The following is a 114936-nucleotide window of genomic DNA, read 5'->3' as shown; positions in this document are numbered from 1 at the left end:
TCGCGCCATTTCGCATCGCGATCGCGGCGAACCGCGCGCTGCCGAGATACGTCCACGGCGAGGTGAGCGACATGTAGTAATCGATGGTGACCGGCATAATTCCGGGATTCTCCTGAGCAGGCTGATGTCAATCAAGCTAGCCTTGCGAGGGTATGCCAGCAACCTCCTTCAGCCACGACTGACTACGGCCGGCTTTAGAGCCTGATGACTTTTCTTCGAATCGTCATCCCGCTCTATCTCTTTGATTTGAGCATGATCTCCGCGCAAACGCGTTTCGCGTTTGTCGCGAGGGAAAACCGGTGCCCAGTTTTCCGGATCATGCTCTAGTGCAAGGCGTTTGCGATCTTGTGATCCAGATGACCGGTCTTGTAGTCGCGGCGGAGCTGGCTCAGCGATGTCTCGTTCAGGTGAAGCATAACATCGCTCAGCTTGTCGGTTGGGGGGTAACCGGCGGCAAAACCCTGCCCGTAAATCTTGCGCAATGTGCCGATGGGGGTGGCGCCGTGCTTGTGGCCGATTTCACCATCCTGCTTGCGGTTGTCGAGACCTGCCTTGCTCATGCCGCTCTCCCTTGTGCCTCTCTTGAAACATCCTCCCGCCGGGGCGGAATGGCAATCGTGCACTGCAACCGGGAATTAGACCAGGCCTATCGTGCCAACCCGTCATGATCACCGCGGCCGAGAAGGCCATCGAACCGGCGCCCACCCGTTGCGGCGCATGAGCCTGGAATTAGCCCCAAACGGACATCGAACGCCCTGACGATGGCTGTCCGCTGACGGAGCAGGAGCAGCCCTCGAAAATGGACGATGCGAGGTTGTTCTTCCCAAAGCGGATGTCGGCCGCGCGGATTGCCTTCTTGTGCCGGCTCTTTCGCTGGCCGGCCGCAGTGCAATGCCGTGTAACATTGGGCACACGATGAGGAACAAGTGAACCGGATAACAGTTGCTCCGTAACGAAGCCGGAGTTGACGATTCAGACGCCGCCCGAAGTTCGAGTTTCAGGGCGGTGAATTTGAACCGACACAGGTTCTCAAAGCGAAATCATCGAGAGACTTTAGATCAGGGAAGATAAGCCATTGCGCGTCTTCATCCTCGTATTGTCAGTCCTTGGAATTCTCGTCAGTGCGAATGGCGCCAAAGCCGGTCCGAGCATGACCGACCGCGATCTGTTGGCATCCGCCGATCCGGCGGCCTCTGTCCACGAGGCAACTCGGGAAACCGAAGATCGGATAGGTCTCGACAAGGCGAAGCGTCGCGACGTGCAGCGCCGGTTGACCGCTCTCGGCTTCGATACCAAGGTCAATGGACGGTTCGACAAGTCGACCCGCGCCGTGATCACGCGTTGGCAGGCGGCACGCGGCTATCCCAAGACTGGCTTCCTCGATACGCTGCAGCATCAGGCGCTACTGACCGAGTCCGTCTCGGCGGCGCGGGCCAGCCTTGGCAGCAGCGACAAATCCGATGACGACCGTCCGGCCCGCCGGCGCGGCGGAGGCCATCACCGCAGTGGTGGCGGTCCAGGTGGATTGATTGGCGGCGTGGTGGGCGGACTGTTCGGACGCAGGTGATCCGACAAATTGTGCGGAGCTTCGCGGGCGTTTTCGGCCCGTGCGATAGGAGGGCCACGTTCCGTCCAAAGCGAGTATGCGAGATCGTTTGGCATTTCTCAGCCTGTCTGCGAGAACTTGACCGTCGAGATGGGCCACCTTCCATCGTGACCTCGGATCGAAATTCGCAGGCCGTGCAATTCGTCAAGCCATACCTTCTCCACGGTCCCGGATATGCCGTCGGTGAGGATCACGGCCTTGTCGACAAGCTCTGTCTGAGCTTGCCCGAACTCGCCGAGGATCGTGGTCGCGCGAATTTTTACAGTTGGCATGGGATTCCCGGACACAAAATTGATCGAGCCAATCTTTGCGGTTGGCAGCCATTGAGTCGAGATCGGCGGGCGAAGAAATTGCCAACGTTTTCTGGCGAACGTTGTCTTGCCCACAATGCACCGGAGTTCAGCGGAACATCATTGAAAGCGCTGTGACCAGGGCGTGGCCAGCGCCAAAACAGTAAGGCCGCCTTGATCTTCGAACCCTGGACAGACAGATCCCCTGGCCGGGTCACGCGTCATGTTGCCGGTAATCGAACGCGGTCAACCCATGGATGGCACGCTCACATAGTTTGGTGGCGTTCCGCTCGCCAGTTTTTACGGCTCGCAGAATTCCTCGGGCGATGATCTCGCGATCCACTTCCAACTGGCCGATATTCTGAAGCGTTCGACATGCCAGGTCGTATGCCTCGCTGACAGCGATCATCTCCGCTGGATCGAGGGACAGATTTTGGAAATTCGGATTAACATTGAACATGATGTCTCCTCGTGAAACTGCAGGTGCAGGCTCCCGACTGCGGAAAAAAGCCCCGCGATGAGCAGGGCAATTTTGCGCTGACATCGCGAGGGTTGAGACTTATCGATTTGTCGGGGTCATCGTGGCAAGAAATCCACCGAATGGTTTGCAGGATTGCGTGGCAAGATCGCGATACAACGCGCCAATCTTCTGCGATTCGGCCATGTACGTCTCGAAAGCCGATTTTGCGAATTCGGTTTGAATTTCAATCGCCTTGTCGATCGACTTCACGCCTGAGAGCTTCTCGACAAACGACCTGGTGTCTTCAAACGATTTCTTGGCGTAGTCGCTGTAAGCTGTGACAATCGCGTGAAAGTCGCCCGGGAAAGAATTCATCGATGCAGCAGCGGCATGGATCTGTTCTCTGCTATCCTGCGGCTGCGATGAATTCCGAGTTGCGTTATTCTGATTTGCATTAGACATTATAAAAATCCTTGATTGTTTAGCGGTGAGTCAATGTTGCGCGCCGCCAATGGTTGCACCGAACGGCAGTTCCCGCTTGTTCCTCGAGCGGTGCTTGTGTGTTCGTATGATGTTTTCGGAACTCAGTGTTATGATTGCCGCGTCTCTGTTACGCATTCGCCGTGCAGCGTTTTGTGAGCAATCGTCCGGGCGATCCCAGAGAGAAATGCGCCTGATCCTGTCTGTTCGATCCGGATGAAACGATACCGTGCCTGACCGTTGCCGTTGCCTCGGCTTCCTATTTCAAGCAATTGTCCTAATTTGAATCCGGGAATGTCGTAATTCGCTAACGATGCGTTAATTATTTTGGAATGTGAGCAAAACGGAACAGCGGCGGAATTTCTGGAGTTCGATGCTGATTCTATCACCGCCCCCTCGGTATCTACCGGTGACTGAGAGTTCTGTAACGCTCCCGCCTGATCCAAGGCGAAGCATCATGATCATCATCCGACCACTTTGCCCCGCGTGCCAAACAAGAACCACGTTGGCGCGGATTACACCCGGCCCCTTGGGCTTCGACGTCAGGACGTTTGAGTGCCCTGCGTGCGATCACGTCCATCAGACTGTGGTCGAACTAATCGATCCGATGAAGTCCGTCAGAACCAACGCATGGCTTCGCGGACAACTGCTGGCGCCAACGTAAAGCCGCCGCAGGTAGCGGTCTCTTTTATCGCGTCAGCTCATGGCCTCGAAGCGGACATTGCACACTGAAGGCACGCACTCTGCCCACAATCTAATAACCCGGAACAAATGCCGGTTAGGGACCTTAACGCTGCATGGATCGCCTTCCCGCCCAAAGGCATCCTGCATTGATGGCCTCAGTGTCCCCCACACTGGGGCCGTTCCTGCTGAACGAATTTTCAATAGTGGTCAATATTGACCAGGCCCGCATTGGTATTTGGGGCAAGATTGGCTCTATCGCCGTCTGAACAGGCAGTTACCGGCGACAGAGAGATCGGTAATGCTCCCGCCCAATACAGGGAAGCATGATGTCATCTATCCAACCAAGTCCACTATACAGCCGCGCGGAGATCGGAATTCTTCCATGTCCGAAGTGCGGCAAGCCTATGCGGTTGGCTTGCATCGAGCCTGCTCAACGTGGTCATGAAGTCCGCACCTTCGAGTGCCCGGAATGCAAGACAACTGGGAGTTTTGCGGTCGCGATCTAGCCGCCCCGAGTCAGCTTTTGCGACCTGTCGGGGTCCGGCTCCGGCCTCTTTTTGCTGACCACTCTCAGCTATCCGCAGCCGAATGCTTCTTCGGCCGCTTCACATGCCATTTCCATGAAGGCGCGAGATTGCTCCGGGCGCGGCTGCCTGGGCCATCCTGCTGCGAATAGCCCCCATCCTGCGGCACTTTTACTTCTGATGTCGGCCGCCTGAATGGTAAGGTAGGCGTCCCACCGCGGGGACCAAACGGGACATGCCAAACAGTACCAACCAGGTAATATTTGATCCCAAGGAGTTTCTCGCCAAGGTAGGCGAAGGGAAGACCATCCTTGAATTTCGCAAGGATGAGATCGTCTTTGCGCAGGGCGACGTGGCAAATACGGTCTTCTATATCCAGAAAGGCCGGGTCAAGGTTGTTGTCATATCCGAGCAAGGCAAGGAAGCCGTGGTCGGCATTTTGGGGCCGGGCCAGTTCTTTGGCGAAGGCTGCATGAACGGCCACGCGCTGCGTATCGCGACGGCGACAGCGATGGAGGAATGCCTGGTCACCGCGATAACGAAGACAGCCATGCTGGCGGCGCTGCACGATCAGCCGAAGTTTTCCGAGCTGTTCATGGCCTATCTGCTGACCCGGAACAGCCGGATTGAAGAGGATCTGATCGACCAGCTCTTCAACTCCAGTGAAAAACGGCTGGCGCGCCTGCTGCTCCTGCTGGCGAATTTCGGCAAGGAGGGCACCCCTCAACTGATCAGCCCGAATATCAGCCAGGAAACATTGGCCGAAATGATCGGAACGACGCGCTCCCGCGTCAGCTTCTTCATGAACAAGTTCCGCAAGCTTGGCTTCATTACCTACAACGGAAAAATCGAGGTCAACAACTCATTGCTGAACGCGATCTTGTACGACAAGCCCGAGATCAAGCGCGAGCCGTGAGGCTGATATCCCGTCGCGTCAGCGGTCGCCACTGGGAAACAAACCCTCTCCCGGCGCAAGCGGCGCAGATATCTATCGACGCCACCAGCTCCTTTGCCACCCCCATCCGCCGCCGCCTCGCACGAGGCGCACGATGAGCAGGAGAAGCACGGCACCGATGGTGGCATTGACGATTGCACTGATCAATCCGGTCCCAAGATGGATGCCGAGACGGGGCAGCAACCAGCTTCCAAAAAAGGCGCCCAGAATTCCAATGATAAGATCACCGATGAGTCCGAAGCCGGTCCCTTGCACGATCTGGCCGGCGAGCCAGCCGGCAACGAGGCCGACGAACAATATAACCAACAGGCTTTCGCTCGACATGCTCATTTGGCGACCTCGCAGTTTGCCCGAGAGGAAGCATCACAGGCTGGCTTGCCGCTGTCTGTATCAAATTGACCAGTTGCGCCATAGCGGCCTAAATTTTCGGGAATGAGCAAAAGTGAACAGTGGATTCACGTCGATTCGCGGCATGCTGCTCTAATCATCGCATGTCACGGCATCCGCCGGTGGCAGAAGCGGACGGCTCCCACCGTGATCCGCGGGGGAATCATCATGCCGGAACGAGATACACGCCCCGAACCTTGCCTGCTTCCGATCCGCCGGCCCGGATGTCCGAAATGCGAAGGCCGCATGATGTTGGTCGGAATCGGGCCCGGCCCGGAGGGCTTGGAGCTCCGCACGTTTGAGTGCAGGAAATGCGACCACAGCTTCACAAATGCAGTCGCTAAGGACCCGATGAATACGGCCTCGGGCGGCTGGATCACCGGCGAGTTGAAGCCGCCGACCTGAGCGCAGGGATTGTACGCTTCGCTCTCCAGGCGTCGCTACTGCCGCGCCGCGCGCATCTCCTCGCTCGGCTTCACGTCCTGCGAGCGGCTGTAGATCGCGACAGCTATGATCAGCACCAGCGTCAGCGTGCCGAACAGCGCGCGGTAAGCCTCTTCGGTGCGCGCGCCGCTGGCCAGCGGTTCGAAAGCGCCGATGATGATTCCGGACAGCGTCTGCATGCAGGCGACGCCGAGCATGACTGATGTGTTCATGGTCGAGATGCCACGCCCGATCAGCCGATCCGGGAAGATGCCGCGGCCGTGGGTCATCACCATGGTGCTGGAGGCACTGAAGAAGCCCATGGCAATGATGACGGCTGTCGGCAGCCAGACCGGCGGGTGAGAGAACAGCGCCAGCATCGCGAGCAGAACAATGATCACCAGCGTGCCGCCGATCGCGATGCCCTTGCGGGTGTCGAGCCGGCGGTCGAGCGGGCCGAAGGCGAGCATGCCGACCTGATAGGCGATCACGGCGCAGAGCAGGACGTTGCCGGCCGCGATCGGGCTTAAGCCATGCACCTCGCGCAGGAACGCGCCGCCCCACAGGCCCTGTACGGTGAAGGTGCAGGCGTAGCTGCAGAAATTCAGCGCCAGGATCGGCTTCAGCCGCGGGTTGCGCAGCACCTCGAGCATGCCCCTCAGCATCTCGCCAGATGGTTCCACCTTGCGGGAGAGAAAGGGATGGCCGGGCGGCGCGTCGCGCACCACCAGCCAGATCGCAATCGTCGCCAGCGCCGTGAAGACGACGACGGCGCCGAACACCGCCCGCCAGCCGACCGCCTGCGACGCCCAGGCGAGCGGCGTGGTGGCGGCGAGGTTGCCGAGCAGGCCGATCGACAACACCATGGCTGTCAGCGTCGAGAAGCGGTCCGGCGGAAACCAGCGCGAGATCACCACCATGCTGCCGATCAGCATCACGCCGCAGCCGGCGCCCATCAGCGCGCGGCCGGTCAAGAGCACCGGCCAGCTCGGCGCCAGCGTGAACAGCGCGCCGCCGAGGCTTGCTACGATGAGCATGCCGACCACGGTATAGCGCGGCCCGAAACGATCGAAGAAGAAGCCGCAGGGAATCTGCATCGCGGCGAAACCGAAGAAGAACGCGCCGGTCAGCGCGCCCAAGGCTTCCGGCCCGATGGCCAGATCGCGCATCAAATCGAGGCCGATGGTGACGTTGGAGGCGCGGAAAAAATGGCTGGCGACATAGGCGGTAGCCAATGTCGCAACAATGATCAGGCCCCGGCGGTAGGGCAAAGGCCGCTCGGCGGACTGCATCGGTGATGGACGTTTCCGTTTGTTTTCTTATGGTTCAGCTTGCGGCGAGCCTATGCGGGCGTGGGGCGCAGTTCAACAAGGATTCCGCCCATCACGCTTTCTGCAACGCCAGCGTCATGTAGACGAAGAAGGCAAGTCCCTGCGCCGTGAGCGCGCGATAGTTCGGCTGCTCGAACACAACGCCAAGGATCAGCATCGCGAGGCAGCCGAGCCCGACCTGCCAGGCGACCACGACCAGCGGCGGCATCGGCAACGGCACGCGGTTGAGGATATAGCCGATCGCAAACAGGATCGCTGCGGAAAACAGCAATACGATCCCGGCGATTCGTCCGCTGTCGAAGGCAAATCCATTGCCGCCCAGCAGCACGGCGATACCGCCGATGCCGAGGACGAGGTGTGCATGGCCAGTGCGCGCAAAAAATCCGGCGCGCAGGTGGGGCGCGCCGGATAAGTCCGACCAGCTTTCGAGGCTGGTGGCCCGAGCCAGGGGGAGGTGCCTGGCCGCGAACTCGGTGTCGTCCCGCAATCGGCAGTCCCGGAGTGCGAAGTCTCCGGGATCAGCGGTGAATCAGCAGAGACAATGATACCGCCAGCGTCGCAATCCGGACGTGAACTGGTTCACATGGCACGCTCAATCAGAAATCATTTCGCGCGGTCACCTGATCGTCGCGCGCGAACGAAAATTGCGACCGAGGTGACGAGGCAGGCGGCGCCGACGACCGGGAGGAGAGATCGGCGATGCGCGGGCAATTCACAATGTACATCCTGCCTCGACGTGACGACGTTAGGATGTGCGCCCGCCCTGCTCAATTGTACCGAGGTAAACGGCCGACATCGAAACGGATGGACCGGCTATACGAAGGTTTATGAGCCCGGCTTTGCGCAGCGGAACCGGGTACGCTCGAGGGGCACAGCGGCAAAACAGGCGGCCCTTCACTGCGCGGACGTATTCTGACGGCGGGGCAGAAAGCGCTTCAGCGATTTCCATGCAGGCGCGAACACAAATCCGACGACCGGTATAGATACGGCGCCGACCAAGAGGCCAATCACGCCGGATATCGCTGCCTCGACCGCCCATTCGAGGATCGCGGCAAGCGGCGGGAATGCGTGGGCCGCAGCCTCGGCAGCGGACTTGACGAGGTGGCCGATTGCCGGCGGACCGTAGACCTCGAGGCCATGCAGGATGATGCCGCCGCCAACCCAGATCATGGCGGCTGTTCCGACCACGCTGAGAATCTTCAGAAGCACGGGCATGCCACGAACAGTGCCGCGGCCGACCGCCCGGCCGATCGCCCGGCCGATCGCCGAAGCGCCGTCGCGCCGTGCCAGCGCTACACCGACATCGTCGGCCTTCACGATCAGCGCCACCACGCCATACACGGCGACGGTGATTCCGATTGCCACGACCGCCAGCACGAGCGCCTGCTTCCAGATGCTCCCCGCGGGGAGGGCCGCCAGCGTGATCGCCATGATCTCGGCCGACAGGATGAAGTCGGTCTTGATGGCGCTTGCGACCTTCTCGTCTTCGACCGACCGCGCGTTCAACGCCACGGTGCCGAGCTGGGCCTCATGCTGATGCGCATGATGCGGCATGACGGCCTCGAGCACCTTTTCCACCCCTTCATAGCAAAGATAGCCGCCGCCCAGCATCAATAGCGGCGTGATCGTCCAGGGAAGAAAGTAGCTCAGCAGCAGGGCCGCGGGCAGCAGGATCAAGAGTTTGTTGCGCAGCGATCCCGCCGCGATCTTGCCGACAATGGGAAGCTCGCGCTTCGGCTCGAATCCGATCACGTAGCCGGGCGTGACCGCGGTATCGTCGATGACGACGCCCGCCGCCTTGGCGCCTGCTTTGGCGGCCTGGCTCGCCACATCATCGAGCGAAGCCGCCGCCACCTTGGCGATACCAGCGATATCGTCGAGAAGGCCGATCAGCCCGACACTCATCGGTCCTTGCTCCACATCATCAAGAGGTTCGTCGCCATGAAAACCTTCGCAGGCTGCCCCAACAAAAATCCGGCGCGCAATGAGGCGCGCCGGATCATTCCTACTCCAGGCTACTACGCTTCGATCAGCCCGCGGCCGCCCGCGGGGCGCGGTTGCGCGAGTTGCGCTGGAAGAACAGCGCCTGGCTGGCGACCGCGGAGACCATCGCGGGCTGGAACGGCTTCGAGATCAGGAACGCCGGCTCGGGGCGTTCGCCGGTCAGGAAGCGCTCGGGGTAGGCGGTGATGAACACCACCGGTACCTCGAACACCTTCAGCAGCTCGTTGACCGCGTCCAGGCCCGACGAGCCGTCGGCGAGCTGGATGTCGGCAAGGATCAGACCGGGCTTCTTGTTCTTGGCCAGCGCCACCGCGTCGGCATGGGTGCGGGCGACGCCGATCACGTTGTGACCGAGGTTCTTCACGAGGCTCTCGAGGTCCATCGCGATGAAGGTCTCGTCCTCGATGATCAGGACGTCGGTGGCGATTTCCGCCGCCATCTCGCGGCCGGCGGCATCCGTCAGCGCGCGGGTCTCGGCGATGTCGACGTTGAGAATGAACGCCACCTCCTCCTCGGAGAAGCCTTCGAGGGAGAGCAGCAGGAACGCCTGCCGCGGCAGCGGCGTGATGTTCGACAGCCTGCGCTCCGGTGGCAGCGCCAGCGTCGCGACATCAGGATTGTCGTTGAGCGAGACCGAATTCCAGATCTGGGTGAAAAGCTTGAACAGCCCGGCGCGCGGGCCATGCCGTTCGTCGAGCAGCGAGCCGTCCTGCAGCAGGGCCTCCAGCATGGCACCCACATAGGCATCGCCCGAGGCCTGGTTTCCGGTCAGCGCACGGGCATAGCGCCGCAACAGCGGCAGATGTTCAGCAACAAGCTGTGATCGGGACATCCCCATTTCATCCTTATCTTGGGCCGTATCCTTGGCGTACTTACTTAGGGTCTCAGCCGGGCGGACGTAACCAGAGGCGCCGCCTCGGGCGTCAATTTAGCATTCGGCGGGGGGACCCCGGTTCCCCTGTCACCCCCGATTACTCGCGGGGGGCAAAAAAGTTCCTGAAAAAGTTCCCAGATTTCGGAACCTTCCGGACATATTCGCATTAGCCTTTGACCAATAACGCGGCGGCTAGGCCCAATTTCGAGGTAACCTCTTGAAACCACAGAGACTTAACTCTCGGGGAAGCGTGGATCAGACCATGAAGGAAGTAAAGAAGCAGGGCGGGCTCAACGCCGAGATTCAATCCAGGATCGGGCATCAGCTCCGCGCCATGTACGACGACGTGGTTCGGCAAGGCGTGCCGGACCGCTTTGCGGAGCTGATCCGGAAGCTCGATGGGCCGGAAGCGGCGGCGGCCCAAATCGACGACACAGCAAAAACTGACGGGAGGGACTAATGCCTCTCACAGACTCTCTTCGCGACGACATTTTGGCGTCGGTGCCGAGCCTGCGCGCGTTCGCGATCTCGCTCTCCGGCAATGGTGACCGTGCGGACGACCTGGTGCAGGAAACGCTGCTGCGCGCCATCGCCAACATCGACTCGTTCCAGCCCGGCTCGAACCTGCCGGCGTGGCTGTTCACGATCCTGCGCAACCTGTTTCGCTCCGACTACCGGAAGCGGCGGCGCGAGGTGGAGGACGCCGAGGGCAATTACGCGAAAACCCTGAAGACCCAGCCCGCGCAAAACGCCCATCTGGAGTTCGAGGAGTTTCGCCAAGCGCTCGACAAGCTGCCGCAGGACCAGCGCGAAGCGCTGATCCTGGTCGGCGCCTCCGGCTTCTCCTATGAGGACGCCGCCGCCATCTGCGGCTGCGCGGTCGGCACCATCAAGAGCCGCGTCAACCGCGCGCGCTCGAAATTGTCAGCGCTGCTCTATGTCGATGGCGCCGAGGATTTCGGACCCGACGAGACCGTGCGCGCGGTGATCGGCGGCAATGGCGGATGATGACGCTATCGAAATGACACGGAAAAAGGCGGTCCGATCGGGCCGCCTTTTTTGTGTGTCGCGATTTTGACGATCAGTTTCGTAGGGACCGGTGTTGCAGTCAGTCCCGGATGTCGCTTCGCTCATCCGGGCCACAAGCCAGCTACGGTCGGCGCTCAGTGCAGGCCGCCGAAGGCGTAGATCAGGACCAGAATTGGAATCGGCACGCCGAGCAACCATAACAAAAGATAACGTCCCATGAGCTCCTCCATCGTTGGTTTGACGGATTAATTCGGAGCGGATGCACATGTTCCGATGGCGTGGGATTCGCTTCGGGCAGGCAAAGCGACGTGTCCGCCGTAGCTCAACGAGCGAAGGCGGAAGCGTGCCCACACTTCCAAATTCCCGAACTGGAGGGATGGCGCAAGTGCGCCTTTGCCCACTCTACGATTATAGGCCGCCCCTACTGCACCGGCCGCACCGGTGCGGAAATCTGCTCGGTGCGGTCGCGCTCGGTCATGTCGACGACGGTTTCCATCGGCGCGGTGAGTTCGTAGACGTAACTTACTTCGGTGAAATAGCGCTTCGCGGTGCCGCCCATCGCTTCGGGTGCTACGCGGTCGAGCAGGATGAGGCCGAAATCACTGTCTTCCCGCCGCGTCGCCGCGCTGGTGTTGAACTCTTCCCAGCGAAAATGAAAGATCTCGTCCGGCTCCTCGCCCGTGACTTCCCAGTTGGCGACGATGTGCGGGTGCTTGCCGACCAGCGACAGTCCCTCGTCGGAATGCGAGGCCAGTTCGAAGAACAACAGCGACAGCGACTGCGCGGCGCGCGCGCTGACGGAGATATCCGGACCGTTGACCACGATGCGATCGGCGTGCGGAATCGCGCGCGATTCGAACAGGCCCCTGAGCTTGACGCCCTGCCACTGGCTTTCGCTGAGCAGCGTCACCACGTTCGACATCGCATGGATGCGGCCGATCAACAGCTCGCGCGACACGTCCATGTCGGAGCCGTGGCGCAACGTGCGCGTCACGATCGACTGGATCACGGCGAGGATGTTCTTGACCCGGTGGTTGAGCTCGTCGATGACGGCGGTCAATCGCCGCTCGAAACCGATACGGACCTGGATCTCGCGGCTGAGCCGCAGATTGTTGTAGGCGACATAGCCGAACAGGCCGCAGACGATGCCGGTGAGCGCAAGGCCAATGGCCGCCACGACGATCGCCGTCTGCTGCGCGCGCTGTACGGCATTGTTCTTGGCATAGTAGCCGAGCGACCAGTCGCGGCCGCCGAACGTCACCGTCCGCACCACCGATGGCAACGGATCGCCCTGCTTGACCTCCCGCAAGGAGATGGCGCCCTGGTCGTTGGCAACATATTCGTCGCTGGCGTCATCAGGGTCCTTCAGCACCACCGAAAACAGCGAGCGGTCGTCGTTGGTCAGCATCAGCGGCGCCAGCTCGTAGGAAAAGGTGACGAAGCCGGCGGGCTCCGCGCTGCCTTCCTTCGGAATTGGAGACGCCAGCACGAGGCCGACCGGCCCGCTCTGCCTCAGAAGCGGAATCGGGTCCGACGCCACCGGCTTGCCGGTCTCCGCCGCCTTCGCCAGCATCGGCCCGATCACCGAGTGACGGTCATAGGCGCGGCCCGGAAAGCCCAGCGTGTCCGCGCTGCGCGGTTCGAGGTCCATCAGGACGTCGAGCGGCTTGTCGATCGCCTTGATGTCGAGCGGCCGGTCGTCGAAATCCCTGATCGTCGGCTTGGTGAAGCCGGCGCTCTTCAGCTCCGCCTGCGCCGCGGCCAGGTCGCCTGGCTTGAGCCGCGCGATCCACGATGCAATCACGAAATCGGTCTTGAAGGCATAGATCGCCGCGCGCAGCGGCTGCAGCACGTTGGCTTTCACCACCGAAGGTGCGCGAAACAATCCGGATGCAACGCGTGCGAGCAATTCGCGCTCGGTCAACCGGTCCTGCACCAGGCTGGCATGAACGTCGATGGCGCGGGACAGCGCGATGCCGTCGATCGCCAGTTCCTGTTCGTGCACGCGATAGGCCGCGAGACCGGAGAGCAGAACTCCGATCAGCGCGATAAAGCCGATAATGAAGCCCAGCCGAACCACTCGCTTACTCGGAAATGACGTATTGGCGAAGACGTATCGGAAGCATCTTTGGGTCTGCCGGGGCAGAAGCACATGGCAATAGCGCGAAGGCCAACCGCGGCGAATATGACGGAGCGTTCATCAGCACGCAACTGACAGGTTGGCAGCGAGGTAAACAACACGGCCGCCGTTAACGCTGATTTGGCGGGGCCAGAAGTTGATAATCTGACAGTGCCGATTTGGTTCCAGCGGGGGGCGGACAAATCCGCGGGCTGCGGCGACGGACCGGATGTTAATGTTAACGCGCGGCCAACCCGGCCGCCGGCCTGACCACTTCTCCGGCCGTGTATCCGCGTGGCTCGGCCGTTTGCCCTTATCCTGGCCTAACCGGCCCTGGCCTTCGCGGCCGGGCGCAGGCCGCCCTTGGTCTCGATGAAGCCGATGATGCGATCGAGCCCCTCGCTCTTCTTCAGATTGGTCATCACGAACGGCCGCTCGCCCCGCATCCTTTTCGCGTCGGTCTCCATCTTCTCGAGCGACGCCCCGACATGCGGCGCGAGGTCGATCTTGTTGATCACCAAAAGGTCAGAACGGGTGATGCCTGGCCCACCCTTGGAGGGGATCTTGTCGCCGGCGGCGACGTCGATCACGTAGATCGTGAGATCGGCGAGTTCGGGCGAAAACGTCGCGGCGAGATTGTCGCCGCCGGATTCGATCAGCACCAGGTCGAGATTGGGAAATTTCGCGCGCATGTCGGCCACCGCGGCGAGATTCATCGAGGCGTCCTCGCGGATCGCGGTGTGGGGGCAGCCGCCGGTCTCGACGCCGGCGATGCGGTCCGGCGTCAGCGAGCCCGAGCGCACCAGAAACTCCGCATCCCATTTGGTGTAGATGTCGTTGGTGATCGCGGCGATGTCGTAGCGCTCCCGCATCGACTTGCAGAGCAGGTCCATCAGCGCGGTCTTGCCGGAGCCGACGGGACCGCCGACGCCGATGCGGAGGGGACCGTGAGAATTAGACATGTGCGCAGCTCTCTCTGTTGTCGTCCCTGCGAACGCAGGGACCCATAGCCACCGGCCCTGGCTGTTGCAAACGGCGTCGACCATCCTGCCTCATTGATAGATCACGCGGTATGGGTCCTGCGTTCGCAGGGACGACGCGAGGGTGAGCAACTCGCGCATCATGACCGGAACAGCCTCGTATACTGCGTTTCGTGACGGAGGCTGGCAAGGTCGGCGCGGAAGGTGGCGCTGCCGAGATCGTCGAGCGATGCTTCCAGCGCCCGCTTCGCGGTGGCCGCGACTTCGGCTTCGAGGCCCGCCAGAATGCGCTGGCTGTCGGTTTGCCCGAGCGGCACCAGGCGGGCGCCGGCGGAAATCCAGTTCGATACCACGGCATGCAGGAAGGCGTGCATCGCCGGCGCCAGCGGAACGGCGTGCGCCGCGCTGACGATCCCGACCGCGACGGGATAGACCGCGCTGCCGCAAGCGGCCACCATTTCGTCGAGCCCGTCGCAGGCCCAGGCTGAGCGTGCAATGTCGATGAAGGCGCGGCCCTGCGTCGAGGTCTCGAGCTGGCGCTCGCGCGAGGGCACAAGAGCGGCCGCGAGTTCGGCAATCTCGCGCAATCCTGCCTCGTCCTGCGCGGATGCGGCGCGATGCGCCTGCGCCAGAAACACGGCGTCGCAGAAGCCGGAGCCCTCGCTAAGCATCGCGGCCAGCCAGTCGCGCAGCGATGCGGCGTCCGTGATGTCACCCGCCTCCACCGCCCATTCGATGCCGCTGGAATAGGAGAACGCGCCGACCGGAAAGGACGGCGACAGCCAGGTCATCAACCGGTACAGCGCCGCCGCCTCATCCGCATTCATTCCGCTGCTCGCGTCGGCCGGCGCGGGCTCACTTGTGGTCATGAGCATGGGAGTGATCGTGGTGGTGATGATCGTGGTCGCAATGTTCGTCGTGGTGATGGTGGTCGTCATGGTGATGGTGATCACCGTGGTGACCGTGATCACCGTGGTGATCGTGATCACTGTGGTGATCGTGATCACTGTGGTGATCGTGATCGCCGTGGGAATGGTGGCCATGATCATGCGCGGCATGATCGTGAGCCGCCTGCGCATACGCCCCGCCCTCGGGATCGAACGGCGCCTCGATCTCGATGACGCGCGCGCCCAATCCCTTCACCATCGCCTCGATGACGTGATCCCTGCGGATGCGCAGGCCTTTTGGCATGATCTGGGTCGGCAGATGGCGGTTGCCGAGATGCCAGGCGACCCGGACCAGATGCAAGGGGTCCGCGCCACGGATCTCGACCAGGGGCTCCGCCGCCGCCACCACCTCGATCAGTCGGCTGTCCTCCAGCACCAGCGCGTCGCCGCCACGCAACGCCACGGCGTTCTCCAGGTCGAGCAGGAATTCCAGCCCACGCGTCCCCGTCATCGCCATCCGCCGCCGGTGCCGGTCGTCGAAATCGAGCACGACGGTATCGGCCGCGGGTTGCGTCCAGCGATGCTGGCCCAGGACTTTTGTCGCGCGGATCATGTGGAAACACCTGAAGCATGTTCGAGCATAGTGGCTTCATCCTTCGAGACGGCGCTTCGCGCCTCCTCAGGATGAGGTCTAAGACCCTCAGGGTGAGGAGCACGGCAAAGCCGTGCGTCTCGAACCATGAAGCCATCGAATGCACGGCGATGCGAAATGCGCACTTAAAACTTCTCCACCTTGCCGTCGCTGATGATTTCGATCACCGTCGGCGCCGTCTTCATCTGCGAGGAATACTCCCGCCACACCTTCATATGGGGCGCACGGCCATGGGCATTGAGGTCGTCGCGGGTCTCCCAGCGCTCCACCACCACATACAGATTGGGATCGTTCACGCTGACATGGCCATCATAGGAGATGCAGCCCTTCTCCTTGAGCGTTTCGGCGGTACAGGCCTTGTGCCCCTTGATGAAGTCGTCCTTATTTTCCGGCTTCATCGGCGTGGTGGCGATGACGTAGATCATGAGTTTATCCCTTGTTTTTCTTGATTAGCGGACGTCGACCTTTTCGGGCGTGATCACTTCGATCTTCGGCGGCGCCGTCATGCACTTCACAGCGACACGGCCGAACGTCTTCATGTGTTCGGCGCCACGATGCGGCACCAGCGCCTCGACGTTCTCCCACTGCTCGACGAACACCATTTTCGATGGATCGGTGACGCTCTCATGCAGGTCGTAGGCGATGTTGCCCGGCTCTTTGCGGGTTTCCTTGATGCAGGCGGTGGCCGCCGCGATGAATTCGGCGCGCGTTTCAGGTTTCACGGTCAGCGTGGCAACGACGTAAATCACTGGATCCTCCCGGACTCTTGTTCTGGCTTTGATCGCCCGGCCGGGACCTTAGTACATGAAATATCGCTGCGCCATGGGCAGAACCTCGGCCGGCGCGCATGTCAAAAGCTCGCCGTCTGCGCGCACCTCATAGGTCTCGGCGTCCACCTCGATTTTCGGGGTGGCGCCGTTATGGATCATGCTCTTCTTGGAGATGCCGCCGCGGGTGTTTTTCACGGGATAGAGCTTCTTTTCGATGCCGAGCCTGCGCGCCAGCCCACCCGTGATGGCAGCCTTCGAGGTGAACACTACCGAAGACGCCGTCAGCGACTTACCGTAGGCAGCAAACATCGGCTGGTAATGCACGGGCTGCGGCGTCGGAATGGAGGCGTTCGGATCGCCCATCGGTGCCGCCACGATCGAACCGCCCTTGATGATACAATCCGGCTTCACGCCAAAGAACGCCGGCGACCACAGCACGAGGTCGGCAAGCTTGCCCTTCTCCACCGAGCCGATCAGTTTCGAGACGCCGTGCGCGATCGACGGGTTGATGGTGTATTTCGAAATGTAGCGCTTAACGCGGAAATTGTCGTTGCCGTTGCCCTTGTCCTCGGGCAACGCGCCGCGCTGCTTCTTCATCTTGTCGGCGGTCTGCCAGGTGCGGATGATGACTTCCCCTAGCCGGCCCATCGCCTGCGAGTCCGACGACATCATCGAAAGCGCGCCGAGATCGTGCAGGATATCTTCCGCCGCAATCGTCTCTTTCCGGATACGGCTTTCGGCAAACGCGAGGTCTTCGGCGATCGAGGGATCGAGATGATGGCACACCATCAGCATGTCCAGATGCTCGTCGATGGTGTTGCGCGTGAACGGGCGCGTCGGATTGGTCGAAGACGGCAGCACGTTCTTCAACCCGGCGATCTTGATGATGTCAGGCGCATGGCCGCCGCCGGCGCCCTCGGTGTGGAAGGCGTGGATGGTGCGCCCCTTGAACGCTTTCACCGTATCCTCGACGAAGCCGGATTCGTTGAGCGTGTCCGAATGCAGCATCACCTGGATGTCGTAGTCATCCGCCACTGAGAGGCAGTTGTCGATCGCGGCCGGCGTGGTGCCCCAGTCCTCGTGCAGCTTCAGCGCGCAGGCGCCGCCCTTGATCATCTCGACCAGCGCGGCCGGACGCGCGGCATTGCCCTTGCCCGAGATGCCGAGATTGACCGGGAAGGCGTCGAACGACTGGATCATCCGCGCCATGTGCCACGGGCCGGGCGTGCAGGTGGTCGCAAAGGTACCGTGCGACGGACCGGTGCCGCCGCCCAGCATCGAGGTGACGCCAGACATCAGCGCATGCTCGATCTGCTGCGGGCAGATGAAATGGATGTGGCTGTCGAAGCCGCCTGCGGTGAGGATCTTGCCCTCGCCCGCGATCACATCCGTGCCGGGGCCGATGATAATCGTCACACCCGGCTGGATGTCGGGATTGCCGGCCTTGCCGATCGCCGCGATCATGCCCTCCTTGATCGCGACGTCGGCCTTCACGATGCCCCAGTGGTCGACGATCAGCGCGTTGGTGATGACGGTATCGGCCGCGCCCTGCCTGTTCGTCACCTGGGATTGCCCCATGCCGTCGCGGATCACCTTGCCGCCGCCGAACTTAACCTCCTCGCCGTAGACCGTGAAATCCTTCTCGACCTCGATGATAAGATCGGTATCGGCGAGCCGCACCTTGTCGCCGGTGGTGGGACCGAACATGTCGGCATAGACGGAACGCTTGATTTTGGTCGACATGAGGAATTTCCTGATCAGTGGCGCGCCGGCAGCAGGCCGTGTGTTTCGAACAACTCTTGCAACTTCAGTCGGGCAATTCGGTATCCGGCATCACGACGCCGCTCGATACCCGTCTTGGAAAAATCGCGAAAGCCTCCCGGCTCTTCCGACCTCGGCGACAAGCCGGCTTCCTTCATCAGGACGGGATCGGCCAGATCGATGTCGGTGATCGCATCAAGCACCTTGAAGCGGCCGGCGCCAAATACACGCGCCTCGAGCTGTTGATCCATCGAACCTGCGGGAACGAGCGCCGCCAGTTCCTCGATCGTCTGCAACAGTTCGTTGACGGTATGCGCGTTCTGCCGGTCCTGGCGAAGCCGGTTTCCATAGCGCAGCTCGGCCAGGCGATCGTTTACGTCGATCATGTTCTTCGGCGGCGCACGTTCCTTCCGGAAGAGATTCATGACGATGAGAATACGGTCAGCGTCGCCCGATCCGGAAAACGCCTCGATCGCATCGCCAAGCGGCGTATTGTCGATGATCCCGCCGTCCCAGAAATCATCGTTGCCGATTGTCGTAGCCGGAAATGGCGGCGGCAGGCTGCCGCTCGCCAACACGTGAGACGGCTCGATCTTGATCTTGGCTTCCTCTTTATGAGGATGATTCCGAAAGCGGATTAATTCGCCTGACGATCGATTGACCGCCGTGATCACGAAAGCCGTCTCGCTGGCGTTCAACGAATCAAAGTCCACATGCTCTTTGAGAGTCTCAAGCATCGGATGCGTATCGTAAAAGTTCGTCCAGCCGAGGAAATTCCAGACATCGCGGCGCGGCCCATAGAACCCGTGCACGCCGAACAGTGCGAAATCGCTCTTTGCAATAGCCCACCAGTAGTGCGAGGCCTCCAGCGAGAGTGCGTCCCAAAGGGACTTCAGGCGTCTGCGCGCATCGGCTCGATTTTTAGCACCGACAACGCACGCCGCATTGATCGCTCCGATCGAGACGCCGGTGACCGCTGCCAGCCGCACTGTCCTGCCATTGGCTTCGATTTTATCCATCAGCTCGAGCAGCGCGTCCATCGCACCGTACTCGTAGGCTCCAAGCGCGCCGCCGCCCTGGAGTACGACCCCGATTTCGATTTGGCCTTTTGCTTCCACCGCTATCGCAACCTTGTTCAGAGTTTCCCCTGCACCTCACCGCGAAAACCGTAGATGACGCGCTTGCCGGCCAGTGCGACGAGTTGCACGTCGCGGGTCTGGCCTGGCTCGAACCGCACGGCGGTGCCGGCGGCGATGTCGAGCCGCATGCCGCGCGCCTTTTTGCGATCGAACTTAAGCGCGGGATTGGTTTCGAAGAAATGATAGTGCGAGCCGACCTGGATCGGGCGGTCGCCGGTGTTGGCCACCGTGAGCGTCACGGTCTTGCGGCCGGCATTGAGTTCGATCTCGCCGTCCTTGATGAAGAGTTCGCCCGGGATCATCTTTCCTCCTCAGTCATTCCGGGGCGATGCGCAGCATCGAACCCGGAATCTCGAAATGACTAACCTCTGGATTCTCAGATGTGCAATTGCACATCATAGTTCGGCCGCTTCGCGGCCGCCCCGGAATGACGATAACTACCGGATCGGCTCATGGACGGTGACGAGCTTGGTGCCGTCGGGAAATGTCGCCTCGACCTGGATGTCATGGATCATCTCCGGGATGCCATCCATGCATTGCGCGCGGGTGATGACCTGCGCGCCTGATTGCATCAATTCGGCCACCGTGCGGCCGTCGCGCGCGCCCTCAACGATGAAGTCGGAGATGATGGCGATTGCCTCAGGGTGGTTGAGCTTGACGCCGCGCTCCAGCCTGCGGCGCGCCACCATGGCCGCCATCGAGATCAAGAGCTTGTCCTTTTCGCGGGGGGAAAGATTCATGCGAGCACTCGGGGTGGTTGAAGACCTAGTTGAGCCAAAGCCTTGGCAACGCCACGCCGCTGGCGCGGCCGAGCACAGCCATCATGTCGGCACGGAGCCGGGCCGCATCTTGGGCACAGAAACGGGCCATTGCAAATCCATTCCACGCGGAGATGCCGACCTCGCCGCCGAACGTTTCGGATGCCTCGCGGATCCGCTCCACCAGCGCCGCGTCGCCCGGCACGATCAGCGCGGTGCCGATGGCGACGGCGCCGTTCGCAATGGCCGGCCGCGCCAGCTTTGCACCGATGTCGCCGTCGAGCCGGATGGTCTCCGCAAACACCAGGCGACCGCCACGGCGCAAGCGCCAGCGGTCGACGAATTCGCCATGCAGCATCTTTTCGCCCATCGCCGCGCGGCCGAACACCACGATTTCGCAGAGCAGAAGCGAGGCATCTTCGGCCAGGTCGATGTCGATGCGCCTGATAATCCGCGCGCGGTCGAACAGGATGGTTTCCTGCGGCAGCCAGGCGAGGTGCGCACCGGCCGCCGCCTTCAGGGCGATACTGAGCTGGGCCGCAGCGCCCGGCGCGCGATAAACTTTCTCGGCTGCCGCCGTCGTCAGCGTCAGCCGCGATCCCGCAGCCGCCGCGATATCGATCTCGAAGCGGTCGCCGCCGGCGATGCCGCCGGCGGTGTTGACGAACACGCCCGACAGCCCCTCCTGCTCAGGGGAAGGAAAGCGCACGCGCAGCGAACCGGATTCGTGCAAATCGCCGCGGCGGGTGACGCCGTCCTGCAGATGCACGCCGAAGCGCACCGCGCCCTGAGCGCGATTGGCCGCGAACGTCGCTGAACTCGCGCGCGTGCTATCGGTCCGCATCCGTCCCCCAAACGCAATGCCCGATACGGCCTTACAGCGCCATCTGGCGGCTGATCTCGGCGGGATCGAGATTGCTGCGGTCACAGGCATATTTGACCGCGCCGCGGTCCATCACCGCGAAATTGTCGCCGAGCTCGCAGGCAAAGTCGAGATATTGTTCGACCAGCACGATCGCCATGTTGCCGAGGCTGCGCAGATAGGTGATGGCGCGGCCGATGTCCTTGATGATCGAGGGTTGGATGCCCTCAGTCGGCTCGTCCAGCAGCAACAATTTTGGCCGCATCACCAGCGCGCGACCGATCGCGAGCTGCTGCTGCTGGCCGCCGGAGAGGTCGCCGCCGCGCCGGCCCAGCATCGTGTTGAGCACCGGAAACAGCGAGAACACGTCGTCGGGGATATGCCGGTCGTCGCGCTTGAGCGGGCCAAAGCCGGTCTTGAGATTTTCCTCCACTGTCAGCAGCGGAAAGATCTCGCGGCCCTGCGGCACGAAGCCGATGCCGCGCCGCGCGCGCTCGTAAGGTTTCAGGCCGGTGATGTCGTTGCCATCGAGCGTGATCGAACCGCCCGCGATCGGATATTGGCCGACCATCGCGCGCAGCAGCGAGGTCTTGCCGACGCCGTTGCGGCCGAGCACGCAGGTGACCTTGCCCGGTTCGGCAGACAGCGAGACGCCACGCAGGGCCTGGGCTGCGCCGTAGTAAAGGCTGATATTGTCGACCTTCAGCATGGATCAGCGCCCCAGATACACTTCGATTACCCGCTCGTTCGACGAGACCTGATCGATGGTCCCTTCCGCCAGCACCGTGCCTTCATGCAGGCAGGTGACCTTGACGTCGAGTTCGCGCACGAAGGTCATGTCGTGCTCGACGACCATGACCGTCTTTTCCTTGTTGATTTCCTTCAGCAGTTCCGCGGTCTGATGCGTCTCGACGTCAGTCATGCCCGCGACCGGCTCGTCGACCAAAAGCAGCTTTGGATCCTGCGCCAGCAGCATGCCGATCTCGAGCCATTGCTTCTGGCCGTGCGACAGGCTTCCGGCCAATCGGTTGCGCGCATCGATCAGGCGGATGGTTTCCAGCACGCGGTCGATCCGCTCGGCTTCGTCCCTGTTGCCGCGCCAGAACAGCGTGCCCTTGACGCTGTGATCGATATTGAGCGCCAGCAGCAGATTGTCCTCGATGGTCTGGCTCTCGAACACCGTCGGCTTCTGGAACTTGCGGCCGATGCCGAGTTCGGCGATGCGCGTTTCATCCAGCCGCGTCAGGTCAGTGATGCCGTCGAACAGCACGGTGCCCTCGTCCGGCTTGGTCTTGCCGGTGATGATGTCCATCATCGTGGTCTTGCCGGCGCCGTTGGGGCCGATGATGGCGCGCATCTCGCCGGGCTCGAGCGTCAGTGACAGATTGTTGATGGCGTGAAAGCCGTCGAACGAGACGTGCACGCCGTCGAGATAGAGCAGCGCGGAAGTGGTCCTTCCCTCCATGACACTCATGCGCTCACTCCGCCGGGTTCGGTTCGCCGACGCCGTCTTCGCGCGCGGCGCTTTCGGCATTGGCCATTTCCGTTGCCTTGCGTGACTCGCGCCAGGCGGTGAAGGTGCCGACGATGCCCTTTGGCAGCAGCAGCGTCACCAGGATAAACAGCGCGCCCAGCATGAACAGCCAGTACGGCGCCAGCGGGCCCGAGGTGAAGTAGGTTTTTGCGTAATTGACGACGACGGCGCCCAGCGCTGCGCCCACCAGCGTGCCACGGCCACCGACGGCGACCCAGATCACCGCCTCGATGGAATTGCCCGGCGCGAATTCGCTGGGGTTGATGATGCCGACCTGCGGGACATAGAGCGCGCCGGCGACGCCGGCCATGCAGGCCGACAGCGTGAACACGAACAGCTTGTAGGACTCGACGCGATAGCCGAGGAAGCGCGTGCGGGATTCGGCGTCGCGGATCGCGATCAGGACCTTGCCGAGTTTCGAGGTCACCACCGCCCGGCAGATCAGGAAGGCCATGATCAGCGCCAGGCAACTCAGCGCAAACAGCGCGGCGCGGGTGCCGTCGGCCTGCACGTTGAAGCCGAGAATGTCCTTGAAGTCGGTGAGGCCGTTGTTGCCGCCAAAACCGAAATCGTTGCGGAAGAACGCCAGCAGCAGCGCGTAGGTCATCGCCTGCGTAATGATCGAGAGATAGACGCCGGTGACGCGGGAGCGGAACGCCAGCCAGCCGAAGCAGAACGCCAAGAGGCCCGGGACCAGCAGCACCATCACCGCCGCGAACCAGAACATATCAAAGCCGTGCCAGTACCAGGGCAGCTTTGGATAGTTCAGGAACACCATGAAGTCGGGCAATATCGGGTTGCCGTAGACGCCGCGGCTGCCGATCTGGCGCATCAGGTACATGCCCATCGCGTAGCCGCCGAGCGCGAAGAAGGCGCCGTGGCCGAGCGAGAGAATGCCGCAATAGCCCCAGATCAAATCGATCGAGAGCGCGAGAATGGCGTAGCAGGCGTATTTGCCGAACAGCGCGACCAGATAGGTCGGCACCTGGAACATCGAGCCCGCCGGCAACAGCAGGTTCGACAGCGGGATCAGCACGCCGAGACCGGCGACCACCAGGATGAAGATGCTGGCGCTTCGATCCAGCGAACGCGTCAGCACGTGCGGCGTCATGCTTCCACCGCCCGGCCCTTGAGCGCGAACAGGCCGCGCGGCCGCTTCTGGATGAACAGGATGATCAGCACCAGAATGGCGATCTTGCCGAGCACGGCGCCTGCCACCGGCTCCAGGAACTTGTTGGCGATGCCGAGCGTGAAGGCGCCGACCAGCGTGCCCCAGAGATTGCCGACGCCGCCGAACACGACGACCATGAAGCTGTCGATGATGTAGCTCTGGCCGAGATTGGGGCTGACGTTATCGATCTGCGACAGCGCCACGCCGGCGATGCCGGCAATGCCCGAGCCGAGGCCGAAGGTCAGCGCATCGACGCGCGAGGTGGCAATGCCCATCGAAGCCGCCATGCGGCGATTTTGGGTGACCGCGCGCATCTCGAGCCCGAGCGCGGTGTAGCGCAGCATGGCGAGCAGGATGACGAAGACGGCCAGCGTAAAGCAGAGGATCCAGAGCCGGTTATAGGTGATGGTGATCTGCCCGAGCTCGAACGCGCCGCTCATCCAGGAGGGATTGCCGACTTCGCGGTTGGTCGGGCCGAACATCGTGCGCACGGCCTGCTGCAGCACCAGCGAAAGGCCCCAGGTCGCCAGCAGCGTTTCCAGCGGGCGGCCATAGAGAAAGCGGATGATGCCGCGCTCGATCAGGACGCCGATGGCGCCGGCCACCAGGAAGGCCAGCGGCACCGCGATCAGCAGCGAATAGTCGAACAGGCCCGGATAGCGGGTACGAATGACCTCCTGCACCACGAAGGTGGTGTAGGCCCCTAACATCACCATCTCGCCATGGGCCATGTTGATGACGCCCATGACGCCGAAGGTGATGGCGAGCCCAATCGCGGCGAGCAGCAACACCGAGCCCAGCGACAGGCCGTACCAGGCGTTCTGCACCATCGACCACATCGCCAGATTGCTCTGGATCGAGGCGATCGCTGAGGCCGCCGCGCGCGCGACGTTGGGTGGAACGTCGCTGCCCAGCCCCGTCAGCAGCGCCATCGCTTCCTGGTCGCCCTTCGCCTTGACGATGGCGACGGCCTCCAGCTTTTCCACCTCGGTCGCATCGGCCTTGTAGAGCAGGATCGCCGCGCGGGCCTCGGTGAAGGCCGCCTTGGCGCCCTTGTTGGTTTCCTTGGCGAGCGCGCCGTCGATAACGGCAAGTGCGTTTTCCTCATGGCTCTTGAACACCGACTGCGCGGCCGCGATGCGCTTGGCGGGATCGGGCGACAGCAGCGTCAGACCGCCAAGGGCCGCCTCCACGGTGCGGCGCAGGCGGTTGTTGAGGCGGACGGCGGCCGCGCCATCGGGCAGCTTGTCGACGGCGGCGCCGGTGGCAGCATCGATGATCTTGCCGTCGCTCCCCGTTACGAAAACCTTCTTGGTATCCGGATCGGCCGACAGCCGTCCGTCCTGCAGCGCGCTGATGATGGGAAAGGCCAGCGGATTGCCCGAGGTGGCCACCGCGCCGATCGCCTCGTCGGTATCGGAAAAATCGTCATTGGCGAATTTGGCGACCGCATCCTCGAACGGACCGGCCTGCGCCGGCACGACGAAAGCAGCGGTCAGGAGGATTGCGAGTAAAGCCGCGCGAATACGGACGAGGAAATTGGCAGACACAATACGACCCCGGCAGGAGTGTGGGGAGAAGGCGGCGGCAGCGCCGCCTTCTCCGGTCTCTCTTGGTAGTTCTCTTGGAAGTTTTTATTGCAACTCAGACAGAAGTCAGGAGCCCTGACCGCCGCACTTGTTGGTCTTGGTGTTGTAGTTGCCGCACTTCTTGCCGACCCAGTCGCCGATCAGGTCCTTGGAGCCTTCGAGCTCCTTCGACCATGCGTCGCCGGCCACCAGGCCCGGGGTCTTCCACACCACGTCGAACTGGCCGTTGGCTTTGATTTCGCCAATGAACACCGGCTTGGTGATGTGGTGGTTCGGCAGCATCTTGGAGGTGCCGCCGGTCAGGTTCTTGGCTTCGATGCCGGGCAGCGCGTCGATCACCTTGTCGGCGTCGGTCGACTTCACCTTCTCGACCGCCTTGACCCACATTTCGAAGCCGATGACGTGCGCCTCCATCGGATCGTTGGTCACGCGCTTCGGATTCTTGGTGTAGGCCTGCCAGGCCTTGATGAACTTCTCGTTGCCCGGGTCCTTGATCGACTGGAAGTAGTTCCAGGCGGCGAGATGGCCGAGCAGCGGCTTGGTGTCGATGCCGGCGAGTTCTTCTTCACCGACCGAGAACGCGACAACCGGAATGTCGGTCGCCTTGATGCCCTGGTTGCCGAGCTCCTTGTAGAAGGGAACGTTGGCGTCGCCGTTGATGGTGGAGACCACGGCGGTCTTCTTGCCGGCCGAGCCGAACTTCTTGATGTCGGCCACGATGGTCTGCCAGTCACTATGACCAAACGGCGTGTAGTTGATCATGATGTCTTCCTGCTTGACGCCCTTCGACTTCAAGTAGGCTTCGAGGATCTTGTTGGTGGTGCGCGGATAGACGTAGTCGGTGCCGGCCAGCACCCAGCGCTTCACTTTCTCGTCCTTCATCAGGTAGTCGACCGCGGGGATCGCCTGCTGGTTCGGCGCCGCACCGGTGTAGAACACGTTGCGCTCGCTCTCCTCACCCTCGTACTGCACGGGGTAGAACAGGATCGAGTTCAGCTCCTTGAACACCGGGAGCACGGACTTGCGCGACACCGAGGTCCAGCAGCCGAATACGACCGAGACCTTGTCCTTGGTGATCAGCTCGCGGGCCTTTTCCGCAAACAGCGGCCAGTTCGAGGCGGGGTCGACCACGACAGCCTCGAGCTTCTTGCCGAGCACGCCGCCCTTCTTGTTCTGCTCGTCGATCAGGAAGAGCACGGTGTCCTTCAGCGTGGTTTCGCTGATGGCCATGGTGCCGGAAAGCGAGTGCAGGACGCCGACCTTGATGGTGTCGTCCGCCGCCTTGGCGTTTGAAAATGTAGCCAGGCCCAAAACCAGGCCGGCGGTCGCCGCCAGCCAGCGACGGCGGCTCATCGTCGTTATATCGTGAGTCAATTGAGTAAGCATGAGGTGTCATCTCCCTGACGCAGACGCGTTAAACGCTGCGAACGGCCCCACGGCCGCCTGCGTTAACGGAATCGCAAGAACCATGCCATCGGCTGAAAACGGGATAAGCCCATATAATCGCTTTGGAATTCGGATTCTGCGGAAACCAACGAGGGCAAATCTGCTTATTTTTTAGACTGCAAAAATGTATGCTTTGGCGGCAAACTATCTATTTTTTGTGCAAGCGTCGCAATTTGGCTAAATTTCTTGCACGAATTTTGGTCGTTTGGGTTTCTGACAGGCGCGGCAAGCGTGGCCTAGCAGAGCGGTTTCCTTAACCGCGCGGACGACACGCGCGGAATTCACCTTGAAAGCGCCGCGCTTGTGCTCCATATGAACTGCGTGACCTAGAGAATCATCAGGTCCTTGCGAGCCGCGTGTTCTGATCCCGTTTTGCGGTTTCTGGCTTGCCCCTTCAGCTAGCAACACCGACGCCCCAAACACGCGGGTGTCTCTGACACCCCCTCGCGCGCCCCCGGCCGATACGGCTGGGCGCCTGCCTTTGTTAATGGAAAGAACCCATCTTTTGACCTCCTCCTTTCAGGATTTCGGCCTTGCCGAACCCATTTCGCGTGCACTCAAGGAAGAAAATTACCACACGCCCACGCCCATCCAGGCCCAGACCATCCCTCTTGCAATGACCGGCCGCGACGTCGTCGGCATCGCCCAGACCGGCACCGGCAAGACGGCGGCCTTTGCGCTTCCGATCCTGCACCGCATTCTGGAAAACCGCATCCGGCCGCAGCCCAAGACCTGCCGCGTGCTGGTGCTCTCGCCCACGCGCGAATTGTCGGGCCAGATCCTCGACAGTTTCAACGCCTATGGCCGCCACATCCGTCTGACCTCGGCGCTGGCGATCGGCGGCGTGCCGATGGGCCGTCAGGTCCGCTCGGTCATGCCGGGCATCGAAGTCCTGGTGGCGACGCCCGGCCGCCTGCTCGACCTCGTGCAGAGCAACGGGCTGAAGCTCGGCCAGGTCGAGTTCCTGGTGCTCGACGAAGCCGACCGCATGCTCGACATGGGCTTCATCAACGACATCCGCAAAATCGTCGGCAAGCTGCCGATCAAGCGCCAGACGCTGTTCTTCTCGGCCACCATGCCGAAGGACATCGCCGAACTCGCGGAAGCCATGCTGCGCGACCCCGCCCGCGTGGCGGTGACGCCGGTGGCCTCGACCGTCGAGCGCATTACTCAGCGCATCATCCAGGTCGATTTCGCCGCCAAATCGGGCGTGCTGGCGCAGATCCTCAAGCAGGAAACGGTTGACCGCGCTCTGGTGTTTACCCGCACCAAGCACGGCGCCGACAAGGTCGTGAAGACGCTGGCCAGGGCGGGCATCGACGCCAATGCCATTCACGGCAACAAGTCGCAGAACCACCGGGAACGCGTGCTGGCGGCGTTCCGCACCGGCGAGATCCGCACCCTGGTCGCCACCGACATTGCCGCCCGCGGCATCGACGTCGACGGCATCAGCCATGTGGTGAATTTCGATCTGCCCAACATCCCGGAAACCTATGTCCACCGCATCGGCCGCACCGCGCGCGCCGGCGCCGAAGGCGTTGCGATCTCGCTGATCGCGGGCGCCGAGGAGATGGGGTATCTGCGCGACATCGAGCGGCTGATCCGTATCACGCTGCCGCGGGAAGACCAGCGGACGCCCGGCAGCCGCGACGCCGCGCCGGCCCCCTCGCAGCGCCCTGCGCAGCACCGGGGCGGACGGTCCGCACCGCGCGCCCACACTGCCAGGTCCCAGGATTCCAGAGGACATGACTCCCGGGGACATGAATCCAGGGGTCACGAATCCCGGGGACATGAATCGGCACCGGGATCAAAAGGCCCTCGCCGTCCCCGCCGCGGTGGTGGTAATAATGCCGCGTCGCAGCCGAACCGGCACGAACAGCCGCGTCCGGCGCAGCAGGCCGGCAAGAGCCAAGGCGGGAAAAGTGAGGGTATTCAGGGCGTCGCCTTCTTGCATCGCGAGAGCCGTCCGAATACTCAACCCAACCGTACCCACCGACCGCAGCGCTAAGCCTCGATCGACCTGGAGACCACCATGGCTAAAGAAGAGCTGATCCAGTTCGAAGGACTGGTGACCGAAATCCTCCCCGATGCACGCTACCGCGTGCAGCTCGACGCCGGACACGAGATTGTTGCCTACACCGCCGGCAAGATGAAGAAGAACCGGATCAAGACGCTGGCAGGCGATCGGGTCACGATCGAAATGTCGCCCTACGATCTGGAGAAGGGCCGCCTGATCTTCCGTCACAAGGACGAGCGTCCCAGTACCGGCGCCCCGCGGGGTGGACCGCCGCGCAGCGGTCAGTTCCGCCGCCGGTAAGCGTACCCGGAACATCAGCGAAAACGCGCCCGATACGCCCATATCGTGCGCGGTCGCGGCCGGCTGGCCGGCCGAATCAAAAAATCGTGCACGTCAGGATTGTTTTGAACACTACTATCGAATAATATTGTTCATCGATTTTCGGCCGGACGACATTAGCTATCCACCGGTACAGCCGGTTTAGACGCTGACGACCCTTCCAAAAATTCGATCTCACCAGCCCATCGAAGGGTGGGCTACGACTGTATATCTGAGAAGGGACTACCCCCGTGAGCATGGGAACCGTGAAGTGGTTTAACGCAACCAAGGGCTATGGCTTCATCCAGCCGGATGACGGCGGCAATGACGTGTTCGTGCACATCAGCGCTGTCGAGCGTGCCGGCCTCGGAACTTTGCGTGAAGGCCAGAAGATCTCCTACGAAATCGTGGCAGATCGCCGCTCTGGCAAATCTTCGGCCGACAATCTGCGCGCCGCCGGATAAGCGATTTTTCGGGACGCGCGACCGCGTCCCGGGGAATCGCCACTGAGTAAACCAAAAGGCCGCGCCCATGGCGCGGCCTTTTTCTTAGCCTTCATTTTCCTTGCATTCAGTCGATCAGACCGACCGTCTCACGTCTTGGTGCAGACCGACGTAGTGTACATCACGCAAAGCCCCTGGCGCGGACGGGTGTAGGAGATGTCACTCAGTGTGATGCCGTCCACCTTGTTGATGAACCAGGCGACGCTGGGCACGTATTTGTACTTGACCTCGCTGTAGATCAGGTAGGTGTCGCCGATCTTTAATGCTTCCGGGATGTCGATGATGTCGCCCGGCGAATGCGCTGCGACACCCTTGCTCCACTGCACCCGCGCCTTCAGCGTGTCGGGATTGATATAGAGTTCCGTGATCGTGCCCTGCACCGGCGCCGACGCGTAAGGCGTCATGATCGCCTTGCTGGCATTGAAGAAGTTGGTCAATTGCGTGTCGGTCACAGAGGTGTTCTGCGACGTCAGGTCGGACAGCGTGCGCGCCATTATCGTCACCTTGCGGTCGACGGCGACCCCGGCCGAGAACTCGTTGGTTCCAATGAGCAGCGCCGCCATGATCGGGATAATCATGGCGAATTCGACGGCGGCGACACCGCTGTTGTTGCGGCGCAATTCGAATGCCCGGCGGCGCACACGAAGCCAGATTGTCCTCATCGGTTTCATTGCCGTTGCCCCCTAGTAAGGTTCGTTCTGGAACGCGGCGGTCGCAGTCAACAGCCGCTGGTTACTGCCGATATTCGCGACATTGAAGCCGAGGCCGGTGACGAACAGCGGCCATTTGTAGAAAAGCCGCACGACGACGATGTCACCGGGACCGCCGGGGAGATAATTGTTCGGAGGAACGAAATTTTTTCCCGCGTCGATCGGGTCGGAGACGTCCACGGTGGAGAACGTCGGGTAGTTCTTCACATCGATCGAGACGCCGTTCACGCAATCGAACATCACGGTGAGCTTGGCACAAACGGCGTTCTTGAACTGCGCCTGGGTGTAGGAGGCGTTCTGCGCCTGGCCGGTCATGATCAGGCGTGCCGTATCCTGCGTCACGGTCTCGAGGATCTGGCTGGCAAAAAACACCAACGCCAGTTCGATGATCGCAAACAAAACGGCGAAGAACATCGGCGCAACCAGCGCAAACTCGACGGCGGCCGAGCCCCTTCGATTGCGACGAAACCGGCGCAGGATGTTGGTTTTGGGAGCGGTGGAAGGCGGCATCGAAGAAACCTCAGAGCGCGAGGGGAATTGCCGCAAAAACCTATCCGAAACTGATTGTTGAAGTGTTTCGGCCGTTCCAGACAGAACGACCCGCGCCGTTAACCGGATCTTAACCATGCCGCGAGACCGGCGCCCATGCCATCAGCCAGATGCAGCCGGCGGGCCCCGTGTAAACGGGTCAGTTCTTGGCGCCGCCGCCCGCCGCCGAGCCGGCAGCCTGGCTGGAGAGCGAGCCGGCCTGATCGATTGCGGCCTTGAAGTAGCCGTCGCCGTCGCCAAGGGTGACCCTGCGCTGGCAGATCGGCATGCAGCTATAGGATTCCCGTTCGACGCCGCGGTAGACGGTGACGAGTTGATCGCTCGGGCCTTCGACCTGGATCTGGCGGTCCACCAGGACTTCGCCGTTGCGGTCCATGGCGATGAAATTGGTCGCGCCGTAGCCCTTGCCGGTGACGACGACGATGCCCCCGCTCTGCAGGGTAACATCCGCAATCAGCGGGTTTCCGACCACGATGGTGGAGACCTTGGCAGGAAGCTTCACGAGCTTTGCCTGATCGACATAGACGGCGATACGGTCGGGATCGGGCGCGGCCAGGCAGACGGCCGGCCAGAGCAGGATTCCTGCAACGAGGGAACGCAATCCAAAACGCGCACGCGCGCGAATACGCTGGGACTTGAACGACATACTTTACCCCGGGGCATCAACAAGCCGGCAATGGCGATACGCAGCGGAACCGGCGCCCGACACGGTGAATCTGACGACAATTCATGAACAAAGGGCAAATAGGCTCCGAAATGCGGCAAGAAATCCGCCGCGGACATACACTATTTGCGGAACGGATAGGCCAGTTGTCCGATGATTTCGCGGGGAAACGAGGACTGATCGTCGACGCCATACTGGTCCGGCAGCGTGCCGTTCGGCATCCGGAAGGTCCCGAACAGGATGTCCCAGAGCGGAAAGGTGCCCGCGAAATTGGTGTCGCCGCCCTCCGCGCGGGAGGTGTGGTGCCAGCGGTGAAACACCGGCGTTGCCACGACGTATTTGAACGGGCCGAGCGTCCAGTTGAGGTTGGCGTGGACGAACGCCGAATGGAAGATGTTGAACGGCCCGAGCCAGAGCATCACGCCCGGCGAAATACCGGCCATTAGCAGCACGACATCGACCCCGATGGTGCCTAACAGCAGGTTGACGGGATGAAAGCGCGCCGCCGAGATCCAGTCCACATCTTCCGACGAATGGTGGATGGCGTGGTATTTCCAGAACCCGCCACCATGGAACATGCGGTGCAGCCAGTACATCATGAAATCGGCGGCGACCAGGAACAGGATCGCCTGCAGCCACAATGGCAGCCTCGACAGCGGGCCGTGGCCGTTGTCGTAGAAGGCGATCAGTTCGTCGGCGTCGCGAATGCCAAACACCAGGGCGGCACCCAGCACCAATAGCCCGATGCGGAACACGCGCGCGAACAAGGGTACCAGGAACCAGTAGCAGACGTCGGTGACGAGCTCGCGCTTGCGCCACCAGGGCCTGCCGGGGTTGCAGGCCCAGAAATGCGCCAGCACCGAGAACACGAGCGCCAGTGCGATCGTGACCGGCACCACCTTGGCCAAGGTCTGGCCGAGCATTTCGACGATTTCGGTCGGCAGGTTCATTTCGACCGGCGTACCAGAAGCCCCGCCTCGCCGCCAGTTCGCACGTCCCTCAAAGCCTTCAGGAGGCCGTCACGACGGCTTTCGGGGCACTACCGGCCGACGCCAGCGCGTGGCCCAGCCGGTTGAAGGGACGCTCGATCCGGGGCTCGATCAGATAATAGCTGAACGCCAGCGACACGGCGGTGACCAGCACGAACAGCGGCAGCAGACCCATCGGCGAGAGCGCGACCATGAACGACACCACGGCGAAATGAACGAGATAGATGGCGTAGGAGTGACGTCCCAACACCGTCATCCACGACAGCGAGACGTTCGAGATCAGGACACCGAAGGCGAATGCAGCCAGCAGCGCGACTTTGGCGCCCAGCGGCGGGGACATTAGCGCCGCGCCGAGCAGAAACAGCGCACCGAATGCCGGCCTGTTCTTCAACTCGATATAGTCATACAGCAGGATGCCGAAGCCGAAACAGATCACCTGGTGCGGCAGCCAGCTCGTGAAAACGCCTTCAGCCAGATATGCCTGGCTGGCCGGCAGCGACGCCGCCAGCCGCGGAATCAGGTTGGGCTCGACGACAAATTTCCCGATGACGCTCACAAGCGCGATCAACGCGTAGCACAGCATGGCGCCGTTATGCCGGCGGAACAGATAGATCAGAAGCGGAAACAGCAGATAGAACTGCATTTCCACCGCAATGCTCCAGCCGCCCGGAACGACCGAATTGCAGGCGGTGACGCTGCTCCAATGCAGGAAGAAGAACGTCAGCAGCACGTCGCTTACGCCGACGCCGTCAGGCGCGAAGTTTGTGATGCCGCGGCCTCGCGTCACCAGCAGATAAAAAACAATCGCGATCCAGAACAGCGGCGCGATCCTGAAGACACGCCGGATATAAAACGAGCGGGCGGCGGCGAGATCGAGCCTGTCACCGAACGTCAGCATCATCGTATAGCCGCTGACGATGAAAAAGAGCTGGACGCCGAGCCCGCCATACTCTTTGGCGGACCAGGTCAGGCCGGGAACGATGCCTGTGGACTCTTCCTGGCAGTGCACCAGGACGACCATCAGGATGGCCACGCCGCGCAAAAGATCCAGCGATTGGTTGCGCCGCGTCATGGCCTGCCGGCGGTGCGGACGTGCAGCACGGCGTTCTCATCGGCGTAGGCGCGCCGCCAGCCGCCGATATGATCGAGCAGGCCGACCGCCGGGGTGTGCGGCGTCAACAGCACGGCGTCGATGTCCCAGGTCTTGAGAATGTCGAGAAACTGGTTGACGTCCTTGAGCTGCAGCGCGCGGTAATAGGCCACGTCGAACGCTTCGCCGTAAAGCTCGGCGCGCCCGTCGATGAACACGGGCATCTGGCGCCAGATCAGATAGCCGCCGAACGGGAGATCGTTGAGGACTCGCCTGGGATTGTGCGCCTTCAGCGCATCGACGGCCGCAGACGGCGACTGGTTTTCGGGCGGTGCAAAAGTAGTGTTGGCCGCCAGCAGCCATGTCCAGCCGCCGAGCAGGACCAAGACCGCCGCCATCACGGGCATCGGGGCGCCGGTACGGGCGAGCCAGGCCGGCCGCAGCGCGAACTGTGATGCCACCGGCGCGAGCACCACGATCGGCAGCAGCAGGGCGAAGATCTCGACATTCCTGACATGCGACAGCGCCATGTGCAACAGGCCCAGCACCAGCGCGATCCGCGGCGGCGTGAGCTTGACGCCGCCATAGAGCGCGCCGCCGATCAGCATGAGGATCGCCAGCTCGAACACGCTGAATTTGCTGAAATCCGCTGGCATCCATTCATAGATCAGATGTAGGAGTTCGCCGAGATCGAGGATCTTGCGTGCGGCGAGGATCGATCCCCACCCGTAAGGCGTGGCGCAGCAGGCTACCAGCGCACCGATGCCGAACGCCGCCCAGCGCAGCACCACCGACTTTCGCTGCGCGCGATCGGCATTCCACAGCGCATCGAGCGCGAACGCGCCGACCAGCACGAGGCCGAACACGAACCCGCCGTGGAGGTTCGCCCACAACGCGATCAACGGCAGCAGCCATGGCGACGGCGCCTGGCCGCGCTCGCTCGCCAACATCAGCCCGTTCGCCCACGCCAGCATGGTCGGCAGCACCAGCACATGCGGGCGGGCCAGAAAATGCCCCATCGAAAGCGCCAGCACCACCATCGCGACGGCGACCGCATAGGCCGCGGGAATACGGCGGCTGAGAATATGAGCGAACAAGGCGAAGGTTACGGCGATGCAGGTCGCGGCGAGAACCACCGGCCCGGTCCAGCCCGCCAGTTGGTAGCCCGTCGCATACAGCACCTGCGCCAGCCAGGACGACGACGTCCAAGGCTCTCCCGCCTTGGTGAAGGAATAGATGTCGACGCGCGGCAATGCGTGGTGATCGAGGATCCACTGGCCCACGGCGATCTGCCAGTAGGTATCTGAATCGTTCAGAAGCGACCGTCCGCCGATCAGCACCAGCGCGTAGACGCCGATTCCGAGCCAGAGCCATGCCGGGACGTCGGCAAGGCTGAAGGCTTTCTCGCGCTGGATCGATCCGGCTTCAGTGCTCATGCGAAACTGCCGGCCTGGCTATTGACGGAATGGATAGGCCAATTGCCCACCGATCTCGGTGGGGATCTCCTGATCGTCCACACCGTAATCGTCAGGCAGCCGGCTCTCCGGCATGCGGAACGTTCCGAACAGGACGTCCCAGAGCGGGAAGGTCCCCGCGAAATTAGTATTGCCGCCCTCGTCGAGCGAGGTGTGATGCCAGCGATGGAAGACCGGCGTGGCAAGCAGGTATTTGAACGGCCCGAACGTCCAGCTCAGGTTGGCGTGAACGAAGGCGGAATGGAAGGTCGTGAACGGCCCGACCCACAGCATGATGTTGGGAGAGATGCCTGCGATCAGCAGAATGACGTCGACCAGGATCGTTCCGAGAAACAGGTTGACGGGGTGAAACCGCGCCGCCGAGATCCACTCGAGATCCTCCGAGGAATGATGGATGGCGTGGTATTTCCAGAATCCGCCGCCGTGAAACATGCGGTGCAGCCAGTACAGCATGAAATCGGACGCGACGAGGAACAATATCGCCTGCACCCAGAGCGGAAGCTCCGACAGCGGCCCATGGCCATTGTCGTAGAATGCGATCAGTTCGTCCGGCTCATGAATGTTGAAGAGGACGGCGGCGCCGAGCACCAGCAGCCCGATGCGGAAGATGCGCGCGAACACCGGCACGAAGAACCAGTAGCAGATGTCGGTGATGAGTTCGCGCTTGCGCCACCAGGGTTTGCCCGGATTGCAGGCCCAGAAATGCGAGAGCACCGTGAACACAAGTGCGAGCGCTATCGTGACCGGTACGACCTTCGCCATCGTCTGGCCTACTACCTCGATGACTTGCATTGGCAAACTGGACATGGCGGCCTCGTTCAATCGGAGACTTCAGGGGTATCTGCTCGCGCTTAAGGAGCCGTGAATCAACGGAGTCGGCGGACACAGCGCGTGAGCACGACGAACGGCCTCCGCGATCCGCTTGCATTTAATCGGATGCCTTAAAGCGGTGTTTACTGTGCTCAATAACAGCAAGTTCCAGGCTTCTTTGTGCGGTCGAATTAACTGCGTCGAAATTGTCGCACCCTAGGGTGACGACATGGTCACGGTGCTGAGAACGCCGGCAGGACCAAACTTAAGTTCGACCAGCCACGTGTACACACAGGAGTTATCATCTATGAAGAATCTCGTTTCGCGTTTCGTGAAGGATGAGTCCGGCGCCACCGCCATCGAATACGGCCTGATTGCCGCCGGCATCGCGATCGCGATCATCTCCGCCGTCAACGGTCTTGGCACCAAGCTGTCGACGAACTTCAATACGATCTCGAACTCGCTCAAGTAAGCGACGGTTGCGCGCAAGCGTCAAAGGCCCCGGCTTGCCGGGGCCTTTATCGTTTTAGCCGGAACCAGCAAGCCGCCATCGGATGTGGTTCGAACGTGCGACTTGCGGCGTTTCCCGATTGTTCACTTCTCGCGGCTAGGCTCGGCCAAGGCCTGGACCCCGGGTCAACCGCAGCCTCGCGTGAACTCATGATCCTCGATACCGCCCGCCTCCTGCTGTTTCCGGCCCTGATGGCGTTCGCAGCCGCGAGCGACCTGTTCACGATGACGATTTCGAACCGGGTGTCGCTGGCGCTGATCGCCGGCTTTGTGGCGCTCGCGGTGCTGGGCGGCATGGGCCTGCACGACATCCTCCTGCATTTCGGCGCCGGCGCGGCCGTTCTGGTGGTGGCCTTTGCCTGCTTCGCGATGGGATGGGTCGGCGGCGGCGACGCCAAGGTCGCAGCCAGCGCGGCGCTCTGGTTCGGTTTCGACCATCTCCTCGATTATCTGCTCTGTGTCTCGCTGCTCGGCGGGGCGTTGACGGTCCTGCTGATTCAGTTCCGGCAGTGGCCGCTGCCTTCCCTGCTCACGGGACAAGCCTGGCTGAACCGGCTGCACGACAAACAGAGCGGGATTCCCTACGGCATCGCGCTCGCCCTCGGTGCGCTGATCGTCTATCCGCAGACCGAATGGATCAAGGCGATCGACCTCGCTCATCTCGCCATGCGCTGATCCGGCGTCGCTAACTTTCCGTTAAGGCAATTTACACACGCCTCATTAACCATGCTTTGACGAATAGCTGGTCAACTCCCATCACGGCGGCGGAAGCGTCGCAGCGTAATGTGGAAAGTGAAGCGTAATGAATACCGCACGCATTGTGGTTCTGGCCATCGCCATCGGCGCCGGCGGCATTGCCGCATATCTCGCCAGCGGGTCCAGCGACAAGCCGGCGCCGGCCCAGCCGGTCGCGCAGCTTCAGACCGTCGATATTCTCGTCGCCAAATCGGATATCGGCCTTGGCCACTCGGTCAAGCCGGACGATCTGCAGTGGCAGACCTGGCCGGCCGCGACCGCCAGCAGCAACTTCATCAGCCGCGCCAGCAAGGCCGACGCCATCAAGGAGATCACGGGCTCCATCGCGCGCGCGCCGTTCATCGCGGGCGAACCGATTCGCGAACAGAAGCTGGTGAAGGCCGACGGCTCCGGCTTCATGGCGGCGATCCTGCCCGCCGGCTACCGGGCCATCTCCACCGAAATTTCACCGGAAACCGGCGCCGGCGGCTTCATCCTGCCGAATGACCGCGTCGACGTGCTTCTTACCAAGCGCGAGAAGAATCCGGACAGCAAAGGCCCGGACATCTCCAGTGCGGAGGTCATCCTCACCAATGTCCGTGTTCTCGCGATCGACCAGGCGCCGAAGGAAAAGGAAGGCGCCAACTCGCTGGTCGGCAAGACGGTCACCCTCGAACTGAAGCCTGAACAGGCCGAGACGCTGGCGCGATCGCGCCAGAGCGGCTCGCTGACGCTGGCGCTACGCAGCATTGCCGACGTCAACGCGGTCGAGAAGCCGGACGAACAACTCAACAAGCGCGGCGAAAACCTCAACGTCATTCGTTACGGCGTTGCCAGCCAGCAGACGATGCAGAAGTGACCGAAAGGACGCACGATATGAAGTGCAGGGAAATTCAGCCGATGATGCGAACGTTCATCGTCCGCGCCCTGTCGTTTTCGGCCGTGGTTGCGCTCACGCTCAATCCGGCGCTGACGCCGGTGGTGGCAAGCGACTATCGCACCGCGGCTCCGGTCACCACCGACGGACAGATGAACGCGCGGTTCGTTTCGCTCGGGATCGGCAAATCGATCGTGATCGACCTGCCGCGGGAGATCAAGGACGTGCTGGTCGCCGATCCGAAGGTCGCCAACGCCGTCGTCCGCTCGACCCAGCGCGCCTATATCATCGGCGCCGCGGTCGGCCAGACCAACATTGTCTTCTTCGATTCCACGGGCGCGCAGATCGCAGCCTACGACATCGCGGTCAAGCGCGACCTCAACGGCGTGCGCGCCGCGCTGAAGCAGTCGCTGCCGAATTCGGACATCCTGATCGAGGGCGTCGGCGACGGCGTGGTATTGAGCGGCATGGCGGCGAGCCCGATCGAGGCGCAGCAGGCCGCCGATATCGCCGCCCGCCTCGTGGGCGGCGCGGACAAGGTCGTCAATTCGATCGCCGTCCGCGGCCGTGACCAGGTGATGCTGAAAGTTACGGTCGCCGAAGTCACCCGCAACATCATCAAGCAGTTGGGCATCGATCTCACGGCCAACCTGAACTACGGCACCGCGGTCGTGAACTTCAACAACTCCAATCCGTTTACCGCCCTCGGCCGCCCGCTGGTCGCGACCAACGGGGTGCAGACATCGTTCCCAGGCACTTCGTCGGTGACGGCTACGCTCCGCGCGATGGAGAGCGCCGGCGTCGTGCGCACCTTGGCCGAGCCCAATCTGACCGCGATCTCGGGCGAATCCGCGACCTTCATTGCAGGCGGCGAATTTCCCGTTCCGGCAGGCTATTCCTGCGACCCGGTCACGCGCGTCTGTACGACCCAGATCTCGTTCAAGAAGTTCGGCATTTCGCTCAACTTCACGCCCGTCGTGATGACCGAGGGCCGGATCAGCCTTCGCGTCATGACGGAAGTGTCGGAACTGTCGAACGACAACTCGATCACGCTGACGCAGGCCCTCAGCGGCAACTCGACGAACTCGCTGACCATTCCCTCGATCAAGACCCGCCGCGCAGAAACCACGCTGGAAATTCCTTCGGGCGGCTCGATGGCGATGGCCGGCCTGATTGCGGAGCAGACCAAGCAGGCCATCAACGGCCTCCCCGGTCTGGCGCAATTGCCGGTTCTCGGCACGCTGTTCCGCAGCCGCGACTACGTCAACAACCAGACCGAACTGATGGTTCTGGTCACACCCTATGTGGTGCGCGCGGTGGCGCAGAAGGACCTGTCGCGTCCCGATGACGGCTTTGCCAGCGCGTCGGATCCGCAGGCCGACCTGCTCGGCAGTATCAATCGCATCTACGGCGTTCCGGGCCGTGTCGAGAAGGCTCGGAATTATCGCGGTACCTACGGCTTTATTACGGACTGAGGCGGGACGATGACACCGAAGATGAAATCAAGGAAGCCCGCCGATCCAAGGCGTGCCCTCTGCCTGGCGGGAGCGCTGATCGGTCTTGCCGTGGCGCTCAGCGCCTGCAAGCACAATACCGACGTCGTGACGACGGCGAGCGTGCCTGACGACTATCGCCTGCGCCATCCGATCGCGGTCCAGGAAGCCGACCGCTCGATCGTCGTTTTTGTCGGGCGCGGACGCGGCGGCCTCTCGGCCTCCCAGCGCGCCGACGTGATGTATCTCGGCCAGACCTGGATGCGGGAAGGCACCGGCATCATCAGCATCGACGTGCCCGTCAATACGCCGAACGCGCGGGCGGCCGAAGACTCATTGCGCGAGATCAAGGCGACGCTTGCCGCGGCCGGCGTGCCGCCGCGCGCAACTAATGTCCGCCAGTATCGCCCGGAAGATCCCAGGCATATGGCCGCGATCCGCCTCAACTATCCGAAGATTTCGGCGGTGGCCGGCCCGTGTGGGCTGTGGCCGGAGGATCTCGGACCGTCCGTCAACAACAAGGGCTATTTCGAAAACAAGCCCTATTACAATTTCGGCTGCTCCAATCAGCGCAATCTGGCGGCGATGGTCGACAACCCGTCGGATCTCGTGCAGCCGCGTCCCGAAACCCCAGCCTTTGCGCCGCGCCGTGGCATAGCCTTCGACAAATATCGCAGGGGCGTGACCACCACGACCAGCTATCCCGAGGCCGACAGGGCCAAACTTAGCGATACCGGCAAATGATCACTTACTCGCGTCAGAATACAGAACAGCAGCCGGAAATCACGGCACCGTCCACCGAGGATCACATCGCGCCGGCGCCGCGGGTGTCGGTGCAGGCCTTCTGCGAGACGGTGGAAACCGCGGCCGCCGTGCAGTCGGCGGGCGAAGACCGCCGCCTCGGCAAGGCTCACCTCAAGATCCAGATGGGCGGCATGGCCGCTGCCGTCGAGGCCTACCGCTCGGCCCCGACCCCGAACGTCATCATCCTGGAGACCGAAGGCCGCAACGATATTCTCCTCGGCCTCGACCAGCTCGCCACCGTCTGCGACGCCGGAACCCGCGTGATCGTGATCGGGCGCATCAACGACGTCATGCTCTATCGCGAGCTGGTGCGCCGTGGCGTCAGCGACTACGTCATCGCCCCGGTCGGCGCCATCGACGTCGTGCGCTCGGTCTGCAACCTGTTCTCGGCGCCGGAAGCCAAGGCCGTCGGCCGCATCATTGCCATTGTCGGCGCCAAGGGCGGCGTCGGCGCATCCACCGTCGCCCATAACGTCGCCTGGGCGATCGCACGTGATCTGGCGCTGGATTCCGTGGTCGCCGATCTCGACCTCGCTTTCGGCACCGCCGGCCTCGACTACAATCAGGACCCGCCGCAGGGCATCGCGGATGCGGTGTTCTCGCCCGACCGGGTCGATACCGCGTTCCTCGACCGCCTGCTGTCGAAATGCACCGACCACCTCAGCCTGCTGGCGGCGCCGGCAACGCTCGACCGGGTCTACGATTTCGGCGCGGAGGCGTTCGATTCGATCTTCGACACGCTTCGCACCACGATGCCCTGCATCGTGCTCGACGTCCCCCATCAATGGTCGGGATGGACCAAGCGCGCCCTGATCGCGGCCGACGACATCCTGATCGTCGCGGCACCCGATCTCGCCAATCTGCGCAACACCAAGAACATCTTCGACCTCTTGAAGGCATCACGGCCGAACGATCGCGCCCCGCTCTATTGCCTCAATCAGGTCGGCATCCCGAAGCGTCCGGAGATCCCCGCCGCCGAGTTCGCCAAGGCGATCGAAAACCACCCGATCGCCACGATCCCGTTCGAGCCGCAAATCTTCGGGTCGGCCGCCAACAACGGCCAGATGATCGCGGAAATTTCCGCAACCCATCGCACCACCGAGATGTTCCTGCAGATTGCGCAGCGGCTCACCGGCCGCGGCGAGACCAAGAAGCCGAAGAGTTCGTTGCTGTCGCCTTTGATCGAGAAGTTGCGAGCCAAGAAGTAGGTCGCCCGCGTGGAGTGCCATCGTGTTCGGTAAGCGTAGTGGAAATGATAGCGATACGCGGGTATTGAAACCCGCCATTCAGGAGCCGGCTTCGGCGCCGGCCGTTTCGCGCGAGATGGCCGCGCCGGCCATCGCCTCGCCTCCAATCGCGCCCATGAAGGCGCCCCCGCCCGCGCCCGCGCCCACCATGGAGGCGCGGCGATCCGACAATTACTACCAGGTCAAGGCGACCATCTTCGGCGCCCTGATCGAGGCGATCGACCTCGCCCAGCTCGCCAAGCTCGACGGCGAGTCGGCGCGCGAGGAAATCCGCGACATCGTCAACGAGATCATCGCGATCAAGAACATCGTGATGTCGATTGCCGAGCAGGAAGAGCTGCTCGACGACATCTGCAACGACGTGCTCGGCTACGGCCCGCTGGAACCCCTGCTGTCGCGCGACGACATCGCCGACATCATGGTCAACGGCGCCGGCACGGTGTTCATCGAAGTCGCCGGCAAGATCCAGAAGACCGGCATCCGCTTCCGCGACAACCAGCAGCTGCTCAACATCTGCCAGCGCATCGTCAGCCAGGTCGGCCGGCGCGTCGACGAATCCTCGCCAATCTGCGACGCTCGCCTCGCCGACGGCTCCCGCGTCAACGCCATCGTTCCGCCGCTGGCGATCGACGGCCCCGCGCTCACTATTCGTAAATTCAAGAAGGACAAGCTGACGCTCGACCAGTTGGTCAAGTTCGGCGCGATCTCGCCGGAAGGCGCACAGATTCTGCAGATCATCGGCCGCGTCCGCTGCAACGTGCTGATATCAGGCGGTACCGGCTCCGGCAAGACCACGCTGTTGAACTGCCTGACCCAGTTCATCGAACATGACGAGCGCGTCATCACCTGCGAAGACGCCGCCGAACTTCAATTGCAGCAGCCTCACGTGGTGCGGCTGGAAACCCGCCCGCCCAACATCGAGGGCGAAGGCCAGGTGACGATGCGCGAACTGGTCCGCAACTGCCTGCGTATGCGTCCCGAACGTATCATCGTCGGCGAAGTCCGCGGACCCGAGGCGTTCGACCTGCTGCAGGCGATGAACACCGGCCACGACGGCTCGATGGGAACGCTGCACGCCAACAACCCGCGCGAAGCCCTGTCGCGCTGCGAATCCATGATCACGATGGGCGGCTTCTCGCTGCCCTCGCGCACCATCCGCGAGATGATCTGCGCCTCGATCGACGTCATCGTGCAGGCCGCGCGCCTGCGCGACGGCTCGCGCCGCATCACCCACATCACCGAGGTGATGGGCATGGAAGGCGATACCATCATCACCCAGGACGTATTTCTCTACGACATGATCGGCGAAGACGCGAACGGCAAGATCATCGGGCGGCACCGCTCGACCGGAATCGGACGTCCGCGGTTCTGGGAGCGCGCGCGATATTTCGGCGAAGAGAAGCGGCTTGCGGCCGCGCTCGACGCCGCCGAAGTCATCGAGAAGACGTGAGGAGTCCATGAGCATACAGACGCTCGCACTGGCGTTTCTCGCCGCTACCGCCATTGGCGGCCTGGCCTGGGTATTCATCTATCCATCGCTGTCGGGCCAGAAGAAGGCCGAATCCCGCCGCGCCTCGATCGCACGTGCCGACGCGCCGGCACGTCAGGTCGAGAAAAGCCAGCGCTCGCGCCGTGAGCAGGTCGAGGGTTCGCTGAAGGAGCTCGACGCCCGACGCAAGAAGGACAAGTCCGTCCCACTCACCACCCGCCTCGCCCAGGCCGGTTTGGGATCCTGGACGCCCCAGAAATTCTGGATCGTATCAGGCGTTTTCGGCGCGGTCGGATTCGTGCTCGCCTTTATGATCGGCGGCCACCTGCTGGGCGCCGCGGTGATGGCTTTCGGCACGGGCCTCGGCCTGCCGCGCTGGGTCCTGAGTTATCTCAAGAAGCGCCGCGAGAAGGCGTTTCTGAAGGCGCTGCCCGACGCCGTCGACGTCATCGTGCGCGGCATCAAGGCCGGTCTGCCGCTATTCGAATCGATCAAGGTGGTGGCAGCCGATTCACCCGAGCCGCTCAGGAGCGAGTTCAACGCCATCATCGAAACCCAGACCATCGGCATGCCGCTGGGCGAGGCCTGCGCGCGGCTGTATGAGCGGATGCCGTTGCCGGAGGCGAACTTCTTCGGCATCGTGGTCGCGATCCAGCAGAAGTCGGGCGGCAACCTGTCGGAAGCGCTCGGCAACCTCTCCAAGGTGCTGCGCGACCGCAAGAAGATGGCCGAGAAGATTCAGGCGATGTCGACGGAAGCCAAGGCCTCCGCAGGCATCATTGGCTCGCTGCCGCCGATCGTGATGCTGCTGGTATGGATTTCGACGCCCGACTACATCGCGTTGCTTTGGACCCATAGCCTCGGTCAGTTCATGCTGGTGTGCTGCGTCGGCTGGATGACGATCGGCGTCCTGGTGATGAAGAAAATGATCAATTTCGACTTCTGACGGTGCGACCATGGTTGAATTTCTAATCTCCAAGATGCACGACGCGCGGTTCATGACCATGCTGCTTGCCGCCATCGCGGCGAGCGCGACCGCCTATACGCTGATCATGCCGCTGTTTGCCGGCGAAGGCCTCGCCAAGCGCATGAAGGCGGTTGCCAGCGAGCGCGAACGGCTCCGGCAGCGCGAGCGCGACCGCCTCGCCAAATCAGAAAAGGTGTCGCTGCGGCAAAGCCCGAAGCAACTCGTTTCCAAGGTGGTGGAAGATTTCAACCTGACCAAATGGCTGGCGCAGGAAGCCGCGCGCGACAAGCTGATCATGGCCGGCTATCGCGGCCACGCCCCCTACGTCACGTTCCTGTTTGCCCGCGCGGTGACACCGATCGTGCTGTTCATCGGCGCGGCCCTCTACGTGTTCGTGATCACGCAGATGGACAAATCACTGACGGTCAAGCTCGGCATCTGCATCGCCGCCGCCTATCTCGGGCTCCAGGCCCCGATGCTGTTCCTGAAGAACGCCATCAGCAAGCGTCAGCTCTCGATCAAGCGCGCCTTTCCCGACGCACTCGACCTCCTGCTGATCTGCATCGAGTCCGGCATGTCGGTCGAAGTCGCCTTCCGCAAGGTCTCCACCGAGATCGCGGGGCAATCGATCGCGCTGTCGGAGGAGTTCGCGCTGACCACGGCCGAATTGTCCTACCTGCAGGATCGCAAGGTGGCCTACGAGAATCTCGCCAAGCGCACCGGCCTCGAGGGCGTGAAATCGGTCTGCCTGGCGCTGATGCAGTCGGAACGCTACGGCACCCCGCTCGGTCAGAGCCTGCGCGTGATGGCGCAGGAAAACCGCGACATGCGGATGAACGAGGCCGAGAAGAAGGCGGCCGCACTGCCGCCGAAGCTGACCGTGCCGATGATCCTGTTCTTCCTGCCGTGCCTGTTCATCGTCATTCTCGGACCGACCTACATCAAGCTCCAGATGATGCAGTAAGGCCGCGCCGCGGGCCGCGCTCCGCGCCGTGCGATCATCGTCGTCGCGCGGGCTTGCTGCCTCGTCAGGACTTCAGCAAGCCAGCACGGGGAGAGACTCCAGTGCAGTCTTGGTGCAGGAGTCTTGGTGTAACGGGGACAAGGCGCTGCGACACCCGGGGCGATTACGGACAGCTCTGGAATACCGCCCTCGCAGGTGACGACGGCTGCGGCGCTCAGTCGGGCCGATTGAGGGCTGCGACCGGCACGGTCTTGCCGCCATTGCGCGGGCTGTCCTTGCGGCTCAGCATTTCCCGCAAGTAGGTCACATTGGCGGCCGCCTCGTCGGCCGGCAGATCGCCCCTGGCGACGGTCTCGGCTTCCGCGAAGCGGCCCTGCAGGCCGACCACGAGCGCCAGGTTCTGCCGCACCCTTCCGTCGGCGCGGGGATTGGAATAGGCGCGCCGCAGCGTTTCCTCGGCCTGTGGCAATTCCCGCGTCAGCATGTAGGAAAGACCGAGATTGGACAGCACCGACGGCTCTTCCGGCACGATCTTCAGCGCGGCCGCATAATAGTTGCGGGCCTCCTCGTGCTTGCCCATCTTGTCGAGCGTGGTGCCCTGTACCGAAAGAATGCGCCAGTCGGGATTGGCGGGCGAATGGGCACGGCTCAGCACGTCGAAGGCCGCCTGAGAATTGCCGTTGTCGGCGAGCGCGCGGCCGTAAGCGGCGAGCAGCGCCTTGTTGCCGGGATGGGCGATGGTGGCCTGTTCGAGCACGGCAGTGGCCTGTGCCCGCTGGCCGGTGGCGCGGAGCGCCTGACCGTAGCCCAGGGCCGCCTCGGCATCCTTGGGGTTGGCGCGATAGCGCTCGCCGTAGACTTCGGCTGCGCGGCGCGGATCGTCGGGAACGGCTTGCGCCTTTGACGACGATGAGGTCAGCGATCCCGTGATGTCGGACATGGTCTGGCAGCCGCCAAGGCCTGCGGCGAGAACCGCTGTCACGGCCGCGGAGGAGAGGAACCGGGCAAAGGATCCGGCGTGGCTGGACTGTCGACGCATGGGCACTTCAACTCACGGGAATGTCTGACGAATGAAGCCGAATGCGCCAGCAATAGACTGTTAACCCTAACGGCCGGTTAATTGGCCGTGCTATGCCCTTCGAGCACCACCCCGCCCGTCCCCTTCCGCGAGACCAGCATGCAATCCCCGTTCGAGACCGCGCCCATCGCCCCGGCCATTCCGATCACTTTCGCCACCAAGACCACCTGGACCGCGATCGCCAGGGACCTTCCCGAGCAGGCCCGGCAGTTTGCGCTCGCCAATGATTTCACCGCCAAGCCCGGCAAATGCCTGACGCTGCCCGCGCCCGACGGGCAGATCGCGCAGGTCGTTTTCGGCATCGAGGACGAGACCGCCAAGTCACGGGATCTGTTCCGGCCCGGCGCACTGCCGGGCCTGCTGCCGCCGGGCGTCTATCGCTTTGCCAATGCGCCGCATGATGTGCGGCTCGCGACGCTGGCCTTTGCCCTTGGAACCTATCGGTTCGGCCGCTATCGCAAGGCGGAACGGCCCGACGTCCGGCTGGTGCCGCCCGACGCCATCGATATCGCCGACGTCGCGCGGATGGCGGAGGCGGCCGCGCTGGCGCGCGACCTGATCAATACGCCGTCGAACGATATGGGCCCGGAAGAACTGGCGCAGGCTGCACAGGCATTGGCGACGCGATTCGGCGCCCAGTTCAATTGCATTGTCGGCGACGAACTCGTGAAGCAGAACTTTCCGCTGATCCACGCCGTTGGCATGGCCTCGACGCGCGCCCCGCGCCTGATCGATCTGAACTGGGGCGATCCTGCTAACCCCAAGGTGACTTTGGTCGGCAAGGGCGTTTGCTTCGACACTGGCGGCCTCGACATAAAGCCGTCCAGCGGCATGCTGATCATGAAAAAGGACATGGGCGGCGCTGCCAATGTGCTGGCGCTGGCGCAGATGGTGATGGATGCGAAGCTGAAGGTCCGGCTGCGCGTCTTGATCCCTGCGGTCGAGAACGCGGTGGCCGGCAACGCCTTCCGCCCGCTCGACATCTTCAAGTCGCGCAAGGGACTTAACGTGGAGATCGGCAACACCGACGCCGAGGGACGCCTGGTGCTGGCGGATGCGCTGGCGCTGGCGGATGAAGAGAAGCCGGACTTGCTGGTTGACCTCGGCACCCTGACGGGTGCCGCGCGGGTGGCGCTGGGACCGGATTTACCGCCCTTTTACACCCAGGATGAGACGCTCGCCGAAAGCGTCGCAGCTCATGCGAAACGGGAGAACGATCCGTTGTGGCGAATGCCGCTGTGGCCGCCCTATGATTCGTGGCTGGATTCAAAGGTCGCCGACATCAACAACGCGCCGTCCGGCGGCTTTGCCGGATCGATCACCTGCGCGCTGTTCCTGCAGCGCTTCGTCACCGACGCCAAGAGCTGGCTGCATGTCGATATCTATGGCTGGACGCCTTCCGCAAAACCCGCGCGTCCCGAAGGCGGCGAATGCCAGGCCGCGCGCGCGATCTACAAATTGTTGAGCGAACGCTATGCATGACCCCCGCCTGACGCCGGCACGGCCCGACCTCGCCGCGAAATATCTCGAAGGCAAGGTGAAGGCCGCACGCTTCGTCGAAGGCGAGGAATTTTGCGTGGCCGATGCCCTTGCGCCGCTGCGCGAGGGACCAGCTGCGGATGCTCTCCTTTCGACGCAGGCACTGAAGGGCGAGCGCGTCACGATCTACGATCGTGACAGTGAAGGCTTTGCCTGGGGCCAATTGAACGACGACGGCTATGTCGGCTGGATTCCGGATGCCGCGCTGGTCAGGCCCGCTGCAGCTCCGACGCACAAGGTCACGGCGTTGCGGACGTTCGCGTTCCCGGGCCCGTCGATCAAGCTGGCGCCGGTCGAGACGCTGCCGCTGGGCGCGCGCGTCACGGTTGCCCGTGACGACGGCGCGTTCGTTGTAACGGGCGAAGGCTGGTATCTGCCGCGACGGCATGTCGATAGCCTCGACGCGATGGAAAAGGATTTCGTCGCGGTCGCCGAAGGCTTCGTCGGCACGCCCTATCTGTGGGGCGGCAAGAGTTCGCTCGGCATCGATTGCTCCGGTCTCGTCCAGGTTTCGCTGAACGCCGCCGGCACCGGCTGCCCGCGCGACAGCGACATGCAGCAGGATGGCCTCGGGCGGGCGCTGAATGCCGCTGAGATGAAGAAATTGCAACGCGGCGATCTGATCTTCTGGAAGGGGCACGTCGCAATCGCCCGTGACGCCGACACCCTGGTTCACGCCAACGCCCATCACATGGCGACCGTGATCGAAAACACGCGAGAGGCGATTGCGCGGATCAAGGCGGCGGGCAGCGAAGTCACGGCGATCAAGCGGCTGGGTTGAGACCGCGGGGGCCACATCCTTCGAGACGCGCGAAGACGCGCTCCTCTGGATGAGGATCACCGGTCCCTCATGCTGAGGAGGCGCGAAGCGCCGTCTCGAACCATGAGGCCGAGATGCCAGCAAGAACGCGCTACAGGGCGGGCGCGTCCGGCACGGCCTCGATCCGGAACGCGGCGGCGAACAGCGCGCGGGTGTAGTCGCTCTTCGGATTCTTGAAGAGCTCCGCGGCCGGCCCCTCCTCCACCACCTTGCCGTGGCGCATCACGATCAGATGGCTCGCCAGCGAGGCCACCACCCGAAGATCGTGCGAGATGAACATGTAGGTCAGGTCGCGCTTGCGCTGCAGTTCGCGCAACAGATCGACCATCTGGGCCTGGAACAGCATGTCGAGCGCGCTCGTCGGCTCGTCCAGCACGACGAAATTCGGCTCCAGCACCACCGCGCGCGCGATCGAGATGCGCTGGCGCTGGCCGCCGGAGAATTCATGCGGATAGCGGAATCGCGTCGCCGGATCGAGGCCGACGTCCTGGAGCGCCTTGACGACGCGCGCCTCGCGCTCTTCATACGACAGCGACTTCTGGTGCACGCTCAGGCCCTCGGCGACGATATCGCCGACCGACATGCGCGGGCTCAACGCGCCGAACGGGTCCTGAAACACGATCTGCATGTCGCGGCGGAACGGCAGCATGGCCTTGAAGCGCAGGCCCTGGATGTTGCTGCCGAGAAACACGATCGGGCCATCCGAGGAAATCAGCCGGAGCAGCGCCAGCCCCAGCGTGGTCTTGCCCGAACCGGACTCGCCGACGACGCCGAGCGTCTCGCCCTTGCGGACCGCGATGCTGACGCCATCCACCGCCTTGATATGGCCGACGGTCGAGCGCAACAGCCCGCGCTTGATCGGAAACCAGACCTTGAGATTGTCGGCCGATATCACCACCGGCTCGTTGGGCCGCGGCGGCGCCGGGTCGGGCTTCGGCTCCGCCGCGAGCAGCGCGCGGGTATAGGCGTGTTTCGGCGCGGTGAAGACTTCCTCGACCGGCCCCTGCTCGACGATCTTGCCTGAATTCATCACGCAGACGACGTCGGCGATGCGGCGGACGATGCCGAGGTCATGGGTGATGAACAGCATGCTCATGCCGAGCCGCGACCTGATCTCGGCGAGCAGCGCCAGGATCTGTGCCTGCACGGTGACGTCGAGCGCGGTGGTCGGCTCGTCCGCGATCAAGAGGTCCGGCTCGTTGGCGAGCGCCATCGCGATCATGACGCGCTGGCGCTGGCCGCCGGACAATTGATGCGGGTAGCTCTTCAGCCGGGTTTCGGGATCGGGAATGCCGACCTGCGTCAACAGTTCGAGCGTGCGCGCCCGCGCCATCTGCCCGCCGATGCCGCTGTGCAGGGAAAGAATCTCGCCGATCTGCGCCTCGATCGTGTGCAGCGGATTGAGCGAGGTCATCGGCTCCTGGAAGATGATCGAGATGTCGTTGCCGCGGATCTCGCGCATCTCGTTTTCGGGCGCGGTCAGCAACTCGCGGCCGCGGAAGCGGATATGGCCCGAGGGATGCGAGGCGCTGGGATACGGCAAGAGCTTCAGGATCGACAATGCGCTGACGGATTTTCCGGAGCCGGACTCGCCGACCAGCGCCACGCATTCGCCGCGCTTGACGGAAAACGAGACATGGTCGACCGCGAGCGTGTCGCCGAACGCCACCGAGAGGTCGTGAACATCGAGCAGGGGCTGGTTGATGGCGTCCATGCGCGGCCCCCTACCGGAACGTCTTGCGCGGATCGAAAGCGTCGCGCGCGGCTTCGCCGATGAAGATCAGCAGCGACAGCATGATCGCGACCGAGAAGAAGCCGGTGAAGCCGAGCCACGGCGCCTGCACGTTGGCCTTGCCTTGCGACAGCAATTCGCCGAGCGACGGCGAGCCGGGCGGCAGGCCGAAGCCGAGGAAATCCAGCGCCGTCAGCGTCATCACCGAAGACGACACGATGAAGGGCAGAAACGTCATGGTCGCCACCATCGCGTTCGGCAACAGATGGCGGAACATGATGACGGCGTTGGAGACGCCGAGCGCCCGCGCCGCCTGGATATATTCGAAATTTCGCCCGCGCAGGAATTCGGCGCGCACCAGCCCGACCAGCGACACCCAGGAGAACAGCAAGAGAATGCCGAGCAGGATGAAGAAGCCCGGCGGCAGCACCGCCGATATGATCAGCAGCAGATAGAGCGAGGGTATAGCGGTCCATATCTCAATAAACCGCTGGAAGCCGAGGTCGATCCAGCCGCCGAAATAGCCCTGCACGCCACCGGCGGCGATGCCGATCATCGAGGAGAGGATGGTGAGCGTCAGCCCGAACAGCACCGAAATCCGGAAACCGTAGATCAGGCGCGCGACCACGTCGCGGCTCTGGTCGTCGGTGCCGAGCCAGTTGTATTCGAGGTCGCGGCAGCTCTTGAGCCCCTTCTTCTGCACCACCGCCTTGCACTGCTCTTCCGTCAGCATCCAGGTCGGCTTCGACGGCGCAGGCGTCGGCGGATCGAGATTTTGGGTCTTGTAGGAGTAGCGGATCGGCGGCCAGATGATGGTGCCGCCCTTCTCCGCAATCTGCTTCTGCAGATAGGGATCACGATAGTCGGCGGTGGTTTCGAAATCGCCGCCGAAGGTGGTCTCGGCGTAGTTGAAGAGGACCGGCCAATAAAGACGGCCGTCATATTTGACGACGAGCGGCTGGTCGTTGGCGATGAAATTGGCAAACAGCGAGACCGTGAAAAGCACGAGGAAGATCCAGAACGACCAATAGCCCCTTCGGTTGGCCTTGAAGTTCTGCCAGCGGCGCCGATTGAGCGGCGACGGCTGGAACGGATGACGCGTGATCGGGACCGCCGCGCCGAGCGGCGATTGTGTCGAACTCTCGACCGGCTGGGGGGCGGTGATCGTCATCAGACCTCACGCGCCTCGAAATCGATCCGCGGATCGATCCACATGTAAGCCAGGTCGGAGATCAGGTTGACCACGAGACCGATCAGCGAAAAGATGAACAGGGTGCCGAACACGACCGGGTAATCGCGGTTCAAGATGCTCTCGAATCCGAGCAGGCCGAGGCCATCGAGCGAGAAGATGGTCTCGATCAACAGCGAGCCGGAGAAGAAGGCGTGGATGAACGCGCTCGGAAAGCCCGCGATCACGATCAGCATCGCGTTGCGGAAAATGTGGTTGTACAGCACCTGGCGTTCGCTGCAGCCCTTGGCGCGCGCGGTCATCACATACTGCTTGCGGATCTCGTCGAGGAACGAGTTCTTGGTCAGCAGCGTCATGGTGGCGAAGGCGCCGAGCGCCATCGATACCAGCGGCAGCGTGATGTGCCAGAAATAGTCGATGATCTTCCAGTACCAGGGGAACTGCGCCCAGCCGTCGGAAGTGAGCCCGCGCAGCGGGAAGATGTTGAGGAATGAGCCGCCGGCGAACAGGATGATCAACAGGATCGCGAACAGGAATCCCGGGATCGCAAAACCGACAATGATCACCGCCGAGGTCCAGGTGTCGAATTTCGATCCGTCCTGTACGGCCTTGCGGATGCCGAGCGGGATCGAGATCAGGTAGGTCAGAAGCATCATCCAGAGGCCGAGCGACATCGACACCGGCAGCTTCTCCTTGATCAGCTGGATCACGCTGACGTCGCGGAAATAGCTCTTGCCGAAATCGAAGCGCGAGAAATTCCACACCATCAGCGCGAAGCGCTCCGGCGCCGGCTTGTCGAAACCGAACTGCGCTTCCAGCTTCTTGATGAAATCGGGATCCAGCCCCTGCGCGCCGCGGTATTTCGAGCTGACGGCATCGGCGGACGCGCCGACCTGGCCGCGCGGACCGAAATCGCCGCCGCCGCCCGAAATTCTCGACGTGCCGCCGGTGTCGGCGCCGGAGAGCTGCGCCAGCACGCGTTCGACCGGTCCGCCCGGCGCGAACTGCACGACCACGAAGGAGACGAACAGGATCCCGAGCAGCGTCGGGAACATCAGCAGAATTCGGCGGGCGATATAGCCGGTCATGAATTACTTCGCCTGCTCGAGCTTCGCGGCCTTGGCGGCGTCATACCACCAATTGTCAGGCGCGCCGGTACCTTGCGCGTAGCGTGCTGGCTTGGGCGGATGCGCGAACAGGTCCCAATAGGCGATCGGATGCGTCGAGCGAAACCATTGCGGCACCCAGTAGCGGCCGGCGCGGAAAACGCGATCAAGCGCGCGGCATGCGATCGTCAAATCGGTGCGCGTCTCAGCGCCGATGGCCTTGTCGACCAGCGCGTCGATCGCAGGACTGGCCACTCCCGCCAGATTGTACGATCCCTTGGTGGCGGCCGCGTGCGACGTAAAGTACGGCCGCAAGCTGTCGCCCGGTGTCGGCGACATGCTCAGGCGCATCGTCGTCATGTCGAAATCGAAGGACTCCACCCGCGCGCGGTATTGCACAGCGTCAATCAACCGGATGCTGGCGTCGATGCCGAGCTGACCGAGATTCTTGATGAAGGTCGCGTGATGCGGCTGGAACGATGGCTCATCGAGCAGGAATTCGATCGCAAAGATCTCGCCGTTCGGCATGAGCCGCTTGCCGTCCTTGACGGGAAGCTTTGCGTCCTGCAGCAATTGCTGTGCCTTGCGCAGCAATGCCCGGTCCTGGCCCGATCCATCCGACACCGGCGGAACGAACGGCTCGCCGAACACCTCGTCCGGCACTTGCCCGCGGAACGGCTCGAGCAGCTTCAGCTCTTCGGTCGACGGCAACCCGGTCGCCACCATGTCCGAATTCTGGAACGGCGAAGCGGTGCGCGCATAGGCGCCATACATCACGGTCTTGTTGGTCCATTCGAAATCGAACGCATTGATGACCGCTTCGCGTACCCTGGGATCCTTGAACTTGTCGCGACGGGTATTGAAGAACCAGCCCTGTCCGCCTGACGGCAATTCATCCGGCAGGGTCTCGCGCTTGACGCGCCCATCCTTGATCGCGGGAAAATCGTAACGGGTGGCCCAGATCCGCGCGGTGAATTCCTCGCGATAGAGATAGTTCTTGCCGGTGAAGCCTTCGAACGCCACGTCGCGGTCGCGATAGAACTCGTAGCGCACGGTGCCGAAATTGTAGCTGCCGCGGTTGACGGGAAGATCGGCCGCCCAATAATCCTTGACCCGGTCGAATTCGACGTAGCGGTTGATCTCGTATCGGCCCACCTTGTACGGGCCGGAGCCGAGCGGGATTTCGGTGGTCGATTCCTCGAACGGACGGGTCGCGTAATAGGCCTTGGAGAAGATCGGCAGGCTCGCGACATAGAGCGGGACGTCGCGCGCGCGGTTCGGCGCAAACATCACGGCCACCGTCGCATCATCGAGCGCCTCGGCCTTCACGAAGTCGCGCAACTGCACCACGATCAGCGGATGGCCTTTTTCCTTCAGCGTATTAAGCGAGAATGCGACGTCGTGCGCCGTCAACTTCGAGCCGTCGTGGAAGCGGGCCTCGGGGCGCATCGTGAAGCGGTAGGTGAGCTTGTCGGGCGAAATCCATACCGACTTCGCCGCAAGGCCATACATCGCGTCGGGCTCGTCGTTTGCGCGCGCCATCAGCGAGTCAAAGGTCAGCTCCATGCCCTTGGCGCCTTCGCCCTTGAGGATGAAGGCGTTGAACGAATTGAACGTCTGGAAAGACTGATTATACGCGCGAACCGACGGGATCGTCGAAAACAAGCCGCCCTTCGGCGCGTCCGGATTGACGTAGTCGAAATGCTTGAAGTCGGCCGGGTATTTCAGGTCGCCGAACACCGACATGCCATGCATCTCGGTGCCGCCATTGTCGGCGGCGGCGGGGCGAAACATGCCGGCGCTCAGCGCACCGATGCCGAGACCGAGCGCGTGTCGACGGTTGAGTAGCGCCATGCGCGATCCCTTCAACTGCGCTTGCCGATCTTGGCTGCCTTGTCGGCATCATACCACCACACCGTCGGGAATCCCGACACGCCGTATTTGGGCAAGGGGTCGGGGTGGCTGAAGCGGTCCCAGCGCGCATAGCGATTGAAGCCGTAGTTGAATTGCGTGACGCAATAGAAGTTCCAGAGCAGCACGCGGTCCATCGCCTTGCAGGCTGCGATCTGCTCGGCGCGGTTCTTGGCGAAGATGATGCGCTCGATCAGCGCATCCACCGCGGGGTTCTTGATCCCGCCCATATTGCGGGAACCGGGCTTGTCCGCCGCTTGCGAGCCGAACCATTCGCGCTGTTCGTTGCCGGGCGACAGCGACTGCGGCCAGACAACGGTCGTCATGTCGAAATCATAGTCACGCGTGCGGTTTTGAAACTGCACGTCATCAACCCGGCGTATGTTCACCGTGACGCCGAGCCGCTCCAGGGAGGGCTTGTAGAACAGGGAGATCCGCTCGTTGCCCTCGTCGGAACATAGAATCTCGACGCTGACAGGCTGGCCTGAGGGATCGACCAGCTTGCGGTCGCGGACTTCGAATCCGGCCTCCTTCAAAAGCCGCGTCGCTTCGCGCAGATTGTTGCGGACGGCTTCAGGGGTGCCGTTGACGGGATCCTTGTAGGGCGTCGTGAAAACCTCCGGAGGCACCTTGTCGCGCAGCGGCTCCAGCAGTTGCAGTTCGAGGCCCTCGGGAAGTCCGGTGGCCATGAAGTCGGGGATGCCGTCGAAATAGCTGCTGTCGCGATGGTACTCGCCGGTCGACAGGGTCCGGTTCATCTCCTCGAAGTCGAACGCGTAGTTGAAGGCGCGGCGCAGCCGGACGTCCTTGAACAGCGGCCGGCGCAGGTTGAAGGCCCAGCCCTGCATCCGCCCCGAACTCAGGACCGGAAACTTTTCCTTGATCACCCGCCCGTCATGCACCGCGGGGAAATCATAGGCCACCGACCATTCCTTGGCGCTGCGCTCGGCATACCAGTCGAACTGGTCGGCCTTGAAGGCCTGGCGCCCGACGACGTCATCGCGGAAGAATTCGTAGCGGAGTTCGTCGAAATTGTCCTGGCCGATGCTATTGGGCAGATCCTTGCCCCAGTAATCCTTCACCCGTTCGAGCACCAGCGTCCGGCCGGCGACAAATTCCTTGATGCGATAGGGGCCCGACCCCAGCGGCGGCTCCAGCGTGGTTGCCGTCACGTCGCGCTTGCGGCCCTGCGCGTCGGCGCCTTCCCACCAGTGCTTCGGCAAGACGTTGAGTTGCCCGGTGATCAGGGGAAGTTCACGATTGCCGGGGCTGTCGAAGAAGAATTTGACGTCGTGGTCACCGATCTTCTCGGCCTTGACGATATGCTGGTAATAGAAGCGGGCTCTCGGGCTGCTACTCTTGGACGTTTCAAACGAAAAAACCACGTCTTCCGGGGTCACCGGCTTGCCGTCATGCCACCGCGCCATCGGACGCAGGCGATAGATCACATAGGAGAAATCATCGGGGTAGGCGACGAGTTCGGCCAGCGTGCCGTAATAGCTGTCCGGCTCATCGAGGGCCGGGTCCATCAGCGATTGATAGATTCGCCCCACACCGGAGGGGGCCGATCCCTTCAACCCGGCGACCACGATGTTGAAGCTGTCATATGTGCCAAGCTCGAACAGGCGGGCGACGCCGCCCTTGGGCGCAGCCGGATTGACATAGTCGAAGCGCTTGAAGTCGGCGGGGTATTTGATGTCGCCAAAGGTGGAGATGCCGTGCCGCCATTTCAGTCCGTCCGGCGCGGCTTGCGCCAGCGCAGGCGAGGAAACGCCAATGTCGAGCCCGAGCGCCGGGGCCATGGCGGCTGCGGCAGTGCCTTGCAGAAGATGTCGTCGGGTGATTGCCAAATGCGGAAATCCTGTTGCTTACGGGAGCCAGCCAGCACCCAATATAAGGCAAGGGTTCGACCGATTACGTTGCTTTTTCCTCATGATATCAACATGGGAACCACGCCGGTGCGGCGAAACGTCCCGATAACAACAACGCGATCAACATAGACAAACGGCCAGGCAATGCCTGGCCGTCGTGTCATCGCCAAGTCCATGCCGGACTGTCGAAATTTTACTTCGCCGCGGTCGGCAGCGGAGCCGGGTTGTCCGAAAGGCTGCGCAGATAAGCGATCACGTCGGCGCGCTCGCTGTCTTTCGGGATGCCGGCAAAGCCCATCGCCGTGCCCGGAACAAAGGCCTTGGGATTGGCGATGAACTTGTTGAGGTCGTCATAGGTCCAGTTGCCGCCCTTGCCCTTCATGGCGGCCGAGAAATTGAACCCGCCGCGGCCCGCACCCTTCGGCTCGTTGAGGACGCCGTAGAGGTTCGGACCGACGCGGTTGGGGCCGCCCTTTTCGAAGGTGTGGCAGGCGGCGCACTTCTTGGCGGCGCCGGCGCCCTTTTCGACGGAGGCGGTCTGCAGCAGCTTCTCGATCGGCTCGGAGGGAGCTGCGGCTTCCTTGGCGCCGCCGTGCGAGGCGTCTTCCTTCACGGCAATCTCGAAGCCCGGCTTCTCCGGCTTCACGGGCGCGAAAATCGCATGAGCGGCAAAGCTCGTCACCAGAACGAGAATGCAGGTGCCGAGGATGGCACCGATAATCTTGTTGAGTTCGAAGGAGTCCATAGTTGGGTCAGGCTCCAGGGCGGAAAGATCGACTGAAGGCCGGCAAAACGGCCACGGATGCGCATCAGGAATCAGCCTTTCGCGCCGCACCCTCAGCAGGGTTGAGATATCGGTTTGCCCGGGCTCTGGCAACCCGTATAAACGCCCCGACTTTCCGCCAGTCCCCCATTAATTTGCGGCCTGTTTTGCTGGCCGGCTGACCTCGTTCCGGATGACCGAAACCCGCATTTTAGTGCTGATTCCCGCCCGCATGGCGGCGACCCGCCTGCCCGGCAAACCGTTGCTCGACATCGGCGGCCTGCCGATGATCGTCCACGTGCTGCGGCGGGCCGAGGAGGCCAAAATCGGCCGGGTGGCCGTCGCCACCGACACGCCCGAGATCGCGGCCGCCGTGAAGGCCGCCGGCGGCGAGGTGGTGATGACCCGTGCCGATCATCCCTCCGGCTCCGACCGGATCCATGAGGCCATGCGGACGATCGATCCCGATGGCCGGGCCGAGATTGTGGTCAACCTGCAGGGCGACTTCCCCACGATCGCGCCGGAAACCATCCGTGCCGCGCTTCCGCCGCTCGACGACCCCACCGTCGATATTGCGACGCTGGCCTCGCAAATCCATACCGAGGAAGAGGACCTGGCCCCCAGCGTGGTGAAGGCGGTCGGTTCGCCGATCGGCCCGAACCGGCTGCGAGCGCTCTATTTCACCCGCGCCACGGCGCCCTATGGCGACGGCCCGCGCTACCACCACATCGGCCTCTACGCCTACCGCCGCGCCGCGCTGGAACGGTTCGTGGCGCTGCCGCCATCTCCGCTGGAGCAGCAGGAGAAGCTCGAGCAACTGCGCGCGCTGGAGGCCGGGATGCGGATCGACATCACCATCGTCGACAGCGTCCCCCGCGGCGTCGACACCCCGGCCGACCTCGAAACCGCACGCAAGATACTAAAGCCTCGTTCTGGTTGAACGAGGCTTTATCCTTTTGTTTTGACGCGTTTTCTTCACGCGAACCAGCCTCCACTTCGCTCGAAAACGCTATAGCCAATACCTGACCGGCTGCTAAAAGGCCCGCCATGACTAAAAAGCTCAAAATCGCATTCCAGGGCGAGCCTGGCGCCAATTCCCATATCGCCATCGTCGAGGCCTATCCCGACGCCGAGCCGTTGCCGTGTGCGACCTTCGAGGACGCGCTGTCCGCGATCTCCTCCGGCGAGGCCGACCTCGGCATGATCCCGATCGAGAATTCGGTGGCCGGGCGCGTCGCCGATATCCATCATTTGCTGCCGGCGTCCGGCCTGTTCATCGTCGGCGAATGGTTCTTGCCGATCCGGCATCAACTGATGGCGATCCGCGGAGCCAAGCTGACCGATATCAAGACAGTGGAGAGCCACGTCCACGCGCTCGGCCAGTGCCGGCGCATCATCCGCAAGCTCGGCATCAAGCCGATCGTCGCGGCCGATACCGCGGGCAGCGCGCGCGACGTTTCCGAACGCAAGGACAAGAGCGTTGCCGCGATCGCCTCGCGGCTGGCGGCGCAAATCTACGGCCTCGATATCCTGGCCGAGGACGTCGAGGACGAGACCCACAACACCACGCGCTTCGTGATGCTGGCGCGCGAGGCGAACTGGGCCAAGCAGGGGTCGGGACCGCTGGTCACCACTTTTGTTTTCCGGGTGCGCAATTTGCCCGCCGCGCTCTACAAGGCGCTCGGCGGTTTCGCCACCAACGGCGTCAACATGACGAAATTGGAAAGCTATATGGTCGACGGCGAATTCTCCGCCACGCAATTCTATGCCGACGTCGACGGCCATCCCGAGGACAAGGGCCTCGCCTTCGCGCTGGAGGAATTGAAGTTCTTCTCGCGTGAATTCCGCATCGTCGGGGTCTATCCCGGCCACCCGTTCCGGGCGACATTCAGCGGGGCGCAGGACTAAGGTGGCTCGTCGTCCCTGCGAACGCAGGGACCCATAGCCACCGAACGCAGTTGCGTTAGAAGGTATCGGGGATACTGCTCTATCGATGGATCACGCGGTATGGGTCCCTGCGTGCGCAGGGACGACAGTTCTTATGCGGCAACCTTCTTGCCCAATCCGAACGCATCGGCCAACAGACTATACGATTTCTTTCGCGCGTCGTGATCGTACACCGCAGTGATGATCATCAACTCGTCCGGCTTGCCTGCCGTGATCATCGGCTGCAGCTTCGCCATGATGGTCGCCGGGCTACCGACGAACAGCCGCGAGCGGTTGCGCATGACCGAGGCGCGCTCGGCGTCACTATAATTATAGGCCAGCGCTTCCTCGACGCTCGGCAACGGCAGGTATTGCCCGCGGTCGCGGCGCAGGCGGTTGAGGTCCATCGAGGAGGCTAGCTTTTCGGCCTCCGCATCGGTTTCGGCGGCAACGGCAGCGACGGCGAGAATGCCGTGCGGCGTGGCGCGCCAGCCGGATGGCTTGAAATGGTCGCGGTAGTTGGTCATCGCCGCGACCGCGTCATAGGACGCGAAATGATGTGCGAATGCGAAGCCCATGCCGACCTGCGCGGCCAGTTCCGAACTGTAATCGCTCGAGCCGAGCAGCCAGATCGGCGGCAGCGGCGTATCGTCCGGCATCGCCACCACATTGTTGTAGGGATGGCCGGGCGGGAAATCGCGGGTCTCCCACAACACCAGTTCACTTAAGCGTTCAAGAAAATCGTCGCCTTCGCGGCGATCGAGCCGGCTGCGCAGCGCGTGCGCGGTGGCGCCATCGGTGCCGGGCGCACGGCCAAGGCCGAGATCGATGCGGCCGGGAAACAGCGCCTCCAGCATCTTGAAGCGCTCGGCCACCACCAGCGGCGCGTGGTTGGGCAGCATCACGCCGCCGGAGCCGACGCGGATATTCTTCGTCACCGCCGCGATCTGCCCGATCATCAGGTCGGGCGCGGGGCTCGCTACCGAGGCCAGATTATGGTGCTCGGCGAGCCAGTAGCGGACATAGCCGAGCCCATCGACATGGCGCGCCAGATCGATGCTGTTCTGCAGCGCGGCGGCGGGCTTTGTGCCTGTGGTGACGACGGAGAGGTCGAGGACTGAAAGCGGAATCATGGCCGTAAACTAGTGCGGCAATCGAGGGCGACAAAGGCCCGGCTGGCGCAGATCAGGCCCGCGCTTGTGGGGAAAGGAGGTGTCGTACCGCAAGACGCGAGTGGGACGATATGTAACAGATTTAGCAAAATTCCATCCTGCCCACCAGATTCATCATCGACAAGATCGCCAGACCGCCACTATTTTGCTGTTTTCGTTACATAATTACATCGCCGCTCGCTGCCCACCAAATGTCTGATACGGTCTCTATTCCGTATATTTCTGCTTATATTGGGCCACTTCCCATCTCAGATGGGCTGTTGAGCCAGCCTCGTTTGGCTTATTTTAGCTGCCGGCCGCTAGGCCTGAAGCCTGCCCATTCTTTCGGAGCTTTGTGAAGTGCCATGACCGATGTTACGCCCCCCGCTTTCGACGGCCATCGCGCGCTGCATTCGCCAAAGATTTCCTTCGAGTTCTTCCCGCCCAAGACGGAAGAGATGGAGCGGAGCCTGTGGGAGACCATCAACCGGCTGGCGCCGCTGACGCCGAATTTCGTATCGGTGACATATGGCGCGGGGGGATCGACCCGAGAGCGCACCCACTCGACTATCGCCCGCATCCTGAAAGAAACCAGCCTGACGCCGGCGGCGCATTTGACCTGCGTCGGCGCGCCGAAGGGCGAGATCGACGACGTGGTGGCGCGCTATCACGAGATCGGCGTCCGCCACATCGTGGCGCTGCGCGGCGATCCCACCACCGGCATCGGCACAGCCTACCATGCCCACCCGGACGGCTATCAGAGCTCGCCCGACCTGATCGAAGGCATCAAGAAGCGCTATCCCGATATCGAGATCTCGGTTTCCGCCTATCCCGAAAAACATCCGGAGAGCCCGACCATCGATGCCGACATCGACACGCTGAAGGCCAAGGTCGATGCCGGCGCTGCGCGCGCCATCACGCAGGTGTTCTTCGATAACGACCTCTACTTCCGCTACCTCGATCGCGTCCGCGCCCGTGGCATCGATATCCCGGTCGTGCCGGGCATCATGCCGATGCACAATTTCAAGCAGGCGCGGAGTTTCGTGACCCGGGCTGGAACGACCGTGCCGAACTGGCTGGCGGACAAGTTCGACGGCCTCGACGACGACGCCGAAACGCGCAAGCTGGTTGCCGCCACCGTTGCGGCCGGCCAGGTGCAGAAGCTCGCCAAGCACGGCGTCGATACCTTTCATTTCTACACCATGAACCGCGCGGACCTCGTGTTTGCGATCAGCCATCTGCTGGGTATCCGCCCCAATGGCGCACAGAAAGCCGCCTGATCCGATGACCGCCAAGATTTCGTCCAAGGTTTCGCCCAAGCGAACCGCCCTGCTCGCCGCCGCCCGCGAACGCATTTTGGTGCTCGACGGCGCCATGGGCACCATGATCCAGGGCCTGCAATATGACGAGGCCGCGTTTCGGGGGCAGCGCTTTGCAGACTTCCATCGCGACATCAGAGGCAACAACGACCTCTTGATCCTGACGCAGCCGCAGGCGATCGAGGATATCCACGCCGCTTACTTGCGCGCTGGTGCCGACATCGTCGCCACCAACACGTTCTCCTCGACCTCGATCGCGCAGGCCGACTACGACATGTCGGACCTCGCCTATGAACTCAACCGCGACGGTGCAAAACTCGCCCGCGCCGCGGCCGAACGCGTCAGCGCCGAGGACGGCAAACAGCGCTTCGTCGCGGGCGCGCTGGGCCCGACCAACCGCACCGCTTCGATCTCGCCCGACGTTTCCAATCCCGGCTATCGCGCCGTCACCTTCGACGATTTGCGCAAGGCCTATGGCGAACAGATCAACGGCCTGCTCGACGGCGGCGCCGACATGCTGCTGGTCGAGACCATCTTCGACACGCTCAACGCCAAGGCGGCGCTCTACGCCATCTCCGAAATCACCGAAGCGCGCGGCATCGACGTGCCCGTGATGATCTCCGGCACCATCACCGACAAATCCGGTCGCCTGCTGTCGGGACAATTGCCGGAAGCGTTCTGGAATTCGGTGCGGCACGCCAAGCCGATCACGATCGGCTTCAACTGCGCACTCGGCGCCGAAGACCTTCGCGCCCATATCGCCGACATCGGCCGCGTCGCCGATACCCTGGTTTGCGCCTATCCGAACGCCGGACTTCCCAATGAATTCGGCCAGTACGACGAAAGCCCCGAATACATGGCGCGGCTGATCGGCGAGTTTGCCGAGGCCGGCCTCGTCAACATCGTCGGCGGCTGCTGCGGCACCACGCCGGACCATATCGCGGCGATTGCCGCCGCGGTCGCCCCGCACAAACCGCGCGTCGTCCCAGTGATCGAGCCACGCCTGCGGCTCTCGGGCCTTGAGCCGTTTGAACTGACGCCGGCGATCCCGTTCGTCAATGTCGGCGAGCGCACCAACGTCACGGGCTCGGCGAAATTCCGCAAGCTGATCACGGCGGGCGATTACACCGCAGCGCTGCAGGTCGCGCGCGACCAGGTCGAGAACGGCGCCCAGATCATCGACGTCAACATGGACGAGGGTTTGCTCGATTCCGAGGCCGCGATGGTGACCTTCCTCAACCTCGTCGCCGCGGAGCCGGACATCGCCCGCGTGCCCGTGATGGTCGATTCCTCGAAATTCAACGTGATCGAGGCCGGCCTGAAATGCGTTCAGGGCAAGCCGGTGGTGAACTCGATCTCCATGAAGGAAGGCGTGGAGAAATTCATCCACGAGGCCCGCATCGCGCGCCGCCATGGCGCCGCTGTCGTAGTGATGGCGTTCGACGAGGCCGGACAGGCCGATACGTTCGCGCGCAAGACCGAGATCTGCAAGCGTGCCTACGACATCCTGGTTGACGAGGTCGGCTTTCCCCCTGAGGACATCATCTTCGATCCCAATATCTTTGCGATCGCGACGGGACTTGAAGAGCATAATAATTACGGCGTCGACTTCATCGAGGCGACGCGCTGGATCCGCCAGAACCTGCCGCATGCGCACATCTCCGGCGGCGTGTCGAATCTGTCGTTCTCGTTCCGCGGCAACGAGCCGGTGCGCGAGGCCATGCATTCGGTGTTCCTGTATCATGCGATTCATGCCGGCATGGACATGGGCATCGTCAATGCCGGGCAAATGATCGTCTATGACGACATCGACCCCGAGCTGCGCCAGGTGTGCGAGGACGTCATCCTCAACCGCGACCCCGGCGCGTCCGAGCGGCTTTTGGCGCTGGCGGAAAAATTCCGCGGCAAGGAGAAGCAGACCAGGGAGCAGGATCTCGCCTGGCGCGAATGGCCGGTCGAGAAGCGGCTCTCGCATGCGCTGGTGCATGGCATCACCGAATTCATCGAGGCGGACACCGAAGCCGTGCGGCTGACGGTGGAGCGGCCGCTGAACGTGATCGAAGGCCCGCTGATGGCCGGAATGAACATCGTCGGCGACCTCTTCGGCGACGGAAAAATGTTCCTGCCGCAGGTGGTGAAGTCGGCTCGGGTGATGAAGCAGGCGGTCGCCTATCTGATGCCGTTCATGGAGGAGGAAAAGGCGCGCAACCTTGCGAACGGCGTGACCGGCGACGGCCGCAACGCCGCCGGCAAGATCGTGCTCGCGACCGTGAAGGGCGACGTCCACGACATCGGCAAGAACATCGTCGGCATCGTGCTGCAATGTAACAATTTCGAGGTGATCGACCTCGGCGTCATGGTGCCCGCGGCCAAGATCATCGAGACCGCAAAGGCGGAAGGCGCTGATATCATCGGCCTGTCCGGGCTGATTACGCCCTCGCTCGACGAGATGAGTTTTCTGGCCGGCGAAATGGAGCGGCAGGGCATGAAGATGCCGCTGTTGATCGGCGGCGCGACCACCAGCCGTGTCCATACTGCCGTCAAGATCGAGCCGAACTACAAGGGCGGGCCGGTGGTGCATGTCAACGACGCCAGCCGCGCCGTCGGCGTGGCGTCGTCGCTGCTCTCGCCCGACCGGCGCGAGGCCTATGCGGCCGACATCCGCGCCGAATATGCCAAAATATCCGCGGCGCATTTCCGCGCCCAGGCGGACAAGAAGCGGCTGAAGCTGGCCGACGCCCGCGCCAACGCGGTCAAGGCCGACTTCGCCAAGACGCCGCCGAAGAAGCCGGCGTTTTTGGGCACCAAGAGCTTCGACGCATACGACCTTGCCGAGCTCGCGGATTACATCGACTGGACACCGTTCTTCCAGACCTGGGAATTGACCGGACGCTTTCCGGCCATCCTCGACGACCCCAAGATCGGCGAAGTCGCGCGTTCGCTCTATGACGACGCGCGCAAGATGCTCGATCTCATCGTCCGGGAGAAATGGTTCACGGCGCGGGCCACCATCGGCTTCTGGCCGGCCAATGCCGACGGCGACGATATCGCCGTCTATGCCGACGACAGCCGCAAGCAAAAAATCGCGACCTTCCACACGCTGCGCCAGCAACTGGAGAAGCGCGAGGGCCGCTTCAATGCCGCGCTGTCCGACTTCATCGCGCCCGCCTCGTCCGGCGTGCCTGATTATATCGGCGCCTTCGTGGTCACGGCCGGAATCGGCGAGGACGCGGTCGCCAACCGCTTCAAGAACGCCAATGACGATTACTCCTCCATCCTGTGCAAGGCGCTGGCTGATCGTCTGGCGGAGGCCTTTGCCGAGCGGATGCATCAGCGCGTCCGCAAGGAATTCTGGGGTTATGCGCCGGACGAGGCGCTGGCCGCAGATCAACTGATCCTGGAGCAATATGCCGGCATCCGCCCGGCGCCTGGCTATCCCGCGCAGCCCGATCACACCGAGAAGGCGACGCTGTTCCGCCTGCTCGACGCTGAAAACACCGCCGGCGTTGTCCTGACCGAGAGCTTTGCGATGTGGCCGGGCTCGTCGGTCTCGGGACTGTATTTCTCGCACCCCGAAAGCTTCTATTTCGGCGTCGGCAAGATCGAGCGCGACCAGGTCGAGGACTACGCCGCGCGCAAGGGCATGAGTGTGGCCGAGACCGAGCGCTGGCTGGCGCCGGTGCTGAATTACATTCCCTCGCAGGAGCAGGCTTCGAAAGCGCCAGCGCCCATCGCGGCCGTCCCTGCCAACGACGTTACCTCCACGGATCTGGCCTCGCATCCTCCGGGCTGTGCCTGCGCCGTGCATCTGTCGTGGCGCAAGAAGGCCGTGGGGGCCTGATTTGTCATCACCGGGCTTGACCCCGTGATCCATCTTCACAAGAGTCTCACGAAGGTGATGGATGCCCGGATCAAGTCCGGGCATGACACAGTGCCCGAGGCTCTCCCATGAAATTCTTCTCCTTCTGGCGATCGCTGGCGAGTTTTCGCGTGCGCATCGCGCTCAATCTGAAAAACGTTCCGGCCGAAGTGATCTTCGTCGATCTCGACGCCAACGCCCATCGCGACCCCGAGTATCGCCGCATCAATCCGCAGATGGCGCTGCCGGCGCTGGTCGAGGATGACGGCACCACACTGTTCCAGTCGCTCGCCATCCTCGAATATCTCGACGAGAAATATCCCTCCCCGCCGCTGCTGCCCGCCGATATCGCCGGCCGCGCCCGCGTCCGCGCGCTGGCGCTGATGGTGGCCTGCGAAGGCCATCCGCTGCTGACGCCGCGGGTGCGGCGCTATCTCGACCACGAACTCAACCTGCGCGACACCCAGCAGGCGGCGTGGCGGCGGCACTGGATCGTGGAAACGCTGGCGGCGCTGGAGGGGCATCTGGCTGACAACAAGGACACCGGCCGGTTTTGTCATGGCGATGCGCCGACGCTGGCGGATGTCTGCATGGTGGGGCATGTCACGGTCGCGCTGAACCAGCAGATCGATCTGAAGATCTACCCGACCGTGAAGCGCATCTTCGAGACCGCAATGGCGCTCCCGGAATTTGCAAGAGCGCATCCGCTGGCGCAGCCGGATACGCCGGAGGCGATGCGGCCGAAGACGTAAGTTCCTTACGCGTTACCCGGGCTTAGCCGATAATCGCTGCTCTTCAAGAACAACCTTTGGCAGGACGCTGCCGCATTGCGCCGCCATAGCCGTTTTGTCAGGAACCTTTCGCCCTAAATCGCATCCGATGGGCAGCAAGGAGATCGTCACGCGGGCATTGCGGACAGACCCGTTCGCACCGGACGATGCCGAGCTGGACGACAATTCCACCCAAAGGAGGCACCCAATGGCAAAGGCTCATTCGACTTCCATTACCAGACGACGCGTGGTCGCCGGGCTGGCGCTGGCTGCCGCCCCGATCACTTTGGCACGGGGCAATAATGCTTACGCTCAGGCCCAGCAAACCAAGCCTGACAAGAGCCTGTATGAACGGCTCGGCGGCGTGTTCGCCATCGCGGCGGTCGTGGATCACTTCAGCGACGCCGTCGTGAAGAACCCTGTCGTCGGTCAGAAGTCCAAAAACCCGCGGCTGAAGGAATGGCACACCAAGAACCTGGCAAGGCTGCCCGGCCTCAAGTTCCAGCGGACCCTGTGGGTCTGCAACGTTTCAGGCGGACCGTTCCAGTTCACGGCTACCAAACCCGGCACGACGCCGCTTGGCCTCGAGGAGGCCCACCGCGACTTGCGGATCTCACCGGCAGAATTCGACGAGGTCGCAGCCGAACTCGGACGGTCGCTGGATTTCGCAAAAGTCCCGAAGCGCGAAAAGGCCGAAGTGCTGGCGGCCTTCGCCGCGCACAAGGACGAAGTCACCGCAGGCTACGCCGCGGCCGCCAAGCGCGGCTGAGGCTCGTGTGTCCGGACGATCCCGCCAGCCAACCGGGCGGGATCGCCAGCCGCGCGCCAGCGGTGATTGATCAAGCTCGCGTGCCGCTGCGCCACCTCACCCCTTCGGTGGCGCTAGCGGCTGCACGATTTCCTGGAACGGTGGCAGCGCCTCGCAAGCGGCGGAATGCGCCTTCAGCGCGGGATAGCGCGCGTCGAACAGCGCGGGATGCGCTTCGCCGGTGAAGCGCAGCACGCAGGCGACCGCGATATCGGCGTGGCCGATCTTCTCGCCGAACCAATACGGCGTCTTGACCGCGGCGCGCTCCTTTTCCAGCACATCGAGCACGCCTGATATCTGCGACTTGCAGCGCTCGACCCAGAGATCGAGCTGCTTCTCCTTGCGCAGCACGCGCTCGTACAGCAGGCTGACGCCCTTGTCGCCGAGGCCCATCGCCAGCGCGCAAATCCGCAAGTGCCGCCGTCGCGTCTCGCCGCGCGGGGCGATCATCGCCTTGTCGGGACCGACGAGGTCGTCGAGATGATCCAGGATCATCGCGCTCTCGATCAGCGCCTCGCCATCGTCGAGCACCAGCGTCGGCACCCGCCGCAGCGGATTATAGGGCGCGATCTTGTCGGCATCGCCGAAGGTCGACCACGGCTTGTGCTCGAAGGCGATGCCGTAGAGCCGCATGGCGATGGCAACGCGGCGGACAAAGGGGGAGTCGAATTGGCCGATCAGGATCATGGTTTCTCTCTGCTCGTCATGGCCGGGCTTGACCCGGCCATCCATCTACTTTGAAGTGATCATATTGAAGGTGGATGGATGCCCGGATCAAGTCCGGGCATGACGATCCCCGAGCCGCAGACATTGAGCATGCATCACAAGTTAGCGACCCTCTTTGCGTTGTCCCTCTTGACAATCGCTGGCCCATCGCACGCCCAGACCGGCCCCGCGGGTTTCCAGTCGCCCTCCAAAAACATCGCCTGCCAGTATTTCGACTACGACAAGCAGAACATCCTCCGCTGCGACATCAGCGCGATGGAAACAAAACCGCGGCGGCCCGCCGATTGCGACCTCGACTACGGCGGCGCCTTCGAGATGAACGCCAAGGGCCCCGCCGCCCGCCTCTGCCACGGCGACACCGTGATGGACAAATCGCTGCCGGTGTTGGGCTATGGCGAGGTGTGGCAGCGTGGAGGGTTTACGTGCAAGTCGGAGCAGGCGGGCGTAACGTGCTTCAACACGGATCGCCGCGGGTTTTCGCTGGCACGGGCGAGGCAGGAGGTGTTTTAAGCGCGCCTCTCTGCGTCATGGCCGGGCTTGGTGTTTAGCCCGGTGATGACGGATGGGGCTACCCCTCCCCCTCGTCACTCGCGAGCACGCCCTTCACCGCCCTCGCCCAGCCGGCAAGCTTCCGGTCCCGCGTCGCCTTGCTCATGTTGGGCCTGAAGCGATGTTCCAGCCGCCAGTTGTCGGCGAACTTTGCCGGCTCGGGATAGACGCCGGCCGAAAGCCCCGCGAGATAGGCGGCGCCCAGCGCGGTGGTTTCCTGAATCATCGGGCGGTCGACCGGGGCGTCGAGCAGGTCGGCGAGGCGCTGCATGGTCCAGTCCGACGCCGTCATGCCGCCGTCGACGCGGAGCACATTGGCGGCCTTCTCTCCCGGCCAGTCGGCGCGCATCGCCTCGCGAAGATCGTAGGTCTGGTAGCAGACGCTTTCCAGCGCGGCATGGGCGAGTTCGGCGGGGCCGGTGTTGCGGGTGAGGCCGAACAGCGCGCCGCGGACGCGGGGATTCCAGTAGGGCGCGCCGAGGCCGACGAAGGCCGGCACCAGATAGACGCTCTGCATGGAATCGGATTTGTCGGCGAGCGGGCCGGTTTCGGCCGCCTGCTTGATGATGCCGAGGCCATCGCGCAGCCATTGCACGGCGGAGCCTGCGACGAAGATCGAGCCTTCCAGCGCGTAGGTGCGCTTGCCGTTCAGTTGATAGGCGATCGTCGTCAGCAGCTTGTTCTTCGAGGCGACCGGCGTCGTGCCGGTGTTGAGCAGCGCAAAACAGCCGGTGCCGTAGGTCGACTTGATCATGCCGGGCGTGAAGCAGGCCTGGCCGATGGTGGCGGCCTGCTGGTCGCCGGCAATGCCGGAAATGGCGATCGAGCCGCCGAACAGAGCGGGGTCGCTGTCGCCGAACTTGGCGGAGGAGTCTTTCACCTCGGGCAGCATCGAGCGCGGCACGCGCAGCAGTTTCAAGAGTTCGTCGTCCCACTCGCCGGTGTGGATGTTGAACAGCAGCGTGCGCGAGGCGTTGGTGGCGTCGGTGGCGTGTACACGGCCAGCGGTCAGGCGCCACAAGAGATAGCAATCGACGGTGCCGAACATCAGTTCGCCGCGGCCGGCGCGTTCGCGGGCGCCCGGCACGTGGTCGAGAATCCAGGCGACTTTGGTGCCGGAGAAATAGGGGTCGATAATGAGACCGGTCTTGGCCGAAATTGCCGGCTCGTGGCCTTCGCTCTTCAATTTGGCGCAGATGTCCGCGGTGCGGCGGTCCTGCCAAACGATGGCGCGGTGCACCGCCTGCCCGGTGGCGCGGTCCCAGACCACCGTGGTCTCGCGCTGGTTGGTGATGCCGATCGCGGCGATGTCCTTGGCCGTCAGGCCGGCCTTTTCCAGCGCGGCGCGGCAAACCTGTAACGTCGAGGTCCAGATGTCCTCGGGCTCGTGCTCGACCCAGCCGGACGCCGGGAAATGCTGCGGGAATTCCTGCTGCGCGGTGGCGGCGATGGAGATGTCTGATCGAAACACGATGGCGCGTGAGGACGTGGTGCCCTGATCGATGGCCAGCACAAAGGACATGACGTTGCTTCCCCGGGAGGTTTTGGTTGCGCAAGAGGCAATCCGATTGGGAGGCGGAGGTCAATATGTTGCTGTCGTCCCTGCGAACGCAGGTACCCATAGCCACCGGCTTTTATTTGGCGAAAGACGTCAGCCAACTCGGCTTGAGTCGAGAGCACAACGCGGTTTGGGTCCCTGCGTTCGCAAGGGACGACAGCGGAGAGAGCCGCCTACGTCGCCGCGGTCGTTACGCCGCCATCGACCACGATGGTCTGGCCGGTCATGAAGGTCGACGCGTCGGAGGCCAGGTAGGCCACCGCGCCGGCGATTTCGTCGGGCTCGCCGATGCGGCGGAGCGGGGTGCCGGCGGTGCGGCGCTTGAGCATTTCCGGGTCTTCCCACAGCGCCTTGGCGAAATCGGTCTTGACCAGGCCGGGCGCGACGCAATTGACGCGGACGCCCTTCGGGCCCCATTCGCCGGCGAGGCTGCGGCACAGCGCGAAATCGGCCGCTTTCGAAATGCCGTAGGCGCCGATCACGGTGGAGCCGCGCATGCCGCCGATGGACGAGATGATCACCACCGAACCGTTGCCTCGCTCGGCCATCTGCGGGATCGCCAGCGCGCAGAGCCAGATGTTGCTCTTGACGTTCGAGTTCATGATCTTGTCGAAGGCCTCGTCCTTGATGTCGAGCAGCGGGCCATAATACGGGTTCACCGCGGCGTTGCAGACGAGGATGTCGACCTTGCCGTAATGCTTGGTCGTGCCCGTGACCAGCGCCTCGACTTCCTCGCGGCGCGAGATGTTGCAGGGGATGACATGGGCGTCGCCGCCGGCCTTCCTGATGCCGCTGGCTACCTCGTGGCAGGCATCCGCCTTGCGGCTGGAGATCACGACCTTTGCGCCGAGCTTGGCGAGCAGCTCTGCGGAGGAACGGCCAATGCCGCGGCTGGAGCCGGTGATGATGGCGATTTTGCCGGTGAGATCGAACGGGGTGTTTTTCATTGTTGTTGGCTCCCTGACTCTTGCTCCGTCATTCCGGGGCGCGACGAAGTCGCGAGCTATGATGTGCAATTGCACATCAGAGAATCCATCGGGCCGCGGCGCAAGTTGCGAGATGGATTCCGGGCTCATCGCTTCGCGATGCCCCGGAATGACGGAGAGAGTGTGCGCCCTACACCAGCCCGCCCGCATCGGTGACGCGGCGGAGGTGGTAGTCGGTGTCGCCAAAGGTGTTTTCGATCATGGTCAGCCGCTTGAAGTAGTGGCCGATCTTGGCTTCCTGGGTCATGCCGATGCCGCCGTGAAGCTGGATCGACTGCTGGCCGATGAACTTGCCGGACTTGCCGATCTGCACCTTGGCGGCGGCGACCGCGGTCGCGCGCTCTTTCGCGCTGTCGAAATCGGCCGCCATGGTCGCGAACATCGACATGCTGCGGGCCTGTTCGAGCGCCACGAACATGTCGGCGGCGCGGTGCTGCAGGGTCTGGAAGCTGCCGATCGGCACGCCGAACTGTTTTCGCGTCTTGAGATATTCGACGGTAGACTTCAGCGATTCATCCATCGCGCCGACGGCTTCCGCGCACATCGCGGTGCGGGCTTCGTCCACCACGCGCTCGACCAGCGGCAGGCCGTTCTCGGGATCGCCGATCGCGGCACTCCCGTCGACCTCGACGCCGGTCAGCGTGATGTCGGCGGCATGCAGGCCGTCCTGGGTCGGATAGCCCTTGCGGGTGACGCCCTTGGCGTTCGCCGGCACGATGAACACGCCGATGCCGCTTCTGTCGCGCTGCGCGCCCTTGGTGCGCGCGGTCACGATCAACGTGTCGGCGTTCTCGCCGTTGAGCACGACGAATTTTTCGCCGTCGATCACCCAGCCCGCACCCTTCTTCTTGGCTGATGTCGCGACATCGCCGAGGTCGTAGCGCGAGTTCTTCTCGAGCTGCGCAAACGCAAAGGTCTTGCTGCCGTCGATGATGCCGGGGATGTGCGCGGCCTTCTGCTCGGCCGAGCCGCCATGGCGCAGGAAGCCGCCGCCGATCACGACGGTCGCGAGATACGGCTCCAGCACCAGCGCCTTGCCGAGCGCTTCCATCACGATCATGGTCTCGACCGCGCCGGCGCCAAAGCCGCCATCGGCTTCGGCGAACGGCAGGCCCAGCAGGCCCTGCTCGGCGAGCTTGCCCCAGACAGCCTTGCTCCAGCCGCCCTTCTCCTTCTGGTACTTCTTACGCGCATCGAAATCGTAGGAGTCGGTCAATAGACCGTCGATGCTTTCCTTGAGAAGGCGCTGCTCCTCGGACAAATCAAAATCCATGTTCTTCTACTCTCTCAAATCATGCCTGAGGCATGGAAATCGAACGAACCCGTAGGATGGGTAGAGCGAAGCGAAACCCATCGCACTGTTCGGTCTTGTTGTGATGGGTATCGCTTCGCTCCACCCATCCTACGAACTGTCTTCGCGGAGACAGGCCCCTCACCCCTGCCCTCTCCCCGCGAAGGGGGCGGGGAGAGGGAGAGGAATCAAAGCCCCAGCACCGCCTTGGTGATGATGTTGCGCTGGATCTCGTTGGAGCCGCCGTAGATCGAGACCTTGCGGTTGTTGAAGTAGCTCGGCGCGATCTGGGCGGTCCAGTCCATGGTCTCGTTCGAGCCGTCATCGCCATGCACGTCGTAGGGCGCGGCAAACGGGCCGATCACTTCCATCAGAAGTTCGGTGGTGGTCTGCTGGATTTCCGAACCCTTGATCTTCAACACCGAAGACGCCGGGTTGGGCTTGCCCTTGCCGTGCTTGCCCTCGTCGGCGACGACGCGGAGCTGGGTGAGTTCGAGCGCCTTGAGCTCGATCTCGCAGGCCGCGAGTTTTTCGCGGAAACCCTGGTCCTCGAGCACGGGCTTGCCGTTCGCTTCGACCTTGGAGGCGAGATCCTTGATGCGGCGCAGCCGCTCCTTGGAGACGCCGACGCGGGCGATGCCGGTGCGCTCGTTGCCGAGCAGGAACTTTGCGTAGTCCCAGCCCTTGTTCTCCTCGCCGATCAGATTCTCGACCGGCACCTCGACGTCGTCGAAGAACACTTCGTTGACCTCATGGCCGCCGTCGATGGTCTCGATCGGGCGCACGGTGACGCCCTTCGACTTCATGTCGAACACGATGAAGGAAATGCCCATCTGCTTCTTGGCATTGGTGTCGGTGCGGCACAGGCAGAAGATCATGTCGGCGTGCTGGGCCAGCGTGGTCCAGGTCTTCTGGCCGTTGATGATGTACTTGTCGCCCTTGCGCTCGGCCTTGGTCTTCAGCGACGCAAGGTCGGAGCCGGAGCCGGGCTCCGAAAAGCCCTGGCACCACCAGTCGTCGACATTGGCGATGCGCGGCAAATACTGCTTCTTCTGCTTCTCGTTGCCGAAGGTGTAGATGACGGGACCGACCATGCTGACGCCGAAGGCGAGCGGCGCGGGTGCGGGGTGCATCTGCAGCTCTTCGTTGAAGATGTAGTGCTGCACGGAGGTCCACCCCGTTCCGCCATATTCCTTCGGCCAGTGCGAGACGCCCCAGCCCTTCTTGTTCAGGATGCGCCACCAAGCGACCATCTCGTCCTTGGAGAGGTGACGGCCCTCCACCATCTTGCGCCGCGTCTCCGGCGGCACGTTGTCCCGGAAGAAGGCTCGCACCTCCTCACGAAACGCGATTTCTTCCTTGCTGAAAGCGAGATCCATCGGATCCTCCTGTGAACGAACTAGAACTCTCTGGTAACGCGAAACTCTCTATCCCGTCGTCCCTGCGAACGCAGGGACCCATAACCACCAGCACCAATGATACGAAAGCCGTCTCCCCATGTGCCCCCAACCGGGGCCGCGGCGTATGGGTCCCTGCGTTCGCAGGGACGACGGCGGAGTTTAGGAACGACCTCCTGATGCGGCTTGTTGTTTTGGTAGCGCGGACGGCGATTGCTGCAGGCGCAGTTCGTGGCGCGAGAGCTTGCCGACCGGCGTGCGCGGCAGTTCGTCGACGAAATCGACGGCGGCCGGAATCTCGTGCTTGCCGAGCTTGCCGGTGAGGAAGGTGCGCAGTTCGTCCAGCGTGAACGGCTTTGCATCCGCGCGCAGCTTGATGAAGGCTTTGGCGGCCTCGCCGCGGTAATCGTCGGGGATACCGATCACGATCACTTCCTGCACGGCAGGATGGGTGTAGATCGCCTGCTCGATCATCTGCGGATAGACGTTGAAGCCGCCGGAGATGATCATGTCCTTCTTGCGGTCGACCAGATAAAAATAGCCGTCGGCATCCATGTAGCCGATGTCGCCGGTCAGAAAGCGGTCGCCCACAAACGCTTCGGCGGTTTCCTTCGGCCGGTTCCAGTAGCCCTTGGTGACGTTCGGACCGCGGATGCGGATTTCGCCAACCTCGCCCACCGGCATCAGCCTGGTCGGGTCCTCCAGCGACACCACGTCCATCTCGATGCCCGGCAGCATCAGGCCGATCGAACCGGGCTTGTCCGGCCCTTCCTTCGGGTGCGCGGTGCCGGGTGAGCAGGTTTCGGTCATGCCCCAGCCGCTCTTCAGCTTCATGCCGACCCTGCGCTCGAGGATCTTTGCGACCTCGACCGGCAGCGGTGCACCGCCCGAGCCAACGCTGACCAGCGATGACAAGTCGCGCTTGTCGAGATCGGGAAGTGCTGCGATCGCGATCCACATCGTCGGCACGCCCGGAAAGGCGGTCGCGCGCTTGACCTCGATATCGCGCATCACGGCCTCGACATCAAAGCGTTGATGCAGCGAGATCAGGTTGCCGCGCCGGATCGAGGACAGCAGCACCACCGTCAACGCATAGATATGGAACAGCGGCAGCACGCAGATCACGCGCTCGATCGCATTGCGCTCGGCGCGCGACGGCTTGCCCCAGACGTCATAGACCGACACCGCCGAGGTCAGATTGCCGTGACTGAGCATCGCGCCTTTTGGAAGCCCTGTGGTGCCGCCGGTATATTGCAGCAGGGCTACGTCATCGGCACTGATGGCAGGCCATTGCGCCGGCTTTGCCGCGCCGTCGGTGAATTGCCGGTAGGTGATGATCGCGGGGTTATCCGGCAGCGCCGTCTGCGGCGTACCGGCCTTGCCCCAGTGATCGTCCTCGCAGACGATCAGGCCGTCGAGCAGCCCCTTGTCGAGAAACTTCAGCGCGGTCGGCAACAGTGCCGAGAGATTGCTGGTGACCAGCACGCGGGCGCCGGAGTCCGAGAGCTTGTGCGACAGCGCGATCTCGCCGTCGAGCGGCGACAGGTGCACGACGCGGGCGCCGGCCTTCAGCGCGCCGAAGAAATTGACCGGATGATCCGGCGAATTGCCGAGGAACAGCGCGACTGAACTGTTCTTGCCGTAGCCGGCGCGAAGGAACGCGCCGGCGGCCGTCTCGACCAGCGCTTCAAGTTCGACAAAACTTATCGGCCGGTCACGGAATTCAATCGCCGGGCGCGAGCCGAACTCCGCGGCCGCTGCCGACAACAGGTCGGGCAGCGTGCCGCGCGCGATCGGATCGTCCCAGCGGACGCCTTCCGGATAGAACTGCTCGCCGGGATGGGTCATGGAGGCTCTTGGCAGGAGAAGCGGTCATTCCGGGGCGCTCGCGGACAGCGAGCGAACCCGGAATCTCGAGATTCCGGGTTCGCGCTACGCGCGCCCCGGAATGACGCGTGATTAGGCCGATGCCCCATCAAGCCGCCTTCGACTGCGCGGCCAGCGACGCAAAGGTCTTGCCTTCGGCGGCCAGACGCTTGAGCAGCGGCGCCGGCTCGAGCGAGGGATCGTTGGTCTCTTTGGCGTAGTAGGACAGACGATCGGCGATGTGCTTGAGACCGACCTGGTCGGCATAGAACATCGGGCCGCCGCGGTAGATCGGCCAGCCATAGCCATAGAGCCAGATCACGTCGATATCGCTCGGCCGCGCCGCGATGCCCTCTTCGAGGATGCGCGCACCCTCATTGATCATCGGGTACATCATGCGCTCGAGGATCTCGTCGTCGCTGACGACCCGCTTCTTGCGGCCGAGGCGCTGCAGCGTCTCGTCGATCAGCTTTTCGACGTCCGGATCCGGCAACGCCGCGCGGGAGCCGGCTTCATACTTGTAATAGCCCTTGCCGGTCTTCTGGCCGAAGCGTCCGGCCTCGCACAGCGCGTCGGCGATTTCCGACTTGATGCCGCGGTCCTTGCGCGAACGCCAGCCGATATCGAGGCCGGCGAGATCGCTCATCGCGAACGGGCCCATCGGCATGCCGAACTTCGTCACCACGGCGTCGACCTGCTGCGGCAGCGCGCCCTCGAACAGCAGCTTTTCCGACTGCTTGCCGCGCTGCGCCAGCATGCGGTTGCCGACAAAGCCGTCGCAGACGCCGACCACGGCCGGCACCTTTGCGATCTTGCGCGCGATCGAAACGGCAGTCGTCAGCGCGTCCGGCGCGGTCTTGTCGGCGCGCACGATCTCGCACAGCTTCATCACGTTGGCCGGCGAGAAGAAGTGCATGCCGAGCACGTCCTGCGGACGCTTCGTCACCTTCGCGATCTCGTCGATGTTGAGGTACGAGGTGTTGGAAGCGAGCACCGCGCCCGGCTTGGCGTGCTTGTCGAGCGCCTCGAATACTTCCTTCTTGACCGCCATGGTCTCGAACACGGCTTCGATCACCAGGTCAGCGTCCTTGACGTTCTCCAGGCCAACGACGCCGTTGATCAGGCCCATGCGCTTGGCCGGCGCATCCGCAGGGATACCGCCACGCGCCGCTGTCGCCTCGTAGTTCTTCTGCATCACGCCCAGGCCGCGCTTGAGCTGCTCTTCGCCGGTCTCGATCAGCGTCACCGGAATACCGGCATTGGCGAACGACATCGCGATCCCGCCGCCCATGGTGCCGGCGCCGATGATGGCGACGCGCTCGACCGGACGCGGTTTGGTGCCTTCGGGCACGCCGGCGATCTTGGCGGCTTCGCGCTCGGAGAAGAAGGCGTAGCGCTGCGCTTTCGACTGGTCGCTGGCGACAAGCTTGAGGAAACCTTCGCGCTCCTTCTTCAACCCTTCGTCGAACGGCAGTTCGATCGCGGCGCGGACGGCATCCGCGGCTGCGAACGGCGCTTCCAGCCCGCGCGCCTTCTTGGTCAGCGCGGCGACCGCATTGGTGAAGATCGAAATGTCGGCCTTGGCGGCTGCGAGCTTGGAGTCGTCGTCGCGCAGCTTTCGCAAGGGACGCTTCTCCGCCAGCACCTTGCGGGCAAAGGCCTCGCCGCCGGCGGCAGGGCCCTCGACGATTTCCTCGATCAGGCCGTTCTTGAGCGCTTCCGCCGCGCCGATCGGATCGCCGCTGACGATCATCTTGACCGCGAGTTCGGGGCCGACCGCGCGCGGCAGGCGCTGCGTTCCGCCGGCGCCCGGCAGCAGGCCGAGCTTCACTTCGGGCAGGCCGAGCTTGGCTTCCTTGGTGGCGACGCGATAGTGGCATGCCAGAGCGACTTCGAGGCCGCCGCCGAGCGCCGTGCCGTGAATCGCGGCAATGATCGGCTTTGGCGAGCTCTCCATCAGGACAAGCACTTCGGCGAGGCCGGGCGGCTTCGGCGGCTTGCCGAATTCGGTGATGTCGGCGCCGGCGATGAAGGTCCGGCCTGCACAGGTCAGTACGATTGCCTTAACTTCCGTGTCCGCAATCGCGCTCTTCATGCATTCGAAGATACCGCCGCGCACGGCAGCGCTCAGCGCGTTGACGGGAGGACTGTTGACCGTGACGATGGCGATGACGTCATGACGCTCGAGTTTTACCACTTCGCTCACGGGACTCTCCCTGGATCGTTTGTTCTCTGGATCGTTTGTTCTTGGATGCTGCACAACTTGCGTTGAGTAGCTACGGTCGATTTCGCTAATTTCGCACTGCGAAATTTAATTCCACATCTTGACACGGAGGGTTATTTTGAAGCACGTCCGTTGTCAACGAGCTCATCAGCAGTAGCGGGAAATGAAGCGTCCAGGGAAAAAGGTGGCGACTGATCGCAGCTTCGTCGTCGCGCTTTCCCGCGGACTTGATGTGTTGCGCGCATTTCATCCCAACGACGGGCTTCTCGGCAATCAAGAACTCGCCGCCCGTACCAATTTGCCGAAGCCAACCATTTCCCGGCTGACCTACACCCTGACCAAGCTCGGTTATCTTACACCCGTTCCGCGCTTCGAGAAGTATCAGCTCGCGCCATCAGCCATGGCGCTGGGGTATGCCGCGCTGGCCAATCTCGGCGTTCGGCATTTGTCCGAACCCTATCGTGAAGAACTGATGCGCGAGACCGGCGGCGCCGTCGCCGTCGGCGGACGCGACCGTCACAGCATGATCTATTTCGGGCAGAGCCGTAACGGGCTGACGCTCGGCGTACAGCTCGACGTCGGCTCGCGCGTACCGATTGCGACTTCGGCGATGGGACGCGCCTATATCTGGGCACTGCCGGACGATGAACGCGCCTCTTTGTTGCGCGACCTGCGCGACCACTACGGCAGCCGATGGGCTCGGATGCGCGACGGCATCGAACGCTCGGGCGAAACGGTGGCGAAATACGGCTTCGCGATTTCCGCAGGCGAATGGCAGAACGACGTGCATGCGGTGGGTGTAGCATTGAAGCTCAATGACGGAACCGGGCCGTATGCCTTCAATTGCGGCGCGCCGGCATTCCGCTTCACGGAAGATCGCTTGATGACCGATATTGGACCTCGCCTTGTCACGATGGTAAGGAAAATCGAGGCAGCGCTGGGCGGCGCAGCACCGCAATCCAAAAAAACAGAAAACAAGAAGTTGAAAGCAGGAGGGAAAGTTGCACGTTTGGCCGAGGGGATCAGGTAGCCTTCACCATGACCGGCGAAAGTGTTCGCATGGTCATTCCCGCCTCGTGATCAGGGCGGGCGGGACGAGATGACGCAGGCACAGCTCGCGCAGGGCAATGCTCCCCTGCTCGCGGTTCGCGACGTCAGCGTCGTGTTCGGCGGCATCATCGCGTTGAATGGCGTGTCCTTTGACATGCACAAGGGCGCAATCCTCGGCCTCATCGGACCGAACGGCGCCGGAAAGACGACGCTGTTCAATTGCCTTTCCAGACTCTATCAGCCGAGCTCCGGTGATATTCTGATGGAAGGCTCGAGCATCCTGACGCGCCCGCCGCACCGGATCGCCGAAATCGGCATCGGCCGCACCTTCCAGAACGTCGCGTTGTTTCCCAATCTCTCGGTGCTCGACAACGTTCGCGTCGGCACCCACGCGCGCACTTCGAGCGACATCATCTCGGACTCGCTGAAGCTCGCCTGGGTTCGCCGCACCGAAGCCGACGTCAACAAGAAGGTCCATGAGATCCTCGACTACCTGGATCTCAATGACGTGGCCCACACCGTGGTTTCCGGCCTGCCCTTCGGCACCCAGAAGCGCGTCGAACTGGCACGCGCGCTCGCCGCCGATCCCAAGATCCTGCTGCTCGACGAACCCGCCGGCGGCCTCAACCACGAGGAAGTCCACGTGCTCGGCGACCTGATCCGCCGAATTCGCGACGAGCGCCACATGACCGTGCTGCTCGTCGAACATCACATGGGTCTGGTGATGTCGATCGCCGACCATGTCGTCGCACTCAACTTCGGCCGCAAGCTCGCCGAAGGAACACCGGCCCAGGTCCAGGCCGACCCGGACGTCATCAAAGCCTATCTGGGGAGCAAGGACCAATGACCGCGATGCTCAACGTCAAGGATCTCCGCGCCTATTACGGGCAGGTCCAGGCGCTTCATGGCCTCAGCTTCGCCCTCAATGAGGGCTCGCTGACCACGCTGCTCGGCGCCAACGGCGCCGGCAAGACCACCACCTTGCGCGCGATCTGCAACATGGTGCGTTCGACGGGTGCGATCGAGTTCGAGGGCAAGCCGCTCTCCGGCCGCTCGACCGAAAACGTCGTCCGTCTCGGCATCGCGCATGTGCCGCAGGGCCGCGGCACCTTCACCACCATGACGGTGGAGGAAAACCTGCAGTTAGGGGCCATCACCCGCAACGACAAGAAGGGCGTGGTTGCCGACATCGAACGCATGTACGAGCACTTCCCGGTGCTGAAGGAACGGCATACCCAGCAGGCCGGCACGCTGTCGGGCGGCGAGCAGCAGATGCTCGCGGTCGCGCGTGCGCTGATGCTGCGTCCGCGGCTGATGCTGCTGGACGAGCCGTCGTTCGGCCTGGCGCCCCTGATCGTGCGCGAGCTGTTCAAGATTCTCGGCAAGATCAACCGCGAGGACAAGGTCACCATCCTGGTGGTGGAGCAGAACGCGCAACTGGCGCTGGAACTCGCCGACCAGGCCTATGTGATCGAAACCGGACGCATCGTGATGTCGGGCAGTGCTGCCGAAATCGCGAACAACGAAGACATCCGTAAATCCTATCTGGGTTATTGAGGAGCGGCCGCCATGGAGCTGTTTACCAACCAAGTCCTGGCCGGCATTGCCACAGGCGCAATTTACGCCTGTATGGCGCTCGCCGTGGTTATGATCTACCAGGCGATCGATCATCTGAACTTCGCCCAGGGCGAAATGGCGATGTTCTCGACCTTTATTTCTTGGCAACTGATGCAGTGGGGCGTGCCCTACTGGTGGGCGTTCCTGCTCACCTTGGCGTTCTCCTTCGCCGGCGGCATTGCCATTGAGCGGCTGTTGTTCAAGCCGCTGGCGAAAGCGCCGATTCTGACTAACGTTGCCGGCTTCATCGCGTTGTATGGGATCATCAACAGCTTCGCGGGCCTGATCTGGGATTTCACCATCAAGCAGTATCCGACGCCGTTCGGATCATCGCCCTTCCTCGGCAGCCAGCTGATCTCGACCCACCAGGCCGGCATGATCGGCGTCACCGTGCTGCTGCTGATCCTGCTGTTCCTGTTCTTCCAGTACACGCGGATAGGCCTTGCCATGCGAGCCGCGGCTTCGCTGCCCGAATCGGCGCGCCTGGTCGGCATCAATACGTCCTGGATGATCGCGCTCGGCTGGGGCATGGCGGCCGCGATCGGCTCGATCGCCGGCATCCTGATCGCGCCTGTCGTGTTCCTGGAACCGAACATGATGTTGGGCGTGCTGATCTACGGCTTCGCCGCGGCCGTGCTCGGCGGCCTGACCTCACCGCTCGGCGCCGTGGTCGGCGGCTTCCTGGTCGGCATCTTCGAGAATCTGGCCGGGACCTACATTCCCGGCGTCGGTAACGAGTTGAAACTGCCGATCGCGCTTGCGCTGATCATCACCGTATTGGTCGTCAAACCGGCTGGGCTGTTTGGCCGGCCCATCGTGAAGCGAGTTTAGTCATGAGCGCTGTCGAAGACGTCGTCACAGAAGCACCGGCCGTCGAGGCCGTTCCGAAGCGAGCCATGACGCTCGGCCTGGGCACCTCGCTGGTGGTGCTCGTAGCGCTGCTTATCGTGCCGCTGTTCGTCAAAAACTTCATCATCTTCCAGTTGACGATGCTGTTGATCTACGGCCTGGCCGTTCTCGCCCTCAATATTCTGACCGGCGGCAGCGGCCAGTTCTCGCTGGGTCAGAGCGCGTTCTATGCGGTCGGCGCCTACACCTCGGCGATCCTGATCGAATACACCGGCATGAACTACGCGCTGACGCTGCCGATCGCGGGCCTGATCTGCTTCGCGTTCGGCTTCGCCTTCGGCCAGCCGGCGCTGCGGCTTTCTGGCGTGTATCTCGCGCTGGCGACGTTCGCCTTGGCCACCGCGATGCCACAAATCCTGAAACTCGGCTTCTTTGAGCACTGGACCGGCGGCGTGCAGGGCCTCGTCGTCACCAAGCCAGATGCGCCGTTCGGCCTGCCGATGTCGCAAGACATGTGGCTTTATTATTTCACGCTCGCGATCACGATCGGAATCTATATCGCCTCGGTCAATTTGCTGCGGTCGCGCTCGGGCCGCGCCTTCATGGCGATCCGTGACAACGAGATCGCGGCTTCCGCCATGGGCGTCGACGTCGCGCTGTACAAGACGCTGGCGTTCGGCGTTTCAGCCGGCATCACCGGCGTTGCCGGCGGCTTAGGGGCCATCGCGGTGCAGTTCGTGGCGCCGGACAGCTACACCATTTTGCTGGCGATCTCGCTGTTCCTCGGCATGGTCGTCGGCGGCGTCGGCTGGCTGCCGGGATCGTTCGTTGGCGCCGCCTTCATCATCTTCGTGCCGAACATCGCCGAAGGAATCTCGAAGGGCCTTTCCGGCGCCGTATTCGGCGTGCTTCTGTTCCTTGTCATCTTCCTCGTGCCGCACGGCGCCAGGCAGGTCGCGATAGTTGCGCAACAACTGATCGGAAAGCTGAAAAAGTAACCTCACTCAGGAGAAGAAATGCGTTCGGCAATAATAAGAAGCGCCGCCTTCTGGACGGCGCTCGTCACTTTCGCTGCCACAAACGGCAGTGCACTCGCCCAAAAGAAGTATGACACCGGTGCGACCGATACCGAAATCAAGATCGGTCACATCGTGCCCTACAGCGGCCCTGCCTCCGCCTATGGCGTCATCGGCAAGACCGAAGAAGCCTACTTCAAGATGGTCAACGAAAACGGCGGCATCAACGGGCGCAAGATCAAGTTCGTTTCCTATGACGATGCCTACAGTCCGCCGAAGGCCGTCGAACAGGTACGCAAGCTCGTCGAGAGCGATGAGGTGCTGGTGGTGTTCAATCCGCTCGGCACGCCGTCCAACAGTGCGATCCAGAAATATCTGAACGCCAAGAAGGTGCCGCAACTGTTCGTCGCCACCGGTGCTACCAAGTGGAACGATCCGAAGCATTTTCCGTGGACCATCGGATGGCAGCCCAGCTATCAGAGCGAAGGGCTGATCTATGCGAAATACCTGATGAAGGAAAAGCCGGACGCCAAGATCGCCGTGTTCTATCAGAACGACGATTTCGGCAAGGACTACCTCAAGGGCCTGAAGGACGGTTTCGGCGCCAAGGCATCAGCCATCATCGCCGAGGAAAGCTACGAGATCTCGGAGCCGACGATTGACAATCATATCGTCAAGCTCAAGGCCAGCGGCGCGGACGTCCTGATCAGCATCACGACGCCGAAATTCGCGGCGCAGACCATCAAGAAGATGGCCGAGATCGACTGGAAGGCGCTCCAGATCGTGGCCAATGTCTCGGCTTCAGTCGGCAGCGTGATCAAGCCCGCGGGCTTCGAAAACGCGCAGGGCCTGCTCTCGGCTGCCTACGCCAAGGACGCCGCCGATCCGCAGTGGAAAGACGACGCCGGAATGAAGAATTTTTTCGCCCTGCTCGACAAGTACTATCCCGAGGCCGACCGGCTCAACAGTTCGGTGGTCTACGGCTATGGCGCAGCCCAGACCCTGACCAGGATCCTCGAAATGTGCGGCGACGACCTGACCCGCGCCAACATCATGAAGCAGGCTGCGAACCTGAAGGACTTCACGCCCGATACGCTCCTGCCGGGCGTCAGGATCAACACGTCGGCCACCGACTTCGCCCCGATCGAGCAGCTTCAGATGATGCGCTTCAAGGGCGAGAAGTGGGACCTGTTCGGTGACGTCATCAGCGGCGAGGCGGCAACTAATTAATATTCCGTCCCGCGGGCAGTTGCCCGCGGTATCCGACTAAATATCGCCCCCCGGGACGCCGTCGCGGGGGGCTTTTTGTTGCTGGACGGGGCCGAAAGGTATTCAATGCGATCCAAGAGCCGCCAAGCGCTCCAAACAAAAAGAAGATGACACATCCATCGTGATCCCAGGGAGATCAAAATGTCCGTTATCAACTTGCGACTGGGAGCCGTTGCGGCAGCCCTCGCATTGCTTGCCGCGACCAGCAGCGGCGCATTGGCACAAAAGAGATACGACACCGGCGCCACCGACACCGAAATCAAGATCGGCAACATCATGCCGTACAGCGGACCGGCCTCCGCCTACGGCGTGATCGGAAAAACCGAAGAGGCCTATTTCAGGAAGGTCAACGCCGAGGGCGGCATCAACGGCCGCAAGATCAACTTCATCAGCTATGACGATGCCTACAGCCCGCCGAAGACCGTGGAGCAGGCCCGCAAGCTGGTCGAGAGTGACGAAGTCCTGCTGGTCTTCAATTCGCTCGGCACGCCGCCGAACACTGCGATTCAGAAATACCTCAACACCAAGAAGGTGCCGCAACTGTTCGTCGCGACCGGCGCCACCAAGTGGAACGACCCCAAGGACTTTCCCTGGACCATGGGCTGGCAGCCCAACTACCAGAGCGAGTCGCAGATCTACGCCAAGTACATTCTGAAGAACCATCCGAACGCCAAGATCGCGGTGCTCTATCAGAACGACGATTACGGCAAGGACTATTTGAAGGGCTTCAAGGATGGCCTGGGCGCCAAGGCTGCCTCATTGATCGTCATCGAGGAAAGCTACGAAGTCTCCGAGCCGACGATCGACTCCCATATCGTCAAGATGAAAGCGACCGGCGCGGACGTCTTCTTTAACATCACCACGCCCAAGTTCGCGGCGCAGGCGATCAAGAAGAACGCCGAGGTCGGCTGGAAGCCGCTGCACTTCCTCAACAACGTCTCTTCCTCGATCGGCAGCGTGATGAAGCCGGCCGGCTTCGAGAATGGACAGGACATCATCTCGTCGCAATACTTCAAGGATCCGACCGACGCGCAATGGAAGAACGATGCCGGGATGAAGGCCTGGAACGAGTTCCTGGACAAGTACTATCCGGAAGCCAATCGCGCCGACAGTGCGGTGATGTACGCCTACAACGTAGCGCAAGGCCTCGTGCATGTGCTGAAGGCCTGCGGCGACGACCTCACCCGGGCCAACGTCATGAAGCAGGCCGCCAGCATCAAGGACCTCGAACTCGGCGGACTGTTGCCTGGGGTCAAGGTCAACACCTCGCCGACCGACTTCGCCCCGATCTCGCAATTGCAGCTGATGAAGTTCAAGGGCGACACCTGGGAGCGCTTCGGCGAAATTCTTTCCGGCGACGTCGGCGGTTAACGCCACCGAACAGTCTACTAAAGAAAAGCCCCTGCGGCTTTGCCGCAGGGGCTTTTTGTTGTGAGGCGTGCGGCAAGATGCTAATCACGACGCCGTTAAAAGAGCTTCGTGCAAGGAGCCTGACGGTTGGATTTAATGAATGAAAAGGGAGAGACAGAAATGTCCACAATGAAAAAACTTGCGGTTGTTTCGACCGCGTTTGGACTACTCGCGGCAACTTCGAGCGGCGTTCTCGCACAAAAGAAATACGATCCCGGTGCGAGCGATACCGAGATCAAGATCGGCAACATCATGCCCTACAGCGGACCGGCTTCCGCCTACGGCGTGATCGGCAAGACCGAAGAGGCCTACTTCAAGAAGATCAACGCCGAGGGCGGCATCAACGGCCGCAAGATCAACTTCATCAGCTATGACGATGCGTACAGCCCGCCGAAGACGGTGGAACAGGCGCGCAAGCTGGTCGAGAGCGATGAAGTCCTCCTCATCTTCAACCCGCTCGGTACGCCGCCGAACACCGCGATCCAGAAGTACCTGAACACGAAGAAGGTACCGCAACTGTTCGTCGCGACCGGCGCCACCAAGTGGAACGATCCGAAGACCTTCCCGTGGACAATGGGCTGGCAGCCCAACTACCAGAGCGAAACGCAGATCTATGCGAAGTACATTCTCAAGGAGAAACCGAACGCCAAGGTCGCGATCCTCTATCAGAACGACGATTACGGAAAGGACTACCTGAAGGGCTTCAAGGACGGGCTCGGCGCCAAGGCCGCGTCGATGATCGTCATGGAGGAAAGCTACGAAGTCTCCGAGCCGACCATCGACTCCCACATCGTCAAGCTGAAGTCGACCGGCGCCGACGTGTTCATCAACATCACCACGCCCAAGTTCGCGGCGCAGGCGATCAAGAAGAACGCCGAGATCGGCTGGAAGCCGCTGCACTTCCTCAACAACGTCTCGGCCTCGATCGGCAGCGTCATCAAGCCGGCCGGCATGGAGAACGCCCAGGACATCATCTCCTCGCAATATCTGAAGGATCCGACGGATGCGCAGTGGAAGGATGATGCGGGCATGAAGGCCTGGAACGAGTTTCTGGACAAGTATTATCCGGAAGCCAACCGCGCCGATGCGTCTGTCATGTTCGGCTACACCGTCGCGCAGGGCCTCGTGCACGTGCTGAAGGCTTGCGGCGACAATCTCACGCGCGAGAACGTCATGAAGCAGGCGGCCAGCATCAAGGACCTCGAACTCGGCGGCCTGCTGCCGGGCATCAAGGTCAACACGTCGGCGACCGACTTTGCCCCGATTTCTTCGGTACAACTGATCCGGTTCAAAGGCGAGACCTGGGAACGCTTTGGCGAAATCCTCTCCAGCGACGCCGGCGGCTAGTCATTTCGAATCCTGATCGGCCCATTTCTCGGGCCGGAAGGGCCCCCGCGGCGCGCTCGCGGGGGTTTTCTTTTGCGGCGATTGGATGGATAACCAGACCTCCTGTCCCGCAGCAGTTCTCGTGAAATCATGACCGACCGGCGACCCCTCTTGCGTGCGATATTTGATGCGGCTGTCGCTGCCGCGCATCCCGACGTCGTGCTGTCGGCGCATCTGCGGCCCACACCGAAAGGTAAGGTGATCTGCCTCGCCGCCGGCAAGGGCGCGGCGGCAATGGCGGCTGCGGCCGAACGGCATTATCTCGACGCGCTTGGGCTGGATCCGTCACGACTGACCGGCCTTGCCACCACGCGGCACGGCCACGGCGTGCCGACGCGGCGGATCAGGGTCGTCGAGGCCGGCCATCCCGTGCCCGACGAAGCCGGGCTGAAAGCCGCCGACGACACGCTGCGTCTCGCCGCTGAGGCGACCGCTGACGATCTGCTGCTGGTGCTGCTCTCCGGTGGCGGCTCTGCGAACTGGATCGCGCCGGCCGACGGCGTTTCGTTCGCACAGAAGCAGCAGGTGAACCGCGCATTGTTGCGCTCGGGCGCGCCGATCGGCGAGATGAATATCGTCCGCAAGCATCTGTCGCGGATCAAGGGCGGACGGCTGGCCCGCGCCGGCCAGCGCGCCGCCGAAATCGTCACGCTGGCGATCTCCGACGTGCCGCATGACGATCCGTCCGCGATCGCATCGGGGCCGACGGTGCCGGATCCGAGTACGCTGGCGGACGCCCGCGCGCTGGTGGCGAGGTATAATCTCACGGTCGACGATGCCGTCAGGCGCGCCCTCGAAGATCCCAGGAATGAGAGCTGCAAGCCCGGCGATGGCGCGTTTGCCCGTGCCCAATTCGAGATGATTGCGAAGCCGAAGGCTTCGCTCGACGCGGCCATCACGGTCGCAAAGGATGCCGGCTACGAGGTGATCGGCCTCGGCGCGGATCTCGAAGGTGAGGCACGCGATGTCGCGGCCGCTCATGCGCGCCTGGCGCTGAAAGCACGCAACGAAGGCAAACGCATCGCGATCCTTTCGGGCGGCGAACTCACGGTGACCGTGCGCGGCAATGGCCGTGGCGGCCCCAACCAGGAATATGCGCTGGCGCTGGCGGATCTTCTGAAGGACACTTCAGGCATTGTGGCGCTGGCCGCGGACACCGACGGCGCCGACGGCGGCGCCGGCAGCGCGACCGATCCGGCCGGCGCCGTGATCGATCAGACCACGTTTGCGAAGATGAAGTCGCTCGGCCTCTCACCCGCGACCTATCTTGCCAACAACGACGCCACCGCGTTCTTTTCAGCCACCGGCGATTTGCTGCTGACCGGCCCGACGCTCACCAACGTCAATGACGTCAGGGCGATTTTGGTGGACCCCGCCTAGGTTTTCCGGGCGGCTGCCGGCATCCTGTAGGTGCCAAAACCGCGTTAACACTCTGTTGAGCAAGTTGCGAAGAACCGGCACGCATTTGCCGGTCTCGAAGATGCAATTCACCAGCCTGGGCTTCTAATGGCCGTTCTCCTTGAAGCAGGAGAGCCGCCAATAGCGGCTGGGGAAACGCTAAATGACGGATCACGGCCAGATAACCGTCCCGCAGTCAGCGCCCTTGAGTGCGCGGCTCGAAGAGGCGATCAATCATTTATCGCTCGGGATCGTCATTTTCGACGAGAAACGCGAAGTCGTTTTCTGCAACGGGCGTTACAGGGAAATGTACGGGCTGTCGCCTGAACAGGTGAAGCCAGGCACACCGACCCGTGAACTGATCCGGCATCGGCTGGATCTCGGCCTGAAGGTGCCGGTCGCCCCCGATGATTACATCCGTGAGCGCGTCGGCCGCGACATCGCACTCGACACCACGGTGCAGGAGTTTGCTGACGGCCGGATCATTGCCTACACCGTCTACCCGGTGCCCGGCGGCGGCGGGATGGCGACCCACGAGGACATCACCGAGCGTGAAGAGCTCAATGCCCGGCTGAAAAAACAATACGAACTCGGCAAGGAGCAGGAAGAGACGCTGCGCGTCAGGAACTTCCAGTTCGACACCGCCATCAACAACATGTCGCAGGGGCTTTGCTTCTTCGATTCCGACCACCGCCTGATCGTCTGCAACGATCGTTTCGTCGAGATGTACGATATCGCGCCCGAGCGCGTCAGCCCCGGCATGTCGCTGGTCGAGATCGTCGACCTGCGGTTCGAAGCCGGCAGCTTCCCCGCCATGACGCGCGACGAATATCTCCACTGGCGCACCAACGTGGCGGTTTCCAACGAGGCGAAAGACAGCATCGTCGAACTGATGAACGGACGCACGTTCAAGATCCGTCACCGCCCGATGCCCGGCGGCGGCTGGGTCGCCACGCATGAAGACATCACCGAACAGCGGCAATCGGAGGTCAAGATCGAATACATGGCGCACCACGATGCGCTGACCGATCTTGCCAACCGGGTGCTGTTGAACGATCGGCTCGAATACGTGCTGAGCAGGGTCCAGCGCGGCGAAATGGTGGCCGTCCACCATCTCGACCTCGATCAGTTCAAGGCCGTGAACGATACGTTCGGCCATCCCTGCGGCGACAAGCTGCTGAAGATCGTCGCCGAGCGGTTGCGCGGACTCGTTGGCGAGGCCGACACGATCGCGCGGATGGGAGGCGATGAATTCGTGATCGTGCAGGCCATGATCGCGGACCCCGCCGATGCCACTTCGCTGGCGCAGGGCGTCATCGATGCGCTGAGCGAGCCCTATGACATCGACGGCCAGCAGGCCGTGATCGGCGTCAGCATCGGCATTTCGGTCGGCCCCGGCGATGGATCGAACCCCGACAAATTGTTGCGCAACGCCGACCTTGCGCTCTACCGCGCCAAGAGCGACGGCCGCGGCACGTTCCGCTTCTTCGAACCCGTGATGGACCTGCAGATGCAGAACCGCCGCATCCTGGAACAGGATCTGCGCAAGGCGCTGCCATCAGGCGAATTCGAGCTGCACTATCAGCCGGTCGTCAATCTGGCGAGCAAGGAAATCAGCGGCTTCGAGGCCCTGATACGCTGGAATCATCCGACCAAGGGAATGATCTCGCCGGCCGACTTCATTCCGCTGGCCGAAGAGATCGGCTTTATCGTCCCGATGGGCGAGTGGGTCATCCGGCAGGCCTGCGCCACCGCGGCGCAATGGCCCGACAACCTTCACGTCGCCGTCAATATTTCAGCGATCCAGTTTCGCAGTCCCGGCCTGATGCAGGTGATCGTCAGTGCGCTCGCGGCCTCCGGTCTGGCGCCCACGCGGCTGGAGATCGAAATCACCGAGAGCGTATTGCTTCACAACAAGGAAGCGACGCTCGCGGTGCTGCATCAGTTGCGGGCGCTCGGAATCCGGATCGCGATGGACGATTTCGGCACCGGATATTCGTCGCTGACCTACTTGCAGAGCTTTCCGTTCGACAAGATCAAGATCGACCGCTCGTTCGTCAAGAACATCACCGAGAATTCAAGCTCGCTCAACATCGTGCGGGCGGTTGCCGCGCTCGCCAACGGCATGGGCATGACGGCTACCGCCGAGGGCGTGGAAACCGCAGAGCAGCTCCACAGCATCGCTTCCGAGGGATGCACGGAGATGCAGGGCTTCCTGTTCAGCCGGCCGCTTCCCGCCGCCGAGATCGAGCGGCAATTCCTGTCGGGACGCGGCCCGCGTGAGGCTCAAGGCCGTATCGTCGCGGCCTGATCGCGCCGCTCAGAACTCCGTCGCGATCTTCGACAGCATTTCGAGCAGGGCTATGCGGTTGGCCGGGCCCAGCAATTCATTGAGCCGCGCCTCGTGCTTGCTGGCAACGAGTTTCTTGGCGCGCGCCAGCACCGCCCTTCCCTTGTCGGTCAGAACCAGGATGTGCGAGCGGCGGTCGTTGGTCGAGCGCATCCGGACGCACAGGCCGCGGCTCTCCAGCGCATCCAGCATCGACACGAAATTCGGCCTGAGGATGCCGAGCGTGTTGGCGATTTCGGTCTGGTTGCGTCCGGGGTTGCGGTCGAGCAGCAGCAGCACCGAGAATTGCGCCGGCGTCAGTTGCAGCGGCGCGACGCAGCGCAGGAAGTCCTCGAATACCTTGAGCTGCGCACGCTTGAGCGAATAGCCGAGCAGTTCGGCCAGCTCGCCCAGTTGCAGCCCGGCATTGTCCGCGGCGCCGTCCGCAGCGCCGCCCGCAATTTCCTTGCCGTTGTTGCGCGGCGGCTTGACGGCATCGGTCGCTGCCTTGGAAACTGTCATGGCGTGAGGCTCGCACCCGAAAAAGGGCTTGGCCGGCGGCCGGGCCCTTGATGTTATATTTGATAATTGTTATTGAATATATCAAATATCGGCGGCTTTCAACTGCCGAGATATGGGACGGCCGGCGGACCGCAGGAGGTCAGGACCGGCGACGCTTTTAGGGGGAGCGCCAGTCTTGAACACGACGATCATGCTGTTCCTGCTGCAGGACGGCATCACCAATGGCGCGATCTATGCGCTGCTCGGGCTTGCGCTGGTGCTGGTGTTTGCCGTCACCCGCGTCATCCTGATCCCGCAGGGCGAATTCGTCACCTACGGCGCGCTCAGCTACGCCGTGCTGGCGACCGGCAAGGTGCCGGGCACCGCGTGGCTCGCAATGGCGATGGGCTTGGTCGCCCTTGCTCTCGACCTGTTTGACGCGCGGCGATCGCTGCGGCTCAAGCGGGTCGCGCGCGCCTTTGCCCTCAACATCGTTCTTCCGGCCGCGATCCTGGCCCTGGCCTACGGGTTCGCCAGCCCCAAGGCCCCGATCGCGGTCAACATCGCGCTGTCGCTTTTGATCGTCGCGGCGATCGGACTGTTCCTCTACCGCATCGCATTCCAGCCGATCGCCCATACCTCGGTGCTGGTGCTACTGATCGCGTCCGTCGGCTGTCATCTCGCCTTGCAGGGCCTGGGCCTGGTGTTCTTCGGCGCCGAGGGCCTGCGCGGTCCAGCTTTGTCGAACGCGGCACTGACGATCGGTCCGTTGCGCTTCACCGGCCAGAGCCTTGCGGTCTACGGGCTGACGATTGGCTTCATCATAGCACTCTGGCTGTTCTTTGGCTTCACGCTGATGGGCAAGGCGCTGCGCGCCACCGCCGTCAACCGGCTCGGCGCCCGCCTCGTCGGCATCCGCACCACGCTGTCGGGACAGATCGCGTTTCTGCTGGCGTCCCTGATCGGCGCGATTTCCGGCATCCTGATCGTGCCGATCACCACGCTCTATTACGACACCGGTTTCCTGATCGGTCTGAAAGGTTTCATTGCCGCGATCATCGGCGGTCTCGTGAGCTATCCGCTGACCGCGGTGGCGGCCTTGATCGTCGGCAGCGTCGAGGCCTTTTCCTCGTTCTACGCCAGCAATTTCAAGGAGGTCATCGTCTTTACGCTGATCCTTCCCGTGCTGGTGCTGCGTTCGCTCGCAGCGCCCGCGGTCGAGGAAGAGAAGGACTGACGGCCATGCATCAGCGGCTTCCTGTCATCATCTTCGCAGCTGTCATGGCGGCGATCCCGTTCATTCCGGGCGTCCCGCCGTTCTGGATCGTGCTGCTCAACAATATCGGCCTCGCCGCGCTGGTGGCGATGGGGCTGGTGCTGCTCACCGGCGTCGGCGGCCTCACCTCGTTCGGCCAGGCCGCCTTTTGCGGTTTCGGCGCTTACACCACAGCGGTGCTGACGACTGCCTACGGTTTTTCGCCGTGGCTGACGCTGCCGCTCGCGCTGCTGGTCAGCGGCATCGCCGCCGTCCTGCTCGGCATCGTCACGGTGCGGCTATCCGGCCATTATCTGCCGCTCGGCACCATCGCCTGGGGCATCGGCCTGTTCTATCTGTTCAGCAAGCTGGAATTCCTCGGCCGCAATGACGGCATCTCGGGCATCCCGCCGCTCTCGATCGGCAGCTTCCGGATGCTCGATCCCGGCTCGATCTATTTCGCGATCTGGATCGGGGTACTGATCTCGGCATTGCTGACCATGAACCTGTTGGACTCCCGCACCGGCCGCGCGATCCGCGCGCTGCGGCGCGGGCATATCGCCGGCGAAGCGTTCGGCGTGCAGACGCCGCGCGCCAAGCTTTTGGTGTTCATCTATGCGGCGGTACTCGCCGGCCTGTCCGGCTGGCTCTATGCGCATTTCCAGCGCGCCGCCAACCCGACGCCGTTCGGCGCCCAGGCCGGCATCGAATATCTGTTCATCGCCGTGGTCGGCGGCGCCGGTTACGTCTGGGGCGCGGTGCTCGGCGCCGGTATCGTCGTGATCCTGAAGGAGGTGCTGCAGAGCTATCTGCCGTATGTCTTTGGCGGCCAGAGCCAGCTCGAGACCATCGTGTTCGGCATCCTGCTGGTCGTGCTGCTGCAACTGGCGCCGACCGGCGTCTGGCCATGGCTGATGGCTAGGTTGCCGCTCAAGCCGGGCCGCAAGATCCCCGATACGTCGCTTCCGCTTGCCAAGCGCGAGCGCACGCCGGCCTCTGCTGCCGTGCTGCTGCAGATCGAAAAGGCGCGAAAACAGTTCGGCGGCGTGATCGCGGTCAACGACGTCTCGTTCGACGTCCAGGCCCGCGAGATCGTCGCCCTGATCGGGCCCAACGGCGCCGGCAAGAGCACGACCTTCAACCTGATCACGGGCGTGCTGACGACGACCGGCGGCACCATCTCGGTGCTCGGCCACAAGGTCGACAACGCGCCGCCGCAGGAAGTGGTCAAACTCGGCGTCAGCAGAACCTTCCAGCACGTCAAGCTGGTGCCCGACATGACCGTGCTGGAGAACGTCGCGATCGGCGCGCATCTGCGCGGGTCTTCGGGCGCGATATCAAGCATGTTCCGGCTGGACCGCGCCGATGAGGCGAAACTGCTGGCGGAAGCCGCGCGCCAGATCGAGCGCGTCGGCCTTGGCGACCAGATCGACCAACTGGCCGGAAGCCTGTCGCTCGGCCAGCAGCGCATCGTCGAGATTGCGCGCGCGCTATGCGTCGATCCGCTCCTGCTGCTGCTCGACGAGCCGGCCGCGGGACTTCGTCACATGGAGAAGCAGCGGCTCGCTGCGCTACTCCGTCAATTGCGCGACGGCGGCATGTCGGTGCTGCTGGTCGAGCACGACATGGGTTTTGTGATGGATCTCGCCGACCGCATCGTGGTGCTGGATTTCGGCACCAAGATCGCCGAGGGCACGCCGGCCGCGATCAAGACCAACCCCGATGTGATCAAGGCCTATCTCGGAGCTACCGCATGAGCGCGCTGTTATCGGTCTCCGACGCCCATGTTTCCTACGGCAAGGTCGAAGCCGTGCGTTCGGTTTCGCTCGACGTCGCCGACAATGAGATCGTCACCATCATCGGCGCCAACGGCGCCGGCAAGACCACGCTGCTGAACGCCATCATGGGCGTGCTGCCGCTCAAGGGCGCCACCGCCTTTGCAGGCACCGACATGGCCCCGCTCGACATCGAGGACCGCGTCGCGGCGGGCCTCTGTCTGGTGCCCGAGCACCGCGAATTGTTCGGCACCATGAACGTCGAGGACAATCTGGAGCTCGGTGCCTTCCGGATTCCGAAGGCCACGGCGGCAAGATCGTTCGAAAAAGTCTACACGCTGTTTCCGCGGCTGAAGGAGCGGCGCAAGCAGCTGGCCGGCACGCTGTCGGGCGGCGAGCAGCAGATGCTGGCGATGGGCCGCGCCCTGATGGGCGCGCCCAAACTGTTGATGCTGGACGAGCCGAGCCTCGGCCTCGCCCCGATCATCGTCGCCGACATCTTCCGCACCATCGGCGAACTGCGCGCCGCCGGCGTCTCGGTGCTGCTGGTCGAGCAGAACGCGCAAGCCGCCCTGCAGATCGCCGACCGCGCCTATGTCATGGAGCTCGGCGAATTCATCCTGAGCGGATCGGCAAAGGATATCGCGTCCAACCAGCGCGTCGCGGCGAGCTATCTCGGCTTCCAGCACGAGGGCGCGAGCGGGATCTAGGGGGCGACCCGCAAATTCAGAGTGGTCGGTGGACGTCCGCCCTGGTGCGCATTCCGGACTTAAGTTGGAAATCGCGTGACGTCTGAAACGCGCCAATGAGCGACGTCCACGGGCTTGGTATCCAATCAGTATTCGCAGGAATTGGCCTAGAACAAGCCAGCTCTGATAACGGCGACCGATCAACATCTATCTTTAAGCGCATCTCCAACCGGCCCAGCCGGCGAGTCCATTGCGTTTTCATATCAAAAACCGCAGATTGAACCGGATTTTGGCTTGGGGATACTTTCATGCGCATCTACTGGCGGGTGGCCGCCGTTGCGTTCATGTCCTTTTCGGTTACCTCAGTCGCGGTTTTTGCTGACGAGACCGAGCGGCATGGACCTGAGATCGACATGTTCGCATCGATGAGTGGCAAGTGCAGCACGTTAAAAATTGCCGAGCGCGACTTCTCATGCACCACCGTGGCCTTTTCCCATAGCCCTGGGGGCCGATCCGGTTTCACCGTGCCTTTGAACGACCCGGACGACGATAGTCACATCATTACGTTTTCAGGAGAGAAAAGTAAGAGAGAGCGGGACAATCTATACGAACTATCGATCGACCGAATGCTGTTGAAATCCAAGGACAGGCCCAAGGTCGATGGATTGCCGACGCCGTCCGTCGAACTGTCGACTGGAACGTGCAAACAGATCGGGAATTTTGCAACACAGCAGGTGTCCAGCGTCTCTTGTAATGCCGCCGACGGAAACGGACGGAAATACGAATTCCAGTTTGAGTCGGATGGATCACCAATCAGGGTGAGGATGATAAGGGTAGCCGATACGGTTGCTGAAGAGCGACGTACCAAGGCACTCGCCGCGCACATGGAGCAGCTCAAATGTCGAGAGCAGGCTGTGCATGAGGGTGTTTTACCCAGAGACCGCACAGCCTTCATTCTTAAATGCATGGAAGAATAGCGGATGCGATTATCGCCAACGCGTTGGGCTTTATTGGGATTGGCAGTGCTCTTGTCGGCTGGCTACTTTCTCAATCGCGGGGTCCTGGTCGGATCCGAGATAATAGCTGCACGACTAAGTGACGACTATCCGGTGCCATTTTACAAAAAGCACTGCCGCTATTTGTTCTTCAACGGTGTCCAGCAGGTGTGGACAAGCTCCGAATCCACCAGGGAAGAAGCGGAAAAAAGCTCTTGTGCTCCGCTGAAAAGCGAACCGGTCATTCACCGACGGCGCAAGTCGACCGAATCCTAGCGGCCGACGAAGGCTGGCTGAGGTTGCTGTTTCACCGGTGCCCCTTGGGTCATTCACGACCGAATTGGGCTACCCGCGTCGTGTCCTGTTTGGGGGCATTCTCCGCAATGCCGGTTGTCTGAAGGCAATCGCAAAGACCCTCGCTGCTTCAGCCTATCTGCACCGCGCTCCGGTGGCTCCTTGGGACGCCACAGCCCGTTCCTTTCACTAACGAAATCTTAAGCATGATGCGAGTTCCCGCCGCTCCTAGTGAGTTGCACAACTTCCTGAACACTCGCGGCCTCATACGCTTGCAGTACTGCGGTCACCTTGCGCCCGGCACCGGGCGGAGACGGTGGCTGCCGGGTCACAAGGTCAGATGATGCACGCCTCCGATTGCCCCACGGTCGACACAACCGAATTCCTGCTGGCAGCGCTTGAGCAGGCGAGCGAGGCTGTCGTGATCGTCGACAGCGACCTGCATGTCAGCCATTTCAACGCTGCGGCGGAATCGATCTGGGGCGTCGCCCGCGCGGACATTCTTGGCCTCGATGCAAGCTGTCTCGGGCTTACCGACCTCCGGCCGAGTTCCGAGATCACCATCCGGCGCGCCAATGGCAGCCGGCTTCGGGCATCGGTGTCGGCCTCGCGCGTCGAGATCGGCGGCCGAAGCAGCTATATGGTCTTTGTTCGCGACATCACCGCCGAGGTCGAACGGCGCGAACGGATCGCGCTGTTGAACCTGGTGGCCGACAAGACCACCCGCGCCGTCGTCCTCACCGATCGCAACCTGCGCGTCATCTATACCAACGCGGCGTTCTCCGGCATGTTCGGATACTCGGCCGAGGAAGCGAAGGGACGACAGGCCAACCAGTTGCTCGCCGGACGGTTGACCGACCGCAAGACCCTGACCAGGCTGCGTCGCCGGATCTGCGATGGACGCGGCGACGGCGAGGAAGTCCTCGCCTACGACAAGAACGGCGACGAGATCTGGGTCTCGGCCACGGTCAAGGCGTTCCGCAACGATCGCGGGCGCATCAAATACGTATTCGCCCTGCTGACCGATATCAGCGAAAACAAGCAGCTGAGGTCGCTGCAGCAACTGATCATGGGCGCGCTGGCTGACGAGCTTCCGCTCACCGAGATTGCCGACCAGCTTTGCCGGCGCGTCGAAGCCATTGCACCTGATGTCGTCGCTTCGGTGCTGCATGTCGATTCCGACGGGTTGCTGCACCCGCTGGGTGGTCCCAGCCTGCCCGACGACTATTCCCGCGCACTCGACGGCGTCGCCATCGGTCCGGACGTCGGCTCGTGCGGGTCGGCGGCGTATTACGGCAAGCCTGCATTGGCCGAAGATCTCGACACCGATCCGCGCTGGCAGCCGTACAAGACGCGGCCGCTCGAGGTCGGCCTGAAGGCCTGCTGGTCGACGCCGATCAAGGCCAAAGACGGCCGCGTGATCGGGACCTTCGCCTTCTATTTCAGGGAGCCCCGGGCGCCGAGCCGCTGGCATCAGCGGATCGTCGATGCCTGCGTTCACCTCGGTGCGCTGGCGATCGAGCGCAAGGAGGCGCGGGCCCAGATTGCCCGGCTCGCCTACCATGACATGCTGACCGGGTTGCCGAACCGGGCGCAGTTGCGCCAATTGGTCAACCAGGCGATCGACGATTGCAGGGGAAAGCAACTCGCGCTGCTGTTTCTCGATCTCGATCACTTCAAGGACGTCAACGATACGCTCGGACACTCGGCCGGCGACGCGCTGCTTGTTGAATTTGCAAAACGGTTGCGCGCCCGCATCCAGCCGTCCGACCTGCTGGGACGCCTGAGCGGCGACGAGTTCGTCATCGTGCTGCCGAACTGCGATCCGTCGCGCGCCTCGCTGGTCGCCTCCAACATCACCGAAGCGCTGGCGTCGCCGCTGTGGATCGACAACAGGCAGGTGCCGATTTCCGCCAGCATGGGCATTAGCATCTATCCCGACAATGCGACCGACATCGATACGCTGATGCAGCAGGCCGATGCGGCGATGTACAAGGCCAAGCAGGCGGGCCGCTCCACCCATCGCTTCTTCAGCGCCGACATGAACCGGCTTGCCGAGCAGCGGCTCGTCTTCAGCGCAGCGCTCCGCCAGGCCATCGCCAATGACCGGTTGAAGCTCGTCTATCAGCCGCAGACCCGAACTATCGACGGCGCGCTCTACGGCGTCGAAGCGCTGGCGCGCTGGCACGATCCCGAGCTTGGCGAAGTCCCGCCTTCGAAATTCATCCCGCTGGCCGAGGAAGTCGGCCTGATCGAGCAGATCGGCCTGTGGTCGATCCGCGAAGCATGCCGGCAAATGGCCGCGTGGCGCCAGGCCGGACTGGACGTCCCCTGCGTGGCGGTCAACCTGTCGCCGCTCAATTTTCAGAATGCGAAGCTCGCCGCCGTGGTGGCGGAGACCATCGCGGCCAACGGCCTTCCGCCCCAGACATTGATGCTCGAGATCACCGAAGGTGTGCTCGTGAACGAGCGTTCGGCCGCGATCGAGACCATGAATGCGATCCGCAAGCTCGGCGTCGGCCTGTCGCTGGACGATTTCGGGACCGGCTATTCGAGCCTGAGCCGGCTGGCGCATCTGCCGATCCGCGAATTGAAGATCGATCGCAGCTTCATGCGCAACATCGAGCGCGACGCCAGCGCGCTCGCAATCGCCACCGCCGTCGTCCGCGTCGGCCAGAGCCTGAAAATGGCCGTGGTCGCCGAGGGCGTCGAAACCGAGGGACAACGCAAGCTGCTGGCCGGGCTCGGCTGCGACGTCGTGCAGGGCTATCTCTGCGCGCCCGCGATGTCGCCCGAAGCGTTCGAGCGATGGCTGCTCGACCATGTCGCCGAGCAGGCGCGGATGATGCTGCGAAGCGTCGACGAGGCCCGTTCGCAACCGACGCCGTCGTTGCTGGTTGCGTCCACGGGCGGTTAGACCACGCGTCCTCGGAGCGCGATGACTCTTCCTCGAATCGTCATCCGCTCTATATCTCTTTCGGTCATGCTCCAGCCGCCAGCACGCGAGCGCACGCGCAATCCAACTGTCGCTTGCGCTCGCCTGGCAGATGCGCTCATTTCAGCTTCCCATGGAACCGCTGCCGGTGAGTGCAATGAGGATCGACCGTCGATATTTCCTGTCCTATCTCGGCGGCACAACATTGGGCCTGTTCGCCCTGGATGGCCTGGGAAACATTGAAGCCGTTGCAACTCCGGTTGCGGGCGGGACACTGAATGCCAGAAACGTTCCGAAATTTGTTGCCCCGCTGGCGGTTCTGCCGGTAATGCCCCCGTCGAGCCCAAATGCCTACAGCATCGCCATGCGACAAATCTCCCAGCAAATCCTGCCGCAGCCGTTCGCAGCAACCGAAGTGTGGGCTTACGGATCGACCGCAGACGATCGTACTTTCCATTCGCCTGCATGGACCATTGAAGCACGGCGCGGCGTTGCCGCCGAGGTAACCTGGATCAATGAATTGAAGGATGCGGATGGACATTATCTTCCGCATCTTCTCCCGGTCGATCCGACACTGCACTGGGCCAATCCGCCCGGCCCCCGCGACATGCGCTCGACCTTCACCACGACTCCCGGCCCCTATAAGGGTCCAGTTCCCATTGTCACCCACGTTCACGGGATGGAGAACGTCGAGGACTGGAGCGATGGCTACCCCGAAGCCTGGTACCTGACGGCCGCCTCGAACCTTTCGCCGGATCACGCGCGAGAGGGAACGTGGTACGATTTCTTCAAAACCAAGTCGGGAGGACGCGGATGGGCTTCGGGGCAGGCAACCTGTCGGTATCCAAACTCGCAGCGCCCCTCGACATTATGGTTTCATGACCACGCGCTCGGGATCACGCGTCTCAATCTCTATGCCGGACCTGCCGGCTTTTATATCATTCGCAGCGAGGCTGCCTCCGATCATCCGACCCTGGCGGGCGGAAACAATACGGCGACGCTTCCTGACGGCCAGTACGAGATCGCCCTCGTCATCCAGGACCGGTCCTTCAATGCGGACGGGTCGCTCTTTTACCCGGACTCGCGCCGACTCTTCGACCGCTATGCCGGCCCGTATATTCCGAAGGGCGACGTGTCGCCAATCTGGGTGCCCGAATTTTACGGTAACTGCATGTTGGTGAACGGCCGGGCCTGGCCTTACCATTCGGTCGAGCCGCGACGCTACCGCCTTCGCATCCTGAACGGATGCAACTCGCGCTTCCTGATTCTGAAATTCAGCGACCCGAGCGTCGATATCTGGCAGATCGGGACGGAGGGTGGGTATCTGCGCGCACCGGCCAGGATGAAGCAGCTTTTGCTGGCCCCGGCGGAGCGGGCAGACGTCATCGTCGACTTTGCCAAGGTCAGACCTGGCCAGAATATCACGCTGCGGAACATCGGCCCTGACGGCCCGTACCAGACCGATAAGGTCGGGCGCCCGGCGGACCCACGCACGACCGGCCGGGTCATGCAGTTTCGCGTCGATCGAAGACCTGACGGCTCTGATCAGACCAGCGATCCCGCTCGCCTGGTTCTGCCCCATATCGTTCACCTCGACGGTGGGGTTGAACGACCGCTCGCGCTTCTGGAAACAATGACGATGAGCCCCGCCATGCAAGAGCTTCCAGGAGACATGACGCTCGGCACGATCGATCTCGCGGCCGGTCTGCCAGGAGGCATCCGCGCCCGAAGATGGCATGAGCCTGCCAGCGAAAATCCTTCTCCGAACGAAATCGAAGTTTGGGCGATCTATAATTTCACCGGCGACGCCCATCCGATGCATGTCCACGCCGTCTTCTTCCAGATCGTCGACCGGCAGAGATTCGATCCAAAGACGGGCTTGCCGGTGGGGGGAAAGCGGGCGCCGCGACCGGAAGAAAACGGCTGGAAGGATACCGTCATTGCATACCCGGGAGAGGTGACGCGGATCCGGTTGAAATTCACGGCGCAAGGTCAGTTCGCCTGGCACTGCCACATTGCCGAACACGAAGACAACGAGATGATGAGGCCGTATCGGATTGGTCCACTGCAGCCAGGCCAGCCGGCCTGACGTGTTTCCGGGAATGGGCAAGAAAAAGCCGGCCTCCCGAGGGAGAGGCCGGCTTGATCGATATGATCACCTGAGTCCAAACAGGAATATCTGTTCCTACTTCGCCGGGACGTATTTTCCGTCTTTCACGGTCAGGATGATGCGCGAGCGGTCATCGAGCCCGTAGCGATCCTTTTCGGTGAAGTTGTAGACGCCCTGGCTGGCCGCGATTTCCTTTTCCGTGAGCAGCGCCTGGCGGATCGCCTCGCGGAACTCCGGCGTTCCCGGTTTTGCCTTCTTCAGCGCCACCGGCACCACGCGCTTCAGCACTTCGAAGGCGTCGTAGGAATGGCCGGCGAACTGGCTGCGGCTGTTGGCGCCATACTTGGCTTCATAGGCGGTGTTGAGTGCGAGGCCCGGCTTCTTGGTCAACGCGCTGTCGGGCTGGGTTTCCGGCGACATCACCGGACCGGACGCCATGATCACGCCTTCAGCGGCGGGACCTGCGATGCGGATGAAGTCCATGCTGGCGGCGCCGTGGGTCTGGTAGATCAGGCCCTTGTAGCCGCGCTCGCGCAGCGTGGTCTGCGGCAGCGCCGCGGCGGTGCCGGAGGCGCCGACCAGGATCGCGTCCGGATTGGCGGCGACGAGCTTCAACACCTGGCCCGCGACGGAAGTGTCCGGACGCGCGAAGCGCTCCTCATCGACCATGGCCAGCCCCATCGGAATCGCCTGGTTCTTGAAATCGTTGAACCAGAGATCGCCGTAGGAATCGGAGTAGCCGATATAGCCGACGGTCTTGATGCCGTGCGCCTTCATGTGCTCGTAGAGCACCTTGCCCATGATCGGAATCGGCTGCGGCATGGCGACCGACCATTTGATGCGCGCTTCGTTGATCGGGAACGGCGCGAGGCCGATATGCGGAATGCCGGCCTCGTTCGCCACGGTGGAGACCGCGACCGTCGAAGGCGTCGTCGAGGAGCCCATGATGATGTCGGCCTTGGACTCGGTGACGAAGCGCCGCGTATTGGTGGTCGCCGTGGTCGGATCGCCGCCATCGTCGAGCGTGATGATCTTGATCGGCACGCCACCGATTTCCTTCGGTACGAAGTCGAGCGAATTGCGTTCGGGAATGCCGAGCGCCGCGGCAGGGCCCGTCGTGGTGATGGAAATACCGACCGTGATCTCGTTGGTTTGCGCCTTGGCCGGCAGGCCCGTTAGCGCCAGCGCCGCCACAACTGAAGCAGCGGACAGAAAAGCTTTCTTCATTCATTCCTCCCTTGATTATCTATTTATCGTTTTAAGCAAAATCCCGTGAGCCATTCAGCCCCTTCTTTAGGTCATGCGGGGGACTGAGTCAGCCCCGCATGAACCGATCGATGATCTCCGGCGGCATCGGCGCCGATTTGAGCTTTGCAGGGTCGTCCGGATGCTTGCCGACCAGCACGCGGGTCTCGAACGCTTCGATCGCCAACGCCTCGCCCTTGAACACATTGTGGATCACCTCGAAAGAGGATCGCTTGAAGCTCTCGATCCGGCTTTCGATCCTGATCCAGTCGCCATGGGTCGAGGGAATGTGGAATTTCGCCCGCGTATCCACCATGGGTATGCCGACCAGGCCGTATTTGTGGATGATGTCCTGCTTCGAGAAACCGGCCGCTTCGAACATGATCGAGGTGGAATCGTCGAACATTGCGAAATAGCGCGGGTAGTAAACGATGTTGGCGGGGTCGCAATCGCCCCACTGGATCTGTACGTCGCGCCGGTTGACGAACATTGGATATCCCTAGCGCGGCGCCATGCGCAGCGCGGCATCGAGCCGCACCACTTCGCCGTTCAAATAAGGGTTGTCGATCATGTGCAGCGCCAATGAGGCGAACTCATCGGCCTGACCGAGCCTGCGCGGAAACGGGATCGAGGCGGCAAGCGAGTCCTGCGCCTCCTGCGGCAAATTGGCGAGCAAGGGCGTGAGAAACAGGCCCGGCGCGATCGTCAGCACGCGAATGCCGAACTGCGCCAGTTCGCGCGCGATCGGCAGCGTCATGGCGACGATGCCGCCCTTCGAGGCCGAATAGGCGGACTGGCCGATCTGGCCGTCATAGGCCGCGACGGAAGCCGTGGAAATCACCACGCCGCGCTCGCCCGTTGCAAGCGGCTCCAGCTTCGACATGGCAGCTGTCGCCAGCCGCAGCATGTTGAAGGAGCCGATCAGGTTGACCTTGATCACCTTTTCGAAATCGCCGAGCGCCATCGGCCCTTCCTTGCCGATCACGCGCTTGGCGACACCGATGCCGGCGCAGTTCACCAGCACGCGCGCCGGACCATGGGCCGCAGCGGCCTTGGCGACGGCAGCTTCCGCCGAAGCCGCATCGGAAACGTCGCAGATCACGGCAACGCCGCCGATCTCGGCCGCGACGGCCTCAGCAAGGTTGGCGTTGAGATCGCAGACCGCGACCTTGGCGCCCTGTGCCGCGAGCCGGCGCGCGGTCGCAGCCCCCAATCCCGATGCGCCGCCGGTGACGATGGCGGCCTGGTCCTTCAACTGCATGGTGCTCTCCCTGACAAACTGTTCTTCGAATTCATGACAGCGTGATTACCTGCGCCGGCGGCGCGGGCGAATAAATTTCCTCGATCAGCGCGCTGCGGTTCTCCAGAACCGCGCGCTGGTTGATCGAGCCCTTGTCGGTGACCTCGCCGCGATCGATCGACAGCGGTCTGTCGAGCAGCACCGCGCGCGTGACCCGGGTCGACGAGCCGGTCGCGCCTGCGACAAGTCCCTGGAAGCGTTCGCGGAAGGCCGCAACGATCAGCGGATCGGACGCCGCAGCGGCCAGATCGTCTGATGGAAGCGTTGGGTTGATCAGGCGGCAACCATCGAGGTCGAGCACCACCAGCGCCGATATTTCGTCGCGGTTGATGCCGGCAATGACGACGTCACGCACCAAGGGCGCACAGGCCGTAACGAAGCGCGCGCGCAACGGGCCAACGCTGACCCATGTCCCGCTGGCGAGCTTGAAGTCCTCGCCGGTGCGGCCGTCGAAATCGAAGCCGGCGTCGAAATTATCGGGGTCGGCGGGTTTCAGCGCATCGCCCATTTTGTAGAAGCCCTCCTCATCGAAGGCCTTCGCGGTCATGTCAGGTTGACGCCAATAGCCCGGCATCACGTTCGGTCCCTTGGCGCGAACCTCCAGCTTGCCGTTGTTGGGCACGAGTTTCGCGTCATTGCCCAGCACCGGTAGTCCGACATGGCCGGAGCGGCTGGTGAGCGGATTGACCGACATGAAGAACGGCGCGGTCTCGGTGGCGCCTAGGCCGGTCAGCATCGGCACCCGATAGCCGGTTTCCCGGACCGAAAGTTCGTCGAGGCTGTTCCAGACAAAGGCCGACAGCGCAGCACCCGAGAAGAACATCGCATGGAGGCGAGCAAAGAATTTCTTCCGCAGGGCCGCATCGTCGCGCAGATAGGGCAGCAGCGATTCATAGCCCTTGGGCACGTTGAAATAGACGGTCGGTGAAATCTCCTGGAGATTGCGCACGGTCTCCTCGATGCCGCCGGGCATCGGCTTGCCCTCGTCGAGATACATCGAGCCGCCATTGTACAGCGTCAGCCCGATATTGTGATTGCCACCAAAGGTGTGATTCCACGGCAGCCAGTCGACGATGACCGGCGGCTCGTCCTTCAGGAACGCCAGCGTTTCGCGCAGCATCACCTGGTTGGCGCAGATCATCCGCTGCGTATTGATGACCGCCTTCGGATTGCCGGTCGACCCCGACGTCAGCAGGAATTTTGCAATCGTGTCCGGGCCGATGGCCTCATGCACCGCGTCGAGGCGCGGATGCAACGGCGTGGCCATCAGATCCGCCAGCGTGGTTACTTCACGTCCGGGCACCGCACCGCGCGACGCCGCGATCTCGATGCCGAAGGATACGTTGGCGGCGAGCGCATCGGCGAATTTGGTGGCGTCATCGGCGAAGACGAGGCCCGGCGTCAACAGCTTCATCAGGTAGCCGAGCTTGCCGTAGTCCCGCGACACCAGCGAATAGGCCGGCGAGATCGGGCAGAAGGGAATACCGGCATAGAGCGCGCCGAACGCGATCAATGCATGATCGATCGAGTTGCCGGACAGGATGACGACCGGCCTCTCGGCCGAAAGGCCGCGCGCCAGCAGCGCAGATGCGATGTGCCGCGACGACGCGAGCAGTTCCGCATAGGTGATCTGCCGCCAGCCCCGTGCGGCGTTCCGCTCCGCCATGAAGACCCGATCGGGCGCGGCCGCGGCCCAATGATGCAGGCGGTCGGTGATGCGCGCCGGATATTCGAGCAGTTGCGCTTTCGGGCGCAGATAGATGGTGCCGTCGTCGCGGCGCTCGACATGCACCGCGGGCGTGCCGAACGAAATCGGGCGCAGCGGATGATTGGCGCGCGCGGCGGATTCGGTCGAGGCGGACATGTTGGGCTTGGCGCTCATGTCAGGTCGGCTTCACCTTTGCGGTCTTGTGGTCGAGAAACGCGCGAATGCGGCGCTTGGCCTCTTTGTCGCTCTGCGCCACCGTCGCCATCAGGGATTCCATCAACAGGCCGGTCTGCGGATTGGCCTCCGCGATCATCGGCAGCGCCTGCAGCACGGCAAAATTGGTCAGCGGCGCGTTCGCAGCCACACGTTCCGCCAGTTCCAGCGCCTTCGGCAGCGCGCCGCCGGCGTCCGTGAGGTATTGCGAGAAACCATAGGCCGAGCCTTCGGTTGCCGAATAGACCCGGCCCGTCAGCATCATGTCGATCATCCGCGCCACGCCGATCAGCCGCGGCAGCCGCACCGATCCGCCGCCGCCGACGAAAATGCCGCGCTGGCCCTCGGGCAGCGCGAAATAGGCGCTCGGTTCCGCGACGCGGATATGCGCCGCGCAGGCCAGTTCCAGGCCGCCGCCGATCACCGCGCCCTTCAGCGCCGCGATCACGGGGACGCGGCTATACTGGATACGGTCGAACACCCGGTGCCACATCTGCGAGTGCCGCAGCCCCTCGGTGGCGTCATGCTCGGTCAGTTCGGACAGGTCGAGGCCGGAGGAGAAATGGTCGCCGACGCCATGGATGACCACGGCGCCTGTTCCCTCGGGGAGATTGGAGAAGCAGTCCTGGATCGCGAGGATGATGCCGTCGTTCAGCGCATTGCGCTTGGCCGGGCGGTTGAGGCCCACGGTCAGCACCGCGCCCTTCTGCTCGATCTTGAGCAGGTCGGATTGATCCGCGGCGACGGTGGAGGCGTTTCCCATGGGCGTATATTACTTCCTGTGCAGAATAGTTATATTTTATAACGATTGTGGGAGGAGTCAATACGGGTCTTATGGCCCTGGTGGCCCCACCCCGTCATTGCGAGCGAAGCGAAGCAATCCATAGCCCCGCTGGGGAGGTATGGATTGCTTCGTCGCTACGCTCCTCGCAATGAAGGCGGCCGCAGCAAGCTTTCTCACAGCACCTGGTGCACGTCGATGACGACGCGGTCGGCGTGGCGGGCGGCGGAGCCGATGAAGAGGTTTTCCATCAGCCAGCGGTATTTTGCGGCCCCGGTCTCAAATCTCGGCACGGTGCGGCAATAGATCAGGTTTGGGTCCACCGGCTCGCCGCGCTTCAGCTTCTGCAACAGGTCGACCGGACCGAAGCGCAGGCCCTTGTTTTCGACATAGACCACCGCGCCGTCATCGGTCTCGAAGGCGTATTTTGCCTCGAGTTCGATCAGTTCGTTGGGCCGGATGATCTGGAAGTCGGCGCCGAAGGGGCAGACCTTGCCGCTGATGCCCTCGCCCTTCACCTCGCCGCCGATGATCGGGATGATCCGGCGCACGCCGGTGCCGATCTCGCCCGCCGAGGTCACCTCGCCAATCCGGGCGGTGATGGTGAAGACATATTTGGTCGAGAGCTGCGGGATCATCTCGTGCTTTATCCGGCCATCCGTTGCGGCAGCCACAGCGCCAGCACCGGAAATGCGATCAGGATCACCAGCCGGATCAGGTCGGTCGCCACGAACGGGATCACGCCCCGGAAGATGGTCGAGAATGACACGTCCTTCACCACGCTCTTGATCACGAACACGTTCATGCCGACAGGGGGATGAATCAGGCCGAGCTCCACCGTCATCACGATGATGACGCCGAACCAGATCGGATCGAAGCCGAGATGGATGATGACCGGAAAGATGATCGGCACCGTGAGAATGATCATCGCCATCGCATCCATCAGGCAGCCCAGCACCAGATACATTACCATGATCAAAGCGAGGATGCCGTAGGGGCCGAGCCCGAGGCCGGTGAGAAGTTCCGTCACCTTCTGCGGGGTCTGCGTCACCGTCAGGAAATAGCCGAAGATCAGCGCGCCGATCAGCACCGTGAACACCGCGGCCGCGGTGCGGGTCGCCTGCAAGAGCGAGTTCAGGATTTTTTCCTTGTCGAGCCGCCCGGTGAGCACGCCGATCAGGAACGCCCCGGTGGCGCCGACGCCGCCCGCCTCGGTCGGCGTAAAGCGCGGCAGGAACGGCAGACCATAGAGCCCGCCGATCACGAAGATGAACAGCAGCACCGGCGCCCAGATATCCTTCAGGCCGGCAAACCGCTCGTACCAGGTGGTGTGCGTTCCCTTTGGCAGAAAACCGGGACGGAAATACCCGATCAGCGCGATGGTGATCATGTACATGGTCATCGCGAGCAGGCCGGGAATGATTCCGGCAATGAACAGTTTTCCGATGTCCTGCTCGGTGATGATGCCGTAGACCGCGAGCACGGTCGACGGCGGCAGCATGGCGCCCAGCGTGCCGCCGGCCGCGATCACACCGGTGGCGAAGGATTGCGGATAGCCGAAGCGGCGCATTTCCGGATAGGCGACCGCAGAGAAGGTTGCGGCGGTAGCCACCGACGAGCCGCAGATCGCGGCAAAGCCGCCGCAGGCTGCGACGGTGGCAATGCCCAGCCCGCCGCGGAGATGGCCGACAAAGCCGTTGGCCGCGCGGAATAGCTCGCGGCTCATGCCGGAATTGCTGACGAACGTTCCCATCAACAGAAACATCGGAATCACGCCGAAGGTGTAATCGGTCACCGTGCGCATCGAGGTCTGGCCGACCAGTTTCAGCGCCGGCGCGAAGCCGACCAGATAACCGAAGCCGCATACGCCGACGAGGCCCATCGCCATACCGACGGGCACGCGCAGCAGCATCAGCGCAAACAGCGCGACAAATCCGAGGACGGCGACGGCGTCGGTACCCATACGACCTACTCCACCGTCTTTACTTTGGCATCATGGATATCTTCGGGATGGAAGATCAGCCGGTAGGTGCGGATCGCGATCAAGAGCACAGCTGCGCCGTCGCCGGCCCAGGCGATGGCGAAGAACGGCCAGGTCGGCATGTGCATGTCGAAGGTGAGAACGTTGTCATTATAGGTGCCGCGCACCTTGTCGAACAAGGTATAGGTCTGCACCGACACCACGAACAGCAGCACCAGCGTTGCGAACACGTCGATCATGCGCTGGTATTTCGGGCCGACATTGGCCCAGATCAGGTCGACGGTGATGTGGCCGCCGCGATAGCTGGTGGCGGCGATGCCCCAGAAGATCAGGATGCCGAGCAGCATGCGCCCGATGTCGAAGGAATCCGGGATCGAATAATTGAGGGTGTTGCGCAGCAGGACGCCGATAAAGATGTTGAGCGCCACGATGCCGACAAAGCCGGCGGCGATCCATTCGATGGTGTCGATGAAACGATCCATCCACGCGCGATTCATGTCCGCTCCGAACGGCTGGCGATGGCAGGGCCAAAACGGCGGCAGAAGAACCCCTGCCGCCGACGAAGGCGTTTGCGTTTCTATTGCGCGAGCGCGTTGTACTTGGTGAGCGAAGCCTTGAGTTCAGCCAGCGCCGCGTCCGGGTCGCCGCCGTTCTTCTTGACGCCCTCGCCCCAAGTCTTGACCAGCGGTTCAGCCGCCTTCTTCCACTGCGCGGTCTGCTCCGGCGTCAGCTTGTAGACCTCGTGATCGGACATCGCCTTGATCTTTTCGACGCCGCCGTCCTCAAACTTGCCCCAGGGTTCGCCGACGCGGCCGGCGGCTTCCGTGCTGCAGTTGTTGTCGATCGCCTTCTTCTGCTTGTCGGACATCTGGTTGTACTTGTCCTTGTTCATCACGAAGGCAAAGGTCGTGACGTACATCGGCGCTTCGATGTGATACTTCGTCACCTTGTCGATACCGAACAGCACGATCGACCCCCACGGGAAAGTGACGGCGTCGGCGACGCCGCGCTCGATGATGTCGCGGACCTCCGGCGCCGACGACTGCACATTGGTGCCGCCGAGCTGGGTCACGAAATTCGCCATGGTGGCATGGGCGGGACGGATCTTCATGCCCTTGATGTCATCGGGCGTGACGATCTTCTTGGTGCGGGAGTGGAACGTCGAGGGCGAATGGATGAAGGCGAGACAGAACTTGACGTCCTTCATCTCCTTCTCGGCATATTTGCGGTACCAGGCGTCAAGCGCCATCGAGCCGCCCTTGGCGTCCGACATCAGGAACGGCAATTCGCCGGCGCCGATGATCGGGAACCGGCCGGGCTGATAGCCGGGGTTGACATAGGTGACGTCGGCGATGCCGTCGCGCGCCATGTCGTAATGGTCGAACGCCTTGCCGAGCTGCTGGGCGGGAAAGACCTTGTATTTGATGGTGCCGCCGGACTCCTTCTCCACTGCGGAGCCCCAGTCTTCGAGGGCCTTCTGCAGCGGGTGCGAGGCCGGCACCCAGTGCGACAATTTCAGTTCGAAGGTCTTTTCCTGCGCCAACGCAGGCGTCACACCGGCTGCAAGCAGCAGCGCCAACAACGCTTTTCTCATGGACATTCTCTCCCCTGGCATGACAGGCCTTCTGCGCGGCCCCGTTAGTTAACATGTTATCTAGCCCACCCGCTTTTTCAAGGCGGAGATCCGGCCGCATCGTTTTTGCGGTGCGGCGAACTGCACTTCACGGTTCTTGCACCAACGTGCTTTGCCAAAAACGTTATATGATATAATTATCGGGGCAAGTCTGCAGGTGACCTGCCTGCAGACTACAGCAATCGGGGAGCCAGGATTGAGGACAAAAGTAGCAATCATAGGTGCAGGTCCGGCAGGATTGTTGCTTGGGCAACTATTATACCTTTACGGCATCGAAAACATCATTCTCGAGCGCCAGACGCCGGAATATGTGCTCGGCCGCATCCGCGCCGGTCTGCTCGAGGAAGGCACGGTGGCGCTGCTCGACGAGGTCGGCGCCGGCGCACGCGCGCACCGCGAGGGGCTGGTCCACCATGGCGTCGAGCTGGCGTTCGGCGGCGCGCGCCACCGCATCGATATGTACGGCGCCACCGGCAAGACCGTGATGATCTACGGCCAGACCGAGGTGACGCTCGACCTGATGAACGCGCGCAAGGCGGCCGGCCTCACCACCGTCTATCAGGCCGCCGACGTCAAGCCGCTCGATTTCGACACCGACCGCCCGCGCGTCAGCTATGTCAAGGACGGCGTCAGCCACGAGATCGAATGCGACTTCATCGCCGGCTGCGACGGATTCCACGGCATCAGCCGCGCCAGCGTAAAACCGTCGGCGATCCAGACCTACGAGCGGATCTATCCGTTCGGCTGGCTCGGCATCCTGTCGGAAACGCCGCCGGTCAGCCCCGAACTGATCTATTCCAACCACGCGCGCGGATTTGCGCTCTGCACCATGCGCTCGACCCGGCGCAGCCGCTACTATGTGCAATGCCCGCTCGACGACGATATCGCGCAGTGGCCGGATGAGCGCTTCTGGGACGAACTGAAGCGCCGGATCGACCAGAAAGCGGCCGACGAACTCGTCACCGGCCCCTCGATCGAAAAGAGCATCGCGCCGCTGCGCAGCTTCGTCGCCGAGCCGATGCGCTTCGGCCGGATGTTTTTGGCCGGCGACGCCTCCCACATCGTGCCGCCGACCGGCGCCAAGGGTCTCAACCTCGCCGCCAGCGACGTGCATTATCTCTCGCAGGCGCTCCGCGAATATTACGACGAGAAATCCGCCGCCGGCATCGACGGCTATTCGGGACGCGCGCTGGCGCGGGTCTGGAAGGCGGTGCGCTTCTCCTGGTGGATGACCTCGATGCTGCACAAATTTCCCGACGAGGGCGAGTTCGGCGCCCGCATCCAGCTTGCCGAGCTGGATTATGTCGTCAACTCCAAGGCGGCTTCGGCTTCGCTGTCGGAAAATTATGTAGGGTTGCCGTTTTAGGGAGGCGCCGGATAACATCGCCGTCATTGCGATCGAAGCGAAGCAATCCATCTCACCACACATGAGGAAGGCTGGATTGCTTCGTCGCGTTGCTCCTTGCAATGACGAGCGGTTGGCGCCAGGGGGCATTTCAAACACCCGTCGAAATCCCGTTTAAAACTTTGTAGGCGATGACTTTCGCAGGCGCGTTGCGTTCAATGACGCGAGAGTTGCAAATGACCAGCACCGACATTCCCGAGGGTTTTGAGCGCCACACCCGCAAGAGCCCACTGACCGATCCCTGGGAGCCGCTTTACTCGAAGCGGACCGACGAGGCCGTGATCATCGGCCTGCGTCTTGCAAAACCGCACACCAACGGCCGCGGCCTGATTCATGGCGGGCTGATTGCAGCGCTGGCCGACAACGCCATGGGCCATAGCTGCGCCCATCGCATGGGCGGCGTGTCTTCGCTGGTGACGATCGGGCTCGCGGTCGATTTCGTCGGTACCGCCGAAGTCGGGCAATGGCTCGTGGTCGAGAGCGACGTCGTCAAAACCGGCAGAACGATCTGCTTCGCACAGAGCCTGATCAAGGCCGACGGCGTCGTGATCGCACGCGCCAACGCGACGTTTCGCGTGGTGCCGAAGAAAGGGCCGGTGAGCTAGCCGAAATGCCAGTCGGCCATTTCGGTCACGAGATCGATGAACGTGCGGACCTTCGCCGACAATAGCCGCGACGTCGGATAGACGATCTGGATCGGCATCGCCGGCTGTTCGAACGGCGCCAGTACGATTCTAAGCCGCTGCGCTTTAAGCGATTCGGCGGCCTGATAGGCCATCACCCGCGTCAGCCCGCCGTCCGCTTCCGCATATTGGAGCGCGGCGTCGGAGCTGTTGGTGGCTAAACGCGGCGTGCTGGCGACGCGGATCTCGCGGCCATCCTCGACGAATCGCCAGTCGAGCGCCGCCGTCATGGCGCCGAACTGGATCGTGTCATGCGCGGAAATCTCCTGCGGCCGCCCCGGCTCACCACGCTTCTCAAGATATCCGGGCGAGGCCACCACGATCCGCCGCATCTCGCCGACATGGCGTGCCACCAGCGTTGAGTCGGGCAAATGGCCGATCCGGACCGCGAGATCGACACCGTCCTCGACGAGGTTGATCATGCGATCCGACAAACGGAGGTCGACGCCGACATCGCCATAGCGCTTCAGGTAGGCGGTCACGATTCCGCTGACATGCAGCCGGCCGAACCCGACCGGCGCCGAGATGACGAGTTGCCCCTCCGGCCGCGTGCGCTCGCCCTCGATGGCGTCCTCCGCCTCCGCGATATCGACCAAAATCCGCCGCGCCCGCTCAAGGTAACGTGAGCCGGCGTCGGTCAGCGTCACCTGCCGCGTCGTCCGTTGCAGCAGCCGTGCGCCGAGACGATCCTCCAGCGCCGCAATGAGCCGCGTGACGCCCGAAGGCGACAGCCCAAGCTTGCGCGCCGCGGGGGCAAAGCCCCGCAGGTCGGCCACCGCCACAAAGGCCTGCATGGCATCGATCCGGTCCATAGGACTATTGCATATCCGGCAATAGTGTAGTGTCAACTCCCAAGATTGTTTTACTTCTGGGAACATCCATCTTGTGGATCAAGGACGACCGTTTTGGCGCCCCATCACCGGAGGCTCAGATGTCTGACATTCACACCTATTCCAGCGATGTCGCCTTCACTCCGGCGGTGAAGGCGATCCAGACCCGCAAGGGCTCGCGCGAGGCCTATGCCCATGTCGAGGAGCGCGGCGGCTGGCGCGTCGAGATCGACGAAAATCTCGCCGGCTTCCTCGCCGAAACCAACAGCTTCTATCTCGCGACGGCGTCCGCCGACGGCCAGCCCTACATCCAGCACCGCGGCGGGCCGAAGGGTTTTGTCAAAATCCTCGACAAGAACACCATCGCGTTTGCCGATTACAGCGGAAACCGGCAGTACATCACGCAGGGCAACCTGTCGGAGAATCCGAAGGCGCACATCTTCGTGATGGACTATGCACACCGCCGCCGCGTGAAGATCTGGGGCGAGGCGCGCGTGGTGGAAGACGATCCCGCTCTGACGAAATCGCTGATGCCGCAAGGCTACAAGGCGCGGCCCGAGCAGGTCATCCTGTTCAAGATCTCGGCGTGGGACACCAACTGCCCGCAACATATCCCGCAGAAGTTCGATGCTGCGGATGTTGCCCAAGCTCTCGCAGTGCGCGACGCCCGCATCGCCGAACTCGAAGCGGAACTGGTCGCATTGCAGGGCCAGTCCGCGTCGGCTACGCCATGATCACGCAGCTTGCTGCACCGGCGCCCAGGCGAATTCCGGATAATACAGCAGCATCATCCGGTCGACATAGGCGGTGAGGTTGGCGAATTGCTCCGTCCGCTGCCGCAGCGCCGATTCGAAGAACGGCGTCAAAATTCCGGCGAGCGCGCCGAAGGCGGTGGCGTCCATGCCGCATGGCGTTTCGCCCATCAGAAAGGCCTTGTCGCCAAGCTGCACCGACAACGCAAACAGCGAGCGAACGGCAAGATCGATATCCTCTTCGGGCGCATGGCGGCCGAGGCCGCTGAGGAGGTAATTCTCGGCGACGCGGAACTGCGCGTCCTCGCGGAGTTTTTCGCGCAAGTGCAATGGCGCGCTGTCGAAGAAATGCGCGGGGCCCTTGGCAAAATTGTCGCCATCGACCCAGCGCGCGCCGACCAGCGCCCAATAGACATGGTGCTCGATCATCCGCTCGAAGGCCCAGGCCTGCGCACGCGCCTGCAGGCTGAGCGGGGCATCGAAATCGAAACCGTATTTGGCTTCCAGATGCGCGCGAATGAAGGTTGAATCGGCGATCGTCTCGGCCTCATCGACGATATAGGGCAACTGCCCCTTCGGCGAGGCCGGTGGCTTTGCCCTCTCCTTGCGATAGGCAAGACCGGCCATCTTCAGCTGGACCTCGGTTTTGGTCACAAAAGGGCTGATCTCCGGCAGGCCGAAACCGGCGCCGAAGCCATAAAGGGTAATCATGCTGGTCTCCGATCTTCTTAAACGTGCCCGAGGCTAGCGCCCCCCTGCTGCCACCATGGTGTCAGCAGCAGCAATGCCGGCCGCGGCCCTCTTCGGACCGCGGCGTACGGGCCCTGCGCGCCCACGAGACAAGCTGCCCTTGCGCAAAGGCGCACATTGCTGTGAATGAACGCCACGCCAGCTCAACCATCGCCCAGCGCAGATCGGTGGTGACGCAATGGATGGAAACCAGCTGTTCCAACGCAAATCCCTGGGCATTCAGGAGAGGTCCGCGGCTTCCCCGGAAGCCGAATTCGCTGAAAATCGTCATGGACAAATTCCCTTCACTTGAGGTGTTGTCCCGATATACCCACCCCCTGCTGCCAACATGCTGTCAGCATCGGGCAGGTGCTTTTAGAAAAGAGAACGAGCCATGCGACGGGCCGATCGGCTGTTCCAGATCATTCAGGTGCTTCGGCGCACCCGCAAGCCCATGACGGCGGATGCGATTGCGGCCGAACTGGAGACCTCCAAGCGAACCATCTACCGCGATATAACGACCCTGATCGAACAGCGGGTGCCGATCCGCGGCGAAGCCGGCGTAGGCTACATCCTGGAAAAAGGATTCGACCTGCCGCCGTTGATGCTCACGCCTGATGAGATCGAGGCCTGCGTGCTTGGCGCGCAATGGGTGGTCGGCCACGCCGATCCCGCGCTGGCACGCGCAGCGCAGGACCTGATGGCAAAAGTCGCGGAGACCGTGCCGGAACGCCTGCGGCCATTCGTGCTGGAGCCTGCCAGCCGCGCCCGATCGGCATGGAACCGGGAGCCCGACCGTATCGACATGGTGCGGACACGGACGCAAATCCACGAGGGCAAGAAAATCACGCTGAACTATCGCGATGAGCACGGCCGCGACAGCCAGCGCACGATCTGGCCGATCGCTGTCGGCTATCACGAGGCGGTGCGGATACTCGCGGCGTGGTGCGAACTGCGCAAGGATTTCCGCAGTTTCCGCACCGACCGCGTCGTCGACGCGGTCTATCACGACGAAAAATATCCGGAACGGCGCGACATCCTGCGGGCGAAATGGCGGCGCAGCCTGGTCTGGGAAGCGCCCAAAGATACCTGAAGGGGACACCTGACGGATACCTGACACGGATAGCTGGCCGCGGCCGTCATTCCGGGCTAAACGCGAGGTATGCAAGGAACCGCCGCCGATAACGAAAGCCCGTGCCAGGCCTGCGGCGCCTGCTGCAGCTACTCGCAGAACTGGCCGCGTTTCACCATCGAGGACGATGCGGCGCTCGACCTGATCCCGGAAAAATTCGTCAACGAAAGACTGTCGGGAATGCGCTGCGACGGCGACCGCTGTTCGGCGCTGTCAGGCAAGGTCGGCGAGGCGACGGCGTGCCTGATCTATGCGGTGCGGCCCGAGGTGTGCCGTACCTGCATGCCCGGCGATGTCGAAT

The 114936-nt window shown here is 62.7% G+C and carries 107 protein-coding genes (2 of these 107 running past the window's edge); 46 read left to right on the top strand and 61 right to left on the bottom strand.

The genetic code is table 11. The annotated features are described in order from the left end of the window. Positions 1-97 carry the 5' portion of a 2-hydroxychromene-2-carboxylate isomerase gene (locus tag JQ624_RS13860; RefSeq protein WP_212419443.1) on the bottom strand. The gene continues 515 nt to the left of window position 1, outside the view, so 97 of the gene's 612 nt are visible here — the first part of the coding sequence; the start codon lies at positions 95-97; its stop codon lies off the left edge, out of view. Positions 98-323: 226 nt separating this feature from the next. Next, positions 324-560, bottom strand: coding sequence for a hypothetical protein (locus JQ624_RS13855; protein WP_212419442.1), 237 nt, complete (start codon positions 558-560; stop codon positions 324-326). Positions 561-1075: 515 nt separating this feature from the next. Between JQ624_RS13855 and JQ624_RS13850 the strand changes: the two genes are divergently transcribed. After that, positions 1076-1567: a peptidoglycan-binding domain-containing protein gene (locus JQ624_RS13850; protein ID WP_212419441.1), complete on the top strand. Its 492-nt coding sequence runs from the start codon at positions 1076-1078 to the stop codon at positions 1565-1567. Between the two features lie 98 nt (positions 1568-1665). Here the strand turns inward: JQ624_RS13850 and JQ624_RS13845 are convergent, their stop codons facing one another. The 3 genes from JQ624_RS13845 to JQ624_RS13835 all read right to left on the bottom strand — a co-directional run bounded on the left by JQ624_RS13845 (position 1666) and on the right by JQ624_RS13835 (position 2818). Then, positions 1666-1878 carry a PRC-barrel domain containing protein gene (locus tag JQ624_RS13845; protein WP_212419553.1) on the bottom strand — a complete coding sequence of 71 codons (213 nt, stop codon included), beginning with the start codon at positions 1876-1878 and terminating at the stop codon, positions 1666-1668. 232 nt (positions 1879-2110) lie between these two features. Beyond that, the gene (locus JQ624_RS13840) at positions 2111-2356 is read right to left on the bottom strand and encodes a hypothetical protein (protein WP_212419440.1); all 246 of its coding nucleotides are present in this window, start codon (positions 2354-2356) and stop codon (positions 2111-2113) included. A gap of 99 nt (positions 2357-2455) precedes the next feature. After that, positions 2456-2818 (bottom strand): phasin family protein, encoded by a 363-nt coding sequence (locus tag JQ624_RS13835; protein WP_212419439.1) that lies wholly within the window; start codon positions 2816-2818, stop codon positions 2456-2458. Positions 2819-4279: 1461 nt separating this feature from the next. On the opposite strand from JQ624_RS13835, the gene JQ624_RS13830 reads away from it, so the two are divergent. Further along, positions 4280-4960: a Crp/Fnr family transcriptional regulator gene (locus JQ624_RS13830; RefSeq protein ID WP_212419438.1), complete on the top strand. Its 681-nt coding sequence runs from the start codon at positions 4280-4282 to the stop codon at positions 4958-4960. Between the two features lie 72 nt (positions 4961-5032). On the opposite strand, the gene JQ624_RS13825 is transcribed toward JQ624_RS13830, so the two are convergent. The 5 genes from JQ624_RS13825 to JQ624_RS13805 form a co-directional block, all read right to left on the bottom strand. Beyond that, positions 5033-5329 (bottom strand): GlsB/YeaQ/YmgE family stress response membrane protein, encoded by a 297-nt coding sequence (locus tag JQ624_RS13825; protein WP_212419437.1) that lies wholly within the window; start codon positions 5327-5329, stop codon positions 5033-5035. A 497-nt stretch (positions 5330-5826) separates the two neighbouring features. Next, the gene (locus tag JQ624_RS13820; protein WP_212419436.1) at positions 5827-7101 is read right to left on the bottom strand and encodes an MFS transporter; all 1275 of its coding nucleotides are present in this window, start codon (positions 7099-7101) and stop codon (positions 5827-5829) included. A 91-nt stretch (positions 7102-7192) separates the two neighbouring features. After that, positions 7193-7627 (bottom strand): hypothetical protein, encoded by a 435-nt coding sequence (locus JQ624_RS13815; protein ID WP_212419435.1) that lies wholly within the window; start codon positions 7625-7627, stop codon positions 7193-7195. A gap of 407 nt (positions 7628-8034) precedes the next feature. Beyond that, positions 8035-9045, bottom strand: coding sequence for a DUF808 domain-containing protein (locus tag JQ624_RS13810; RefSeq protein ID WP_212419434.1), 1011 nt, complete (start codon positions 9043-9045; stop codon positions 8035-8037). Positions 9046-9169: 124 nt separating this feature from the next. Then, positions 9170-9976, bottom strand: coding sequence for a response regulator (locus tag JQ624_RS13805; RefSeq protein WP_212419433.1), 807 nt, complete (start codon positions 9974-9976; stop codon positions 9170-9172). Positions 9977-10280: 304 nt separating this feature from the next. Here JQ624_RS13805 and JQ624_RS13800 point away from each other — a divergent pair, with 304 nt between their 5' ends. Next, complete coding sequence (locus JQ624_RS13800; protein ID WP_212419432.1) at positions 10281-10478, top strand: NepR family anti-sigma factor; 198 nt, start codon at positions 10281-10283, stop codon at positions 10476-10478. Continuing rightward, positions 10478-11026: a sigma-70 family RNA polymerase sigma factor gene (locus JQ624_RS13795; RefSeq protein ID WP_025588266.1), complete on the top strand. Its 549-nt coding sequence runs from the start codon at positions 10478-10480 to the stop codon at positions 11024-11026. Before JQ624_RS13800 ends, JQ624_RS13795 begins: the two co-directional genes overlap by 1 nt. Before the next feature lie 442 nt (positions 11027-11468). Here JQ624_RS13795 and JQ624_RS13790 read toward each other — a convergent pair whose 3' ends face one another. From JQ624_RS13790 to urtA, 16 genes are all read right to left on the bottom strand, one after another. Further along, positions 11469-13127, bottom strand: coding sequence for an HWE histidine kinase domain-containing protein (locus tag JQ624_RS13790; protein ID WP_212419431.1), 1659 nt, complete (start codon positions 13125-13127; stop codon positions 11469-11471). Between the two features lie 362 nt (positions 13128-13489). Then, on the bottom strand, positions 13490-14128 hold the full coding sequence (gene ureG, locus JQ624_RS13785; RefSeq protein ID WP_212419430.1) for an urease accessory protein UreG: 639 nt from the start codon (positions 14126-14128) through the stop codon (positions 13490-13492). 158 nt (positions 14129-14286) lie between these two features. Then, positions 14287-15021, bottom strand: coding sequence for an urease accessory protein UreF (locus JQ624_RS13780; RefSeq protein WP_212419552.1), 735 nt, complete (start codon positions 15019-15021; stop codon positions 14287-14289). Further along, positions 15002-15646 carry an urease accessory protein UreE gene (gene ureE, locus JQ624_RS13775; protein WP_212419429.1) on the bottom strand — a complete coding sequence of 215 codons (645 nt, stop codon included), beginning with the start codon at positions 15644-15646 and terminating at the stop codon, positions 15002-15004. The genes JQ624_RS13780 and ureE overlap by 20 nt, the downstream gene beginning before the upstream one ends. Positions 15647-15810: 164 nt before the next feature. Further along, positions 15811-16110, bottom strand: a complete 300-nt coding sequence (locus tag JQ624_RS13770) for a putative quinol monooxygenase (RefSeq protein ID WP_212419428.1) — start codon at positions 16108-16110, stop codon at positions 15811-15813. Between the two features lie 24 nt (positions 16111-16134). Further along, positions 16135-16434 carry a putative quinol monooxygenase gene (locus JQ624_RS13765; RefSeq protein WP_212419427.1) on the bottom strand — a complete coding sequence of 100 codons (300 nt, stop codon included), beginning with the start codon at positions 16432-16434 and terminating at the stop codon, positions 16135-16137. Between the two features lie 48 nt (positions 16435-16482). Further along, a complete protein-coding gene (gene ureC, locus JQ624_RS13760; protein WP_212419426.1) occupies positions 16483-18198 on the bottom strand; it encodes an urease subunit alpha in 1716 nt (571 codons plus the stop codon). A gap of 14 nt (positions 18199-18212) precedes the next feature. Further along, complete coding sequence (locus tag JQ624_RS13755; RefSeq protein ID WP_212419425.1) at positions 18213-19334, bottom strand: patatin-like phospholipase family protein; 1122 nt, start codon at positions 19332-19334, stop codon at positions 18213-18215. Between the two features lie 17 nt (positions 19335-19351). Then, positions 19352-19657 carry an urease subunit beta gene (locus JQ624_RS13750; RefSeq protein ID WP_212419424.1) on the bottom strand — a complete coding sequence of 102 codons (306 nt, stop codon included), beginning with the start codon at positions 19655-19657 and terminating at the stop codon, positions 19352-19354. A gap of 135 nt (positions 19658-19792) precedes the next feature. Beyond that, positions 19793-20095, bottom strand: a complete 303-nt coding sequence (locus JQ624_RS13745; RefSeq protein WP_025588283.1) for an urease subunit gamma — start codon at positions 20093-20095, stop codon at positions 19793-19795. Positions 20096-20120: 25 nt separating this feature from the next. Beyond that, positions 20121-20957 carry an urease accessory protein UreD gene (locus tag JQ624_RS13740; RefSeq protein WP_212419423.1) on the bottom strand — a complete coding sequence of 279 codons (837 nt, stop codon included), beginning with the start codon at positions 20955-20957 and terminating at the stop codon, positions 20121-20123. A 31-nt stretch (positions 20958-20988) separates the two neighbouring features. Further along, positions 20989-21684, bottom strand: a complete 696-nt coding sequence (urtE, locus tag JQ624_RS13735) for an urea ABC transporter ATP-binding subunit UrtE (RefSeq protein ID WP_212419422.1) — start codon at positions 21682-21684, stop codon at positions 20989-20991. Positions 21685-21687: 3 nt separating this feature from the next. After that, positions 21688-22449, bottom strand: coding sequence for an urea ABC transporter ATP-binding protein UrtD (gene urtD / locus JQ624_RS13730; RefSeq protein WP_212419421.1), 762 nt, complete (start codon positions 22447-22449; stop codon positions 21688-21690). A 4-nt stretch (positions 22450-22453) separates the two neighbouring features. Continuing rightward, on the bottom strand, positions 22454-23620 hold the full coding sequence (gene urtC, locus JQ624_RS13725; RefSeq protein WP_212419420.1) for an urea ABC transporter permease subunit UrtC: 1167 nt from the start codon (positions 23618-23620) through the stop codon (positions 22454-22456). Then, positions 23617-25206: an urea ABC transporter permease subunit UrtB gene (urtB, locus tag JQ624_RS13720; protein ID WP_409334325.1), complete on the bottom strand. Its 1590-nt coding sequence runs from the start codon at positions 25204-25206 to the stop codon at positions 23617-23619. Before urtB ends, urtC begins: the two co-directional genes overlap by 4 nt. A gap of 129 nt (positions 25207-25335) precedes the next feature. Next, complete coding sequence (gene urtA / locus JQ624_RS13715; protein ID WP_212419418.1) at positions 25336-26655, bottom strand: urea ABC transporter substrate-binding protein; 1320 nt, start codon at positions 26653-26655, stop codon at positions 25336-25338. A 547-nt stretch (positions 26656-27202) separates the two neighbouring features. Between urtA and JQ624_RS13710 the strand changes: the two genes are divergently transcribed. The 3 genes from JQ624_RS13710 (at position 27203) to JQ624_RS13700 (ending at position 29514) form a co-directional block, all read left to right on the top strand. After that, positions 27203-28723, top strand: coding sequence for a DEAD/DEAH box helicase (locus tag JQ624_RS13710; protein WP_212419417.1), 1521 nt, complete (start codon positions 27203-27205; stop codon positions 28721-28723). 24 nt (positions 28724-28747) lie between these two features. Then, positions 28748-29032, top strand: a complete 285-nt coding sequence (gene infA, locus JQ624_RS13705) for a translation initiation factor IF-1 (protein ID WP_212419416.1) — start codon at positions 28748-28750, stop codon at positions 29030-29032. 269 nt (positions 29033-29301) lie between these two features. Then, a complete protein-coding gene (locus tag JQ624_RS13700; protein WP_002714433.1) occupies positions 29302-29514 on the top strand; it encodes a cold-shock protein in 213 nt (70 codons plus the stop codon). 128 nt (positions 29515-29642) lie between these two features. On the opposite strand, the gene JQ624_RS13695 is transcribed toward JQ624_RS13700, so the two are convergent. From JQ624_RS13695 to JQ624_RS13665, 7 genes are all read right to left on the bottom strand, one after another. Beyond that, a complete protein-coding gene (locus JQ624_RS13695; protein WP_212419415.1) occupies positions 29643-30215 on the bottom strand; it encodes a TadE/TadG family type IV pilus assembly protein in 573 nt (190 codons plus the stop codon). A 21-nt stretch (positions 30216-30236) separates the two neighbouring features. Next, on the bottom strand, positions 30237-30773 hold the full coding sequence (locus tag JQ624_RS13690) for a TadE/TadG family type IV pilus assembly protein (RefSeq protein ID WP_212419414.1): 537 nt from the start codon (positions 30771-30773) through the stop codon (positions 30237-30239). Positions 30774-30951: 178 nt separating this feature from the next. After that, positions 30952-31458 (bottom strand): pilus assembly protein N-terminal domain-containing protein, encoded by a 507-nt coding sequence (locus tag JQ624_RS13685; protein WP_212419413.1) that lies wholly within the window; start codon positions 31456-31458, stop codon positions 30952-30954. 140 nt (positions 31459-31598) lie between these two features. Continuing rightward, positions 31599-32426, bottom strand: a complete 828-nt coding sequence (locus tag JQ624_RS13680; protein WP_212419412.1) for a sterol desaturase family protein — start codon at positions 32424-32426, stop codon at positions 31599-31601. Between the two features lie 58 nt (positions 32427-32484). After that, positions 32485-33537 carry an acyltransferase gene (locus JQ624_RS13675; protein ID WP_212419411.1) on the bottom strand — a complete coding sequence of 351 codons (1053 nt, stop codon included), beginning with the start codon at positions 33535-33537 and terminating at the stop codon, positions 32485-32487. Beyond that, a complete protein-coding gene (locus JQ624_RS13670; protein WP_212419410.1) occupies positions 33534-34991 on the bottom strand; it encodes a hypothetical protein in 1458 nt (485 codons plus the stop codon). The genes JQ624_RS13675 and JQ624_RS13670 overlap by 4 nt, the downstream gene beginning before the upstream one ends. Before the next feature lie 18 nt (positions 34992-35009). Next, a complete protein-coding gene (locus JQ624_RS13665) occupies positions 35010-35837 on the bottom strand; it encodes a sterol desaturase family protein (protein ID WP_212419409.1) in 828 nt (275 codons plus the stop codon). A gap of 310 nt (positions 35838-36147) precedes the next feature. On the opposite strand from JQ624_RS13665, the gene JQ624_RS13660 reads away from it, so the two are divergent. The 9 genes from JQ624_RS13660 to JQ624_RS13620 all read left to right on the top strand — a co-directional run bounded on the left by JQ624_RS13660 (position 36148) and on the right by JQ624_RS13620 (position 44926). Next, positions 36148-36312 carry a Flp family type IVb pilin gene (locus JQ624_RS13660; RefSeq protein WP_212419408.1) on the top strand — a complete coding sequence of 55 codons (165 nt, stop codon included), beginning with the start codon at positions 36148-36150 and terminating at the stop codon, positions 36310-36312. 188 nt (positions 36313-36500) lie between these two features. Next, the gene (locus tag JQ624_RS13655; protein WP_212419407.1) at positions 36501-37025 is read left to right on the top strand and encodes a prepilin peptidase; all 525 of its coding nucleotides are present in this window, start codon (positions 36501-36503) and stop codon (positions 37023-37025) included. Positions 37026-37152: 127 nt separating this feature from the next. Further along, positions 37153-37944: a Flp pilus assembly protein CpaB gene (gene cpaB / locus JQ624_RS13650; RefSeq protein ID WP_212419406.1), complete on the top strand. Its 792-nt coding sequence runs from the start codon at positions 37153-37155 to the stop codon at positions 37942-37944. A 17-nt stretch (positions 37945-37961) separates the two neighbouring features. Then, a complete protein-coding gene (locus tag JQ624_RS13645; RefSeq protein WP_212419405.1) occupies positions 37962-39437 on the top strand; it encodes a type II and III secretion system protein family protein in 1476 nt (491 codons plus the stop codon). Between the two features lie 21 nt (positions 39438-39458). After that, positions 39459-40199 carry a CpaD family pilus assembly protein gene (locus JQ624_RS13640; RefSeq protein WP_212419551.1) on the top strand — a complete coding sequence of 247 codons (741 nt, stop codon included), beginning with the start codon at positions 39459-39461 and terminating at the stop codon, positions 40197-40199. Then, complete coding sequence (locus JQ624_RS13635; protein ID WP_212419404.1) at positions 40196-41467, top strand: AAA family ATPase; 1272 nt, start codon at positions 40196-40198, stop codon at positions 41465-41467. The genes JQ624_RS13640 and JQ624_RS13635 overlap by 4 nt, the downstream gene beginning before the upstream one ends. A gap of 22 nt (positions 41468-41489) precedes the next feature. Beyond that, the gene (locus JQ624_RS13630) at positions 41490-42956 is read left to right on the top strand and encodes a CpaF family protein (RefSeq protein WP_212419403.1); all 1467 of its coding nucleotides are present in this window, start codon (positions 41490-41492) and stop codon (positions 42954-42956) included. Between the two features lie 7 nt (positions 42957-42963). After that, a complete protein-coding gene (locus JQ624_RS13625) occupies positions 42964-43941 on the top strand; it encodes a type II secretion system F family protein (protein ID WP_212419402.1) in 978 nt (325 codons plus the stop codon). 10 nt (positions 43942-43951) lie between these two features. Beyond that, positions 43952-44926, top strand: a complete 975-nt coding sequence (locus tag JQ624_RS13620; RefSeq protein ID WP_212419401.1) for a type II secretion system F family protein — start codon at positions 43952-43954, stop codon at positions 44924-44926. Between the two features lie 214 nt (positions 44927-45140). Here JQ624_RS13620 and JQ624_RS13615 read toward each other — a convergent pair whose 3' ends face one another. Continuing rightward, positions 45141-45965 carry a tetratricopeptide repeat protein gene (locus tag JQ624_RS13615; protein WP_212419400.1) on the bottom strand — a complete coding sequence of 275 codons (825 nt, stop codon included), beginning with the start codon at positions 45963-45965 and terminating at the stop codon, positions 45141-45143. 138 nt (positions 45966-46103) lie between these two features. Here JQ624_RS13615 and JQ624_RS13610 point away from each other — a divergent pair, with 138 nt between their 5' ends. Both JQ624_RS13610 and JQ624_RS13605 read left to right on the top strand, forming a co-directional pair. Next, entirely contained in the window at positions 46104-47486 is a 1383-nt protein-coding gene (locus tag JQ624_RS13610) for a M17 family metallopeptidase (RefSeq protein WP_212419399.1), read from the top strand. Beyond that, entirely contained in the window at positions 47479-48324 is an 846-nt protein-coding gene (locus JQ624_RS13605; protein WP_212419398.1) for an NlpC/P60 family protein, read from the top strand. Before JQ624_RS13610 ends, JQ624_RS13605 begins: the two co-directional genes overlap by 8 nt. A 130-nt stretch (positions 48325-48454) precedes the next feature. Here JQ624_RS13605 and JQ624_RS13600 read toward each other — a convergent pair whose 3' ends face one another. The 6 genes from JQ624_RS13600 to JQ624_RS13575 all read right to left on the bottom strand — a co-directional run bounded on the left by JQ624_RS13600 (position 48455) and on the right by JQ624_RS13575 (position 56917). Beyond that, on the bottom strand, positions 48455-50077 hold the full coding sequence (locus JQ624_RS13600; RefSeq protein ID WP_212419397.1) for an ABC transporter ATP-binding protein: 1623 nt from the start codon (positions 50075-50077) through the stop codon (positions 48455-48457). A gap of 10 nt (positions 50078-50087) precedes the next feature. Then, positions 50088-51266, bottom strand: a complete 1179-nt coding sequence (locus tag JQ624_RS13595) for an ABC transporter permease (protein WP_212419396.1) — start codon at positions 51264-51266, stop codon at positions 50088-50090. After that, positions 51266-52372, bottom strand: a complete 1107-nt coding sequence (locus JQ624_RS13590) for a microcin C ABC transporter permease YejB (RefSeq protein WP_212419395.1) — start codon at positions 52370-52372, stop codon at positions 51266-51268. The genes JQ624_RS13595 and JQ624_RS13590 overlap by 1 nt, the downstream gene beginning before the upstream one ends. 3 nt (positions 52373-52375) lie before the next feature. After that, positions 52376-54244 carry an extracellular solute-binding protein gene (locus JQ624_RS13585; protein WP_212419394.1) on the bottom strand — a complete coding sequence of 623 codons (1869 nt, stop codon included), beginning with the start codon at positions 54242-54244 and terminating at the stop codon, positions 52376-52378. Positions 54245-54255: 11 nt separating this feature from the next. Continuing rightward, positions 54256-56103 carry an extracellular solute-binding protein gene (locus tag JQ624_RS13580; protein WP_249129783.1) on the bottom strand — a complete coding sequence of 616 codons (1848 nt, stop codon included), beginning with the start codon at positions 56101-56103 and terminating at the stop codon, positions 54256-54258. A gap of 262 nt (positions 56104-56365) precedes the next feature. Then, positions 56366-56917, bottom strand: coding sequence for a cytochrome c family protein (locus tag JQ624_RS13575; RefSeq protein ID WP_212419392.1), 552 nt, complete (start codon positions 56915-56917; stop codon positions 56366-56368). Positions 56918-57128: 211 nt separating this feature from the next. Between JQ624_RS13575 and JQ624_RS13570 the strand changes: the two genes are divergently transcribed. Both JQ624_RS13570 and JQ624_RS13565 read left to right on the top strand, forming a co-directional pair. Then, on the top strand, positions 57129-57875 hold the full coding sequence (locus JQ624_RS13570) for a 3-deoxy-manno-octulosonate cytidylyltransferase (protein ID WP_212419391.1): 747 nt from the start codon (positions 57129-57131) through the stop codon (positions 57873-57875). Positions 57876-57982: 107 nt separating this feature from the next. Beyond that, on the top strand, positions 57983-58843 hold the full coding sequence (locus JQ624_RS13565) for a prephenate dehydratase (protein WP_212419390.1): 861 nt from the start codon (positions 57983-57985) through the stop codon (positions 58841-58843). 131 nt (positions 58844-58974) lie between these two features. Here JQ624_RS13565 and JQ624_RS13560 read toward each other — a convergent pair whose 3' ends face one another. Continuing rightward, entirely contained in the window at positions 58975-59994 is a 1020-nt protein-coding gene (locus JQ624_RS13560) for an LLM class flavin-dependent oxidoreductase (protein WP_212419389.1), read from the bottom strand. A 383-nt stretch (positions 59995-60377) separates the two neighbouring features. Here JQ624_RS13560 and metF point away from each other — a divergent pair, with 383 nt between their 5' ends. From metF to JQ624_RS13540, 4 genes are all read left to right on the top strand, one after another. Next, positions 60378-61292 carry a methylenetetrahydrofolate reductase [NAD(P)H] gene (gene metF, locus JQ624_RS13555; protein ID WP_212419388.1) on the top strand — a complete coding sequence of 305 codons (915 nt, stop codon included), beginning with the start codon at positions 60378-60380 and terminating at the stop codon, positions 61290-61292. Next, positions 61270-65172: a methionine synthase gene (gene metH / locus JQ624_RS13550; protein WP_409334322.1), complete on the top strand. Its 3903-nt coding sequence runs from the start codon at positions 61270-61272 to the stop codon at positions 65170-65172. The genes metF and metH overlap by 23 nt, the downstream gene beginning before the upstream one ends. 107 nt (positions 65173-65279) lie before the next feature. Further along, positions 65280-65942, top strand: a complete 663-nt coding sequence (maiA, locus tag JQ624_RS13545) for a maleylacetoacetate isomerase (RefSeq protein ID WP_212419387.1) — start codon at positions 65280-65282, stop codon at positions 65940-65942. A 226-nt stretch (positions 65943-66168) separates the two neighbouring features. Next, positions 66169-66729: a group 1 truncated hemoglobin gene (locus JQ624_RS13540; protein WP_212419386.1), complete on the top strand. Its 561-nt coding sequence runs from the start codon at positions 66169-66171 to the stop codon at positions 66727-66729. A gap of 96 nt (positions 66730-66825) precedes the next feature. Here the strand turns inward: JQ624_RS13540 and JQ624_RS13535 are convergent, their stop codons facing one another. After that, on the bottom strand, positions 66826-67455 hold the full coding sequence (locus JQ624_RS13535; protein WP_212419385.1) for a glutathione S-transferase family protein: 630 nt from the start codon (positions 67453-67455) through the stop codon (positions 66826-66828). 78 nt (positions 67456-67533) lie between these two features. Here JQ624_RS13535 and JQ624_RS13530 point away from each other — a divergent pair, with 78 nt between their 5' ends. Continuing rightward, a complete protein-coding gene (locus JQ624_RS13530) occupies positions 67534-68004 on the top strand; it encodes a DUF6636 domain-containing protein (RefSeq protein WP_249129782.1) in 471 nt (156 codons plus the stop codon). A gap of 58 nt (positions 68005-68062) precedes the next feature. Here the strand turns inward: JQ624_RS13530 and glpK are convergent, their stop codons facing one another. From glpK to JQ624_RS13500, 6 genes are all read right to left on the bottom strand, one after another. Further along, positions 68063-69565: a glycerol kinase GlpK gene (gene glpK, locus JQ624_RS13525; RefSeq protein ID WP_212419384.1), complete on the bottom strand. Its 1503-nt coding sequence runs from the start codon at positions 69563-69565 to the stop codon at positions 68063-68065. Positions 69566-69774: 209 nt separating this feature from the next. Further along, positions 69775-70548 (bottom strand): SDR family NAD(P)-dependent oxidoreductase, encoded by a 774-nt coding sequence (locus JQ624_RS13520; RefSeq protein WP_212419383.1) that lies wholly within the window; start codon positions 70546-70548, stop codon positions 69775-69777. Positions 70549-70717: 169 nt separating this feature from the next. Continuing rightward, positions 70718-71860 (bottom strand): pimeloyl-CoA dehydrogenase small subunit, encoded by a 1143-nt coding sequence (pimD, locus tag JQ624_RS13515; RefSeq protein ID WP_212419382.1) that lies wholly within the window; start codon positions 71858-71860, stop codon positions 70718-70720. A gap of 206 nt (positions 71861-72066) precedes the next feature. Next, a complete protein-coding gene (gene pimC, locus JQ624_RS13510) occupies positions 72067-73257 on the bottom strand; it encodes a pimeloyl-CoA dehydrogenase large subunit (protein WP_212419381.1) in 1191 nt (396 codons plus the stop codon). A 180-nt stretch (positions 73258-73437) separates the two neighbouring features. Further along, positions 73438-75123: a dicarboxylate--CoA ligase PimA gene (gene pimA / locus JQ624_RS13505; protein WP_212419380.1), complete on the bottom strand. Its 1686-nt coding sequence runs from the start codon at positions 75121-75123 to the stop codon at positions 73438-73440. 127 nt (positions 75124-75250) lie between these two features. Next, positions 75251-77347, bottom strand: a complete 2097-nt coding sequence (locus JQ624_RS13500; protein WP_212419379.1) for a 3-hydroxyacyl-CoA dehydrogenase NAD-binding domain-containing protein — start codon at positions 77345-77347, stop codon at positions 75251-75253. A gap of 181 nt (positions 77348-77528) precedes the next feature. Between JQ624_RS13500 and JQ624_RS13495 the strand changes: the two genes are divergently transcribed. From JQ624_RS13495 to JQ624_RS13450, 10 genes are all read left to right on the top strand, one after another. Continuing rightward, positions 77529-78395 (top strand): IclR family transcriptional regulator, encoded by an 867-nt coding sequence (locus tag JQ624_RS13495; protein ID WP_212419378.1) that lies wholly within the window; start codon positions 77529-77531, stop codon positions 78393-78395. Positions 78396-78464: 69 nt separating this feature from the next. Then, on the top strand, positions 78465-79262 hold the full coding sequence (locus JQ624_RS13490) for an ABC transporter ATP-binding protein (protein WP_212419377.1): 798 nt from the start codon (positions 78465-78467) through the stop codon (positions 79260-79262). Continuing rightward, complete coding sequence (locus tag JQ624_RS13485) at positions 79259-79972, top strand: ABC transporter ATP-binding protein (protein ID WP_212419376.1); 714 nt, start codon at positions 79259-79261, stop codon at positions 79970-79972. The genes JQ624_RS13490 and JQ624_RS13485 overlap by 4 nt, the downstream gene beginning before the upstream one ends. 12 nt (positions 79973-79984) lie before the next feature. Next, positions 79985-80863 carry a branched-chain amino acid ABC transporter permease gene (locus JQ624_RS13480; protein WP_212419375.1) on the top strand — a complete coding sequence of 293 codons (879 nt, stop codon included), beginning with the start codon at positions 79985-79987 and terminating at the stop codon, positions 80861-80863. A 2-nt stretch (positions 80864-80865) separates the two neighbouring features. Then, positions 80866-81879 carry a branched-chain amino acid ABC transporter permease gene (locus JQ624_RS13475; protein ID WP_212419374.1) on the top strand — a complete coding sequence of 338 codons (1014 nt, stop codon included), beginning with the start codon at positions 80866-80868 and terminating at the stop codon, positions 81877-81879. A gap of 18 nt (positions 81880-81897) precedes the next feature. Further along, positions 81898-83127, top strand: a complete 1230-nt coding sequence (locus JQ624_RS13470; RefSeq protein WP_212419373.1) for an ABC transporter substrate-binding protein — start codon at positions 81898-81900, stop codon at positions 83125-83127. Positions 83128-83307: 180 nt separating this feature from the next. Next, the gene (locus JQ624_RS13465; RefSeq protein ID WP_212419372.1) at positions 83308-84537 is read left to right on the top strand and encodes an ABC transporter substrate-binding protein; all 1230 of its coding nucleotides are present in this window, start codon (positions 83308-83310) and stop codon (positions 84535-84537) included. A gap of 159 nt (positions 84538-84696) precedes the next feature. Then, positions 84697-85923, top strand: coding sequence for an ABC transporter substrate-binding protein (locus JQ624_RS13460; protein WP_212419371.1), 1227 nt, complete (start codon positions 84697-84699; stop codon positions 85921-85923). Between the two features lie 129 nt (positions 85924-86052). Then, complete coding sequence (locus JQ624_RS13455) at positions 86053-87342, top strand: glycerate kinase (RefSeq protein WP_212419370.1); 1290 nt, start codon at positions 86053-86055, stop codon at positions 87340-87342. 181 nt (positions 87343-87523) lie between these two features. Next, the gene (locus JQ624_RS13450) at positions 87524-89671 is read left to right on the top strand and encodes an EAL domain-containing protein (RefSeq protein ID WP_212419369.1); all 2148 of its coding nucleotides are present in this window, start codon (positions 87524-87526) and stop codon (positions 89669-89671) included. Positions 89672-89680: 9 nt separating this feature from the next. Here the strand turns inward: JQ624_RS13450 and JQ624_RS13445 are convergent, their stop codons facing one another. Continuing rightward, positions 89681-90211 carry a MarR family winged helix-turn-helix transcriptional regulator gene (locus JQ624_RS13445; RefSeq protein ID WP_212419368.1) on the bottom strand — a complete coding sequence of 177 codons (531 nt, stop codon included), beginning with the start codon at positions 90209-90211 and terminating at the stop codon, positions 89681-89683. A gap of 175 nt (positions 90212-90386) precedes the next feature. Between JQ624_RS13445 and JQ624_RS13440 the strand changes: the two genes are divergently transcribed. The 6 genes from JQ624_RS13440 to JQ624_RS13415 all read left to right on the top strand — a co-directional run bounded on the left by JQ624_RS13440 (position 90387) and on the right by JQ624_RS13415 (position 100222). Next, a complete protein-coding gene (locus tag JQ624_RS13440) occupies positions 90387-91427 on the top strand; it encodes a branched-chain amino acid ABC transporter permease (protein WP_212419367.1) in 1041 nt (346 codons plus the stop codon). A gap of 5 nt (positions 91428-91432) precedes the next feature. After that, positions 91433-93202 (top strand): ABC transporter permease subunit, encoded by a 1770-nt coding sequence (locus JQ624_RS13435; protein ID WP_212419366.1) that lies wholly within the window; start codon positions 91433-91435, stop codon positions 93200-93202. Further along, on the top strand, positions 93199-93930 hold the full coding sequence (locus tag JQ624_RS13430) for an ABC transporter ATP-binding protein (protein WP_212419365.1): 732 nt from the start codon (positions 93199-93201) through the stop codon (positions 93928-93930). The genes JQ624_RS13435 and JQ624_RS13430 overlap by 4 nt, the downstream gene beginning before the upstream one ends. Positions 93931-94217: 287 nt before the next feature. Further along, positions 94218-94886 carry a hypothetical protein gene (locus tag JQ624_RS13425; RefSeq protein ID WP_249129781.1) on the top strand — a complete coding sequence of 223 codons (669 nt, stop codon included), beginning with the start codon at positions 94218-94220 and terminating at the stop codon, positions 94884-94886. A gap of 655 nt (positions 94887-95541) precedes the next feature. Next, positions 95542-98115 (top strand): EAL domain-containing protein, encoded by a 2574-nt coding sequence (locus tag JQ624_RS13420; protein WP_212419547.1) that lies wholly within the window; start codon positions 95542-95544, stop codon positions 98113-98115. A 175-nt stretch (positions 98116-98290) separates the two neighbouring features. Beyond that, the gene (locus JQ624_RS13415; protein WP_212419364.1) at positions 98291-100222 is read left to right on the top strand and encodes a multicopper oxidase family protein; all 1932 of its coding nucleotides are present in this window, start codon (positions 98291-98293) and stop codon (positions 100220-100222) included. Between the two features lie 96 nt (positions 100223-100318). On the opposite strand, the gene JQ624_RS13410 is transcribed toward JQ624_RS13415, so the two are convergent. From JQ624_RS13410 to JQ624_RS13370, 9 genes are all read right to left on the bottom strand, one after another. Continuing rightward, positions 100319-101470, bottom strand: coding sequence for an ABC transporter substrate-binding protein (locus JQ624_RS13410; RefSeq protein ID WP_212419363.1), 1152 nt, complete (start codon positions 101468-101470; stop codon positions 100319-100321). A gap of 88 nt (positions 101471-101558) precedes the next feature. Further along, the gene (locus JQ624_RS13405) at positions 101559-101978 is read right to left on the bottom strand and encodes a thioesterase family protein (RefSeq protein ID WP_212419362.1); all 420 of its coding nucleotides are present in this window, start codon (positions 101976-101978) and stop codon (positions 101559-101561) included. A gap of 9 nt (positions 101979-101987) precedes the next feature. Beyond that, on the bottom strand, positions 101988-102749 hold the full coding sequence (locus tag JQ624_RS13400; protein ID WP_212419361.1) for an SDR family NAD(P)-dependent oxidoreductase: 762 nt from the start codon (positions 102747-102749) through the stop codon (positions 101988-101990). A 31-nt stretch (positions 102750-102780) separates the two neighbouring features. After that, positions 102781-104670 (bottom strand): feruloyl-CoA synthase, encoded by a 1890-nt coding sequence (locus JQ624_RS13395; protein WP_212419360.1) that lies wholly within the window; start codon positions 104668-104670, stop codon positions 102781-102783. Position 104671: 1 nt separating this feature from the next. Beyond that, on the bottom strand, positions 104672-105472 hold the full coding sequence (locus JQ624_RS13390; RefSeq protein WP_212419359.1) for a crotonase/enoyl-CoA hydratase family protein: 801 nt from the start codon (positions 105470-105472) through the stop codon (positions 104672-104674). Positions 105473-105666: 194 nt separating this feature from the next. After that, entirely contained in the window at positions 105667-106128 is a 462-nt protein-coding gene (locus JQ624_RS13385; protein ID WP_212419358.1) for a DUF3237 domain-containing protein, read from the bottom strand. Between the two features lie 8 nt (positions 106129-106136). Further along, positions 106137-107453 (bottom strand): TRAP transporter large permease, encoded by a 1317-nt coding sequence (locus JQ624_RS13380; protein ID WP_212419357.1) that lies wholly within the window; start codon positions 107451-107453, stop codon positions 106137-106139. A gap of 5 nt (positions 107454-107458) precedes the next feature. Beyond that, a complete protein-coding gene (locus JQ624_RS13375; protein WP_212419356.1) occupies positions 107459-107968 on the bottom strand; it encodes a TRAP transporter small permease in 510 nt (169 codons plus the stop codon). Between the two features lie 80 nt (positions 107969-108048). Next, a complete protein-coding gene (locus JQ624_RS13370; RefSeq protein WP_212419355.1) occupies positions 108049-109065 on the bottom strand; it encodes a TRAP transporter substrate-binding protein in 1017 nt (338 codons plus the stop codon). Between the two features lie 235 nt (positions 109066-109300). On the opposite strand from JQ624_RS13370, the gene pobA reads away from it, so the two are divergent. Continuing rightward, positions 109301-110470 (top strand): 4-hydroxybenzoate 3-monooxygenase, encoded by a 1170-nt coding sequence (gene pobA / locus JQ624_RS13365; RefSeq protein WP_212419354.1) that lies wholly within the window; start codon positions 109301-109303, stop codon positions 110468-110470. A 215-nt stretch (positions 110471-110685) separates the two neighbouring features. Continuing rightward, positions 110686-111114, top strand: a complete 429-nt coding sequence (locus tag JQ624_RS13360) for a PaaI family thioesterase (protein ID WP_212419353.1) — start codon at positions 110686-110688, stop codon at positions 111112-111114. On the opposite strand, the gene JQ624_RS13355 is transcribed toward JQ624_RS13360, so the two are convergent. Then, positions 111111-112004: a LysR family transcriptional regulator gene (locus tag JQ624_RS13355; protein WP_212419352.1), complete on the bottom strand. Its 894-nt coding sequence runs from the start codon at positions 112002-112004 to the stop codon at positions 111111-111113. The two genes, JQ624_RS13360 and JQ624_RS13355, sit on opposite strands and share 4 nt — an antisense overlap. Positions 112005-112123: 119 nt before the next feature. Here JQ624_RS13355 and JQ624_RS13350 point away from each other — a divergent pair, with 119 nt between their 5' ends. Continuing rightward, a complete protein-coding gene (locus JQ624_RS13350) occupies positions 112124-112756 on the top strand; it encodes a pyridoxamine 5'-phosphate oxidase family protein (protein WP_212419351.1) in 633 nt (210 codons plus the stop codon). On the opposite strand, the gene JQ624_RS13345 is transcribed toward JQ624_RS13350, so the two are convergent. Both JQ624_RS13345 and JQ624_RS13340 read right to left on the bottom strand, forming a co-directional pair. Then, the gene (locus JQ624_RS13345; RefSeq protein WP_212419350.1) at positions 112757-113485 is read right to left on the bottom strand and encodes a glutathione S-transferase family protein; all 729 of its coding nucleotides are present in this window, start codon (positions 113483-113485) and stop codon (positions 112757-112759) included. It abuts the gene before it with no gap. Positions 113486-113546: 61 nt separating this feature from the next. Further along, complete coding sequence (locus tag JQ624_RS13340) at positions 113547-113795, bottom strand: hypothetical protein (RefSeq protein WP_212419349.1); 249 nt, start codon at positions 113793-113795, stop codon at positions 113547-113549. A gap of 102 nt (positions 113796-113897) precedes the next feature. On the opposite strand from JQ624_RS13340, the gene JQ624_RS13335 reads away from it, so the two are divergent. Both JQ624_RS13335 and JQ624_RS13330 read left to right on the top strand, forming a co-directional pair. Beyond that, positions 113898-114596 (top strand): YafY family protein, encoded by a 699-nt coding sequence (locus JQ624_RS13335; protein ID WP_212419348.1) that lies wholly within the window; start codon positions 113898-113900, stop codon positions 114594-114596. 69 nt (positions 114597-114665) lie between these two features. Next, on the top strand, positions 114666-114936 hold the 5' portion of the coding sequence (locus JQ624_RS13330) for a YkgJ family cysteine cluster protein (RefSeq protein ID WP_212419347.1). Its footprint extends 44 nt past the window's final position; the window shows 271 of its 315 coding nt (coding positions 1-271); the start codon lies at positions 114666-114668; its stop codon lies beyond the right edge, outside the window.

The organism is Bradyrhizobium sp. AUGA SZCCT0283, assembly GCF_018130385.1.
Lineage (GTDB): Bacteria > Pseudomonadota > Alphaproteobacteria > Rhizobiales > Xanthobacteraceae > Bradyrhizobium.
Note: the sequence above shows the minus strand (reverse complement) of the source record. Positions and strands in the feature narration are given on the sequence as shown.

Bases quoted from the DNA above. Each gene is read 5' to 3' on its own strand.
- JQ624_RS13855 (WP_212419442.1), bottom strand. From the start codon at position 560: ATGAGCAAGGCAGGTCTCGACAACCGCAAGCAGGATGGTGAAATCGGC.
- JQ624_RS13845 (WP_212419553.1), bottom strand. From the start codon at position 1,878: ATGCCAACTGTAAAAATTCGCGCGACCACGATCCTCGGCGAGTTCGGG.
- JQ624_RS13840 (WP_212419440.1), bottom strand. From the start codon at position 2,356: ATGTTCAATGTTAATCCGAATTTCCAAAATCTGTCCCTCGATCCAGCG.
- JQ624_RS13835 (WP_212419439.1), bottom strand. From the start codon at position 2,818: ATGTCTAATGCAAATCAGAATAACGCAACTCGGAATTCATCGCAGCCG.
- JQ624_RS13830 (WP_212419438.1), top strand. From the start codon at position 4,280: ATGCCAAACAGTACCAACCAGGTAATATTTGATCCCAAGGAGTTTCTC.
- JQ624_RS13825 (WP_212419437.1), bottom strand. From the start codon at position 5,329: ATGAGCATGTCGAGCGAAAGCCTGTTGGTTATATTGTTCGTCGGCCTC.
- JQ624_RS13820 (WP_212419436.1), bottom strand. From the start codon at position 7,101: ATGCAGTCCGCCGAGCGGCCTTTGCCCTACCGCCGGGGCCTGATCATT.
- JQ624_RS13810 (WP_212419434.1), bottom strand. From the start codon at position 9,045: ATGAGTGTCGGGCTGATCGGCCTTCTCGACGATATCGCTGGTATCGCC.
- JQ624_RS13805 (WP_212419433.1), bottom strand. From the start codon at position 9,976: ATGTCCCGATCACAGCTTGTTGCTGAACATCTGCCGCTGTTGCGGCGC.
- JQ624_RS13800 (WP_212419432.1), top strand. From the start codon at position 10,281: ATGAAGGAAGTAAAGAAGCAGGGCGGGCTCAACGCCGAGATTCAATCC.
- JQ624_RS13795 (WP_025588266.1), top strand. From the start codon at position 10,478: ATGCCTCTCACAGACTCTCTTCGCGACGACATTTTGGCGTCGGTGCCG.
- ureG (WP_212419430.1), bottom strand. From the start codon at position 14,128: ATGTCTAATTCTCACGGTCCCCTCCGCATCGGCGTCGGCGGTCCCGTC.
- JQ624_RS13780 (WP_212419552.1), bottom strand. From the start codon at position 15,021: ATGCTCATGACCACAAGTGAGCCCGCGCCGGCCGACGCGAGCAGCGGA.
- ureE (WP_212419429.1), bottom strand. From the start codon at position 15,646: ATGATCCGCGCGACAAAAGTCCTGGGCCAGCATCGCTGGACGCAACCC.
- JQ624_RS13770 (WP_212419428.1), bottom strand. From the start codon at position 16,110: ATGATCTACGTCATCGCCACCACGCCGATGAAGCCGGAAAATAAGGAC.
- ureC (WP_212419426.1), bottom strand. From the start codon at position 18,198: ATGTCGACCAAAATCAAGCGTTCCGTCTATGCCGACATGTTCGGTCCC.
- JQ624_RS13750 (WP_212419424.1), bottom strand. From the start codon at position 19,657: ATGATCCCGGGCGAACTCTTCATCAAGGACGGCGAGATCGAACTCAAT.
- JQ624_RS13745 (WP_025588283.1), bottom strand. From the start codon at position 20,095: ATGAATCTTTCCCCCCGCGAAAAGGACAAGCTCTTGATCTCGATGGCG.
- JQ624_RS13740 (WP_212419423.1), bottom strand. From the start codon at position 20,957: ATGCGGACCGATAGCACGCGCGCGAGTTCAGCGACGTTCGCGGCCAAT.
- urtE (WP_212419422.1), bottom strand. From the start codon at position 21,684: ATGCTGAAGGTCGACAATATCAGCCTTTACTACGGCGCAGCCCAGGCC.
- urtD (WP_212419421.1), bottom strand. From the start codon at position 22,449: ATGAGTGTCATGGAGGGAAGGACCACTTCCGCGCTGCTCTATCTCGAC.
- urtC (WP_212419420.1), bottom strand. From the start codon at position 23,620: ATGACGCCGCACGTGCTGACGCGTTCGCTGGATCGAAGCGCCAGCATC.
- urtA (WP_212419418.1), bottom strand. From the start codon at position 26,655: ATGCTTACTCAATTGACTCACGATATAACGACGATGAGCCGCCGTCGC.
- JQ624_RS13710 (WP_212419417.1), top strand. From the start codon at position 27,203: ATGGAAAGAACCCATCTTTTGACCTCCTCCTTTCAGGATTTCGGCCTT.
- infA (WP_212419416.1), top strand. From the start codon at position 28,748: ATGGCTAAAGAAGAGCTGATCCAGTTCGAAGGACTGGTGACCGAAATC.
- JQ624_RS13695 (WP_212419415.1), bottom strand. From the start codon at position 30,215: ATGAGGACAATCTGGCTTCGTGTGCGCCGCCGGGCATTCGAATTGCGC.
- JQ624_RS13690 (WP_212419414.1), bottom strand. From the start codon at position 30,773: ATGCCGCCTTCCACCGCTCCCAAAACCAACATCCTGCGCCGGTTTCGT.
- JQ624_RS13685 (WP_212419413.1), bottom strand. From the start codon at position 31,458: ATGTCGTTCAAGTCCCAGCGTATTCGCGCGCGTGCGCGTTTTGGATTG.
- JQ624_RS13680 (WP_212419412.1), bottom strand. From the start codon at position 32,426: ATGAACCTGCCGACCGAAATCGTCGAAATGCTCGGCCAGACCTTGGCC.
- JQ624_RS13675 (WP_212419411.1), bottom strand. From the start codon at position 33,537: ATGACGCGGCGCAACCAATCGCTGGATCTTTTGCGCGGCGTGGCCATC.
- JQ624_RS13670 (WP_212419410.1), bottom strand. From the start codon at position 34,991: ATGAGCACTGAAGCCGGATCGATCCAGCGCGAGAAAGCCTTCAGCCTT.
- JQ624_RS13665 (WP_212419409.1), bottom strand. From the start codon at position 35,837: ATGTCCAGTTTGCCAATGCAAGTCATCGAGGTAGTAGGCCAGACGATG.
- JQ624_RS13660 (WP_212419408.1), top strand. From the start codon at position 36,148: ATGAAGAATCTCGTTTCGCGTTTCGTGAAGGATGAGTCCGGCGCCACC.
- JQ624_RS13655 (WP_212419407.1), top strand. From the start codon at position 36,501: ATGATCCTCGATACCGCCCGCCTCCTGCTGTTTCCGGCCCTGATGGCG.
- cpaB (WP_212419406.1), top strand. From the start codon at position 37,153: ATGAATACCGCACGCATTGTGGTTCTGGCCATCGCCATCGGCGCCGGC.
- JQ624_RS13645 (WP_212419405.1), top strand. From the start codon at position 37,962: ATGAAGTGCAGGGAAATTCAGCCGATGATGCGAACGTTCATCGTCCGC.
- JQ624_RS13640 (WP_212419551.1), top strand. From the start codon at position 39,459: ATGAAATCAAGGAAGCCCGCCGATCCAAGGCGTGCCCTCTGCCTGGCG.
- JQ624_RS13635 (WP_212419404.1), top strand. From the start codon at position 40,196: ATGATCACTTACTCGCGTCAGAATACAGAACAGCAGCCGGAAATCACG.
- JQ624_RS13625 (WP_212419402.1), top strand. From the start codon at position 42,964: ATGAGCATACAGACGCTCGCACTGGCGTTTCTCGCCGCTACCGCCATT.
- JQ624_RS13620 (WP_212419401.1), top strand. From the start codon at position 43,952: ATGGTTGAATTTCTAATCTCCAAGATGCACGACGCGCGGTTCATGACC.
- JQ624_RS13615 (WP_212419400.1), bottom strand. From the start codon at position 45,965: ATGCGTCGACAGTCCAGCCACGCCGGATCCTTTGCCCGGTTCCTCTCC.
- JQ624_RS13610 (WP_212419399.1), top strand. From the start codon at position 46,104: ATGCAATCCCCGTTCGAGACCGCGCCCATCGCCCCGGCCATTCCGATC.
- JQ624_RS13605 (WP_212419398.1), top strand. From the start codon at position 47,479: ATGCATGACCCCCGCCTGACGCCGGCACGGCCCGACCTCGCCGCGAAA.
- JQ624_RS13600 (WP_212419397.1), bottom strand. From the start codon at position 50,077: ATGGACGCCATCAACCAGCCCCTGCTCGATGTTCACGACCTCTCGGTG.
- JQ624_RS13595 (WP_212419396.1), bottom strand. From the start codon at position 51,266: ATGACGATCACCGCCCCCCAGCCGGTCGAGAGTTCGACACAATCGCCG.
- JQ624_RS13590 (WP_212419395.1), bottom strand. From the start codon at position 52,372: ATGACCGGCTATATCGCCCGCCGAATTCTGCTGATGTTCCCGACGCTG.
- JQ624_RS13585 (WP_212419394.1), bottom strand. From the start codon at position 54,244: ATGGCGCTACTCAACCGTCGACACGCGCTCGGTCTCGGCATCGGTGCG.
- JQ624_RS13580 (WP_249129783.1), bottom strand. From the start codon at position 56,103: ATGGCCCCGGCGCTCGGGCTCGACATTGGCGTTTCCTCGCCTGCGCTG.
- JQ624_RS13575 (WP_212419392.1), bottom strand. From the start codon at position 56,917: ATGGACTCCTTCGAACTCAACAAGATTATCGGTGCCATCCTCGGCACC.
- JQ624_RS13570 (WP_212419391.1), top strand. From the start codon at position 57,129: ATGACCGAAACCCGCATTTTAGTGCTGATTCCCGCCCGCATGGCGGCG.
- JQ624_RS13565 (WP_212419390.1), top strand. From the start codon at position 57,983: ATGACTAAAAAGCTCAAAATCGCATTCCAGGGCGAGCCTGGCGCCAAT.
- JQ624_RS13560 (WP_212419389.1), bottom strand. From the start codon at position 59,994: ATGATTCCGCTTTCAGTCCTCGACCTCTCCGTCGTCACCACAGGCACA.
- metF (WP_212419388.1), top strand. From the start codon at position 60,378: ATGACCGATGTTACGCCCCCCGCTTTCGACGGCCATCGCGCGCTGCAT.
- metH (WP_409334322.1), top strand. From the start codon at position 61,270: ATGGCGCACAGAAAGCCGCCTGATCCGATGACCGCCAAGATTTCGTCC.
- maiA (WP_212419387.1), top strand. From the start codon at position 65,280: ATGAAATTCTTCTCCTTCTGGCGATCGCTGGCGAGTTTTCGCGTGCGC.
- JQ624_RS13540 (WP_212419386.1), top strand. From the start codon at position 66,169: ATGGCAAAGGCTCATTCGACTTCCATTACCAGACGACGCGTGGTCGCC.
- JQ624_RS13535 (WP_212419385.1), bottom strand. From the start codon at position 67,455: ATGATCCTGATCGGCCAATTCGACTCCCCCTTTGTCCGCCGCGTTGCC.
- JQ624_RS13530 (WP_249129782.1), top strand. From the start codon at position 67,534: ATGCCCGGATCAAGTCCGGGCATGACGATCCCCGAGCCGCAGACATTG.
- glpK (WP_212419384.1), bottom strand. From the start codon at position 69,565: ATGTCCTTTGTGCTGGCCATCGATCAGGGCACCACGTCCTCACGCGCC.
- JQ624_RS13520 (WP_212419383.1), bottom strand. From the start codon at position 70,548: ATGAAAAACACCCCGTTCGATCTCACCGGCAAAATCGCCATCATCACC.
- pimD (WP_212419382.1), bottom strand. From the start codon at position 71,860: ATGGATTTTGATTTGTCCGAGGAGCAGCGCCTTCTCAAGGAAAGCATC.
- pimC (WP_212419381.1), bottom strand. From the start codon at position 73,257: ATGGATCTCGCTTTCAGCAAGGAAGAAATCGCGTTTCGTGAGGAGGTG.
- pimA (WP_212419380.1), bottom strand. From the start codon at position 75,123: ATGACCCATCCCGGCGAGCAGTTCTATCCGGAAGGCGTCCGCTGGGAC.
- JQ624_RS13495 (WP_212419378.1), top strand. From the start codon at position 77,529: ATGAAGCGTCCAGGGAAAAAGGTGGCGACTGATCGCAGCTTCGTCGTC.
- JQ624_RS13490 (WP_212419377.1), top strand. From the start codon at position 78,465: ATGACGCAGGCACAGCTCGCGCAGGGCAATGCTCCCCTGCTCGCGGTT.
- JQ624_RS13485 (WP_212419376.1), top strand. From the start codon at position 79,259: ATGACCGCGATGCTCAACGTCAAGGATCTCCGCGCCTATTACGGGCAG.
- JQ624_RS13480 (WP_212419375.1), top strand. From the start codon at position 79,985: ATGGAGCTGTTTACCAACCAAGTCCTGGCCGGCATTGCCACAGGCGCA.
- JQ624_RS13475 (WP_212419374.1), top strand. From the start codon at position 80,866: ATGAGCGCTGTCGAAGACGTCGTCACAGAAGCACCGGCCGTCGAGGCC.
- JQ624_RS13470 (WP_212419373.1), top strand. From the start codon at position 81,898: ATGCGTTCGGCAATAATAAGAAGCGCCGCCTTCTGGACGGCGCTCGTC.
- JQ624_RS13465 (WP_212419372.1), top strand. From the start codon at position 83,308: ATGTCCGTTATCAACTTGCGACTGGGAGCCGTTGCGGCAGCCCTCGCA.
- JQ624_RS13460 (WP_212419371.1), top strand. From the start codon at position 84,697: ATGTCCACAATGAAAAAACTTGCGGTTGTTTCGACCGCGTTTGGACTA.
- JQ624_RS13455 (WP_212419370.1), top strand. From the start codon at position 86,053: ATGACCGACCGGCGACCCCTCTTGCGTGCGATATTTGATGCGGCTGTC.
- JQ624_RS13450 (WP_212419369.1), top strand. From the start codon at position 87,524: ATGACGGATCACGGCCAGATAACCGTCCCGCAGTCAGCGCCCTTGAGT.
- JQ624_RS13445 (WP_212419368.1), bottom strand. From the start codon at position 90,211: ATGACAGTTTCCAAGGCAGCGACCGATGCCGTCAAGCCGCCGCGCAAC.
- JQ624_RS13435 (WP_212419366.1), top strand. From the start codon at position 91,433: ATGCATCAGCGGCTTCCTGTCATCATCTTCGCAGCTGTCATGGCGGCG.
- JQ624_RS13430 (WP_212419365.1), top strand. From the start codon at position 93,199: ATGAGCGCGCTGTTATCGGTCTCCGACGCCCATGTTTCCTACGGCAAG.
- JQ624_RS13425 (WP_249129781.1), top strand. From the start codon at position 94,218: ATGCGCATCTACTGGCGGGTGGCCGCCGTTGCGTTCATGTCCTTTTCG.
- JQ624_RS13420 (WP_212419547.1), top strand. From the start codon at position 95,542: ATGCACGCCTCCGATTGCCCCACGGTCGACACAACCGAATTCCTGCTG.
- JQ624_RS13415 (WP_212419364.1), top strand. From the start codon at position 98,291: ATGAGGATCGACCGTCGATATTTCCTGTCCTATCTCGGCGGCACAACA.
- JQ624_RS13410 (WP_212419363.1), bottom strand. From the start codon at position 101,470: ATGAAGAAAGCTTTTCTGTCCGCTGCTTCAGTTGTGGCGGCGCTGGCG.
- JQ624_RS13405 (WP_212419362.1), bottom strand. From the start codon at position 101,978: ATGTTCGTCAACCGGCGCGACGTACAGATCCAGTGGGGCGATTGCGAC.
- JQ624_RS13400 (WP_212419361.1), bottom strand. From the start codon at position 102,749: ATGCAGTTGAAGGACCAGGCCGCCATCGTCACCGGCGGCGCATCGGGA.
- JQ624_RS13395 (WP_212419360.1), bottom strand. From the start codon at position 104,670: ATGAGCGCCAAGCCCAACATGTCCGCCTCGACCGAATCCGCCGCGCGC.
- JQ624_RS13390 (WP_212419359.1), bottom strand. From the start codon at position 105,472: ATGGGAAACGCCTCCACCGTCGCCGCGGATCAATCCGACCTGCTCAAG.
- JQ624_RS13385 (WP_212419358.1), bottom strand. From the start codon at position 106,128: ATGATCCCGCAGCTCTCGACCAAATATGTCTTCACCATCACCGCCCGG.
- JQ624_RS13380 (WP_212419357.1), bottom strand. From the start codon at position 107,453: ATGGGTACCGACGCCGTCGCCGTCCTCGGATTTGTCGCGCTGTTTGCG.
- JQ624_RS13375 (WP_212419356.1), bottom strand. From the start codon at position 107,968: ATGAATCGCGCGTGGATGGATCGTTTCATCGACACCATCGAATGGATC.
- JQ624_RS13370 (WP_212419355.1), bottom strand. From the start codon at position 109,065: ATGAGAAAAGCGTTGTTGGCGCTGCTGCTTGCAGCCGGTGTGACGCCT.
- JQ624_RS13360 (WP_212419353.1), top strand. From the start codon at position 110,686: ATGACCAGCACCGACATTCCCGAGGGTTTTGAGCGCCACACCCGCAAG.
- JQ624_RS13355 (WP_212419352.1), bottom strand. From the start codon at position 112,004: ATGGACCGGATCGATGCCATGCAGGCCTTTGTGGCGGTGGCCGACCTG.
- JQ624_RS13350 (WP_212419351.1), top strand. From the start codon at position 112,124: ATGTCTGACATTCACACCTATTCCAGCGATGTCGCCTTCACTCCGGCG.
- JQ624_RS13345 (WP_212419350.1), bottom strand. From the start codon at position 113,485: ATGATTACCCTTTATGGCTTCGGCGCCGGTTTCGGCCTGCCGGAGATC.
- JQ624_RS13340 (WP_212419349.1), bottom strand. From the start codon at position 113,795: ATGACGATTTTCAGCGAATTCGGCTTCCGGGGAAGCCGCGGACCTCTC.
- JQ624_RS13335 (WP_212419348.1), top strand. From the start codon at position 113,898: ATGCGACGGGCCGATCGGCTGTTCCAGATCATTCAGGTGCTTCGGCGC.